The organism is Microvirgula curvata, from assembly GCF_054781615.1.
Genome location: NZ_BAAGUB010000022.1, coordinates 1 through 88,026, shown reverse-complemented (window position 1 = coordinate 88,026; position 88,026 = coordinate 1). Strand labels below are relative to the sequence as shown.

At 65.4% G+C, this 88,026-nt stretch carries 75 protein-coding genes; 50 read left to right on the top strand and 25 right to left on the bottom strand.

From position 1 onward, the window contains the following. Nucleotides 1-323 precede the first annotated feature (323 nt). From ACYVG8_RS10510 to ACYVG8_RS10500, 3 genes are all read left to right on the top strand, one after another. Nucleotides 324-728: an META domain-containing protein gene (locus ACYVG8_RS10510; RefSeq protein ID WP_028498954.1), complete on the top strand. Its 405-nt coding sequence runs from the start codon at nucleotides 324-326 to the stop codon at nucleotides 726-728. A gap of 629 nt (nucleotides 729-1,357) precedes the next feature. Further along, on the top strand, nucleotides 1,358-2,629 hold the full coding sequence (locus ACYVG8_RS10505) for a RidA family protein (protein ID WP_028498953.1): 1,272 nt from the start codon (nucleotides 1,358-1,360) through the stop codon (nucleotides 2,627-2,629). 230 nt (nucleotides 2,630-2,859) lie between these two features. Further along, nucleotides 2,860-3,534: a M24 family metallopeptidase gene (locus ACYVG8_RS10500; protein ID WP_036385647.1), complete on the top strand. Its 675-nt coding sequence runs from the start codon at nucleotides 2,860-2,862 to the stop codon at nucleotides 3,532-3,534. A gap of 63 nt (nucleotides 3,535-3,597) precedes the next feature. Here ACYVG8_RS10500 and ACYVG8_RS10495 read toward each other — a convergent pair whose 3' ends face one another. Beyond that, nucleotides 3,598-4,050, bottom strand: a complete 453-nt coding sequence (locus tag ACYVG8_RS10495; RefSeq protein ID WP_028498951.1) for an Lrp/AsnC family transcriptional regulator — start codon at nucleotides 4,048-4,050, stop codon at nucleotides 3,598-3,600. Nucleotides 4,051-4,264: 214 nt separating this feature from the next. Here ACYVG8_RS10495 and ACYVG8_RS10490 point away from each other — a divergent pair, with 214 nt between their 5' ends. Next, a complete protein-coding gene (locus ACYVG8_RS10490) occupies nucleotides 4,265-4,882 on the top strand; it encodes a LysE family translocator (RefSeq protein WP_028498950.1) in 618 nt (205 codons plus the stop codon). Nucleotides 4,883-4,892: 10 nt separating this feature from the next. Continuing rightward, the gene (gene panB / locus ACYVG8_RS10485) at nucleotides 4,893-5,789 is read left to right on the top strand and encodes a 3-methyl-2-oxobutanoate hydroxymethyltransferase (RefSeq protein ID WP_107889658.1); all 897 of its coding nucleotides are present in this window, start codon (nucleotides 4,893-4,895) and stop codon (nucleotides 5,787-5,789) included. A gap of 110 nt (nucleotides 5,790-5,899) precedes the next feature. On the opposite strand, the gene dnaE is transcribed toward panB, so the two are convergent. The 3 genes from dnaE to ACYVG8_RS10470 all read right to left on the bottom strand — a co-directional run bounded on the left by dnaE (nucleotide 5,900) and on the right by ACYVG8_RS10470 (nucleotide 11,120). Continuing rightward, nucleotides 5,900-9,337 (bottom strand): DNA polymerase III subunit alpha, encoded by a 3,438-nt coding sequence (dnaE, locus tag ACYVG8_RS10480; RefSeq protein ID WP_281659792.1) that lies wholly within the window; start codon nucleotides 9,335-9,337, stop codon nucleotides 5,900-5,902. A gap of 52 nt (nucleotides 9,338-9,389) precedes the next feature. Next, nucleotides 9,390-10,202 carry a 3'-5' exonuclease gene (locus ACYVG8_RS10475; RefSeq protein WP_028498947.1) on the bottom strand — a complete coding sequence of 271 codons (813 nt, stop codon included), beginning with the start codon at nucleotides 10,200-10,202 and terminating at the stop codon, nucleotides 9,390-9,392. 159 nt (nucleotides 10,203-10,361) lie between these two features. Further along, a complete protein-coding gene (locus ACYVG8_RS10470; RefSeq protein ID WP_460745734.1) occupies nucleotides 10,362-11,120 on the bottom strand; it encodes a hypothetical protein in 759 nt (252 codons plus the stop codon). Nucleotides 11,121-11,288: 168 nt separating this feature from the next. Between ACYVG8_RS10470 and pdhA the strand changes: the two genes are divergently transcribed. From pdhA to ACYVG8_RS10455, 3 genes are read left to right on the top strand one after another with little or no spacing between them, the layout of a single operon-like run. After that, nucleotides 11,289-12,365 (top strand): pyruvate dehydrogenase (acetyl-transferring) E1 component subunit alpha, encoded by a 1,077-nt coding sequence (pdhA, locus tag ACYVG8_RS10465; protein ID WP_028498946.1) that lies wholly within the window; start codon nucleotides 11,289-11,291, stop codon nucleotides 12,363-12,365. Then, nucleotides 12,358-13,335: an alpha-ketoacid dehydrogenase subunit beta gene (locus ACYVG8_RS10460; protein WP_028498945.1), complete on the top strand. Its 978-nt coding sequence runs from the start codon at nucleotides 12,358-12,360 to the stop codon at nucleotides 13,333-13,335. Before pdhA ends, ACYVG8_RS10460 begins: the two co-directional genes overlap by 8 nt. Nucleotides 13,336-13,376: 41 nt before the next feature. After that, nucleotides 13,377-14,480, top strand: coding sequence for a dihydrolipoamide acetyltransferase family protein (locus ACYVG8_RS10455; RefSeq protein ID WP_028498944.1), 1,104 nt, complete (start codon nucleotides 13,377-13,379; stop codon nucleotides 14,478-14,480). Nucleotides 14,481-14,600: 120 nt separating this feature from the next. On the opposite strand, the gene ACYVG8_RS10450 is transcribed toward ACYVG8_RS10455, so the two are convergent. Further along, nucleotides 14,601-15,344 (bottom strand): siderophore-interacting protein, encoded by a 744-nt coding sequence (locus ACYVG8_RS10450; protein ID WP_028498943.1) that lies wholly within the window; start codon nucleotides 15,342-15,344, stop codon nucleotides 14,601-14,603. A 514-nt stretch (nucleotides 15,345-15,858) separates the two neighbouring features. Next, nucleotides 15,859-16,962 carry an OmpA family protein gene (locus ACYVG8_RS10445; protein ID WP_460745732.1) on the bottom strand — a complete coding sequence of 368 codons (1,104 nt, stop codon included), beginning with the start codon at nucleotides 16,960-16,962 and terminating at the stop codon, nucleotides 15,859-15,861. A 176-nt stretch (nucleotides 16,963-17,138) separates the two neighbouring features. On the opposite strand from ACYVG8_RS10445, the gene ACYVG8_RS10440 reads away from it, so the two are divergent. Both ACYVG8_RS10440 and ACYVG8_RS10435 read left to right on the top strand, forming a co-directional pair. Then, the gene (locus ACYVG8_RS10440; protein ID WP_112692852.1) at nucleotides 17,139-17,741 is read left to right on the top strand and encodes a TetR/AcrR family transcriptional regulator; all 603 of its coding nucleotides are present in this window, start codon (nucleotides 17,139-17,141) and stop codon (nucleotides 17,739-17,741) included. Nucleotides 17,742-17,764: 23 nt separating this feature from the next. After that, complete coding sequence (locus tag ACYVG8_RS10435) at nucleotides 17,765-18,952, top strand: DUF418 domain-containing protein (protein WP_211249607.1); 1,188 nt, start codon at nucleotides 17,765-17,767, stop codon at nucleotides 18,950-18,952. A 1-nt stretch (nucleotide 18,953) separates the two neighbouring features. On the opposite strand, the gene ACYVG8_RS10430 is transcribed toward ACYVG8_RS10435, so the two are convergent. Beyond that, nucleotides 18,954-19,892 (bottom strand): DUF808 domain-containing protein, encoded by a 939-nt coding sequence (locus ACYVG8_RS10430; protein ID WP_028498939.1) that lies wholly within the window; start codon nucleotides 19,890-19,892, stop codon nucleotides 18,954-18,956. A 209-nt stretch (nucleotides 19,893-20,101) separates the two neighbouring features. Between ACYVG8_RS10430 and ACYVG8_RS10425 the strand changes: the two genes are divergently transcribed. Continuing rightward, nucleotides 20,102-22,030, top strand: a complete 1,929-nt coding sequence (locus ACYVG8_RS10425) for a methyl-accepting chemotaxis protein (protein WP_112692851.1) — start codon at nucleotides 20,102-20,104, stop codon at nucleotides 22,028-22,030. A gap of 18 nt (nucleotides 22,031-22,048) precedes the next feature. On the opposite strand, the gene glnE is transcribed toward ACYVG8_RS10425, so the two are convergent. After that, nucleotides 22,049-24,721 (bottom strand): bifunctional [glutamate--ammonia ligase]-adenylyl-L-tyrosine phosphorylase/[glutamate--ammonia-ligase] adenylyltransferase, encoded by a 2,673-nt coding sequence (gene glnE, locus ACYVG8_RS10420; protein ID WP_028498938.1) that lies wholly within the window; start codon nucleotides 24,719-24,721, stop codon nucleotides 22,049-22,051. Nucleotides 24,722-24,779: 58 nt separating this feature from the next. On the opposite strand from glnE, the gene ACYVG8_RS10415 reads away from it, so the two are divergent. The 5 genes from ACYVG8_RS10415 to pncB all read left to right on the top strand — a co-directional run bounded on the left by ACYVG8_RS10415 (nucleotide 24,780) and on the right by pncB (nucleotide 34,630). Next, nucleotides 24,780-28,652: a YhdP family protein gene (locus tag ACYVG8_RS10415; protein WP_460745731.1), complete on the top strand. Its 3,873-nt coding sequence runs from the start codon at nucleotides 24,780-24,782 to the stop codon at nucleotides 28,650-28,652. Then, nucleotides 28,649-29,455 (top strand): carbon-nitrogen hydrolase family protein, encoded by an 807-nt coding sequence (locus ACYVG8_RS10410; protein WP_107889666.1) that lies wholly within the window; start codon nucleotides 28,649-28,651, stop codon nucleotides 29,453-29,455. The genes ACYVG8_RS10415 and ACYVG8_RS10410 overlap by 4 nt, the downstream gene beginning before the upstream one ends. Before the next feature lie 91 nt (nucleotides 29,456-29,546). Next, complete coding sequence (tldD, locus tag ACYVG8_RS10405; protein ID WP_028498935.1) at nucleotides 29,547-30,989, top strand: metalloprotease TldD; 1,443 nt, start codon at nucleotides 29,547-29,549, stop codon at nucleotides 30,987-30,989. 422 nt (nucleotides 30,990-31,411) lie between these two features. Further along, the gene (locus ACYVG8_RS10400) at nucleotides 31,412-33,064 is read left to right on the top strand and encodes an acyl-CoA synthetase (RefSeq protein WP_028498934.1); all 1,653 of its coding nucleotides are present in this window, start codon (nucleotides 31,412-31,414) and stop codon (nucleotides 33,062-33,064) included. A 342-nt stretch (nucleotides 33,065-33,406) separates the two neighbouring features. Beyond that, on the top strand, nucleotides 33,407-34,630 hold the full coding sequence (pncB, locus tag ACYVG8_RS10395) for a nicotinate phosphoribosyltransferase (RefSeq protein ID WP_112692848.1): 1,224 nt from the start codon (nucleotides 33,407-33,409) through the stop codon (nucleotides 34,628-34,630). A gap of 9 nt (nucleotides 34,631-34,639) precedes the next feature. On the opposite strand, the gene ACYVG8_RS10390 is transcribed toward pncB, so the two are convergent. Then, nucleotides 34,640-35,431, bottom strand: a complete 792-nt coding sequence (locus ACYVG8_RS10390; RefSeq protein ID WP_028498932.1) for an MOSC domain-containing protein — start codon at nucleotides 35,429-35,431, stop codon at nucleotides 34,640-34,642. A 316-nt stretch (nucleotides 35,432-35,747) separates the two neighbouring features. Here ACYVG8_RS10390 and ACYVG8_RS10385 point away from each other — a divergent pair, with 316 nt between their 5' ends. From ACYVG8_RS10385 to ACYVG8_RS10360, 6 genes are all read left to right on the top strand, one after another. Next, nucleotides 35,748-37,406, top strand: coding sequence for an AMP-binding protein (locus tag ACYVG8_RS10385; RefSeq protein WP_460745728.1), 1,659 nt, complete (start codon nucleotides 35,748-35,750; stop codon nucleotides 37,404-37,406). Continuing rightward, nucleotides 37,403-38,179, top strand: coding sequence for an ABC transporter ATP-binding protein (locus tag ACYVG8_RS10380; protein ID WP_460745726.1), 777 nt, complete (start codon nucleotides 37,403-37,405; stop codon nucleotides 38,177-38,179). The genes ACYVG8_RS10385 and ACYVG8_RS10380 overlap by 4 nt, the downstream gene beginning before the upstream one ends. Beyond that, nucleotides 38,166-38,915, top strand: a complete 750-nt coding sequence (locus tag ACYVG8_RS10375) for an ABC transporter ATP-binding protein (RefSeq protein WP_234412946.1) — start codon at nucleotides 38,166-38,168, stop codon at nucleotides 38,913-38,915. The genes ACYVG8_RS10380 and ACYVG8_RS10375 overlap by 14 nt, the downstream gene beginning before the upstream one ends. A gap of 33 nt (nucleotides 38,916-38,948) precedes the next feature. After that, nucleotides 38,949-40,151, top strand: a complete 1,203-nt coding sequence (locus tag ACYVG8_RS10370) for an ABC transporter substrate-binding protein (protein WP_460745725.1) — start codon at nucleotides 38,949-38,951, stop codon at nucleotides 40,149-40,151. Nucleotides 40,152-40,223: 72 nt separating this feature from the next. Beyond that, entirely contained in the window at nucleotides 40,224-41,132 is a 909-nt protein-coding gene (locus tag ACYVG8_RS10365) for a branched-chain amino acid ABC transporter permease (protein WP_036385643.1), read from the top strand. A gap of 1 nt (nucleotide 41,133) precedes the next feature. Further along, nucleotides 41,134-42,093 carry a branched-chain amino acid ABC transporter permease gene (locus ACYVG8_RS10360; protein WP_112692846.1) on the top strand — a complete coding sequence of 320 codons (960 nt, stop codon included), beginning with the start codon at nucleotides 41,134-41,136 and terminating at the stop codon, nucleotides 42,091-42,093. Here the strand turns inward: ACYVG8_RS10360 and ACYVG8_RS10355 are convergent. Then, nucleotides 42,090-43,541: a sigma-54 interaction domain-containing protein gene (locus tag ACYVG8_RS10355; protein WP_460745722.1), complete on the bottom strand. Its 1,452-nt coding sequence runs from the start codon at nucleotides 43,539-43,541 to the stop codon at nucleotides 42,090-42,092. The genes ACYVG8_RS10360 and ACYVG8_RS10355 overlap by 4 nt on opposite strands. A gap of 215 nt (nucleotides 43,542-43,756) precedes the next feature. Here ACYVG8_RS10355 and ACYVG8_RS10350 point away from each other — a divergent pair, with 215 nt between their 5' ends. The 5 genes from ACYVG8_RS10350 to cydX are packed head-to-tail and all read left to right on the top strand — an operon-like array spanning nucleotide 43,757 to nucleotide 47,470. Next, entirely contained in the window at nucleotides 43,757-44,302 is a 546-nt protein-coding gene (locus ACYVG8_RS10350) for a GbsR/MarR family transcriptional regulator (protein ID WP_028498925.1), read from the top strand. A gap of 5 nt (nucleotides 44,303-44,307) precedes the next feature. After that, nucleotides 44,308-44,526, top strand: coding sequence for a cytochrome oxidase putative small subunit CydP (gene cydP, locus ACYVG8_RS10345; RefSeq protein WP_028498924.1), 219 nt, complete (start codon nucleotides 44,308-44,310; stop codon nucleotides 44,524-44,526). Between the two features lie 18 nt (nucleotides 44,527-44,544). Continuing rightward, nucleotides 44,545-46,122 (top strand): cytochrome ubiquinol oxidase subunit I, encoded by a 1,578-nt coding sequence (locus tag ACYVG8_RS10340; RefSeq protein ID WP_028498923.1) that lies wholly within the window; start codon nucleotides 44,545-44,547, stop codon nucleotides 46,120-46,122. 13 nt (nucleotides 46,123-46,135) lie between these two features. After that, the gene (cydB, locus tag ACYVG8_RS10335) at nucleotides 46,136-47,269 is read left to right on the top strand and encodes a cytochrome d ubiquinol oxidase subunit II (RefSeq protein WP_460745719.1); all 1,134 of its coding nucleotides are present in this window, start codon (nucleotides 46,136-46,138) and stop codon (nucleotides 47,267-47,269) included. An 18-nt stretch (nucleotides 47,270-47,287) separates the two neighbouring features. Next, on the top strand, nucleotides 47,288-47,470 hold the full coding sequence (gene cydX, locus ACYVG8_RS10330) for a cytochrome bd-I oxidase subunit CydX (RefSeq protein WP_028498921.1): 183 nt from the start codon (nucleotides 47,288-47,290) through the stop codon (nucleotides 47,468-47,470). 44 nt (nucleotides 47,471-47,514) lie between these two features. Here cydX and ACYVG8_RS10325 read toward each other — a convergent pair whose 3' ends face one another. The 6 genes from ACYVG8_RS10325 to apbC form a co-directional block, all read right to left on the bottom strand. Then, nucleotides 47,515-48,249, bottom strand: coding sequence for a C39 family peptidase (locus ACYVG8_RS10325; protein WP_460745717.1), 735 nt, complete (start codon nucleotides 48,247-48,249; stop codon nucleotides 47,515-47,517). Then, the gene (locus ACYVG8_RS10320; RefSeq protein ID WP_315385275.1) at nucleotides 48,249-48,527 is read right to left on the bottom strand and encodes a hypothetical protein; all 279 of its coding nucleotides are present in this window, start codon (nucleotides 48,525-48,527) and stop codon (nucleotides 48,249-48,251) included. Before ACYVG8_RS10320 ends, ACYVG8_RS10325 begins: the two co-directional genes overlap by 1 nt. Nucleotides 48,528-48,577: 50 nt before the next feature. Next, complete coding sequence (locus ACYVG8_RS10315) at nucleotides 48,578-48,841, bottom strand: hypothetical protein (RefSeq protein ID WP_169735634.1); 264 nt, start codon at nucleotides 48,839-48,841, stop codon at nucleotides 48,578-48,580. Between the two features lie 995 nt (nucleotides 48,842-49,836). Beyond that, a complete protein-coding gene (locus tag ACYVG8_RS10310) occupies nucleotides 49,837-50,112 on the bottom strand; it encodes a barstar family protein (protein WP_028498918.1) in 276 nt (91 codons plus the stop codon). After that, nucleotides 50,103-50,543 carry a ribonuclease domain-containing protein gene (locus ACYVG8_RS10305; RefSeq protein WP_460745715.1) on the bottom strand — a complete coding sequence of 147 codons (441 nt, stop codon included), beginning with the start codon at nucleotides 50,541-50,543 and terminating at the stop codon, nucleotides 50,103-50,105. The genes ACYVG8_RS10310 and ACYVG8_RS10305 overlap by 10 nt, the downstream gene beginning before the upstream one ends. A gap of 93 nt (nucleotides 50,544-50,636) precedes the next feature. Beyond that, nucleotides 50,637-51,779, bottom strand: a complete 1,143-nt coding sequence (gene apbC, locus ACYVG8_RS10300; protein ID WP_460745714.1) for an iron-sulfur cluster carrier protein ApbC — start codon at nucleotides 51,777-51,779, stop codon at nucleotides 50,637-50,639. A 181-nt stretch (nucleotides 51,780-51,960) separates the two neighbouring features. Between apbC and ACYVG8_RS10295 the strand changes: the two genes are divergently transcribed. From ACYVG8_RS10295 to ACYVG8_RS10280, 4 genes are all read left to right on the top strand, one after another. Beyond that, nucleotides 51,961-52,263, top strand: coding sequence for a hypothetical protein (locus ACYVG8_RS10295; protein WP_460745712.1), 303 nt, complete (start codon nucleotides 51,961-51,963; stop codon nucleotides 52,261-52,263). 329 nt (nucleotides 52,264-52,592) lie between these two features. Next, a complete protein-coding gene (locus ACYVG8_RS10290) occupies nucleotides 52,593-53,843 on the top strand; it encodes an MFS transporter (RefSeq protein WP_107889674.1) in 1,251 nt (416 codons plus the stop codon). An 87-nt stretch (nucleotides 53,844-53,930) separates the two neighbouring features. Then, nucleotides 53,931-55,988: a methionine--tRNA ligase gene (gene metG, locus ACYVG8_RS10285; RefSeq protein ID WP_199905467.1), complete on the top strand. Its 2,058-nt coding sequence runs from the start codon at nucleotides 53,931-53,933 to the stop codon at nucleotides 55,986-55,988. A 324-nt stretch (nucleotides 55,989-56,312) separates the two neighbouring features. After that, complete coding sequence (locus ACYVG8_RS10280) at nucleotides 56,313-57,176, top strand: DMT family transporter (RefSeq protein WP_028498912.1); 864 nt, start codon at nucleotides 56,313-56,315, stop codon at nucleotides 57,174-57,176. Between the two features lie 4 nt (nucleotides 57,177-57,180). On the opposite strand, the gene mnmA is transcribed toward ACYVG8_RS10280, so the two are convergent. The 5 genes from mnmA to ACYVG8_RS10255 are packed head-to-tail and all read right to left on the bottom strand — an operon-like array spanning nucleotide 57,181 to nucleotide 61,906. After that, on the bottom strand, nucleotides 57,181-58,257 hold the full coding sequence (gene mnmA, locus ACYVG8_RS10275) for a tRNA 2-thiouridine(34) synthase MnmA (protein ID WP_028498911.1): 1,077 nt from the start codon (nucleotides 58,255-58,257) through the stop codon (nucleotides 57,181-57,183). Next, nucleotides 58,254-58,814, bottom strand: coding sequence for a hypothetical protein (locus tag ACYVG8_RS10270; RefSeq protein WP_244879566.1), 561 nt, complete (start codon nucleotides 58,812-58,814; stop codon nucleotides 58,254-58,256). The genes mnmA and ACYVG8_RS10270 overlap by 4 nt, the downstream gene beginning before the upstream one ends. 51 nt (nucleotides 58,815-58,865) lie before the next feature. Continuing rightward, on the bottom strand, nucleotides 58,866-59,342 hold the full coding sequence (locus ACYVG8_RS10265; RefSeq protein WP_460745710.1) for an NUDIX hydrolase: 477 nt from the start codon (nucleotides 59,340-59,342) through the stop codon (nucleotides 58,866-58,868). A gap of 60 nt (nucleotides 59,343-59,402) precedes the next feature. After that, on the bottom strand, nucleotides 59,403-60,224 hold the full coding sequence (locus ACYVG8_RS10260; protein ID WP_028498908.1) for a secretin N-terminal domain-containing protein: 822 nt from the start codon (nucleotides 60,222-60,224) through the stop codon (nucleotides 59,403-59,405). Continuing rightward, on the bottom strand, nucleotides 60,221-61,906 hold the full coding sequence (locus tag ACYVG8_RS10255) for an ABC1 kinase family protein (protein WP_460745708.1): 1,686 nt from the start codon (nucleotides 61,904-61,906) through the stop codon (nucleotides 60,221-60,223). The genes ACYVG8_RS10260 and ACYVG8_RS10255 overlap by 4 nt, the downstream gene beginning before the upstream one ends. Before the next feature lie 206 nt (nucleotides 61,907-62,112). Here ACYVG8_RS10255 and ACYVG8_RS10250 point away from each other — a divergent pair, with 206 nt between their 5' ends. The 9 genes from ACYVG8_RS10250 to ACYVG8_RS10210 all read left to right on the top strand — a co-directional run bounded on the left by ACYVG8_RS10250 (nucleotide 62,113) and on the right by ACYVG8_RS10210 (nucleotide 71,061). Further along, a complete protein-coding gene (locus ACYVG8_RS10250; protein ID WP_460745707.1) occupies nucleotides 62,113-63,348 on the top strand; it encodes a C40 family peptidase in 1,236 nt (411 codons plus the stop codon). Next, complete coding sequence (locus ACYVG8_RS10245; protein ID WP_028498906.1) at nucleotides 63,348-63,575, top strand: hypothetical protein; 228 nt, start codon at nucleotides 63,348-63,350, stop codon at nucleotides 63,573-63,575. Before ACYVG8_RS10250 ends, ACYVG8_RS10245 begins: the two co-directional genes overlap by 1 nt. Continuing rightward, on the top strand, nucleotides 63,572-64,813 hold the full coding sequence (locus ACYVG8_RS10240; RefSeq protein WP_460745705.1) for a lipoprotein-releasing ABC transporter permease subunit: 1,242 nt from the start codon (nucleotides 63,572-63,574) through the stop codon (nucleotides 64,811-64,813). The genes ACYVG8_RS10245 and ACYVG8_RS10240 overlap by 4 nt, the downstream gene beginning before the upstream one ends. Continuing rightward, nucleotides 64,806-65,489: a lipoprotein-releasing ABC transporter ATP-binding protein LolD gene (lolD, locus tag ACYVG8_RS10235; RefSeq protein WP_460745704.1), complete on the top strand. Its 684-nt coding sequence runs from the start codon at nucleotides 64,806-64,808 to the stop codon at nucleotides 65,487-65,489. Before ACYVG8_RS10240 ends, lolD begins: the two co-directional genes overlap by 8 nt. 77 nt (nucleotides 65,490-65,566) lie before the next feature. Continuing rightward, a complete protein-coding gene (locus ACYVG8_RS10230; protein WP_051528772.1) occupies nucleotides 65,567-66,946 on the top strand; it encodes a mechanosensitive ion channel family protein in 1,380 nt (459 codons plus the stop codon). Then, nucleotides 66,933-67,565: a response regulator transcription factor gene (locus ACYVG8_RS10225; RefSeq protein WP_107889679.1), complete on the top strand. Its 633-nt coding sequence runs from the start codon at nucleotides 66,933-66,935 to the stop codon at nucleotides 67,563-67,565. Before ACYVG8_RS10230 ends, ACYVG8_RS10225 begins: the two co-directional genes overlap by 14 nt. Before the next feature lie 86 nt (nucleotides 67,566-67,651). Beyond that, the gene (locus tag ACYVG8_RS10220; protein WP_460745702.1) at nucleotides 67,652-68,464 is read left to right on the top strand and encodes a BUD32 family EKC/KEOPS complex subunit; all 813 of its coding nucleotides are present in this window, start codon (nucleotides 67,652-67,654) and stop codon (nucleotides 68,462-68,464) included. 18 nt (nucleotides 68,465-68,482) lie between these two features. After that, nucleotides 68,483-68,911, top strand: coding sequence for a dihydroneopterin triphosphate diphosphatase (nudB, locus tag ACYVG8_RS10215; RefSeq protein WP_028498902.1), 429 nt, complete (start codon nucleotides 68,483-68,485; stop codon nucleotides 68,909-68,911). Nucleotides 68,912-69,033: 122 nt separating this feature from the next. After that, nucleotides 69,034-71,061, top strand: coding sequence for a methyl-accepting chemotaxis protein (locus ACYVG8_RS10210; RefSeq protein WP_028498901.1), 2,028 nt, complete (start codon nucleotides 69,034-69,036; stop codon nucleotides 71,059-71,061). Between the two features lie 83 nt (nucleotides 71,062-71,144). On the opposite strand, the gene ACYVG8_RS10205 is transcribed toward ACYVG8_RS10210, so the two are convergent. Together ACYVG8_RS10205 and ACYVG8_RS10200 are read right to left on the bottom strand one after the other, a co-directional pair. After that, complete coding sequence (locus ACYVG8_RS10205; protein ID WP_460745701.1) at nucleotides 71,145-72,968, bottom strand: ATP-binding response regulator; 1,824 nt, start codon at nucleotides 72,966-72,968, stop codon at nucleotides 71,145-71,147. After that, nucleotides 72,965-73,585: a response regulator transcription factor gene (locus ACYVG8_RS10200; RefSeq protein ID WP_028498900.1), complete on the bottom strand. Its 621-nt coding sequence runs from the start codon at nucleotides 73,583-73,585 to the stop codon at nucleotides 72,965-72,967. The genes ACYVG8_RS10205 and ACYVG8_RS10200 overlap by 4 nt, the downstream gene beginning before the upstream one ends. Nucleotides 73,586-73,868: 283 nt before the next feature. On the opposite strand from ACYVG8_RS10200, the gene ACYVG8_RS10195 reads away from it, so the two are divergent. Then, nucleotides 73,869-74,114, top strand: coding sequence for a hypothetical protein (locus ACYVG8_RS10195; RefSeq protein WP_460745699.1), 246 nt, complete (start codon nucleotides 73,869-73,871; stop codon nucleotides 74,112-74,114). Nucleotides 74,115-74,136: 22 nt separating this feature from the next. On the opposite strand, the gene ACYVG8_RS10190 is transcribed toward ACYVG8_RS10195, so the two are convergent. After that, complete coding sequence (locus ACYVG8_RS10190; protein ID WP_460745698.1) at nucleotides 74,137-74,355, bottom strand: DUF6434 domain-containing protein; 219 nt, start codon at nucleotides 74,353-74,355, stop codon at nucleotides 74,137-74,139. A gap of 265 nt (nucleotides 74,356-74,620) precedes the next feature. Here ACYVG8_RS10190 and ACYVG8_RS10185 point away from each other — a divergent pair, with 265 nt between their 5' ends. The 4 genes from ACYVG8_RS10185 (at nucleotide 74,621) to ACYVG8_RS10170 (ending at nucleotide 77,825) form a co-directional block, all read left to right on the top strand. Next, entirely contained in the window at nucleotides 74,621-75,391 is a 771-nt protein-coding gene (locus ACYVG8_RS10185) for an endonuclease/exonuclease/phosphatase family protein (RefSeq protein ID WP_036385633.1), read from the top strand. Then, complete coding sequence (gene clsB, locus ACYVG8_RS10180) at nucleotides 75,388-76,554, top strand: cardiolipin synthase ClsB (protein WP_028498897.1); 1,167 nt, start codon at nucleotides 75,388-75,390, stop codon at nucleotides 76,552-76,554. The genes ACYVG8_RS10185 and clsB overlap by 4 nt, the downstream gene beginning before the upstream one ends. A gap of 7 nt (nucleotides 76,555-76,561) precedes the next feature. Next, on the top strand, nucleotides 76,562-77,164 hold the full coding sequence (locus ACYVG8_RS10175) for an IMPACT family protein (protein WP_028498896.1): 603 nt from the start codon (nucleotides 76,562-76,564) through the stop codon (nucleotides 77,162-77,164). A gap of 106 nt (nucleotides 77,165-77,270) precedes the next feature. Next, nucleotides 77,271-77,825, top strand: coding sequence for a DUF2628 domain-containing protein (locus ACYVG8_RS10170; protein WP_028498895.1), 555 nt, complete (start codon nucleotides 77,271-77,273; stop codon nucleotides 77,823-77,825). Nucleotides 77,826-77,871: 46 nt separating this feature from the next. Here ACYVG8_RS10170 and ACYVG8_RS10165 read toward each other — a convergent pair whose 3' ends face one another. Then, a complete protein-coding gene (locus ACYVG8_RS10165) occupies nucleotides 77,872-79,281 on the bottom strand; it encodes a PhoH family protein (RefSeq protein ID WP_028498894.1) in 1,410 nt (469 codons plus the stop codon). A 269-nt stretch (nucleotides 79,282-79,550) separates the two neighbouring features. Here ACYVG8_RS10165 and leuB point away from each other — a divergent pair, with 269 nt between their 5' ends. The 5 genes from leuB to ACYVG8_RS10140 form a co-directional block, all read left to right on the top strand. Beyond that, a complete protein-coding gene (gene leuB / locus ACYVG8_RS10160; protein ID WP_028498893.1) occupies nucleotides 79,551-80,612 on the top strand; it encodes a 3-isopropylmalate dehydrogenase in 1,062 nt (353 codons plus the stop codon). A gap of 88 nt (nucleotides 80,613-80,700) precedes the next feature. After that, on the top strand, nucleotides 80,701-81,813 hold the full coding sequence (asd, locus tag ACYVG8_RS10155; RefSeq protein WP_107890350.1) for an aspartate-semialdehyde dehydrogenase: 1,113 nt from the start codon (nucleotides 80,701-80,703) through the stop codon (nucleotides 81,811-81,813). 213 nt (nucleotides 81,814-82,026) lie between these two features. After that, the gene (locus ACYVG8_RS10150; protein WP_028498891.1) at nucleotides 82,027-82,935 is read left to right on the top strand and encodes an Asd/ArgC dimerization domain-containing protein; all 909 of its coding nucleotides are present in this window, start codon (nucleotides 82,027-82,029) and stop codon (nucleotides 82,933-82,935) included. A 102-nt stretch (nucleotides 82,936-83,037) separates the two neighbouring features. Continuing rightward, complete coding sequence (locus tag ACYVG8_RS10145; RefSeq protein WP_460745695.1) at nucleotides 83,038-84,738, top strand: FimV/HubP family polar landmark protein; 1,701 nt, start codon at nucleotides 83,038-83,040, stop codon at nucleotides 84,736-84,738. Between the two features lie 225 nt (nucleotides 84,739-84,963). Beyond that, on the top strand, nucleotides 84,964-88,026 hold a 3,063-nt coding region (locus ACYVG8_RS10140), incomplete at its 3' end, for a hypothetical protein (RefSeq protein WP_460745693.1).

Here is an 88,026-nt window from a genome sequence, read left to right as displayed (position 1 = left end):
ACGGTACAGCCCTGGCGCAGGCTGGCGCAGGACACCAGCACGTCTTCAACGGCGGCCGCAGCCGGCTGGCGCAGCATCAGCCAGCCAAACCAGGCCAGCGCTGTCGCGGCGGCGGCGAGCAGGGCAAGGCGCAGCGGGAGGGCAGAGGTCTTCATGCCGCCAGACTAGGGCAATCCGGGCGGTTTTCGGCACGCGTGTCGCTTTCGCTTGATCTGGCTCAGGCCGCCGGCATGGCGCTGTGACGCGGTGCTTGCCGTCAGTCTGTGCTAGTAAGGTAGCTGGCGTTGCAATCGTGACGCAGCATCCGACAGGAGGTCCCGCCGATGAAACATCTCGTCTCCCTTTCTTCCGCCGTACTCGCCGTGGCGCTGGTCGCCGGCTGCGCGACCGGCCAGAACGCCGCTGCCCCGGGCGCTGCGCTGCCGGCCGGCAACTGGGCGACCAGCGACGGCCTGACCGTGAAAATCCTTGATGGGCAAATGCTGGCCTCGACCCAGTGCAACCGCTTCGGCGCACCGGTCTCGGCCCAGGACAACCGGCTGGTCTTCGGCACCATCAAGGCCGACAGCCGTGCCTGCACGGCGGCGATGATGCCGGCCGAGAACGCGGTGATGGACTTTTTCCAGTCCAACCCGCCATTCGTGCTGAAGGACCGCAGCACGCTGGTGATTGGCAGTGAAGGGCAACAGATCACATTGAAGCGGACGCCGGTGGTGCTGCCGAAGTAGCGGCCGGGGAGGAGGGACTGGCGGGACGCTGGTCCTTTTGTTTTTCGGGATACTGGCCGGGGTTTTTTGCGACGCCGTATTTTCCATTTGCGACATTGGCATTCAATGCCGCCGATTAAACATTCTGGCCGGTTGTCATTAACTCATGTCCGTGAACGACAAAAAAATGTCGATATTTCGCACGTCCTGTTTTTGCCTACGTTACTTTTTCGGCAATAACTTTGCTGTAGATCTAGTTTTTTGTTTAAAACAGCAAAAATAATAACGCATGATCAATATTGCGACGCGGAATGGGCCACTTCATACCGGCATGCGAAGTGAGAATATGCGGTTTGGTGTGCGGTTTACTCGTTTGGAATTTTTGTTCCCGTGCAAACCGTGCCCGGCACGCAGGGGTGATTCAATTTTTCCCCTGATATATACTCGTCATAACGGTGCAAAAAGCAGAAAAACACGGCGATTCGCTATATTGACTTGCGCCTGATCCTTGACGTAACCTGCCTCCACAAATTTACTGCAGGCTAAGGTCCGTCGCCTGGATAGACCCGTAGCAACTGTCATTAACGAGGGTGGAACACGTGCATGCCACGCAACCCACTAAAACCCAACAAAAAAAGGTGAGTATTATTATGAGCGGCTATAACGCAGTCCTGGCACGGAATACGGAAAATGCGCCGAAGGCGATGGGTCCTTATTCGCAAACTGTTGCTTTCTCTCATTACAATAACCTTTCGGCTCAATTGCCGGTTGATCCGAAGACGGGCAAGCTGGTTGCCGGTGGCGTGAAAGAACAAGCCGAACAGTGCTTCAAGAACATCAAGGCAGTGGTCGAAAGTGTCGCCCATTCGATGGACGATATTGTTCGCATTTCCATTTTCGTCAAAAACATTGCCGACATTGACGCGGTCAATGCCGTCTACGCAACCTTCTTCCCGGGCTATGTGCCGGCACTGACGACCGTCGCCGTTGCTGCATTGCCCCTGAATGCACTGGTGCAAGTCGAAGCGCTGGTTTCGAATGGTGTCGGCACCATCCCGGGCGCACCGCAAGCCGGCGACCTGATCAAGCTCGCCCGCAACACGAAAAACGCTCCGACCAGCCCGCTGTCCACGCAAACCGTCGCGTTCTCCCACTACAACAACATTTCCGCCCAACTGCCGATCGATCCGGAATCCGGCAAGCTGGTCGCCGGTGGCGTGAAAGAACAGGCTGCCCAGTGCCTCAAGAACATCAAGGCCATTCTGGAAAGCATCGACGTTCCTTTCGACGATATCGTCAAGATCAACATCTTCCTCAAGAACTTCTCGGATCTTGACGCCGTGAACGAAGTGTATACGACGTTCTTCCCGGATTCGGCCATTGCCCGCGCCGTCGCCTATGTGCCGGCACGCACTGCCGTTGCCGTCGCCGGCCTGCCGCTGGATGCGCTGGTGCAAATCGAAGCCGTCGTGTCGCACGGTGACGGTACGCCGCCGCAACTGGTTGAAGACCGTCACGGGATCGTCATCAAGGCGAACAACACCGAAAATGCACCGCAGAGCGCCCTTTCGACGCAAACCGTTGCTTTCTCCCATTACAACCACATTTCGGCCCAGCTGCCGCTGGACCCGAAAACGGGTGCTCTGGTTGCCGGTGGTGTGAAGGAACAGGCTGCCCAGTGCCTGAAAAACATCAAGGCTATCGTGGAAAGCATCAACCACGTCATGGCTGATGTGGTCAAGGTCAACGTCTTCGTCAAGAACATCGACGACATGAGCGCTGTGGACGAAGCCTACACGGCATACTTCCCGGGCGGCGTGCCGGCCCGCCGGACCGTTGGCGTTTCCGTTCTGCCGAACAATGCCCTGGTCCAGATCGAAGCCGTTGTCGCGCATGCTGAAGGCACCCCGCGCAAGGCATAACAGGCACAAGCTGTTGAACAGGCAACGGCCATCGTTGCCTGTTGATGCCTGCGGGAAGGCGTAATCGCCTGTCCCGACCGTGAAAAAGGAAGCTGAAATTCATTTCGGCTTCCTTTTTCCGTTTTACGGCGGCCGGCTTTCGGCGCTCCCTGCCTGATGCCCGCACCGCGCTGGGCCGGCTGATTCTTCTGGAATAAGATCATCGGCTACCCATCCGGATGGAGCATTGCATGTCAGAGATCGCCCTTGCCGCAAAAGAAGCCGTCGGTGCTTCGTTCTCGCTGGACAAGATGAAGCTTGCCCGCGACAGGACCATGGAAGCCGTGCACCGGATTGCCGGACGGGTCCGGCCCGGCATGACCGAGCTGCAGGCGAAGGAGCTGGCCAGGACCGTGCTCGAAGACATGGGCATGGACCGCATCTGGCACGGCATCCTGGTCCGCTTCGGCCGCAGCACCCTGAAAATCTTCAGCGAGAAGATCGACCCGGACAACCGGCTCGGGGAAGACGACATTTTCTTTATCGACCTGGGCGTGGTGTGGGAAGGGCATGAAGGGGATGCCGGCGCGACCTTTGTCGTCGGTCAGGACCCGCGCAAGCTGGCCTGTGCGGCGGCGGCGCGGCAACTCTGGGATGAGGTCAGGGAAAAATGGCTGCACGACAATCTGGCCGGACCGGCGCTCTACCGCTTTGCGGAGGAACGCGCCAGCGCGATGGGCTGGGTGCTCAATCCCGAGATCAGGGGCCACCGCGTGTCCGACTTTCCGCATGCGATCTACAAGGCCGGCAATCTGGGCGATTTCGCCGACTGCCCGGATACGGGCTTGTGGATTCTTGAAATCCAGATTGCCGATCCGGCCGGTGAATACGGAGCTTTTTACGAGGACCTGCTGGTCCGGGCGTAACCCGATCGGCCGACGGTGATCGGCCTTGCCCTTTATTCGACGCTGCCGGAGCGCCGTGCCCGCTCACAGCGGCAACTGCCGGTCCTGCACCACATTCTTCATCACCAGGGTGGAGATCAGCCGCTGGACACTGGGCAGTGTCGACAGGCGTTCATCGTACAGCTGCTGGAAGGCGGGCAGGTCGCGGGTGATGACGTGGAGCAGGTAGTCGGGATCGCCGAACAGCCGTTGTGCCTGAACCACCTGCGGCACGTCCGCCAGCGAGGCCTCGAAGGCCTGGACGGCGTTGTGATCGCCGTCGCGCAGGGTGACGAAGACGATGGCGGAGAAATTCAGCCCGAGGTTCACCGGGTCGAGACGGGCGTGATAGCCCTGGATGGCGCCGGACTGCTCCAGCGCCCGGACCCGGCGGTGGCAGGGGGAGACGCTGAGTCCGACCCGCTCTGCCAGCTCGGTGACGGAAAGGCGCCCGTCGGCCTGGAGCTCGGCAAGAATCCTGCAATCAATCTTGTCCATGTAGAAAATTTTCCCAAAAACGGTAATGCCGGCACAAGGAATTGAAAGCACATTCTAGCTTCCGGAGAATATTATTTCCAACAGCAACATGAATTTGGAAATATTTACTTCTGGAGCGGAATGAAATGGAAAAATCTCGGTGTCGATGCCGGGGACAGGCGGGCCGCGCTGGTGCGCTGTGCTGTATCTGCTGGTCGGGTCAGGAGCGGCAATCATGACGCCCAGCATCTTTGCGGCATTCTGGGTGGTGTCGATCCTGTTCATCATCACGCCGGGGGTGGACTGGGCCTATGCGATTTCCGCCGGCATGCTGGGCCGGGTGGTGGTGCCTGCCGTGGCCGGGCTGCTGCTTGGTCATCTGATCGCGACACTGGTGGTGGCGGCTGGCGTCGGGGCGCTGGTGGCCAGCAATCCGGCGGTGCTGACCGTGCTGACCGTGGCCGGTTCCACCTATCTGCTGTGGCTGGGGATCGGCATGCTGCGTCATCCGCCGCAGCCGCGTGCCGGTGAGACCGCCGGGTCCCGCTCATGGGCGCGCTGGACGCTGAAGGGCACCTGTGTCAGCGGGCTGAACCCCAAAGTGTTCCTGCTGTTCCTGGCACTGCTGCCGCAGTTCACCGATCCGGCCGCGGCCTGGTCGATACCGGCACAGATCATGGCGCTCGGGATGGTGCATCTGCTCAGCTGCGCCGTGGTCTATCTGCTGGTCGGTTTCAGTGCCCAGGCCGTGCTGCAGACCCGCCCGCAGGCCGCGCGGGTCGTGAGCCGGTTTTCCGGTGCGGCAATGGTCGTTATCGCCTTGCTGCTGTTCACCGAACAGGCCATTCACTGAGGGGGTTCCCATGAGCAAAGACCGGATTCCCGCCAGCCTTGGCGGTGAAGCACAGCCGCCCAGTGACCAGGCGCCAGGTCCGTCGACGCGCCCGCGCGGACAGGTCACCACCCGGCAGATTGCCGGGATGCGGGCCGGCGGCGAGAAAATCGCCATATTGACCGCCTATGATGCCACTTTCGCTGCCGTGGCCGATGCGGCCGGCGTCGACTGCATCATGGTTGGCGATTCGCTGGGCATGGTGTGCCAGGGGCAGACCAGTACCGTCGGCGTGTCGCTGGAGAGCATGCAGTATCACACCCGCTGTGTTGCGCAAGGGCTGGCCCGGGCGGGCGGCGGAGCGCTGATCGTGACCGATCTGCCTTTCGGCGCTTATCAGGTCTCGCGCGATCAGGCGATCCGTTCCGCCGTGCAGCTGATGCAGGCCGGCGCACAGATGGTCAAGCTGGAGGGCGGCGGCTGGACCACCGATATCGTGGCTTTTCTGGTCGAGCGGGGCATCCCCGTCTGCGGGCATCTGGGGCTGACGCCGCAAACGGTCTCGGCGCTGGGCGGCTACCGGGTGCAGGGCCGCGACGACGTGGCAGCGCAGCGTCTGCGGGCGGATGCCGTGGCGCTGGATCAGGCCGGCGCCACGATGATGGTGCTGGAAATGGTGCCCGCCCGGCTGGCCGCGACCGTTACCGGTGACATGACTGCCTGCGCCACCATCGGCATTGGCGCCGGAAACGGCACTGCCGGCCAGGTACTGGTCATGCATGACATGCTGGGCCTCAATCTGGGGCGCATGGCGAAATTCGTGCGCAACTTCATGCTGGAGACCGGCGAGGTGCGGGCGGCGTTCGCCGCCTATGTCCGGGCGGTCAAGGACGGGTCGTTTCCCGATAACGGGCTGCATGGCTGGTGATGTTTGCCGCACCGGGCTGCTCCGGCATGTCCGGATGGTCAAATGGCTGCGCCCTGACAGGGCGCAGCCATTTTTTCTTTACCGGGGCGAGGGTCTTTCCCTTCCCGGAATCAGAACACCACTTTCACCGCCTGCTCGCCGAGCCATTCGCGCAGCGCCGCCAGCATGCCGTCGTCGAGCTTGACCCGCCAGTCGTCGCCAAGCTGGAGCAGGCAGCGCGCGTCGGCGTTGCGGTAGTCGATGCGCAGCGGGCAGCCGCCGCCGACGTGCGGCGAGATCAGCGTGCGCAGCCGGTTCAGGTCGGCGCGCGCCGACGGCATGTCGACGGTCAGCGCCTTGGCGAACTGGCTTTTGGCCTCGGCCAGATCGAACACGGTGTCGGCGACGATGCGCATGCCGCCGGTAAAGTCGTCATGGCTGACCTTGCCGGACACCACCAGCACCACGTCTTCCTTCAGCTTGTGGCGGGCCTCGTCGAACGCCTCGCTGAAGATCGACACTTCGACCTTGGCCGAGCCGTCGTCGAGCTGGATGAAAGCCATCTTGCCGCGGTTGCCGATCTTGGTGCGGATGCCGGTAATGGTGCCGGCCAGCCACTGCGGTTCCTTCTTCGGCGACAGCCGGTTCAGCGGCGTGCGGATAAAGCGGCGCACGGTTGATTCGTAGGCATGGAACGGATGACCGGACAGGAAGAAGCCGATGGCGGTCTTTTCCTCGGTCAGCCGGGTGGCCTCGTCCCACGGCTTGACGTCGACCATGTCCACCGTCGGCACGTCCTCGGCCTCGAACATGTCGAACAGGCCGCCCTGGTTGATGTTCTCGGCTTCCTGCTCGGCGACCGACATCGCCAGTTCGACGTTGGCCAGCAGTTTGGCACGGTTGTCGTCGATGGCGTCGAAGGCGCCGGCACGGATCAGCGCCTCGATGGTGCGGCGGTTGACCAGACGCTTGTCAGTGCGGCGGCAGAAGTCGAACAGGTCGGTAAAGCGGCCTTCGCGGCGGACCTCGACGATATGCTCGACCGCGGCTTCGCCGGTGCCCTTGACCGCGCCGAGCGCATAGCGGATGTGCTTGCCGTCGGTCGGCACGAAGCGGTAGAAGCCCTCGTTGACGTCCGGCGGCAGGAACACCAGACCGTTTTTCAGCGAATCGTCGTAGAACACCCGCAACTGGTCGGTATTGTCCAGTTCCGAGGACATGGTCGCGGCCATGAATGCCGACGGGTAGTGCGCCTTCAGCCATGCGGTCTGGTAGCTGACCACGGCGTAGGCGGCGGTGTGCGACTTGTTGAAGCCGTACTCGGCGAATTTCGCCATCAGGTCGAACAGGTACTCGGCCAGTTCCTGCTTGTAGCCGTTCTTCAGCGCGCCGGCGACGAACAGCCCGCGGTGCTTGTCCATCTCCTCGGCTTTTTTCTTGCCCATCGCCCGCCGCAGCATGTCGGCGCCGCCGAGCGTGTAGCCGCCGATGATCTGCGAGATCTGCATCACCTGTTCCTGGTACACGATCACGCCATAGGTCGGATCGAGACACGCGGTCAGGTCGGGGTGGAAGTAGTCGACGGCCTGCTTGCCGGCCTTGCGCAGGATGAAGTCGTCGACCATGCCCGAGCCGAGCGGGCCCGGACGATACAGTGCCAGCACGGCGATGATGTCTTCGAAGCGGTCGGGCTTGAGCTTTTCCAGCAGCTTCTTCATCCCGTCCGATTCGAGCTGGAACACGGCGGTGGTGTTGGCCTGCTGCAGGATGCGATAGGCGGCGACGTCGTCGAAGCCCATGTGGTTGAGGTCGATGTCGAACTTCGGATCGAGCTTGTGGATGTATTCGACTGCCAGCTCGATGATGGTCAGGTTGCGCAGGCCGAGAAAGTCGAACTTGACCAGACCGACTTCCTCGACGTCGCCCTTGTCGAGCATCGACACCGGCGATGCGTCATCGCCGGACGCCTGGTACATCGGGCAGAAGTCGACGATCTGCCCCGGGGCGATCAGCACGCCGCCGGCATGCATGCCGATATTGCGGGTCACGCCTTCGAGTTTCTTCGCCAGCGTCCACAGCTCGGCGACTTCTTCCTCGTTGGCGATGCGTTCCTTCAGCGTCGGCTCCATCTCGACCGCGTCGTCGAGCGAGTACTGCTTGCCCGGCGCGGCCGGGATCAGCTTCGACAGCCCGTCGCAGAACGAGTACGGCAGATCGAGCACGCGACCGACGTCGCGCACCACGGCCTTGGCGGCCATGGTGCCGAAGGTGGCGATCTGGCTGACGGCGTCGGCGCCGTATTTCTCGCGCACATACTCGATCACGCGCCAGCGATTGTCCTGGCAGAAGTCGATGTCGAAGTCAGGCATCGACACCCGTTCCGGGTTCAGGAAGCGCTCGAACAGCAGGGCGTAGGCCAGCGGGTCGATGTCGGTAATGCCGATGCTGAAGGCAACCAGCGAGCCGGCGCCGGAACCCCGGCCCGGACCGACCGGGCAGCCGTTGCCCTTGGCCCAGTTGATAAAGTCGGCCACGATCAGGAAGTAGCCCGGGAAGCCCATCTGGATGATGGTGTCGAGCTCGAACTTCAGCCGGTCGCGGTAGCGCGGCATGTTCTGCTCGCGCAGCGCTTCATCCGGGTACAGCGCCTGCATGCGCTCGACCAGACCTTCTTCGGCGCGGTGGACCAGGTAGTCGTCCAGCGTCATGCCGGCCGGGGTCGGGAACAGCGGCAGGTAGTTCTTGCCGAGTTCGATCTCGATATTGCAGCGACGGGCGATCTCGACGCTGTTTTCCAGTGCTTCCGGCACGTCGGCAAACAGCGCCGCCATGTCGTCGGCAGACTTGAAGTACTGCTGGTCGGTATAGCGGCGCGGGCGCTTCGGGTTGCCGAGCATTTCGCCCTCGGCAATGCAGACCCGGGCTTCGTGCGCCTTGAAGTCGTCCTGGTCGAGGAACTGGATCGGGTGGGTGGCGACCACCGGCAGTCCGGTTTCGCCGGCCAGCCACAGCGTGCGGTCGACGCAGGTTTCGACCTCCGGCTTGCCGATGCGCTGGATCTCCAGATAGCAGCGGCCGGGGAAACGTGTCTGCCACTCGGTGGCGCGTTGCCGCGCCTGTTCCAGATTGCCGGCCAGCAGGGCCTGGCCGACGTCGCCGAACTGGGCGCCGGATACCAGGATCAGGTGTTCGCATGATGCCGCATCCAGCCACTCGCGCTTCAGTTCGGCACGGCCGCGATACTGGTTGGTGCGGTAGGCATCGGTCATCAGCTCGCACAGGCGGTGATAGCCGGTGCGGTTCATCGCGATCAGCAGCAGGCGGAACGGCTGGTCGCGGTCGGTCTCGTTTTCGAGCCAGGCGTCGACGCCGATAATCGGCTTCACGCCCTGCTTCAGGCAGGCCTTGTAATGCTTGACCATGCCGAACAGGTTCATCAGGTCGGAAATGCCCAGCGCGGGCATGCGTTCGCCAACGGCGCGCTTCACCGCGTCATCGACGCGGGTGATGCCGTCGGTGACGGAAAATTCGGTGTGCAGGCGAAGGTGAACGAAACGGGGTGTAGTCATCCGGGCATTTTACCTTGCGATGGCGGCAGGACGAAAATTGCTGCTCGCCGGCTCAGACTGGCCGACCCTCTGCCGGCCAGGCACCGGCAAACGCCTGCCAGTGCGGATGGTCGCCGGCCTGCTGCGCGACCCAGTCGCGGACGCGGGCGACTTCTGCCGCGTACTCGTCGGGCGACAGCGCGCCGCGCAGCAGCTGGAAGCGGAGGAATACCAGATAGGTGTTGGCCGCGTCGGTTTCGCAGTAGTCGCGGATATCGTTGATCCGGCCGTCCTGAAAGGCCTGCCAGACCTTGCTGCCGTCCATGCCGAGCTTGCCGGGGAAACCGCACAGCCTGGCGATGTCGTCCAGCGGCGCACTGGCGCGCGGCTGGTACAGCGCCATGACGTCCATCAGGTCCAGATGGCGGGAGTGATAGCGGCTGATGTAGTTGTTCCACTTGAAATCGCGGCTGTCGGCGTAGTCGCCGTCGCCCTGGTCCCAGTAGCGCGGCGCGGCAATGCCGTTGATCAGCGCACGGTACTGCAGCGCGGGCAGGTCGAAGCCGCCGCCGTTCCAGCTGACCAGCTGCGGCGTGTACTTTTCCACCAGGGCGAAAAACGCGGCGATCATGTCGCGCTCGCTGCTGTCGGCGCTGCCGAGCGTGGCAATGTGCAGCTTGTCCTGACCCCAGCGCAGCACGCAGGAAATCGCCACCGCCCGGTGCAGGTGATGCGGCAGGAAATCCGAGCCGTTCCTGGCGCGCTGGCGCTGCAAGGCCCATTCGGCCACGTCGGTGTCGGGCATGTCCGGCGACAGGTCGTGGATGGCGCGCAGGCCGGAGATGTCGGGGATGGTTTCGATGTCGAAGGCGAGAACGGCGTGCATGGGGAAGAATCCGGAAAATCGTGCCCAGGATTCTAGAGCCTGGGGGGCGGGCTGTCGTGTCTGCGTGCAGGAATGTGGCGCGGGAGAAACGGGGAGCATGCCGTCGGCATTGGCGGCATGTCCGGGACCGCATTCAGCAATGCAAGGCCGGAAACGGCCTTATGGGCGGCCAATGGAGAACATCAGTCCGGTCACGTCGGAGGCTGTCGCGCTGTATTCGAGCTTGCCGACCCGTTGCGAGACGGGTTTCGGGCTGCTGATATTGGCGACAGCTTCCTTGACCAGCGCAATGACCGCCTGATTGTTCTCGTCCCTGGGGACGGCCGGGTTCAAGGCCTGGGCGGCGAACAGCAGCATGGCCAGCGACCGCACATTTTCCGAATTGTCTGTTTTTGAACCGGATGTGACCAGCATCACATATTCCAGGGAACCGTCCTGCTTGCTGACCGCGCCCATGATGCCGGCCTGCCTGGAAAACTGATGGGTAAAGGTATCGTTTTTTTCTCCGGAGCTGATGGTCAGCCTGGGAATGGCGTAGCGGGGATCTTCTTCACCGGCAATGGCATTGAATGATTTCCGGAATCCTTCCGGCGTCATGCCCAGCCCCTTGCCCGACTGCACGGCTTCCGCCGGGTCGAGGACCGGCGCGGGCGCTGCCGCGCCATCCCCGGCTTTCGGATACAGCCCGCCGGCAACGCCGAAGGCGATCAGGGCCGCAAGCAGACCACCCGACAGCAGATGGGTACGGGGCGGGGTGTCGCCGGTTTTCCGGTTCCTGAACAGGGCCGGCGCAATCAATCCCAGCACGGCGATCAGCAGAAACACGAGTCCGATCAGGGCGGCGAGGCCAGTGAGTATCAACATCAGGATTTCCCGGGGGTATGGGTGAATAGCAATTGAATTTATTTTCGCCGCCAATTATCCACTCATCATCTCTTTGCCGGCAAATGCCGCCCCGATCCGCATCCTGCTGCAACGCAGAATGACACGCCGCTTTTTCCCGCCTACCTTTGAGCTGACGTCCACAAGGTGTCTGACAATCGAACTTGCCATTCCCTATCCAAAATAAAGAGGAGACCCCTGAAAATGGATACTGTGGCTACCTTCCGGGTCCCGCGCGTGGCCTATCTGGACTCGCACGGCCATCTGCCGGCCCCGCCGGCCGGTTTCGACCCCGACCGGCTGGTACCGGTCTATCGCGGCATGATGCTGACCCGCGCCTTCGACGCCAAGGCGGTCGCTTTGCAGCGTACCGGCCAGTTGCGTACCTATCCGTCGTCACTGGGCCAGGAAGCGGTCAGCGTCGGCCTCGCCAGTGTGATGCGGCCCGAGGACGTGCTGTTGCCGACCTACCGTGAAACCGGTGCCATGCTGTGGCGCGGGGTACGGATGGAGGAAATCCTGCTGTACTGGGGCGGTGACGAGCGCGGCAGCGATTTTGCCGGCCCGCGCGAAGACTTTCCGATCGCGGTGCCGATCGCCAGCCAGTGCTGTCACGCTGTCGGTGTGGCCCAGGCATTCAAGTCTCGCCAGTCGCCCCGGGTGGCAGTGTGCTGCCTGGGAGACGGTGCGTCATCCAAGGGCGATTTCTACGAGGCGATGAATGCGGCCGGGGTGATGCAGCTGCCGGTGGTCTTCGTCATCACCAACAACCAGTGGGCCATCTCGGTGCCGCGCAGCCGGCAGACGCTGGCGGTCAGTTTCGCGCAGAAGGCCATCGCCGCCGGCATTCCCGGCGAGCAGTGCGACGGCAATGATCCGATCGCCGTCCGCGACGCGATCGGCCGGGCGGTCGAACGCGCCCGGCGCGGGGAGGGCGCCAGTCTGGTCGAGTGCGTGACCTACCGGCTGTCCGATCACACCACTGCCGACGATGCGCGCCGTTATCGCGACGAAGCCGAAGTCAGCGCGGCCTGGGCCAATGAACCGGTAGCGCGTCTGCGTCACTACCTGGCCGACCAGAAGCGCTGGAGCAAGCAGGACGAGGAAGCGCTGATCGCCGAAATCGGCGCGCAGGTGACCGCGGCCGTCGAGCGCTACCTGGCCACGCCGCTGATGCCGCGCCAGGACCTGTTCGATTATCTGTACGCCGAGTTGCCGGCCGATCTGCGCCGGCAGCGCGATGCATTCCTGCTCGATGCGGAAGGAGCCGGCCATGACTGAAATGACCCTGCTCGAAGCCATCACCACCGCGCTGGCGCATGAGCTGCAAGCCGATCCGGACGTTGCCGTGTTCGGCGAGGATGTCGGGGCGAATGGCGGCGTGTTCCGCGCCACCCAGGGGCTGCAGGCCCGCTTTGGCGAGGCGCGGGTGTTCGATACGCCGCTGGCGGAAACGCTGATTGCCGGCATGGCGGTCGGCATGGCGGCCCAGGGCATGAAGCCGGTGTGCGAGATCCAGTTCGCCGGTTTCATGTATTCGACCTTCGACCAGTTGATCAACCAGGCGGCACGCATGCGCCATCGTACCCGTGGCCGGCTGACCTGCCCGATGGTGCTGCGCACGCCGGTCGGCGGCGGCATCCACGCGCCGGAACACCATGGTGAATCGCCTGAAGCCTGGCTCGCCCATGTGCCGGGTCTGAAAGTGGTGATCCCCAGCTCGCCGGTGCGTGCCTACGGGCTGCTGCTGGCGGCGATCCGCGATCCCGACCCGGTCATTTTCCTTGAGCCGACCCGCTTGTACCGGCTGCTTAAGGAGCCGGTCAGCGATGACGGCACGGCGCTGCCACTCGGCGCCTGCTTCACGCTGCGCGAAGGCAGCGACGTGACCCTGGTCAGCTGGGGCGCGGCGGTGCGCGAGACGCTGCAGGCGGCCGACCGGCTGGCCGGGCAGGGCATCAGCGCCGAGGTCATCGACGTGGCGACGGTCAAGCCGCTGGACATCGACACCATCCTTGCCTCGGTGGCGCGCACCGGTCGCTGCGTGATCGTGCACGAGGCGGCTCGCACCGGCGGCGTCGGCGCCGACATCGCCGCCCAGCTGGCCGAACGCGGACTGATGAGCCTGCTGGCGCCGGTGGAACGGGTGACCGGCTTCGATATTCCGCTGCCGCTGGCGCGGCGCGAGGACGAATACCTGCCCAGCGTGGAACGCATCCTGGCCGCCGTGTCGCGGACGATGTCTTTCTGAGCGGCCTTGCCGCGCTGCTGCATACCTACAAGGGGAAAACCATGAAAACCTTCCATCTGCCCGATCTCGGCGAGGGGTTGCAAGAAGCCGAAATCGTCAGCTGGCATGTCGGCGAGGGCGACCACGTGGTGGTCGACCAGCCGTTGCTGTCGGTGGAAACCGCCAAGGCCATCGTCGATGTACCGTCACCGTTTGCCGGCCGTGTGGCCCGCCTGCACGTCAAGGCCGGCGACATCGTGCCGCTGGCGTCGGCGCTGATCGATATCGACGACGGCGAGGCCGGCGACAGCGGCACCGTGGTCGGCGACGTCAAGGCGGTCAGCGAGTCGGTGCGCGAAGATATCGAGCCGGCACAGGCGGCCGCCGGTCGTGGCGTCAGGGCGATGCCGGCGGTACGGGCGCTGGCGTCCAAGCTCGGCATCGATCTGGCCATTGTCACGCCCAGCGGTCCGGACGGCACCATTCTCGCCAGTGATGTCGAACGGGTGTCGAAGATTCTGGCCAGCGTCACGCCGATGGAAACCCTGCGCGGTCCGCGCCGGGCCATGGCGCAGATCATGGCGCGGGCGCACGAGGAAGTCGCCGCCGTCACCCTGACCGAGGATGCCGACATCCACGGCTGGGCGGCCGGCGAGGACACCACCTGGCGGCTGATCCGCGCCATCGTCGCTGCCTGCAGGGCGGTGCCGGTACTGAATGCGTGGTACGACGCCAAGGCGCTCGGCATCCGCAAGCTGGCCCAGGTCGATCTGGGCATCGCGCTGGACATGGCCGATGCGCTGTTCGTGCCGGTGCTGCGCGATGTCGGTGGCCGCGACAAGGACGATCTGCGGGCGGCGATCGAACAGATGAAGGTCGATGTCGGCAACCGCGCGGTCGCACCGGAGGATCTGCGCGGCAATACCATCACCCTGTCGAACTTCGGCATGGTGGCCGGTCGTTACGCGAGCCCGGTCATCGTGCCGCCGACCGTCGCCATTGTCGGCGCCGGCCGGGCGCGCAAGCAGCCAGTGGCCGTCGGTGACCAGGTGGCGGTGCACCGGCTGTTGCCGATGTCGCTGACCTTCGACCACCGCGCGGCCACCGGCATCGAGGCTGCGCGTTTCCTGAAAGTCCTGATCGCGGATCTCGAAGCCGGGGCATAAGCGTGCCCCCCGGGCGGATGCAAGGTCCGCCCGGCCAGACTCATGGCGGCGAGCGACGGCGGCCACGGTGGCGTCGGCGCTCGCCCTCCGGATGACACCGTCCGTGGCGGCGGGATGATTTCAGCCCTCCCGGTCGCGGTGATCGCGCTCTCCGTGTTTCCAGTAACCTTTGGCGCTCAACTGCGCCGGCGTCAGCGGCGACCACAGGCTGCGCCAGTGCCTGACCAGACCGGACTCCCCGGCGATCCACACCTGGCCGTCATGGCCGAGCCGTCGTGCGCGGTCGAAGACGTCGGCCTGCAGGGCGTCGATGTCGGCACCTGGCGCATCGGCATACAGCCAGGTTTCCTGCAGGCGGGCCCGGGTCGGCAGCGGCTGGCGTTCGCGTGCGTCGGTGACCAGCGCCAGTACGTGCACATCGAGATCGGCGGGCAGGGTTTCCAGAATGCGCTGAATGGCCGGCAGCGCGCTGGCGTCGGCGGCCAGCCACAGCCAGCGGGCATCGGCCTGCAGGGCAAACCCGCCGTGGCGCGGGCCGGCAATGCCGAGACCGGCACCGATGGCGGCCTGCCGTGCCCAGGCCGATACCGAACCGTCGTCATGGCGCTCATCACCATGCAGCACGAAGTCGATATCCAGCGTGCCGGCGGCGCGGTCCACGTGGCGCACGGTATAGGCACGGCCTTCGCGTCCGGGCGGGAAAATCTTGACCCAGGCGGCCGGGGCGTCGATGCCGTCGGTCGACAGCAGCGTATGCAGCGTCGGCCCGCCCAGGGTCAGGCGACGCATGTGCGGGGTGACGGTCCGGGCGGCAACAACCTGGGCCACGATTTGTGGCTGGCGGCGGGGAAGGGAGAAGGTCATGACAGGTTCCGGATAAATGCGAGCAATTGCTCATGAATTCCGGTTAGCATAAAAGCGATCCCTGTCTCTGGAAACTCGCATTGCCAACGGCAGCGAAACCCCCGTCAAAACCCCGCAAACAGCCGCTCCGGGCACATTTTCCGCACAGGGTCGAGCGCCTTTCCGTGGCCATGGCTCGCGTTCCGGCCATGCACGGCGATGCGGCGGACAATACCGGTCTGGTTGCGGCGTTCACCGCCGCCCGCTCACTGCCAGCCGTAGCGGCGGGCGTAGACCCCTTTCACCCCCTGCACCAGCAGGCCGTAGCCGAGCAGCAGGGCCAGCAGCCACGGGAAGTACGCCAGCGGCAGCGCTGTCAGCTTGAAGCAGGTATTACGATTGGCGACATCGATTCAATGCGCATGCCTTCTCCCGTCCGGGCCCGCTGTCGCCGGCCGGGGCCGGCGCGGGGACCACCATGACGGTACGCCTTGCCCGGGTGGGGGCTCATTGCGCCAGCGCAATGAAAGACCGCCTACCTGACGGTGACTTCGACGCGGCGGGCTTCCCTGTTGCTGGTGTAGCCGGTCGATTCGAGCGGTTTTTCCAGATCGATGCGTTCTTCCGCGATGCCGGCCAGCACCAGAACCGCCTTGACCGATTTGGCGCGATCCCTGGCCAGCGCCGCATTCCGGTCGCTGTTGCCGGTCTTGTCGTGGAAGCCGGAAATCGCGATCCGGGCATCCGGGTGGGCCGTGGCGTAGTCGATGACGGCCTGCAGTTGCAGCTCGCTGTCATCCGGCACGCTGACCGAGGCGACATCGAAGTAGAGCCTGACCGGGGCGGGGCGGGCGGCGGCCTGCGGCATGGTGCTGGCCGGGGCGGCTGGCGGCTGTGCCGGTGCTGCGGGCGGGGGTACGATGCCGATGGCTGTCGTGCCGGTTCCGCACTGGCGCAACTGGGTCAGTGCCATCAGCAGCACCAGCAGGACAATGATCCATGGCAGCCAGCGGCGCAGCAGTGGCGGCGACGGGCTGTCCGGCGGAAGATCGGGCGCGATGGCGTGGATGCGCTCACTGGCATCGGCTGCGGTGGTGCCGACGCTGGCCGTCAGGCCATCGAGGCCCAGGAGGCCGGGCAGGCCGGCCGGCAGCGCGCCGGCAAGCGACGGTTTCTGTTCGGCCAGCAACTGGCCGAGCCCGGCCGCATCCAGTTGCCGTTCGGCAATCAGGGCCTTCAGCTTGCCGGACAGCAGCGGCGCCGCCAGCGCCAGCACGCCGCCTACGGTCGAGGTGGCGAGACTGTGCCGTGCGGCGAGAGCTTCGGTGATAGCGCCAAGCCGCTCGCCGAACAGCGACGACAGCAGGGTGCGCCCGGTCGTCATCAGGGTGCCGGTATCGATACCCTGCGGCAGTTCGCTGGTGCCGGGACCGGGGTCGGTACGCTGCAGCAGGTCGATGACAGCGCCCGCGCCCGCGGGGCCGGTCCCCAGTTGCACCAGCCCGCCCAGCAGCACCGGGACGACGGCGTCGATGGCACGCCGGGTGCTGCCCTGCGTATCCGCCACCGCGGTGGCGGCCATGTCGGCGAAATGGCCGTCCAGTGCCTGTGACAGGGTGCCCAGCAGATTGATGGTCATGGTGGTCTTTCCGGTGCGGGGGAAGGGGGCGCGCGGTGGGAGGGCGGCCCCCTGGTATTACCGTAGACCAGATTGCGCGGGAGCAGGATGGCCGGCCCGGCCGGCTTGACGGTCAGCCGGTCCGGGTGTTTAATTGATCGACTAGTCAATCTATTAATTATCCAGCGGGAGCCGCCATGCGCACAGTCGATCCGGAAAAGCACGAGGCCAGACGAAGACAGATTCTCGACGCCGCTGTCCTGTGTTTTGCCCGACGTGGTTTTCATCAGACCCGGACCGCGGAAATCTGCGCCGAAGCGGGCATGAGCCCCGGCAATGTCTTCCATTACTTTGCCGGCAAGGATGACATCATCGCCGCCATCGTTGACGAGGATGGCCGCGAGACCGCCGCCCGTTTTGCGCGGACAGACGGGGAAACCGACGCCATCGCGGCGCTGATGGCGCGCATCGACGCCTCGCTGGCGCTGGCGACCGATCCGATCCAGGTCCGGATCACGCTGGAAGTGGTGGCCGAGGCGGTGCGCAATCCGGCGATGATGGCGTGTGCGGCACGCAACGAGGCCGTCCGGCGCACGGCGCTGGCCGGGTTGCTGGAGTGGGCGCAGGCGCAGGGACAACTGGCGGCCGGCCTGGATATCGCTGCCGCCGTGGACTGGGTCCTGATGCTGCTGGACGGTTACTTCGACCGTGCCGTCATCGACCCGGCTTTCGATGCCGGGGTCGCCCGCGCGCGGCTGCGAGCCTCGATTCTTCACTTCCTGCGCGGCGAAGCGGCGTGAGCCCGCATGACCGGACCTGCGACATGATGCCAATACCTTCCCCGCCGCCGCGGCTGGCCGAAGTCGACGCGCTGCGCGGCTTCGCCCTGCTGGGCATTCTGGTCGTCAATATCGGCGTGTTCGCTTCCAGCTATTACGGCAGCGGCATGCCGGACCCGGTCTTCGACCGGCCGCTGGACCGCGCGGTGCAACTGGCCGTGGCCCTGCTGTTCGAGACCAAGTTCTATCTGCTGTTCTCATTCCTGTTCGGCTACAGCTTCACCCTGCAGATCGACTCGGCGCAGCGTGCCGGTCGCGCCTTCGTGCCGCGCTTCTGCCGCCGGCTGGCCGGGCTGGCGCTGCTCGGCCTGCTGCATGCGCTGCTGCTGTACGTGGGCGACATTCTGCTGCTTTATGCGCTGCTCGGCCTGCTGCTGCTTGCCTGGCGAAACTGGACGCCGGCCGGGGCGGTCCGCTTCGGCGTGGCCTGCATTATCGTGTCGGGGCTGGTCTGGGGCGCCCTGGGCGGCTTGATGCTGGTGTTCGGCGATGGCGTCGATCCGGCGCTGGTGCAGCAGCAGGCCGGGCAGGCACTGGCCGCCTACCGCGGGACGCCGGCCACGATCATCGCCTGGCGCTGGCAGGACCTGACCGGCGTCGTGTGGCCCGGGCTGGTGCTGCTGCAGGCGCCGGGCACACTGGCCATGTTCCTGTTCGGGCTGGCAGCCGGCCGGCGCCGGCTGCTGGCCGACGGGGCGCGGCAGGTGCCGGCCGGGCGACTGGTCGCCATCGGTCTGCCGCTCGGCCTGGCCGGTGCGGTGGTCTATGCGTATGCGGCCGTGTTCTGTCGGGCATCGGCGCTCGGGGTGCTTGGCATGGCGGTCGGCCTGCTCAGCGCCCCCCTGCTGACCGGCGCCTATGTCGGGCTGGCGCTGCGCGGGTTCCGCAGCGCTGCTGGCGGTGCACTGGCCGCGGCGCTGGCACCGGCCGGCCGCATGGCGCTGTCGAATTACCTGCTGCAGTCGCTGGTCTGCGCCTTGCTGTTCACCGGTTACGGGCTGGGACTGATCGGCCGGCTGGCGCCGTGGCAGACACTGCTGATCGCCCTTGCGCTGTTCGCCATCCAGCTCCGCGTCAGCGCTTGGTGGCTGACGCGGCACGGTTACGGGCCGGCCGAATGGCTGTTGCGCGCCGTCACGCATGCGGCCTGGCCGCGCTGGCGCAGGGACTGACTCAGGCTGCGGACAGGCGGGCGCGGAGCTTGCCGAACGCTTCGACGACCAGCAGGGTCAGACCACCGGCGACGATGCCGGTGACGACATCGAGCAGCAGCGGTACGCCGATGCCGAGCAGCGGACCGATGCCGGCGACGGCAGCGACCGTGGTGCCGGCTTCGGCAATGGCGTGGTGCAGCGGGCCGATGCCGTGGGTCAGGATGCCGCCACCGACCATGAACATGGCCACGGTGCCGATCACCGTCAGCGCTTTCATCAGTTTCGGCGCGGCCAGCAGCAGGCCGCGACCGATCGCCCGGGCCACGGCGCCGGTCTTGTCCAGCAGGTGCTGGCCGAGGTCGTCCATCTTGACGATGGCGGCCACCAGGCCGTAGACGCCGACGGTCATGACCAGCGCAATCGCCACCAGCACGCTCAACTGGCTGGTCAGCGGCTTGTCGGCCACGGTGCCGAGCGCAATGACGATGATTTCCGCCGACAGCACGAAGTCGGTGCGGATGGCGCCCTTGATCTTGTCGGCCTCGAAGGCGGCGAGGTCGACCTGCTCATCAGCCACGGCGGCAAGCTGCTCGGCATGCTGGCGGGCCGTGTCGTCCGCGCTGTGCAGCCATTTGTGTGCCAGTTTTTCCACTCCTTCCAGGCACAGGTACAGTCCGCCGAGCATCAGCAGCGGTGTGACGGCCCACGGGGCGAAGGCGCTGATCGCCAGGGCGGCCGGCACCAGGATCGCCTTGTTCTTCAGCGAACCGACGGCCACCGCCCAGACCACCGGCAATTCCCGCTCGCTGCGGACACCGGAAACCTGTTCGGCGTTCAGGGCCAGGTCGTCGCCAAGCACGCCGGCGGTTTTCTTGGCGGCAACCTTGGTCATGACGGCGACGTCATCAAGAATGGAAGCAATATCGTCAAGCAGGGCAAGCAGGCTGGCTCCAGCCATGGGGATCTCCGTTCGGGGGGATGGGCGGGGTGCCCGGGCAGGGCGCGAGTGTAGCGGTTTCGCCCGTGCTGCGGAGACCGGTTTTTGTCATAAAGTTAGTTGATAATTAGTCGATAGCGACTATGGCTATGTCTGGCCGGGGGTTTCTCGTGCTGGAAGTGCGTCTCAAGTAACGGCAGCACTGCGTCTGTCACCCCCCAGGAATCAACATGTCCCGACTCAGCTTCAGAACCCGCGTTCTGCTCCCCGTTCTCGGCCTGGCCTGCCTGCTGCTGGCGATCACTGCCGGCGCCATGGCCTATCTGGAATCGAAACGCATCGATGGCGCCATCCAGCAGGAAACCGCCAGGCAGGGACAAACGGTTATCGACTCGCTGACGGTCATCGACCAGTTGATGATGGCCGAGGTCAAGGCCTCGATGCGGCTGCTGATGATGCGTGGTCAGGCCCTCGGCCCGGCTGCCGCCGGCCCGGTGGTGACCGTATCCGGCCAGTCCGTCCCCGACCTGCAGCTTGGTGCGGCAGGGCAGGCCAGCCGTTTCGAGCTGGTCGATGGCGTGACCGGCATCATGGGCGGGACCGCCACCCTGTTCGTCCGCCGGGGCGACGATTTCGTCCGCATCTCCACCAATGTGAAAAAGCCCGACGGCAGCCGGGCTATCGGCACGCTGCTCGACCCGAAGGGGCGTGCCATTGCCGATCTGAAGCAGGGCAAGGCTTTCTATGGCCAGGTCGACATTCTCGGCAATCCGTTCATTACCGGCTACGAGCCGATCCACAATGCGGCCGGCGAGGTCATCGGCGCCTGGTATGTCGGTTACAAGGCCGACCTGAAAGTGCTGGGCGATGCGATCGCCGCCGCCGGCATTCTCGATCATGGCGTGGTCGCGCTGATCGATGACCGTGACCGCATCCGCTTCCATTCTTCCAGCAGCGACGAGGGCACGGTCAGGGCGATCCAGCAGAACAGTGATGGCTGGCAGGTGTCGAAGCGGGACTTTGCGCCGTGGAGCTATTCGGTGCTGATGGCGTTTCCGCTCGAGCAGGCACGGGCCATGAAACTGGATATCGTGCTGCCGGTGGTCGGCGTCGGCCTGCTGCTGGCCGTGCTGCTGGCGATACTGCTGTACTGGCAGCTGAACCGGATGGTGCTGGTGCCGCTTGGCGGCGAGCCGGAGCTGGCGATCTCCATCGCCCACGATATCGCCGGCGGCAACCTGGGGGCCACCGTGCCGCCGGCGCGGCCGGACAGCCTGCTGGGCGCCATTGCCGACATGCAGTCGTCACTGAAGCGGATGGTCGGCACCATCAATGGACTGGCGGGGCGGGTGGCGGACAATGCCGCCCGGCTGGCGGCGACCTCGTCCGATGTGTCCGGCCGGGTCACCCGGCAGAGTGACATCACCGCCGACCTGGCCCTGGCGCTGCAGCAGATCAATGCCAGCGCGGCGGCAGTGGCCAACAATGCCGGCCTCGCCCACCAGAAGGCCGGCGATGCCGGTCAGCAGACCGTCGACAGCGGCAATGTGGTCGAACGCACGGTCGCGGGCATGCGCACCAGCGCCGATTCGGTCAGTCGCTCGGCCGGCACCATTGCCGAGCTGTCGGGCAGTTCGGAGGAAATTTCCCGCATTATCGGCGTGATCGGCGACATTGCCGACCAGACCAATCTGCTGGCGCTGAATGCGGCGATCGAGGCGGCGCGGGCCGGCGAGGCCGGCCGCGGCTTTGCCGTGGTGGCGGACGAGGTGCGCAAGCTGGCCGAGCGCACGTCCAGTTCGGCGGCCGAGATCGGACGCATGATCGGCGACATCCAGACCCGCACCCGGCGGGCGATGGAAGAAATGGAAAGCGGCAACCGCCAGGTCAGCGATTGCGTCGAGCTGGCGAATGCCGCCGGCGCCAGCATGGCCGGCGTGCGCGAGGCGACCCTGACCGTGGTCGGCGCAGTGGCCGACATCTCGGCCGCGCTGACCGAGCAGTGCAGCGCGACCGGGCAGATCGCCGGCAACGTCGAGCATCTGGCCAGCATGGACGTCGAGAACAACGGCGCGCTGCAGGCGCTGGCGCACTCGGCGCAGGACATGGAAAAGCTCGCCGACGACCTGCGCGACGCGATTGCCGCTTTCCGGCTCTGAGTCGCCGGCGACCGGCAGTCAGTCGCCGGGGCCGGGCTGCATCACCTGCTCCCACAGCCGCGTTACCTGGGCGTAGTGCACCAGCAGTGCCGCATCGGGCATGACCTTGCGGCCTTCCTGCAGCCGCAGCGCGTGCTGCAGGCGCCGGTAGTGGCGGTAGGCATCCTGAGCCTGTTTCGCCAGCTCGTGGTCGATCAGGCCGGCATTGGCGGCCAGGCCGAGCAGGGCGATATTGCCGAGGTTGCCGGTCAGCTCCGGGAAGCGCCACGCATGGCCGAGCACCAGGTACTGCACGATGAACTCGACGTCGACAATGCCGCCGTGCGCGTGCTTGATGTCGTCGTCGCGCGGCGGGTGGGATTCGCGCATCCGCTCACGCATGGCCAGCACTTCGGCCCGCAGCGAGCCCGGGTCGCGGGTCATAGTCAGCACGTCGAAACGGGTTTTCTCGAAGCGGTCGCCGACCGCCGCATCCCCGGCGACGAAGCGGGCGCGCGTCAGCGCCTGGTGTTCCCACAGCCACGCCTTGCCGCGCTGGTAGTTGGCGAAGGCGTCGACGGTGCTGACCAGCAGCCCGGCTGCACCGTCCGGGCGCAGGCGCAGGTCGATGTCGTACAGGATGCCGGCCGGGGTGGCGGCGGTCAGCCAGGTCGACAGCTTGCGCGCCAGCCGCGCGTACAGGTCCGGCGCATCCGGGTGCGGATCGTCGTACAGGAAGATCAGGTCGAGGTCGGAGCCGTAGCCGAGTTCCTTGCCGCCCAGCTTGCCGTAGCCGATGACGGCGAATTTCGGTACCTCGACGTGGCGCTTGCCGATATCGAGCCACGCGGCCCGCACGCAGGCGGCCAGCACGGTGTCGGCCAGCAGCGAGACCTGGTCCGACAGCGCTTCCAGCGGCCACATGCCGGCCAGATCCTGCGCCACCAGCCGGAACTGCTGCGCGTGCTGGAAGTGGCGCAGGATATCCATCTGCGCCTCGACGTCGCCGCGCGCCTCGTCGAGCTGGTGCGCCAGTCCGGCCGCCAGTTGCGGCCAGTCCGGTTCGGCATACAGCACCCGCGCGTCGAGCAGCTCGTCGAGCAGGATCGGGTGCTTGGTCAGGTAGTTGGATACCCACGGGCTGGCCGAGTACAGCGAGGCCAGCCGTTTCAGCGTCTGCGGGTACTCGGTCAGCAGCGCGATATAGCTGGAGCGGCGGCTGATGGCCTCGATCAGGCCGAGAATGCGCGTCAGCGTGGTGTCCGGGCCGTCGCAGCCGGCGGCGACCTCGATCAGCGCCGGAATCAGGGCATCGATGCGCTGGCGGTTCTTGGTCGGCAGGTCGCGATAGCGCTGCGAATTGGCGAAGGCGGCCAGACTGCGCATCACCTGGGGGGCATCGTCATAGCCGAGCTCGCCGAGCTGCGCTGCCGCACCGTCTTCCTGGATATCGGCCCACAGGCCGGACAGCGGGTGGCTGACATGTTCCTCGGTCGGCAGGAAGAATACCTGCTCGAAATGACGGTGCACGGTGGCGCGCACCCGGTTCAGCCGGGCGACGAACGCGTCCCAGTCGGCACAGTCCATGCTGGTGGCGATGCACGCCCGCTGTGCCGGATCGACCGGCAGGGTCTGCGTCTGCTGGTCGTCCAGGTACATCAGCCGGTGTTCGAGCCGGCGCAGGAAGTCATAGCTGTCGGCCAGCTCGGTGACCGCTTCCGGCTCCAGCAGGCGCATGTCGCCGAGCCGTGCCAGCGCCTCGCGCGTCGAGCGGGTCTGCAGGCTTTTCTCGCGCCCGCCCCGGATCAGCTGGAATACCTGGGCAATGAATTCGATCTCGCGGATGCCGCCCTGGCCGAGCTTGATATTGTCGATCAGGTCGCGGCGCGCGACTTCGCGCTGGATCTGCTTGTACAGCTCGCGCATTGCGCCATAGGCGTTGTAATCGAGATACTTGCGATAGACGAACGGACGGGCGAGGTCGGCGAGCACGGCATCGTCGCCGGTCATCACCCGCGCCTTGATCCACGCATAGCGTTCCCATTCGCGGCCCTGGGTCAGGAGGTAGTTTTCCAGCGCCGCATAGCTCATCACCAGCGGTCCGGAATCGCCATACGGGCGCAGCCGCATGTCGACACGGAACACGAAGCCGTCGGCGGTCAGCTCGGACAGGGCGGCAATCAGCTTCTTGCCGAGCAGGGTGAAGTACTCGTGGTTGCTGATCTTGCGATCGCCGTCGGTCTCGCCGGATTCCGGGTAGATGAAGATCAGGTCGATGTCGGAGCTGACATTCAGTTCGTCGCCGCCGAGCTTGCCCATGCCGATCACGATCATTTCCTGCTCGCGGCCGGACTCGTCACCGATCGGCCGGCCATAGCGCGCCAGTTCCGGCTTCAGTGCCGCCAGCGCCGTATCGACCGCAAACAGCGCGAAGTCCGAAATCGTCGCCATGACCTCGTCCAGCGTGGCCAGTCCCTCCATGTCGCGTGCAATCAGCCGGGCCAGCAGCGCGCGGCGCAACCGGCGCAGTGCAGTCTTCAGCATCGCTTCGTCGGCCACCGCGAACGCCGCATAGCGTTCGCTCATTTCCGCCCGGGTGAACGGCGCATGCAGCCGCGCAGGCAGTTCGGCAGCCAGTTCGGGGTCGGCGGCGAGCGTTCTTCGTAACCAGGCACTGTGGGCAAGGGCATGGGCAAGCGTGTTTACTGGCATAATTGCGGACCTTTGTCGTATTGGGCGACTCGTCGTCCATTCTACCGTCCAGAAGATTTTGAACGCCTCCCGTTTCTCGCTGCCCTCATGGCCGGTGGGTGCCCTGCTCAAGCGCACTGCGCGCGTGCTGGCACTGCTTGCTGCGGTCATTGCCGTGCTGATGACCGCGGTATGGCTGTGGATGACCCAATACCTGCTGCCCAACCTGGATGCGTTCAAGCCGCGCATCGAGGCGGCCCTGACTGATGCCGTGGGGCAGCGGGTGCGCATCGGTGCGCTCGGCGGCCGTGTCGACGGCGTGGTGCTGACCCTGACCCTGGACCGGGTGCGGATCGAGAATCCGGTCGATGGCCGGGCACTGACGCTGGACCAGATGCAGGCGCAGCCATCGTGGACCAGCCTGATCCACCTCGAACCGCGCTTTCACCTTATTGAACTGAACCGGCCGCTGCTCGACCTCTATCGCGACGGCCAGGGTCGCCTGTTCCTGAACGGGCTGCAGTTCGGTCAGGGCAGTCATGACGGCCATCTGATCAACTGGCTGCTGCGCCAGCATGAAATCCGCATCAACCAGGCCGGCATCCACTGGCGCGACGATCTGGCCGGGCTGGCCGCGCTCGATCTGCGCAATGGCCGACTGGTGCTGCGACGCGGCCTGCTGACGCATACGCTGACGCTGTCGGCCACGCCGCCGGCCGACTGGTTCTCGCGATTTGATGCCGAGCTGTCGTGGTCGGGCGACGATATCACCCGCTGGACCGACACCTGGCGCGGCAGCTTCTCGCTCGATATCGGCGGCGCGCGCTTTGCGCCATGGCAGCGCTATCTGCCGTGGATGGCGCATCTGCCGTCCGGCGAAGGCCGGGCGCGGCTGAGCGGCGAATTCGCCGCCGGCGAGCTGACCGCCGGCAACGCCGCGTTCGATCTGCGCAATGTGCTGCTGCGGCCGGACGCGCACCGTGACCCGGTCTCGGTCCCGCGCCTGTCCGGCGAGATCGAGCTGAAAACCGGCCGCGGCAATCGCCACACCCTGGCGGCGCGCAAGCTGCTGGCGCAAACCAGTACCGGCATGCTGTTCGACAATGCGGCCCTGCAGGCGGAATGGCGACCCGGCCGCAACGGCGAGGGCAAGCTGTCGGTGTCGCGCGCCGATCTCGGCGCGCTGCGTCCGCTGCTGCGCGTGCTGCCGCTGGGCGAGAACGCGTCGTGGAATGCGCTGGACCCGGTCGGCTTTGTCGACCATGTCGAAGCCAGCTGGCGCGGCGAACTGAAGGCCCCGACGTCCTATGCGCTGAAGGGGCGCTTTGCCGGCCTCGGCTGGCAGCCGCTGAATACACTGCCGGGCATGGCCGGTGTCGACGGCGACATTGAATTCGACCAGAAGGGCGGCTCGCTGGATATCGAGGACAACAGCGGTACCACGCTGACGCTGCCGCACGTGTTTGCCGAACCGCTGCACCTGAGCCGCCTGAATGCCGATGTCCGCTGGACGCGCAGCGGCGACAATGTGGATGTGCGGCTGAAAAAGGTCGCACTGACCAATGCCGATCTGGACGCGACGATATCCGGCCGTTACCAGTGGCTACCGGCGCAGAGCCGGACCGGGCTGATCGATCTGACCGCCAGCATTCCGGCCGTCGCTGCCAGCCGGGTGCCGCAGTACCTGCCGCTGGTGGTCGGTCGCGACACGCGCAACTGGCTGGCGGCCGCGCTGAAGAGCGGCACGGCACGTGATGCCAGCCTGTTGCTGGAAGGCAATCTGGACAAGTTTCCGTTCGAGCACGGCGGTGGCCGCTTCCTGGTCACCACGCGGGCCAGCCGGGTCGGGCTTGAATACGATCGTGCCTGGCCGATGGTCAGCGAAATCGACGCCGATCTGCGTTTCGAGAATGCCGGCATGCTGATTACCGCGCAGCGCGGCCGGATCGGTGCCGCCGCCGTCAGCAATACCCGGGTCAGCATTCCCGATCTTGGTGCGAATGAACCGCATCTGCTGATCGATGGCCAGGTCGACGGTGCCGGGATGGAGTTCGTCAGGTTCCTGCGCAACAGCCCGCTGAACGCGCGGCTCGACAATCTGGCGGACACGATGGGCATCGACGGACGCGGCAAGCTGGGGCTGAAGCTGGACATTCCGCTGCTCCAGGCCGAAGCGACCCGCGTGGCCGGCAACTTCACCTTCAACCACAACCGGGTCACACTCGGCGGCGGCGTGCCGCCGCTGGAGCAGGTCACGGGCGTGCTCGGCTTTACCGAACATGGCGTCAGCGCACGCGGCATTGCGCTGCAGGCGCTCGGTGGCTTTGGCCGCCTCAACGCGGACACCCAGGCCAACGGCACCATGCGCTTCGTCGCGACCGGCCGCGCCGATTCGCGCGCGGCGCTGGCGACCTATTTTCCGCTGCTGGTGCCGCACGTCGGCGGCATGGCGCCGTATACGGCGACGGTCACGATCGGCAAGACACTGGAAAGCATCAAGGTGGTCAGCCGGCTGGAGGACGTGACCTCCGACCTGCCGGCGCCGTTTGCCAAACGGGCCAGCGAGACGCTGCCGCTGGCGATCGACATGCGCCCCGACGGCAAGCTGGACCGGCTGAACATCCGGCTTGGCGGCGAGGCCTCGGCCAATATCTGGCTGAAGGGCAGCGATCTGGTGCGCGGCAGCGTGCGGGTCGGCGACGGCAACGGCCCGGTCCCGGCGCGCGGTCTGACGGTGTATGTCGCCAACCGGCGCATCGACCTGGCGCCGTGGCTGGCACTGTTCGGCGGCGGCAGCAACAGCACGGATGGCGGCGGGCAGGCCTTCCCGGTCACGCTGGCGTTGCGCACTGACGAGCTGCTGGCCTTCGGCCGGCAGCTGAATGCGGTCCGGATCAGCATGTCGCCGCGCGATGGCGGCTGGAGCGGACGTCTTGACGCCCGCGAGGCGGCCGGCGCCTTTGCCTTCGATGGCCGGGGGGAAAAAGTCCAGGTCCGGCTGTCGCAGCTGACGCTGCCACTGCCGCGCAGCAAGACCGACGCGGCGCAGAATACCGCTGCCGACAACCGGGCGCTGGAACGGTTGCCGGGGCTGGACGTGCAGGTGGAACGGCTGAACTGGCATGACCGTGACGTCGGCCGGCTCGGCATCAATGCCGAGCGGCAGGGCAAGGACATCTGGCGGCTTGACCGGCTGAGCCTGTCGTCGCCGGACGGGCAGCTGCAGTTGTCCGGCGTGCAGCGCCGCGATGGCGAGGCGCTGAATTCCCGCCTCGACGTGCAGATGGACAGCGGCAATCTCGGCCGCTTCCTGACCCGGGTCGGGGCGCCGGAAATGGTGCGCGGCGGCAAGGGCAAACTCAATGGCCAGCTGCGCTGGCATGGCGCGCTGGTCGACCCGGACAGCGCCAGCCTGTCCGGCAAGCTCGACCTCGACGCCGAGAACGTGCTGTTCACCAAACTCGACCCCGGCGTCGGGCGGCTGATCGGCCTGACCACCCTGCAGTCGATCGGCCGGCGGGTGCGATTCGATTTCCGCGATATCTTCGGCGAAGGCTATGCGTTCGACTCGGTCCGTGGCAGCATCGGCATTGATCAGGGCATTGCCGAGATTTCCGAACTCAAGGCCAGAAGTCCGGCTGCGACCATCACCTTCGCCGGCACGGCCAATCTGCGCCAGGACTCGCAACTGATCCGGGTGAGGGTCGAACCGCACCTGTCCGAAGGGGTGGCCATCGCCGCCGGTGCCGCCATGCTGAACCCGGTGATCGGCGTCGGTGCGCTGGCGGCGCAGAAACTGCTGCAGGACCCGCTGGGCAAGCTGTTCTCGGTCGACTACCTGGTCACCGGCAGCCTGACCGATCCGCAGGTCAGCAAGGCCGACAAGTCGTCACCCGCCCGTACCGACGGCAGCAGCGGTAACGGCAAGGGCAAAGGAAAGGGACACAGATGAACGCACCGATAACGGTTGCTGCGGTCCAGATGGTGTCCGGTACCGATCCGGATGCCAACCTCGCCACCGCCCGCACGCTGGTGCTCGACGCCGCGGCCCGCGGCGCCAGGCTGGTGGTGCTGCCGGAATACTTTGTGCTGATGGGCATGAGCGATCGCGACAAGCTGGCGATCGCCGAGACCCCCGGCGACGGGCCGCTGCAGGCCGCCACCGCCGCCATCGCGCGCGATGCCGGCGTATGGCTGATTGCCGGCACCCTGCCGCTGCGCGCCGACGTGGCCGACAAGGTGCGCAACACCACACTGGTTTTCGATCCGGCCGGTGTCTGCCGTGCGCGTTACGACAAGATCCACCTGTTCGGTTTTTCCGGGCTGGGCGAGCGCTACAGCGAATCCGACACCATCGATCCCGGCAGTACGCCAGTGGTGGTCGATACCGTCATCGGCCGGGTCGGCCTCAGCGTCTGCTACGACCTGCGCTTCCCCGAGCTGTACCGGGGCTTCGGCGAGATCGCCGCCTTCGCGCTGCCGGCCGCCTTTACCGCCGTGACCGGCGAGGCGCACTGGGAGCCGCTGATCCGCGCCCGCGCGATCGAGAACCAGTGCTATGCGATCGCCAGCGCCCAGGGTGGCACCCACCCGAGCGGACGCAAGACCCACGGTCACAGCATGATCGTCGATCCGTGGGGCAAGGTACTGGCCGAACTGGCGCAGGGCGAGGGCGTGATTACCGCCGACCTCGACCCGGCCTACATGGCATCGGTGCGCACCCGCCTGCCGGCGCTGAGGCACCGGGTGCTGTGACGCCGCGCCGCTGCCACTGGAACCTGCCCGAATCATCCCCATTTCATCGTCACCCCTGTGGGCGACGTCACCCGATTTTGCGAAAGCTGCCATGAACGTCCAACATCTCGACATTGCCGATGAACTGCTGCTTGCCCGCAACGGGCTGAACCCGGAACAGCTGGACCGGGTGTTCGCCCGGCTGGGTGAACACCAGATCGACTATGCCGACCTGTATTTCCAGTACACCCGTCAGGAAGGCTGGAGTCTCGACGAGGGCATCGTCAAGGCCGGCAGCTTCTCCATCGACGAAGGGGTCGGCGTGCGGGCGGTCAGCGGCGAGAAAACCGCTTTTGCCTACTCGGATGAAATCTCGCTGCCGGCGCTGCTCGCCGCCGCCGATGCGACCCGCGCCATCGGCCGCGCCGGTGGTGACGGCCGCGTGCAGGCGGTCCGCCGTGTCGGGGGCCACGCGCTGTTCGCGCCGATGGACCCGATCGCCAGTCTGGACTCGGCGGCCAAGGTCGCGCTGCTGGAACGGCTGGAACGCATCGCCCGCGCACTCGACCCGCGCATCAGCCAGGTGATGGCCGGGCTGGCCGCCGAATACGACGTGGTCTACATCGCCCGTCGCGACGGCACCCATGCTGCCGACGTGCGGCCGCTGGTGCGGTTGTCGATCTCGGTCATCGTCGAGCAGGACGGGCGCCGCGAGCAGGGCTCCAGCGGCGGCGGCGGCCGGCTCGACTTCAGCTATTTCAGCGAAGAGATGCTGCATCGCTACGCGAAGGAAGCGGTTGACCAGGCACTGGTCAACCTCGATGCGCGACCGGCTCCGGCCGGGCAGATGACCGTGGTGCTCGGCTCGGGCTGGCCCGGCGTGCTGCTGCACGAGGCGATCGGCCACGGACTGGAAGGCGACTTCAACCGCAAGGGCACGTCGGCATTCGCCGGCCGCATCGGCGAACGCGTCGCCGCCCGGGGCGTGACCGTGGTCGACGACGGTACGCTGGCGCTGCGTCGCGGCTCGCTGAACATCGACGACGAGGGCACGCCGACCGCATGTACCACGCTGATCGAGGATGGCATCCTGACCGGCTACATGCAGGACAGCCTGAATGCACGGCTGATGGGGGTGGAATCGACCGGCAATGCGCGTCGCGAAAGCTATGCGCACATCCCGATGCCGCGCATGACCAACACCTACATGCTGGCCGGCGAGCGCGCGCCGGAAGAAATCATCGCCTCGGTCGAGCACGGGCTGTACGCGGCCAACTTCGGCGGCGGCCAGGTCGACATCACCAGCGGCAAGTTCGTGTTCTCCGCCAGCGAAGCGTGGATGATCGAGAACGGCAAGCTCGCCTATCCGGTCAAGGGCGCGACCCTGATCGGCTCCGGCCCGGAAGTGCTGAACTACGTGTCGATGATCGGCAACGACATGGCGCTGGATGCCGGTGTCGGCGTCTGCGGCAAGGAAGGCCAGAGCGTGCCGGTCGGCGTCGGCCAGCCGACGCTGCGCATCGATGGCGGACTGACGGTGGGCGGGACGGCCTGAGGGCGGCACGACTCCGTCTGGTGAGGCTGGCACGGAGAGGCCGGCAGAAAAAAGCAGCGGTCTTGCAGACCCGCTGCTTTTTTCCTGCTGCCCGATCCTTAACCCCTACTTAGATACGGGTTTTTTTCGCCGCCGGGCCGGCAGGGGCTATCCGCCGCCCATTCCACATTGCATAATCAGTTTGTCCGACAGCAGGACTACAAGGCGCGCACGGGGAGTGTGGGCGGATGCGTCCGCCTCAAGCCATATGGATCGCCACGACGATCCGCATACATACAGCATGCTGTCGGGAGCCCGAAGACACCGGGCATGTCGCGTCCGGCCGCCAGGCCGCCGTGACCGGCGTTCCCGCATAAAAAGGGCAGGCCGGCGACCGTCGCGAGTCGATGGCGCATGGCGATGCCCGCAAGGAGAAACGATCTATGGCAAGCACTCCCCACAACCCGTATTCGATCGGCCTGGACAAGACCCCCGCCAACTATGTGCCGCTGAGTCCGGTCAGCTTCGTCGCCCGCAGTGCCGAGCTGTATCCGGACAAGCCGGCGGTCATCCACGGCCAGCGCTGTCTGACCTGGTCGCAGGTGTATGCGCGCAGCCGCCGGCTGGCGTCGGCACTGGCGCAGCGCGGTGTCTGCAAGGGCGCCACGGTCGCCATTCTGGCGCCGAACATCCCGGAAATGGTCGAAGCGCATTACGGCGTGCCGATGCTCGGTGCGATCCTCAACACCATGAACTTCCGTCTGGATGCCGCCACGCTGGCGTTCCAGCTCGAACACGGCGAAGCCAGCGTGTTCCTGGTCGACAGCGAGTTCGCCGGCCTGGCGCGCGATGCGCTGGCCCGTTCGCAGCGCAAGCCGCTGATCATCGACATCGCCGACAGCGAATACGATACCGGTGACCGCCTTGGCAGCCTGACCTACGAGGCGCTGCTGAACGAGGGCGATCCCGACTATGAGTGGCCGGCCCTCGAAGACGAGTGGGACGCGATCACGCTGAACTACACGTCCGGTACCACCGGCAACCCGAAGGGCGTGGTCTACCACCATCGCGGCGCCTACCTGAACGCGCTCGGCAATGTGGTGGCGACGCAGATGACGCCGGACACGGTCAAGCTGTGGTCGCTGCCGATGTTCCACTGCAACGGCTGGTGCTTCAACTGGTCGATCGCCGCCGTCGGCGGCACCAGCGTCTGCCTGCGCCGGGTCGAGGCGGGGGCGATGTACAAGGCGATCAGCGAGCACAACGTCAACTACATGTGCGGCGCCGCCGTGGTGCTGTCGATGTTCATCAATGCGGCCGAAACCGACCGGCGCGATTTCCCGCGCACGGTGCGTTTCATTGCCGCCGCCGCGCCGGTACCGGTACCGATCATCCGTGCCGCCGAGGCGATCGGCTTCAAGGTCACCCACGTCTACGGCCTGACCGAGACCTACGGGCCGGCGACTGCCTGCGTGTGGAAGGACGAGTTCAACGCGCTGGGCGATGATGAGCAGGGCGAGATCCTCAAGCGCCAGGGCATGCGCTACCACGTGCAGGAAGCCGCCAGCGTGCTGAATCCGGAAACGATGGCCCGGGTGCCGGCCGACGGCCAGACGCTGGGTGAAGTCATGTTCCGCGGCAATATCGTCATGAAGGGCTATCTGAAGAACCCGTCGGCGACCGACGCGGCCTTTGCCGGCGGCTGGTTCCATACCGGCGATATCGGCGTGCTGCATCCGGACGGCTATATCGAGCTGAAGGACCGCAGCAAGGACGTGATCATCTCCGGCGGCGAGAATATCTCGTCGATCGAGGTCGAGGCGGTGCTGTACCAGCATCCGTCGGTGCTCGAGTGCGCGGTGGTGGCCAAGAAGGACGACAAGTGGGGCGAGATCCCGTGCGCCTACATCACGCTGAAGATGGGCGCGCCGGAACCGACGCCGATCGAGCTGACCCAGTTCTGCCGTGAACGGCTGGCGCATTACAAGGCGCCCCGGATGTTCGTGTTCGGTCCGCTGCCGAAGACCAGCACCGGGAAGATCCAGAAGTTCGTGCTGCGCGACCAGGTCAATGACGGCGGTTTCAAGCTGAACTAGTAGCCGGCGAAAAAAGGCCGCCTTGCGTGAGCAAGGCGGTCAACTTGGGTAACTTCCACCTGAAAATACCGGTTACGCCATCCGGCCCCCGTTGATGGCGCATGCGATGAACATGCGACGGTCGCTGGCATCCCCGTCTGATGGATGCGTCATCACTTTCGCTGATTTGCAAGGAATCGGCCAGCAGGCAATGCTGAAAACCGGCATGGCATCGTCTGAAAACGCAGCAGTATCGTCCCGGTACCACGCTCGGCACGGCACGCCGGCGGCGGAGGTGGTACCGTTACGGTCCGCTGACGCCCGACGGGCGGTGGCGGTTCCCTTCATTGCCGACGCCATCCCATGTCCGACCCCATCATTCGCTCGCTGCTCGACACCGATCTCTACAAGCTGACGATGCAGCAAGTGGTCCTGCACCAGTTCCCCGGCGTGCAGGCCGAATACCAGTTCCGCTGCCGCAACACGCCGGCGTTTCCGATGGCCGAACTGCTGCCGGCGGTCAACCGCCAGCTCGATGCGCTGTGCGAACTGCGTTTCACCCCGGACGAAATCGCCTATCTGCGCAGCCTGCGCTATCTGAAGCCGGACTACGTCGACTACCTGGAACTGTTCCATCTGAACCGCCGTTTCATTTCGGTGACGCCGCGCGCCGATGGCCGGCTCGACATCCATGCGCGCGGGCCGATGGTCCAGGCGATGATGTTCGAGATCTACGTGCTGGCCATCGTCAACGAGCTGTATTTCGATGAGCTGATCCGCCGCCAGGGCATTGCCGGCGGTCATGAGGCGACGCTGGAAGAAGGCCGGCGCCGGATCAGCGCCAAGGTCGACAAGATCCGCGCCTTCCAGACCAGCCTGCCGGCCAATGCGCCGCCGCTCCTGCTGGCCGACTTCGGCACCCGCCGCCGCTTCTCGCGCGACTGGCTGGAAGAAGTGGTCAAGGTACTGCACGCCGGCGTGCCCGACGTGTTCCGCGGCACCAGCAATATGGACCTGGCCCGCCGGCTCGGCCTGACGCCGATCGGCACCATGGCGCACGAGTTCCTGCAGGCCTTCCAGGCGCTGGACGTGAACCTGCGCCAGTTCCAGAAGGCGGCGCTGGAAAGCTGGGTGCAGGAGTACCGCGGCGACCTCGGCATTGCGCTGACCGACGTGGTCGGCATGGACGCGTTCCTGGCCGATTTCGACCTGTATTTCGCCAAGCTGTTCGATGGCCTGCGCCACGACAGCGGGGATCCGGTGGTGTGGGGCGAGAAGATGATCGAGCACTACCACAAGCTGCGCATCGATCCGGCAACCAAGATGCTGACCTTCAGCGACAGCCTCGACATCGACCGCGCCATCGCGCTGTACGGTCATTTCGCCACCCGCACCCAGGTCAGCTTCGGCATCGGCACCAATCTGACCAACGACCTCGGCATCGAGCCACTGCAGATCGTGATGAAGCTGGTGCGCTGCAACGACCGCCCAGTCGCCAAGCTGTCCGATACCGCAAACAAGCTGATGTGCGACGACCCGGTGTTTCTGGCTTATCTGCGGCAGATTTTCAATCTGGAACGGATCTGACGCGGCCGCTCAGGCCGCTTCCAGAACCTCGACCGCGCTGCCGACCGTCAGCATCCCGCCACGACGCACAAGCGCATTCTGGCCGAACAGCACGCCGCGTTCGCCACGGCGGTAGCGGGCCAGCGTGCGCAGCGGTTCGCCATCGGCCGACCTGACGCCGGTGTCAGGATCGATGGTAGTGAATACGCAGCGCTCGCACGGCCTGACCAGCTCCAGCTCGACCTCGCCGATGCGCAGCCGCTTCCAGCCGTCCTCGGCAAAGGCGTCGGCGCCGTCGATGACCAGGTTCGGGCGAAAGCGTGCCATTTCCAGTGGTCGGCCGACCCAGTGTTCCAGCTGCCGGCGCGATGCGTCGCCGATCAGCAGCAGCGGGAAACCGTCGGCGAACGACAGCGGAATGTCCGGGAAAGCACTGACCCGGCGCCGGGTGTCACCGGTATGCATCAGGCGGACCGGACGGTCGAGAAAGTCGGAAAACCAGTCATCGGCGGCGTGCGGGCCATGCCAGGCCTCGAAACCATCCCGCCACACCACGGCCGGATGCGGCTCGGTGAAGGCCGCGCGGGAAACCGTCAGCGGCTCGCGGCCGGGGGCCGCTACATGGAGGCCGGCCTCGTCGACCGTCGCCGCTACCGTGACCAGTTGCGGGCACTCGCGGCCGGTGATGAAGCGGCCGTCGGGATCGGCGACCATCCAGCTGCGATCGTCGGGCAGGCCGCGGGCGTCGACGCGGCAGCGGGTCAGCGCATCGCCGTGGGCGGATTTGACCGGATAGCGGTACAGCGCAGTCAGCATGGGCATGGCAGGAACCTGATTGAGAATCGCCCCCAGCTTATGCCGGCGCAGGCCGGCAGGCAAAGAACGCGGGCGTGTTCCGGCGATGTCGACGCCGTGTCTTGCACATCGGTCATGCTCAAGTGACTGTTTATTAATACATTTCATGTTGCTGCATTGCCGCATGTCCGGCCAGGCAGACACGCCGGCCCGTCTCCGGCAGCGGAAACCCATCCGTTTTTGCCAGGTCATGATATAAATCATTGAAAAAACAATGGCTTGGACACGCATGGCACGCGGGTTGCGCTAAAGGGGGTCAGGGAACCACCGGAGACCACCTGCCATGCCCGCACAACGCCAACGGCCAGAACCGTACCGGCAAGGACTGGACCGCAATGCGGCCAACTACGTGCCGTTGTCACCGGTCACGTTCCTGGCCCGTGCCGCCCAGGTTCATCCGGACAAGGTGGCCGTCATCCATGGCGAGCGGCGCTACAGCTGGCGCGAGGTCGAGCGGCGCAGCCGGCAGCTGGCCGCCGCGCTGGCGTGGCGCGGCATCGTCGCCGGCGACACGGTGGCGGTGCTGGCGCCGAACATCCCGGAAATGATCGAGGCGCATTTTGGCGTGCCGATGCTCGGCGCGGTGCTGAACACCATGAACTACCGGCTGGATGCGGCGACGCTGGCCTTCCAGCTCGACCATGGCGATGCCAAAGCCTGGCTGGTCGACAGCGAGTTCGTGCCGCTGGCGCGCGCCGCACTGGCCCTGGCCCGGCGCACACCGCTGCTGATCACCATCGTTGACAGCGAGTGCGACAACGGCGAGCGGCTGCCGGGGCCGGAGTACAGCGCGCTGCTGCGCGAAGGCGATGCCGGCTTCACGCCGCCGCCGCTGGCCGACGAATGGGACGCCATCGCGCTGAACTACACCTCCGGCACCACCGGCAGCCCGAAGGGCGTGGTCTACCACCATCGTGGCGCCTATCTGAATGCGCTCGGCAACATCATCGTGGCCGGTCTGACCGCCGATACGGTCAAGCTGTGGTCGTTGCCGATGTTCCACTGCAACGGCTGGTGCTTTGTCTGGAGCCTGGCCGCGATCGGCGGTACTCACGTCTGCCTGCGCCGGGTCGAGGCCGGCGCCATGTTCCGGCTGATCGCCGAGCACGACGTCAACCTGATGTGCGGCGCTGCCGTGGTGCTGAACCTGTTCGTCAATGCGGCGGCGGAAGAGCGGCTGCCGTTTCCGCGCACGGTGCATTTCAATGCGGCCGCCGCGCCGGTGCCGGTGCCGGTCATCCGTGCCGCCGAGGCGATCGGCTTCAAGGTGCTGCACCTGTACGGGCTGACCGAGACCTATGGCCCGGCGACGGTCTGCGAATGGCAGCCGCAGTTCGACGAGCTGGACGATGCCGCGCAGGGCGACGTGCTGCGCCGCCAGGGCGTGCGCTATCCGGTGCTGGAGGCGGTCACGGTGCGCAACCCGGACACCCTGCAGGAAGTCGTCGCCGACGGCCGCAGCGTCGGCGAGGTGATGTTCCGCGGCAATATCGTGATGAAGGGCTATCTGAACGCGCCGGAGGAGACCGCGCAGGCGTTTGCCGGCGGCTGGTTCCACTCCGGCGACCTCGGCGTGATCCACCCCGATGGCTACCTCGAACTGAAGGACCGCGCCAAGGACATCATCATTTCCGGCGGCGAGAACATCGCCAGCCTCGAAGTCGAGGCGGTGCTGTACCAGCATCCGGCCGTGCTCGAATGCGCCGTGGTTGCCCGCGCGGACCCGCGCTGGGGCGAGGTGCCGTGCGCCTTCGTCGCGCTGCGCCCCGGCGTGCCGGCGCCGGATGCCGCCGAACTGCTGGCGTTCTGCCGCGAGCGGCTGGCCGGCTACAAGGTGCCGAAGGTGTTCGTGTTCGGCCCGCTGCCGAAGACCAGCACCGGCAAGATTCAGAAATTTCTGCTGCGTGAGGCAGCCAACCGCCACGGAGAGGGGGAGGCGTGAACGACATCATTCTCGAAACGCGCGGACTGACCAAGACCTTCATGGGATTTCGCGCGGTCAGCGACGTCGATCTGAAAGTCAGGCGCGGTCACATCCATGCGCTGATCGGACCGAACGGCGCCGGCAAGACCACGGTGTTCAACCTGCTGACCAGGTTTCATGCGCCGACTGCCGGCCGGATCCTGTTCAACGGTGACGACATCACGGCGGCAAAGCCGGCGGACATTGCGCTGAAGGGCGTGATCCGCTCGTTCCAGATCTCGGCGGCATTTCCGCACATGACCGCGCTGGAAAACGTCCGCATCGCGCTGATGCGCAAACTCGGCGTGTCGTTCCGCTTCTGGACCAGCGATCGCACGCTGGACCGGCTGAACGACCAGGCGATGGCGCTGCTCGATTCGGTCGGTCTGGCCGAGTTTGCCGACGTGCTGGTGGTCGAGCTGGCCTACGGCCGCAAGCGCGCGCTGGAAATTGCCACCACGCTGGCACTGGAACCGGAACTGATGCTGCTCGACGAGCCGACCCAGGGCATGGGGGTGGAGGATGTCGACCGGATCGCCCAGCTGATCAAGCGGGTATCGGCCGGCCGCACCATCCTGATGGTCGAACACAATCTGCACGTGGTGGCATCGCTGGCCGACCGCATCACCGTGCTGGCGCGCGGGCAGACGCTGGCCGAGGGCGACTACGCCAGCGTGTCGACCAATCCGCTGGTGATGGAAGCCTATCTGGGCACACAGACTGAAGGGGAGGCCGACCATGCTCATGCCTGAAGACACTGCCGTGGCCAGCCCGCACGGGCCGGCGGCGACCGAAATGCTGCGGGTGACCGGGCTGCACGCCTTCTATGGCGAATCGCACATCCTGCACGGCATCGACCTGAGCGTGGCGCGCGGCGAACTGGTGACGCTGCTCGGTCGCAACGGCGCCGGCCGTACCACCACGCTGAAGGCCATCCTGGGCCTGACCGGCCGGCGCAGCGGCTCGATCATGGTCAATGGCCGCGAGGTCATCAACATGCCGACCCACCGCATCGCCCACCTCGGTGTCGGCTGGTGCCCGGAGGAGCGCGGGATCTTCGCCAATCTGTCGGTCGAGGAAAACCTGATGCTGCCGCCGCAGGTGCGCTCGGACGGCATGCGGCTGGACGAGATCTACGGGATGTTCCCGAACCTGCTCGAACGGCGCAAGAGCCCGGGCATGCGGCTGTCCGGCGGCGAGCAGCAGATGCTGGCGATGGCGCGCATCCTGCGCACCGGCGCCAACCTGCTGCTGCTGGACGAAATCACCGAGGGACTGGCGCCGGTGATCGTGCAGACGCTGGGCCGGGTGCTGACCGAGCTGAAGGCGCGCGGCTATACCGTCGTGCTGGTTGAACAGAATTTCCGTTTCGCGGCGTCACTGGCCGATCGCCACTACGTGATCGAACACGGCCGGGTGGCGGAATGCGTGAGTCGTGACCAACTCGGCGAAAAGACCGAGCTGCTGAACCGCTATCTCGGCGTGTAGGCAACCCATCCCATACCCAGGAGAAACTCCAAGATGAGAAGACAACACCAACTCGCGCTGCTGGCCACCCTCGGTGCCATTGCCGGCCAGGCGCAGGCCGACGCCAACGGCGTCAAGATCGGCGTGCTGACCGACATGTCCGGCGTGTACTCGGCCATCGGTGGCAAGGGCGCGGTCACGGCCGTGCAGATGGCGGTCGACGATTTCGGCGGCCAGGTGCTCGGCAAGCCGATCAAGGTCGTGTCGGCCGACCACCAGAACAAGGCCGATATCGGCGTGGCCAAGGCGCGCGAATGGTTCGACACCCAGGGCGTGGACATGGTCGTCGACCTGCTGAACTCGTCGGTCGGCATCGGCGTGCAGAAGCTCGGCACGGAGAAGAAGCGCATCGTCATCAACAACGGCTCCGGTTCGACCGCGCTGACCAACAAGGAATGTTCGCCGTACGGGGTCCATTACACCTACGACACCTTCGCGCTGGCCAACGGTACCGGTCGGGCGATGATGAAGACCGGTGCCAGAAACTGGTTCTTCCTGACCGCCGACTATGCCTTCGGCCAGTCGCTGGAAAAGGACACCAGCGACGTGGTGCGCGAGATGGGCGGCAAGGTGGTCGGCACGGTGCGCCATCCGCTGTCGACCTCGGACTTCTCGTCCTACCTGCTGCAGGCACAGGGCTCGGGCGCCAATGTGGTGGCGCTGGCCAATGCCGGGGCCGACTTCACCAATGCGGTCAAGCAGGCACGCGAGTTCGGCATCATGCCGAAGCAGACCGTGGTCGGCATGCTGGTGTTCGATTCGGACATCGCCAGCCTGGGCCTGGCCACCGCCCAGGGCATGAAGTACACCACGGCCTTCTACTGGGATCTGAACAACGATACCCGCGCCTTCTCCCAGCGCTACTACAAGAAGACCGGCGCCATGCCGACCATGGTCCAGGCCGGGGATTACTCGTCGACCATGCACTATCTGAAGGCGGTCAAGTCCGCCGGGACGGTCGAAGCCGGCGCGGTGATGGCCAAGATGCGCACCACCCCGATCAACGACTTCTTTGCCCGGAACGGCAAGATCCGCGAGGACGGCCGCATGGTCCATGACATGTACCTGGTCGAGGTCAAGAAGCCGGCCGACTCGAAGAACAAATGGGACATGCTGAAGGTGATGCAGACCATCCCGGGGGCGCAGGCGTTCATGCCGCTGTCGCGCAGCGAGTGCCCGCTGGTCAAGAAGTCCTGACCACCGGCAGCAGGGGCGGACGGGGACAGGGCGCCCCGTCCGGCCGACAGAACATACCAATGGAGGTGACAGATGGAGATCACCGCACAGGCTGTGTTGTCGCAGCTGATGCTTGGACTCAACAACGGCGCGTTCTATGCGTTGCTGAGCCTGGGGCTGGCCGTGATATTCGGCATGCTGAATATCGTCAATTTCTCGCATGGTGCGCTGTACATGCTCGGCGCGATGGTGGCGCTGATCGGCGCCGACTATCTCGGCCAGTGGACCGGCAACCCGGATGCGCAACTGAGCTTCTGGTGGGCGCTGGTGGTGGCGCCGGCCGTGGTCGGGCTGCTCGGGCTGGTGATCGAGCGCTTCATGCTGTCGCGGCTGTACCGGGTTGACCCGCTGTACGGGCTGCTGTTCACCTTCGGTGTCGCGCTGATGCTGGAAGGCGTGTTCGTCGCGCTCGGCTTCAACGTGTCCGGCGAGCCGTACAACGCCAAGCCGGAAAGCCTGTCCGGCGCAGTGAACCTTGGCTTCATGCTGTTCCCGGCCTACCGGCTGTTTTCCATCGTGCTGTCGATTTCGGTCTGCGTCGGCACCTGGTTCATGATTGAACGTACCAGGATCGGTGCCTACCTGCGCGCGGCGACCGAGCGGCCGGATCTGGTCCGTGCCTTCGGTGTCAACGTGCCGGTGCTGATCTCGTTCACCTACTTCTTCGGTGTGGCGCTGGCGGCGCTGGCCGGCGTGGTGGCGGCGCCGATCTACTCGGTCAGCCCGAAGATGGGCGCGGATCTGATCATCGTCGTCTTCGCCGTGGTGGTGATCGGCGGCATGGGTTCGATCATGGGGGCGATCGTGACCGGCTTCGGTCTTGGCATCATCGAGGGCCTGACCAAGGTCGTGTACCCGCCGCTGTCCAATACGGTGATCTTCATCATCATGGCGCTGGTGCTGCTGTACCGCCCGGCCGGCCTGTTCGGCAAGGAGGCCTGACATGTTCCCGCTCGATATCCGCCATCCGGCACTGTGGGCAGTGCTGGTTGTCGCCGGGCTGATCGCCCCGTTTGCGGTCTACCCGATTTTCATGATGGAACTGCTGTGCTTCGGGCTGTTCGCCGCCGCGTTCAACCTGCTGCTCGGCTTTGGCGGCCTGCTGTCATTCGGCCATGCGGCGTTCTTTGGCAGCGGCGCCTACATTTGCGGCTACCTGCTGAAGGAATGGGGGCTGAGCCCGGAACTCGGCATCCTCGCCGCCACCGCCTGCTGCGCGCTGCTCGGCCTGCTGATCGGTGCGGTGGCGATCCGTCGCCAGGGCATCTACTTCGCCATGGTGACGCTGGCACTGGCGCAGATCGTGTTCTTCCTCTGCGTGCAGGCGCCGCAGACCGGCGGCGAGGACGGCCTGCAGGGGATTCCGCAGGGCAGGGTGTTCGGCCTGTTCGATCTGGCGCATACGGTGTCGGTCGGGGGGCAGGACGTGCCGCTGACGCTGTACCTGTTCGTCTATGCAGTATTCCTGGCCGGCATGTGGCTGATCTACCGCACGGTGTACTCGCCGTTCGGCCAGACGCTGAAGGCGATCCGCGAAAACGAGGCGCGGGCACTGTCGCTCGGCTACCGGGTGGAGCGCTACAAGCTGCTGGTGTTCGTGCTGTCGGCCTCGCTGGCCGGCACCGCCGGGGCGACCAAGGCCATCGTGTTCCGGCTGGCGTCGCTGACCGATGTCAGCTGGCACATGTCCGGCGAAGTGGTGCTGATGACCCTGCTTGGCGGCATGGGTACCATTCTCGGTCCGGTGGTCGGCGCGTTCACCGTGCGCGCGCTGCACAACGAACTGGCGTCGCTCGGCTCGTGGGTGACGGTGATCATCGGCGCGATTTTCGTCATCTGCGTGCTGGCGTTCCGCCGCGGCTTCATCGGCGAAGCCGGGCGGCTGCTGAAGAAAGACTTCTAGCGCACCAGCCCGGCCAGCGACGGGCCGGTCTGCGCCGGAAACAGGCGCGGATCGGCCAGTTTTTCGTACAGCGTCGCCCGTGAAATGCCGAGTGCCCGCGCGGCCTCGGTCTTGTTGCCGCCGGCCAGCGCCAGCGTCTCGCTGATCACGCGCCGTTCGGTTTCGGCCAGCCGCTGTGCCAGGGTGCCGCCGCCGGCCAGCGGCGGCGGGTCGACTGCCGCGGCCACCGGCAGGATGCGCTGCAGGACCGGGGCGTCCAGCGCCACGCCATCGGACAGCATTACCGCCTGTTCCAGCACATTGCGCAGTTCGCGGATATTGCCCGGCCACGGATAGGTGGCAAGCAGTGCCAGTGCGGCGGCACCCGGCTTGCGCTGCGGCAGGCCGGTGCGGTCGGCAATCTGCGCCAGCAGTGAATCGACCAGCGCCGGCAGGTCTTCCGACCGCTCGCGCAGCGGCGGCAGCCGGATCGGCAGCACATTCAGGCGGTAGAACAGGTCGGCGCGGAACAGGCCGGCATCGACCAGCGCGCGCAGGTCGCGACTGGTTGCGGCAATGACCCGCACATCGATATGCAGCAGGCGGTTCGAGCCGAGCGGTTCGATTTCCTGCTCCTGCAGTACGCGCAGCAATTTGGCCTGCATCGGCAGCGACATGTCGCCAATTTCGTCGAGAAACAGCGTGCCGCCGTCCGCGAGTTTGAACTTGCCGTCGCGGCCCTTGCGCTCGGCACCGGTATAGGCACCGGCGACGGCGCCGAAGAATTCCGCTTCCAGCAGCGTTTCCGGCACCGCGGCGACGTTCAGGCCGACAAAGGGCTTCTGCCGGCGCGGCGACGCGGCATGGATGGCATTGGCCAGCAACTCCTTGCCGGTGCCGGTCTCGCCGAGCAGCAGCACGGTGGTATCGAGCGCGGCCGCACGCTGGCCCAGGCGCTGCATGTCGCGGCAGGCGGCGCCGGCGCCGATGATGTCGTCGAAGCCGTAGCGCGCGCGGCGGCTGCCGGCGTTGTCACGGCGGACCCGGTCCAGGGTTTCCTGCAGCTGTGAAAGCTTGTCGACCAGCGGTTTCAGCGGCTGCCAGCGTTCGGACAGCAGGATGCCGAATGCGCCGACCACCTGGCCGTCGCCGTCCTGCAGCGGAAAGCGGCTGACCACGAAGTGGTGCTGCTTGTAGTTCATGAAGTCGAGCACGATCGGTTCGCCGCTCTGCACCACCTCGCGCATGCGGCTGTGCGGCAGGATGTCTTCCACCGGCCGGTTCAGCGCCCCGGCCGGATCGTCGAGCCCGAGCAGGGCTGCGTAGCGCGCCGTGATCCATTGCACGCGCGCCTCGCGGTCGACCAGCAGGGCGCCGACGAACTGCTGCTCGAACAGCTCCAGCAGACCGTGCTGCAGGGACTGGCACAACGGCGCCGGTCCGGGAGGGTTCAGTTCCGTTTCTTCCACCCGTGTCTCCTCGTTTATCCGTGCTGCGACCTTTGGCCGCGCCGGTTTGTTGTCATGGCGGGATGTGTCCAATGTAGCATCACCGCGTGAGGAACCGGAGCGGGAAGTGCGTGCGCCGGGGGACTGACAAGTAAATTTGCTTGACCTTAAGATTGACCTGCGTCAAAAAAGTGGCGATGATTTCACAAATTTCTGAAAGAACAGGAACGCGTGACATGACGCCATTGATCGAACGCTTCGTGCTGCACTTCGGCGAGATGGGCAGCCGCTGGGGCGTGAACCGCACCGTGGGGCAGATGTATGCGTTGCTGTTCCTGTCCGAAAAGCCGCTGAATGCCGACGACATCGTGAACGAGCTTGGCATGTCGCGCTCCAATGTCAGCATGGGGCTGAAAGAACTGCAGTCCTGGCGACTGGTTCGCATGGCGCACCATCCCGGCGACCGGCGCGACTACTTCACCACCCCGGACGACACCTGGGAGATCTTCCGCACGCTGATCGAGGAAAAGCGCCGGCGCGAGATCGACCCGACCCTGTCGCTGCTGCGCGATACGCTGATGGCCGATCCCTGTGACGAGCAGGAGCGCCATGCCCAGGAGCGGATGCGCGACATGCATGAACTGATCGAACTGGCGACCGGCTGGTTCGACGACGTGCAGCGCTTGTCACCGGACACGCTGGCCAGCCTGATGCGGCTCGGCAGCAAGGTGCACAAGGTGCTGGAATTCGCTGACCGGCTGCGTCCGGGAAGCCGGGAGTAAAGACCATGACACCGTCCATCCTGCAGCGCCGGACCCGGCGCGGCATGCCGCTGTGGCTTGAAATCTCGGTGGTGCTGACGGTGAAGCTGTTGTTGTTGTGGGGCGCGAAAGTGCTGTGGTTCTCCGAACCGCTGGCCCGGCACATGACCGTCCCCGAGTCCGCGATCGAGCAGCAACTGCTTGGCACCCCCGGTCGCGATGCCCCGCCTGTCCACAAGAATTGACCGCAAACGGAGAGAACCATGCTGCCCGTGTCCGAGGTAGTGGAGCTGTCACGCCTGCAGTTCGCGCTGACTGCCCTGTTTCATTTTTTGTTCGTACCGCTGACGCTGGGGCTGAGCTGGATCCTGGTGATCTGTGAGTCGGTGTACGTGATGACCGGCCAGCAGGTCTACAAGGACATGACCCGCTTCTGGGGCAAGCTGTTCGGCATCAACTTCGCCATGGGGGTGACGACCGGCATCACGCTGGAATTCCAGTTCGGCACCAACTGGGCGTACTACTCGCACTATGTGGGCGACATCTTCGGCGTACCGCTGGCGGTCGAGGGGATGATGGCCTTCTTCCTCGAATCGACCTTTGTCGGCCTGTTCTTCTTCGGCTGGGACCGGCTGTCGAAGAACAAGCACCTGCTGGTCACGTTCCTGGTCGCCTTCGGCTCCAACCTGTCGGCACTGTGGATCCTGATCGCCAATGCGTGGATGCAGAATCCGGTCGGGGCCGAGTTCAACTATCACACCATGCGCATGGAGCTGGTCAGCCTGGGCGAGGTGTTCTTCAACCCGGTGGCCCAGGTCAAGTTCGTGCACACCGTGGCGGCCGGCTATGTGGCGGCGGCGATGTTCGTGCTCGGCGTGTCCAGCCTGTACCTGCTGAAGGCGCGCGACACCGGCTTCGCACTGCGCTCGTTCGCGGTGGCGGCAGGCTTCGGGCTGGCGTCCATCCTGTCGGTGATCGTGCTCGGTGACGAGTCCGGCTACACCACCGGCGAAGTGCAGAAGGTCAAGCTGGCAGCGATCGAGGCCGAGTGGAACACCGAACCGGCACCGGCGGCCTTTACCGCCATCGGCTGGCCGAACCAGGCCGAGGAACGCACCGATTACGCGGTGAAAATTCCTTACCTGCTCGGGCTGATCGCCACGCGCTCGACCGACACCCGGGTGACCGGCATCAAGGACCTGAAGCGCGAACACGAAGTGCGCATTCGCAGCGGCATGATCGCCTACGAGGCACTGACCGCGCTGAAGGCCGGCGACACCACGCCGGCAGTGCGCGAGCGCTTCGAGCAGCACAAGGCCGACCTCGGTTTCGGCCTGCTGCTGAAGAAATACACGCCGAACGTGGTCGACGCGACCCCGGCGCAGATCCGTGCCGCCGCCAGCGACACCATTCCGAACGTCGCGCCGCTGTTCTGGAGCTTCCGCATCATGGTCGGGCTCGGCATGCTGTTCCTTGCCATCTTCGCCACCGCCTGCTGGCTGCTGGTGCGCCGCCGCCTCGCCCCGCAGCGCTGGTTCCTGAAGCTGTGCGTGCTGGCGATCCCGCTGCCGTGGGTGGCGATCGAGCTGGGCTGGATCGTGGCCGAGTACGGACGCCAGCCATGGACCATTTCCGGCGTGCTGCCGACCCATCTGTCGGCATCGCAACTGGACCCGGGCCAGCTTCACTTCAGCCTGATCGGGCTGGTGGGCATCTACAGCCTGCTGTTCGTGATCGAGATGTACCTGATGCTGAAGTACATCCGGCTGGGACCGGCCAGCCTGCATACCGGCCGCTATCACGGCGAAACGCCGGACGTCACCGTGCCGCAACAGTCCTGAGGGGAACCGGACCATGTTCGACTATGAAACGCTGAAACTCATCTGGTGGGGCCTGATGGCCGTGCTGCTGATCGGCTTTGCCGTCACCGGCGGCTTCGACATCGGCGTCGCCGTGCTGCTGCCGTTCATCGGCCGCAACGACGACGAGCGCCGCCTGGTCATCAACAGTGTCGGTCCGACCTGGGAGGGCAACCAGACCTGGCTGATCACCTTTGGCGGTGCGCTGTTCGCCGCCTGGCCGCTGGTGTACGCGGCGGCGTTCTCGGTGCTGTATGTCGCGCTGATGCTGACGCTGTTTGCGCTGTTCCTGCGCCCGGTCGGCTTCGACTACCGCAGCAAGCTGCCGAGCGCGCGCTGGCGCAACAACTGGGACTGGGCGCTGTTCGTCGGCGGCGCCGTGCCGGCGCTGGTCTTCGGCGTTGCCATCGGCAACCTGTTCATCGGCCTGCCGTTCGCCTTCGACAGCAGCATGCACGTGCGTTACGCCGGCAGTTTCTTCAACCTGCTGAACCCGTTCGGCCTGTTCTGCGGCGTGCTGTCGGTGGCAATGCTGACCCTGCATGGCGCGGCCTTTCTGGCCAGCAAGACCGGCGGCAGCACGGTCGGCGGGCGAGCCGTGTTCGCGACCCGGGTGTTCGGCCTGCTGACCCTGGTGCTGTTCGCGCTGGGCGGACTGTGGACCGCCCGGCTGCCGGGCTGGCAACTGACCGCCATCGGCGCGCTGAACGAGGCGCTGGAGCCGCTCGGCAAGGCGGTGACGATCACCGGCGGCGCTTGGCTGGCCAACTATGCGGCGTGGCCGTCACTGTGGGTGCTGCCGCTGCTGGGCATCCTTGGTGCCTTCGCCGCCGTGGCGCTGGCCGGACGGGCGCCGCGGCTGACGGTAGTGGCCAGCGGACTGGCCTGCACCGGGGTGATCCTGACTGCCGGCGCAGCCCTGTTCCCGTTCGTGCTGCCGTCCAGCCTTGATGCCGTATCAAGCCTGACGCTGTGGGATGCGGTGTCCAGTCACAAGACGCTGGGCGTGATGCTCGGGGTGGCGGTGATCTTCGTGCCGCTGATCATGCTGTACACCAGTTGGGTGTATCGGGTCATGCGCGGACCGGTGACGGTCGAGCGCCTGAAAAACGATACGCACAGTTACTGATTACCGGAGGACGCAACGATGTGGTATTTCGCCTGGCTGTTGGGACTCGGGCTGGCGCTGGCGCTGGGGATCATCAATGTGATGTGGCTGGAGAGCCAGTACGCGTTCGGCTCGCGCAGTGCAAAGGGGACGGAGGACAGTTTCCGTCATCACCGGGCTGCCGGTCGGGGGGCGGCGCGGCGGGGGGGCAAATCCGGCTGAGTGACCGGGGAAGAATGATGCTCTAGAGAGAAGTTTGCTTGTTATCAAGGAACTGGTCGAAAAGCCTGCTGCAATACGGCGGATTTCGTTTGCCGGGCCGGTGCGCTGTCAAAAAAATCACTCTGCGCCGAGATATCGGCCAAGGCAGGCAGCACGGCCAGGAATTTTCCACGCAGTTGGTCGTGCTTTTCGTCGCCGCTGTGACTCGTCCACATGGGTAGAAATTGTTCGCGGCTGTAAGTGCGGTTGCCCAAAGACGAGTCCGCCAGCCATATTGTGTTGGCACCGATGCCGCGAACTAGGGAGAAATGGTCTGTCTTGCGATACTTGAGATAGACAATTACCGGAATACGCAATTTGATCAACTGCTTCCAACTTGCAGTGAACCCCTGAGCCTTGAAGCCAAATTGAGGTAAAACCAAGGCCATGTCCTCAAAGCTGGCTCGCCCGTTGCCTTTTGCCATGGCTATCAATATGGCTTGTTCCGTCACGCGCTGACCGTAGTACTCGTTCAGAAGCGTGGCTAGTGATGCAGCGCCACAAGAATAGTCTAAACTCTGTTTGACGATGCGTGAGTCGCGTAAAGTTTTCCAATTTTTGATCGGTGTCACAAGCGTTATGCTGTGGGTGACTGGCCATGCGTTCCAGTCGGGCATTATGGGAATTGGCAATTCGGCGGCGAGACAGGCAGGCATCAGTAGCGCCGGAATGGTTTGTGCTATTAGAGAAAACTTATATAGTTTGGCTGGCCTGTGTATAAGTACGATGATTTTTTTCATCAGGAAAATACGCGTGCCGCAAGGCTGACGACTAAAAGAAGCCCAACGGCAGAGACCCACTCATAAAGCCAGATTGGCATCCGTTTTGAAATGGCTGCTGCGTTGGGATAAAATTTCCAATGACCATTGTGGCGGGCCCACACTTGAAAGCCTGCATTGAGAATTAATGCGCCTGTCAAAGGTATTATTGCCGTCATGCTGGCTCCAAAAAATAATAATAAAATAATGGTTGACAAAATTAATGCCAGAAAATAACCCGCAAGTTTCATATTGTGCATGAACCACGCTTTGCCGGAGAGGCAACAGCATGGTTCTTTTTCTCTATGGTTTACCAGCCATTACGCCCGGCATAAATGCCTGCGCCAAAAGCAATGCGTGGAATGAAGTAACTTGTAGCGGCTCCTCCCGTTAAGCCTGTCAGAGCTCCCATGCCAACAGTCGTGCCAAATGAGCCCCAATTCCACTCACCACTGCCGATAGCTTGACCTGTATAGAAAATGCCGCCGACGGCTGCGCCTCCGAGTGCCCCCCAAGGCCCAAAGGCTCCTTCTGTTTCTGCCATTTCCCTATTGGATAAAGGGGCCAGCTGCATGGGTAGGGCATCCTGATAGAACACTTTCTCTATGTCAATAGAGTGCAGACTTGAATGAGACGCTACCTTTATGATGTTTCTCGCGCAGCGCCGTTTCAGAGAAAGCGATCAGTGCTGGCGAATCGTTGTCTTGCTTGAGTTGATTCCGGCCCAGGCGTCAGTAAAGCGGCTACCCCTGTCGTTGCGTACGCCTGAGCTATCGCTGCTACGACGCCAGGAACTGAGGTAACTGCTACGCACATAGGTCTCAGCCCTGCCTGTCAGTCCGTAACGCAAACCGACTGTCGCCACCAGTGTGTCGCTATTGGTAATTCGTTCGCCGATGGCAGTAGGCAATCCGATGAAAGAGGTTGGGCCGACTTGAATGATGATGGGTTCGCCAGTAGCCACGCTTGAGCGTTCCACGTTGGCGTACGCCATTGAGATGTCAAGCCTAGTCTTATTTTTCTCCGTCATGAACCCTTCTACCGCGAGTGGGAGCTCTGCAAATGCGGGGGAGCCTATGCAACCAGCAGCGAAAGTAATGACAGGGGCAAAGCGTGATAAGTACATAGCGACTATCATTGATAATGAAAATCATTCGATGAAATGCATAGTCTGCCACGCTTTTCTGACTGTCAACTTCAGTGCTGCAAGCTATCCCCAAAGTCTCTTCGTCAGTTGTCTGGATGGTGGTGTGCAAACAACGGGACGTGGCTCTAGCGCAGTCAGGGCATCATGCCCTGAATCAGCTGCGCTGATTTACCAGAGGTTAGAATGATGTGGTATTTCGGAGACTTAGGCTGGCGCTGGGGATCATCAATGTGATGTGGCTGGAGAGCCAGTACGCGTTCGGCTCGCGCAGTGCAAAGGGGACGGAGGACAGTTTCCGTCATCACCGGGCTGCCGGTCGGGGGGCGGCGCGGCGGGCAGGGAAACCCGGCTGAGTGACCCGCAAACGTGAACAAGGGCATCACCGATCAGGTGATGCCCTGTTTTTTTGGCTGTTGCGGTGCTTACAGACCCAGCCAGATCTGCAGGTCGTCGCGTTCGCCGGCGGCCTCGTACAGCGCGCCGATGATTTCCTCGAAGTGTTCCTCGCCCATTTCGTTGCGGGCGGCGATCGACTCGTGCCAGAACACCGTGGCCGGGCCCTTCACGTCACCGGTCAGTGCGTCGAACAGGGCGTCGAGATTCTTGCCGAAGTGCGCCGGCAGCTGCAGGCCGCGGGCAAGCTGGGTGTAGAAGTCTTGGGTCGAACGGACATTTTTCAGCTCGCAGGTCAGCGACATGGCGGGATCTCGGTGAAGGTTTGGTAATGATCGACGGTGACATAGCGCAGGCCGTTGCCGGCATAGACCAGCCGCTTGCCGTTGCGCTTGCCGCCCTGGTAGTCCAGGTCGGCTTCATGCCAGTCGGCCGCTGGCAAACGGTGTTCCCGGTTGCCGAAGCGGTCGCCGCCGATGGATTTGCCCTGCAGGCCGGGTACGGACCACAGCTTGCGGCCCGGACGCCAGCCGGCATCGCGCGCCGTCTGCTTGGAGACGTAGCGGTTCGGCAACTGGCCGGTGCCGCCCAGCGCGGTCAGCACACCGGCGAACTGGGTGACATTGACCGGTGTGGCGAGCTTGGCGTTGATTTCGCGCGCGACACGATCGCATGAGCCGGCTTGAGCCGGCAGCGACAGGGCAACGGCGACAACGAGAGAAAGGAAACGGTACATGGCGCCACAACGGAATGAGTCCGCCGATTCTGCCGAAGCAGCGGACCGGCGGCAAGAGCGAACATGCGACAGCGCGCATGTTCGCTGCGCGGGTCAGGTGTTCTGGACCACGATCTTCGGCAGTCGCGAGCTGTAGTCGCGCGCCTTTTCCCCGACCTTGACCGCGACGCGGCGGGCGATCTGCTTGTAAATGGCGGCGATCGTGCCGTCAGGATCGGCGATCACGCTCGGGCGGCCTTCGTCGACCGCGAGGCGGATCGACAGGTCGAGCGGCAACTGGCCGATCAGCTCGACGTGGTACTGCTCGGCCATTTTCTGCCCGCCGCCTTCGCCGAAAATCGCTTCGACATGGCCGCAGTTCGAGCAGATGTGGACCGACATGTTCTCGACGATGCCGAGTACCGGCACGCCGACCTTCTCGAACATGCGCAGTCCCTTTTTGGCATCGAGCAGTGCGATGTCCTGCGGCGTGGTGACGATGACCGCGCCGGTGACCGGGATCTTCTGCGACAGCGTCAGCTGTACGTCGCCGGTGCCCGGGGGCAGGTCGATCAGCAGGTAGTCGAGCGCGTCCCAGCGGGTGTCGTTCAGCAACTGCATCAGTGCCTGGGTGACCATCGGGCCGCGCCAGACCATGGCCTGGTCGTCATCGACCAGATAGCCCATCGACATTGTCTGCACGCCATAGTTCTCGACCGGGACGAGCGACTTGTTGTCCGGGGACGCGGGACGCTGGCCCTGCAGCCCCATCATCAGCGGCTGGGACGGGCCGTAGATGTCGGCGTCGAGAATGCCGACCCGCGCGCCTTCGGCCGCCAGCGCCAGCGCCAGATTGACGGTGGTGGTCGACTTGCCGACGCCACCCTTGCCGCTGGCGACGGCGATGACGTTCTTGACGCCCGGCAGCAGCGGGATGCCGCGCTGCACGGCGTGGCCGGTGATCTGGCTGGACACGGCGATGTCGATCTGGCGCGTGCCGGCCAGCGTGGCCAGTGCCTCGGCGAACTGGGCGCGGATCGCGTCATGGCGGCTTTGCGCCGGGTAGGCGAGCACGATGTCGAGGCCGATGGCCGATGCGGACTGGCGAACATTCCTGATCGCCTTTGCCTCGGCATAGGTCTTGCCGGTGTCGGGATCGACCAGGGCCTGGACGGCATCGAGCAGCTCGGCTTCGCCACCGGAGTCGGCGGCGGGCGCATCAGCGGATTTGAACAGCTGGGTCAGTTTGGACAGCATGGTGTGAATTCCGGACGGATGATACGAATACCCGAGCACTTTACTCGGTTTATCGCGCCAGCGTCTACGCCGCGCGCCGGTTCGCGCAGGCTGGAGGGCCGGGGCGACGGCGGCGTACACTGGCGACGGAACGGCCAGTCGGCCATGATGAAAACAGTGCGAATGAAACGGGGATGCCCTGATGTCACGCCTGCTGGCAGTGATGCTGTCGACGCTGGCCGCCACCGTCGACGCCAACGGACTGGTGCTGCCGCTGGTGCCGCAGCCTGCGCCGCTGGTGCAGGGCATGCCCGGTGATGGTGACACGGCGGTGCCGGATGATGGCGCCAGGCGCAACGGGCGCCAGGTCGACCGCCGGGTCGAACGCGATCCGCGCCGGGTCGAGCGCGACGGGCGGCGTCTGCGCCGCCCGTCGGAACAGAACGACTCGCCGCCGGCCACGCCGGCCAACCCGCTGCCGGTCGACGGGCAGGGTGGTTATTGAACGGACATGTCCCGTATCTGAACGTCCGTCCGCACGCGCGCTGGTACAATCGCCCGCTGCGTCCGCCTCCGAATCTACTCCCGTCCAGGCCGTGACGCTGCCGCGAGTCCGGCCTTTTACCGGCCCGGATCGCCGCTCCTCATCGCCATCATGGTCGCGTCACGCGCGGCCGTCAGGCTCGATATCTCCCGGAACAGGCCCGCTGCACGCCGGCCTTCCTTCCCCGTACAGAACCGCCCTGCCGCTGCCTGGCTGCCGCACGGGCCCGCTCCGCCCGGCCTTCCGATCAGGAGGCCGCATGCCGGGGGCGTCGCAACTGGCTGAAAACCATGCAGAAGAAAATCACTACCCTGACCCTGTCCGTCCTGTGCTTCCCGCTGGCGCTGGTGCTGTTCGAATTTGCGGTCTATATCGCCAACGACATGATCCAGCCCGGCATGCTGCACGTGGTGGCCGAGTTCGGCGTCGACATTTCGTGGGTCGCCACGTCGATGACCGCCTTCCTGCTGGGCGGCATCACCGTGCCGTGGCTGCTCGGGCCGCTGTCGGACCGTATCGGCCGCCGGCCGGTGATGCTCGCCGGCGTGGCGCTGTTCGTGCTCAGCTGTCTGGCCATGCTGTGGGTCGGCGGCATCGAATCCTTTATTGCGATGCGCGTGCTGCAGGGCGTCGGCCTGTGCTTTATCGCCGCAGTCGGCTATGCCGCCGTGCAGGAAGCCTTTGACGAGAATACGGCGATCAAGGTCACGGCGCTGATGGCCAATGTGGCGCTGATCGCGCCGCTGCTGGGGCCGGTGGCCGGGGCGGTGCTGATCGAAATCTGGCCGTGGCGCTCGATTTTCGTGCTGATTGCCGCCATCGCCGCACTCGGCTGGCTGGGCCTGTGGTATTTCATGCCGGAGACGGTACAGCCCGGCAGCGGCCCGCTGCCGCTGTCACAGATCGGCCGCGACTACCGTGCGGTGCTGACCGACCGCGGCTTTATCGCCGCCTCGCTGTGCATGCCGTTCATGGCGCTGCCGCTGCTCGGCTGGATCGCGCTGTCGCCGGTGTTCCTGATCGAGGACGGCGGCATGAGCACGCTGGAATACGGGCTGTGGCAGATCCCGGTGTTCGGCGCGCTGATTGCCGGCAACCTGATCCTGGTCCGGGTTTCCGACCGCTGGCAACTCGGCCGTTCGGTCGTGGTCGGCCGTCTGCCGCAAATGCTTGGCGCAACACTGATGCTGGCAGGCTGTCTGCTGACCAGTGTGCCGTGGTTCTGGATCATTGCCGGCATCAGCCTGACCTCGCTGGGCGAGGGGCTGTGCTTTGCGGTGCTGTACCGTTTTGCGCTGACCGCCAGTCCGATCGCCAAGGGTACGGTCGCCGCCTCGGTCGGCATGCTGTCGATGGTGGTGTACGTGTTCGGCATCGAGGGGCTGAAGTTCGCCTATCTGCAGTGGGGCGAGGTCGGTTATGCCGCGCTGTCCGCCTGTTCGACTGCGCTGTACCTGTGGCTGTCGCGCGGCGTGCTGCAGCGCGCGATGGCCGCCCGCGCTCGCGAATCCGGCGAGCCGGCCCTCGCCAGCCAGTCATAGACCACGGCTGCGCGCCGTCCCGGCTCCCCGGTACGGCGTGCTTTGTCGCTATAATCGTTCGCTTGAGATTCCAGAAGAGACATCCTGATGACGCAACGCAAAATTTTGGTGACGAGTGCCCTCCCTTACGCCAACGGGGCCATCCACCTCGGCCATATGGTCGAGCACATCCAGACCGACGTGTGGGTGCGTTTCCAGAAGATGCGCGGGCATGAATGCCACTATGTCTGTGCCGACGACACCCACGGCACGCCGGTCATGCTGGCGGCGGAAAAGCAGGGCGTAACGCCGGAACAGCTGATCGAGCGGGTCAAGACCGAGCACCTGGCCGACTTCAGCGGCTTCCATATCGGTTACGACAACTACTATTCGACCAACTCGCCGGAGAACAAGCAGTTCTCCGAGCAGATCTACCGCAAGCTCAGTGCCAACGACAAGATCGTCAGCCGCACCATCGAGCAGCTGTACGACCCGGAAAAGCAGATGTTCCTGCCGGACCGCTTCGTCAAGGGCGAGTGTCCGAAGTGCGCGGCCAGGGACCAGTACGGCGACAACTGCGAAGTCTGCGGCGCGACCTACAGCCCGACCGAACTGAAAAATCCGTACTCGGCCGTGTCCGGCGCGACGCCGGTGCTGCGCAGCAGCGAGCACTTCTTCTTCCGCCTCGGCGAATGCACCGACTTCCTGCGTGAATGGACCACAGGCAGCACGCTGCGCGCCGACGGCGTGTCACAGCCGCACCTGCAGCCGGAAGCGCTGAACAAGATGAACGAGTGGATCGAAGGCGGTCTGCAGGACTGGGACATCTCGCGCGATGCGCCGTACTTCGGCTTCGAGATTCCGGATGCGCCGGGCAAGTACTTCTATGTGTGGCTCGACGCGCCGATCGGCTACATGGCGTCGTTCAAGAACCTGTGCGACCGCACCGGCATCGACTTCGACAGCTATTTCAATGCCGATTCCGACGCCGAGCTGTACCACTTCATCGGCAAGGACATCCTGTATTTCCACGCGCTGTTCTGGCCGGCCACGCTGAAGTTCGCCGGCTATCGCGCGCCGACCGGCGTGTTCGCGCACGGCTTCCTGACCGTCGACGGCCAGAAGATGTCGAAGTCGCGCGGCACCTTCATCACCGCGCGCAGCTACCTCGACTGCGGGCTGAACCCGGAGTGGATGCGCTATTACATCGCCGCCAAGCTCAACAGCCGCATCGAGGACATCGACCTGAGCCTGGACGACTTCGTCGCCCGGGTGAATGCCGACCTGGTTGGCAAGTTCATCAATATCGCCAGCCGCGCCGCCGGTTTCCTGACCAGGCGCTTCGAGGGCCGCCTGTCCGCACAGATTGCCGACCTCCCGCTGCTCGATACCCTGCGCGCCCAGGCTGACGGCATTGCCGCCGCCTACGAGGCCCGCGAATATGGCCGTGCGCTGCGCGACATCATGGCGCTGGCCGATGCGGTCAATGTCTATGTCGACGCGAACAAGCCGTGGGAGCTGGCCCGTCAGGAAGGGGAGGAAGCGCGCCTGCACGATGTGTGCACCGTGCTGATCAATGCCTTCCGCATCCTGGCGATTTACCTGAAACCGGTACTGCCGAAGCTGGCGACCGATATCGAGGCCTTCCTCGATGTCGCACCGCTGAACTGGAACGATGCGCAGACGCTGCTGCTGGGTCATGCAGTCAAGCCGTACCAGCATCTGATGCAGCGCGTCGAACCGGTGCTGATCGAAAAGCTGGTCGAGGCGAACAAGCAGAGCACGCCTGCCGCCGTGACGCCGGCCAGCCTCGGCGTCGAACCGCTGGACGACACCATCGGCATCGCCGACTTCGCCAAACTCGATCTGCGGGTCGGCACGGTGCTGGAAGCCGGTCTGGTTGAGGGTTCCGACAAGCTGCTGCGCTTCAAGGTCGATCTCGGCTTTGAAACCCGGCAGATCTTCTCCGGCATCCGCAGCGCCTATCCGGAGCCGGAAAAACTGATCGGCCGCCAGGTCATCGTCGTCGCCAACCTTGCACCGCGCAAGATGCGCTTCGGCGTGTCCGAGGGGATGATTGTCTGCGCCAGTGGCAATGACGACTCGCAGGGGCTGTTCCTGCTCGATGTCGACAACGGCGCGAAGCCGGGCATGCGCGTGAGCTGATTGATGGCTGCAGGATCATGACGGGTCGGCCTGGGTTACGGGCCGGCCCGTCATTCATTGCCTGGAAGTTCTGCTGTGGAATACAGTCTGGAAATGGAATATTGGGCGGACCTCAGCCCCATTGACAGGCAGTAGGCATTTTTCCCACTGGTCCGGAAGCGGCGGGGAGTGCCAGCGGGATGTCGAACGAGACCATGCCGGCGGCGACGGTGGGGCCGGCGCTGCATCCCCTGCAGGCAAATGGCTGCGGGGCAGGGGATTCGCCACTCGCCGTCTGTGGTCAATGTCATTACCATGGCCGGCCGTCATTGCCGGTCCTGTGTCATGTCCTCTGCCGCGTTGCGCCCGCTGTGGCCCGTTCTGTTCGTCATTCTGTGGAGTACCGGCTTTATCGGCGCCAGGTTCGGCCTGCCCTATGCCGAACCGCTGACGTTCCTGCTGGTGCGCTATGGCTGTACCGCCTTGCTGCTGACCGTGCTGGCGCTACTCATGCGCGCGCCGTGGCCGGACAGCCGGCGCATGGTCGCCCATCTGGCCGTCACCGGCCTGCTGGTGCATGCGGTCTATCTGGCCGGCGTGTTCAGTGCCATTTCCCGTGGATTGTCGCCGGGGCTGACGGCACTGGTGGTGGGCCTGCAGCCCATTCTGACCGCCGTGCTGGTGGCGGCCTGGTTCCGGGCTCCGGTCGGCCGGCGGCAGTGGGCCGGTCTGCTGCTGAGTCTGGCCGGGGTAACGATGACGGTCTGGCCACGGCTGAGCATCGGCCACGACATGCTGCCGCTGCTGCTGCCGGTCGTGGCCGCGCTGTTCGGCATCACCCTGGGTACGCTGTACCAGAAGCGCTTCGTGCCGCACTTCGACTGGCGCACCGGCGGCGTGGTGCAGTTCACCGCCTGTGCGCTGGCGACCGGTGCTGTCGCGCCCTGGTTCGAGTCCATGCACATCGTCTGGAACGGATCGTTCGCCTTTGCGCTTGGCTGGCTGGTGCTGGTGCTGTCGATCGGCGCGATCAGCCTGCTGAACTGGCTGATCCGCCATGGCGAGTCGGTCGGCGTCGCCAGCCTGTTTTACCTGACGCCGCCGACCACCGCGCTGATGGCCTTTGCCCTGTTCGGCGAACGGCTGACGCCGCTGGCCATCGCCGGCATGGCCGTGGTGGCGGCCGGCGTGGTGCTGGCGCGACGCTGAACGCTCAGACGATGACGCCGCCGCCGAGGCAGATGTCGCCGTCGTACAGGACGGCCGACTGGCCCGGCGTCACCGCCCATTGCGGGTCGGTGAAAGTCAGCCGGATGCGTTCCGGCGACAGCGTGTCGAGGCGACAGGCGGCATCACTCATCCGGTAGCGGTTCTTGGCCGCATAGTCGCCATCGGCCGGCGCCTCGCCGAGCGTCCAGCTCAGTTGTGAGGCTTCCAGTACCGGTTTCAGCAGCAGCGGGTGGCCGTGGCCCTGGACCACGATCAGGGTATTGCTGGCCATGTCCTTGCCGGCGACAAACCACGGCTCGCCATTGCCGGCCTTGTCGCCGCCGATATTCAGGCCCTTGCGCTGGCCGAGGGTGTAGTACATCAGCCCCTGATGTTCGCCGACCGTGCGGCCTTCCGGCGTGACCATCGGGCCGGGCTGGGTCGGCAGGTAGCGCTGCAGGAAGGCGCGGAACGGGCGTTCGCCGATAAAGCAGATGCCGGTCGAGTCCTTCTTGGCCGCATTCGGCAGGCCGATCCCGGCGGCGATGCGGCGGACCTCGGTCTTGTGCAGCCCGCCGAGCGGGAACAGCGACTTCGACAGCTGCGCCGGCGACAGCCGGTACAGGAAATAGCTCTGGTCCTTGCCCGGGTCGACGCCCTTGAGCAGGTAATGCCGGCCGTCGCGCTCCAGCTTGCGCGCGTAGTGGCCGGTGGCGATACAGTCGGCGCCGAGGGTCATGGCGTAGTCGAGAAAGGCCTTGAACTTGATCTCGGCATTGCACAGCACGTCCGGGTTCGGCGTGCGGCCGGCGGCATACTCGTCGAGGAAGTACTGGAACACGCGGTCCTTGTACTCGGCGGCGAAGTTGACGATCTCCATGTCGATGCCCAGCCGGTCGGCCACGCTCATGGCGTCGAGCGAGTCCTGCTTGATCGAGCAGTAGTCGTCGTCGTTGTCGTCTTCCCAATTTTGCATGAACACGCCGATGACTTCATGCCCTTGCTGCTTGAGCAGGTGAGCGGTCACCGACGAGTCGACGCCGCCGGACAGGCCGACGACGATGCGTTTTTTCTCCGTCATGACGGGGAATATCCTTTCATCCAGACATCCAGCGGCACCACGGCCGCATCGTGTCCGTTATCGAAAAACCAGCTGTCCACCGCCCATTGCCGGCCACCGGCATCGGTCATTACCGCGGTGTAGTGCAGATCCACTATCCATGGCGCGCGCCAGGCCTTGCCGGCCGGCGTGTGCAGCCGCAGCCAGCCCTTGTCGCGCAGCCACAGCAGCCATTCGGCATTGGTGGTGCTGTGGTCGACGCAGTCGCGCCGCCCCGGCGACGTCCCGTCGCTGAAATTGCCGCCCTTGTCGTCCCGGATCGGCGTCTGCTCGCCGGCGATCCGTTCCAGCAGGCCGATGGCCTGCGAGACGGCGCGGCGTTCGTCGTCCGGCGTCGCGACGTGGGCAAACAGCTGCGCCACTTCCGCCTGCTGCGGTGTGCTGACGGCAAAGCGGGTGTCGACACGGCAGCCGTAGCCGTAGCACAGCGGCAACGCCTCGTCGGCGGACGCAACGGCAGGCAGGGCTGCATTCAGGACCATCAGCAGCACGGGCAGCAGGGCACGGGTCGGCGGCATGCGTTCTCCAGCGGGGAGCGGTGTCGGGGGCGGGGCCCTGAACGGACGGCATCAGCGGTCCGGGGGAAAACCTGTGTGGGTCAGCAGGTCGAGCGGGTAGCGGCGTCCGGCCAGGTAATCCTGCACACAGCGGTACACCAGCGAACTGCGCTGCCGGTCGACGCTGGCGGCGATTTCCTTAGCCGTCAGCCACAGCGGGCGGACGATGCCGTCATCCAGCACGGCGTCGGCATCATGGTCGAGTGCGGTGCAGACAAAGGCGAAGCGCAAGTAGACCAGCTCGGGCTCGTCGCGCTTCGGCGCGGCGTAGATGCCGACCAGCGCGGTCGGCTCGACATGCCAGCCGGTTTCCTCATAGGCTTCGCGGCGGGTGGCGGCGAGCAGTGTTTCGCCCTGTTCCCAGTGACCGGCCGGCTGGTTGAGCATCAAGCCGGCCGAGGTCTGTTCCTCGACCAGCAGGAAGCGGCCGTCGCGTTCGACAATCGCGGCAACGGTCGCGTTCGGTTTCCATTGGGTTTGGTGCGCCATAGCGGGCGGATTGCGTGGACAAAAACGGATTATACCGGCTGGGGCCAGCGCTGGGCAGCTTCAGGGGCGGGTGAGGCGGACGCGGACCATGGCGGTCGACGCGTAGCGGCTGCCACCCTGACCCAGCACCAGGGTGTCGCTGCCGTCGGCCTCGTGCACTACGCTGGCGATCGTCAGCCAGGCATCGGGCCGTCCGCGCACCCGGGTACTGCTCGTATTGCCATTGCGGCCGGCCGGTAACTGGCCCGGGCTGACGGCCAGCGTCAGGACCACCTCGTCGCCGTCGGCGCGCGCCTGCAGCCAGAAACCGCCGCCACTGGTCTGCCACGGCTGGCGCGGCGAATAGCGGCCGTCAGGGTAGGCGAGCACCCAGTGGGCGGGCCGCAGCGGGCCGGTATCGACCCGGGCCTTGCCGCCTTCGGCCACCACCAGCCACTGCCCGTCGTCGGCCGGGACCGCCGGGCGACTGCCAAGCGGAATCTCGCCGGCATCGATGTCGACCCCGACACCCGGCCGGCCATGGCCGCCGGGACGCCACACGCCGATGTCGACCCGGCCGGTGTTCGGCCGGGCAGGGGCGGCGTGCCGGCGCGGCAGCAGCGCCGAGGTGTCGACTTCCAGCCGCCATTGCCGGCGCCGGCTGTCGAGCTGGGCCACCAGCCGGGCGAGTTCGGCCTGGCGGATCGGTTCGGCGCTGATCACCACTGCATCGGGCAGGCCGGCCACGCGCTCGCCGGGCTCCAGCAGCGGTTCCAGCGCGGCGGCCACGTCCTCACCCCGTTGCTGCTTCAGCTTCAGCGTCCGCAGCGACGGGGCGGCGATGGCGGCCTGGGCCAGCAGCAGGGCCGTCAGCCAGGTCAGGATGGGCGTGCGCAGGGTCATACATGGTCCTTGCCGGCCCGCCAGATGGACAGGATCAGCCAGATGCTGTTGAAAAACGCGATCATGAAACCGAAAAAGCCGAACACCGGCAGGCCGAACAGCGTCGGGCCGGCATTGACGGTCATGACGATGCTGGAGCCGATGATCAGGCAACCGGTCACGATGCCCATGGTCAGCCGGTTCGCACTCTTGTCGATCTGGTGACCGAAGCTGTCCAGCCGCTTGACGTCGATATCCAGCCGCAGCTTGCCGCGCCGGGCGGTGCCGAGCAGGCGCGAAATGTCGCGCGGCAGATCGGCGACCATGCCGACCATGTCCAGCAGCCCGCGCACGCTCTTGTCGGCGATGGCCTTCGGCGTGTAGCGCGCCAGAATGATGTGGCGGACGAACGGCGTCAGGTGGGCGACCAGCTTGAAATCGGGATCGAGCTGGCGCGCAAAGCCTTCCAGCGTGATCAGTGCCTTGAACAGCATCGACAGGTCGGCCGGCAGCACGATCGAGTGCTCGCGCATCAGGGCCATGATGTCGTTGATCAGCTGGGTCAGGTCCAGTTCGGACAGCGACAGGCCGTCGTACTGGAACAGGAACTCGGCGATATCGGCCTTCAGCCCGTCGTCGTCGACCTGGGCGCTGCCGGTCCAGTCGATCAGCACGTCGTAGACGCCGCGTTCATCGCGGCGCGACAGCGCCGACAGCAGGTCGGCCAGCTGGTCGCGGCGATCGCGCGACAAGCGCCCGACCATGCCGAAATCGATGAAAACGATGCGGTTTTCCGCCAGAAAGAACACGTTGCCGGGGTGGGGGTCGGCATGGAACAGCCCGTCGAGCAGGATCATTTTCAGCACCGCGTCGGCGCCGCGTCGTGCCAGCAGCTTGCGGTCCAGCCCGGCCGCCTCGGCCAGGTCCAGACGCATGGCCGGAATGCCGTCGACGAAATCCTGCACATTGATGGTCGGGTTGGTCAGCGCCCAGTACACCTTCGGCACCACGATATGCGGGTCGCCGGCGAAATGCTGGGCGAAGCGTTCCATATTGCGCGCCTCGCCGGCCAGGTTGAGTTCGCGCTTCAGCGCCTTGGCGAACTGATTGACGATCTCGCCCGGCTGGTAGCGGCGGATGTCGGGGAACTCCAGTTCGATCAGTCGCGCCAGGTGACCGAGGATGCGCAGGTCGGCGTCGATCTTGTCGACGATGCCCGGCCGGCGCAGCTTGACTGCGACCGGGGTACCGTCCATCAGCATGGCGCGGTGGACCTGGGCGATCGACGCCGCGCCGATCGGATGCGGGTTGAATTCGGCAAATGCTTCGGCCACCGGCATGCCGAGCGCCGCTGACACCAGCCGCGTCACATCGCCTTCCGGCAGCGCCGGCGCATCGCTCTGCAGCTTTTCGAATTCGGCGATCCAGTCCGGCGGGAACACATCGACCCGGGTAGCGAGGATCTGGCCGAGCTTGATGAAAGTCGGGCCGAGATCTTCCAGCGAACGGCGCAGGCGGACCGGGGTCGGAATGTAGTCGTCAGGGGACGGCATCGGCACATGCAGCCACTCGATTCCCTTCTCGACCACGCGCGGCAGCTTCAGCCGCTGCGCGAATTCTCCTAGGCCATGCCGGATGAGAATGGCCGAGATTTCTTTCATGCGCGGCAGGTCGCGCATGGCGACGAAGGTTTCTTTGAGCATGCGTTTTCGGGTACCCGTCGAAGGACGTCCAAGTATATAAGCACGGGCTGTTGTCTTTACAGCGCGGGGTGGGTCGATTACATTCGGCCCCCATGAAATTGATTGCCCGAACCGCCGCCGTCCTGCTGTTGGCGTGCTCCGTCGTTGCCCTTGCGGAGCCCGCGCGGGCGAGCAACACCGCCGCACAGAACCGCCAGGAGCCACGTTTGTCCGCGCCGGGCGAGGACGCGATGGGGGATCTGATCCTCCAGGCAATGAGCCTGATGGGCATAGCGTACCGCTTTGGCGGCAATTCGCCGACCCAGGGTTTCGATTGCTCCGGTTTTATCCGCTACATCTTCGAGAAGTCCGCCGGCGTCAACATGCCGCGCACTGCGGCGGAACAGGCACGCCTCGGCGTGTCGGTCGGCCGCGACGAACTGCGCCCGGGCGACATGGTGTTCTTCAACACGCGCGGGTTTGCAAACTCGCACGTCGGGCTGTACATCGGCAACAACAAGTTCATCCATGCGCCGCGTACCGGCAAGAATATCGAAATCGTCAACATGAGCTCGGGCTACTGGGCCAGCCGCTACAACGGCGCCCGGCGCGTGGCGCGTGGGGCGGGCAATGTGTCCAGTGCCGAACTGCTGGATGATCTGGGCTCGTCGAAGAAGCGCGACAGCGGCGGTGATGCCATCGCCCGCTTCTCCGGTGACGGCGAGACGCCGCCGCCGGTCAGGACCCGGCTGCGCAAGAGCCCGGACATCGTCATCGCGTCGTCGGCAGTCGAGGACAGCGGCAAGAAAGCCGGCAAGAACAGCAAGGCCGACGATGGTCCGACCTGCCCGCCGCCGAAGAAGGGCCTGAGCGCAAAACAGCGCAAGCAGGCCGAAGCCGAATGCCGCAAGGCCGAGGAAGCGGACAAGAAGGCCGGGAAAAAGGCAGGCAAGAACAGCAAGGCCGACGATGGCCCGACCTGCCCGCCGCCGAAGAAGGGCCTGAGCGCAAAACAGCGCAAGCAGGCCGAGGCCGAATGCCGCAAGGCCGAGGAAGCGGACACGAAGGCCGGGAAAAAGGCCGGCAAGAACAGCAAGGCCGACGATGGTCCGACCTGCCCGCCGCCGAAGAAGGGCCTGAGCGCGAAACAGCGCAAGCAGGCCGAGGCCGAGTGCAGCAAGGCCGAGGAAGCGGACAAGAAGGCCGGGAAGAAGGCCGGCAAGCACGGCAAGGCCGATGACGGTCCGACCTGCCCGCCGCCGAAGAAGGGCCTGAGCGCGAAGCAGCGCAAGCAGGCCGAAGCCGAGTGCAGCAAGGCCGACGACGGCAAGTCGGACAAAAAATCGGCCAGGAAAGGCGACGATAAGAAGTCCGGCGCAGACTCGGCCGACAAGAAGTCCAAGTCCCATGCCGCGACCGGCAAGCATGCTTCCGGCCACGGCGACAGCAAGAAAGCCTCGTGATGAATGACAGCGGTCCCGTTTTCCCCGTCTGGCTTGCCCCGGACGGCCAGCCGGTTGCCTGCGTGGAAAAGATCAAGGTCATGAACGAAAATCTGACCGAGCTGCGCCAGGTTGCCCAGGATGCGTTCGAAGACGCGGTCCTGATGGGCTGCGATGAAAACCAGGTGCGCGATTTCCTGGCTGACATGATGCGCGCGCTGGTCAACCCGTATCAAAGCGCCCGATGAGCTTCGAAACCCTGATTGCCCTGCGCTACGTGCGCGCCAAACGGCAGGAAAGCTTCATCTCCTTCATTTCGCTGGTCTCGGTCATCGGCATTGCCCTCGGGGTCGCGGCGCTGATTATCGTGCTGTCGGTCATGAACGGTTTCCAGAAGGAAATCCGCACCAAGATGCTCGGCGTGGCCTCGCACCTGGAAGCCAGCGGTGTCAATGGCCAGCTGGCCGACTGGGGCTCGGTGCAGAAGGCACTGGCCGGTGATCCGCGCGTGGTCGCCACGGCGCCGTTCGTCAATGCCCAGGGCCTGCTGTCATCGGCCGGCAGCGTGCGCGGCGCGCTGATCCGCGGCATCGATCCGGCGCAGGAGCCCGGCGTGGTCGATGTTGGCGAGCACATGGTGGTCGGCAAGCTGACCGACCTCAAGCCGGGTGGCTTCGGCATCGTCATGGGGGTGGAAATGGCGCGCGCCCTCGGCGTCAGCGTTGGCGACAAGGTCAACCTGATTACGCCGGAAGGGCAGTTCACGCCGGCCGGCATGCTGCCGCGCCTGAAGACCTTTACCGTGGCCGGCCTGTTCAAGGTCGGCATGTTCGAATACGACTCCGGCTTTGCCATGATCGACCTGTCCGACGCGCAACGGCTGTTCCGTCTCGGCGGCAATGTATCCGGGGTCCGGGTCAAGCTGACCGAGCTGATGCAGGCGCCGCAGGTCAAGCACGACCTGTATGCGCGCGTGCCGGACAATGTCGTGCTGACCGACTGGACCGACATGAACGCGAGCTACTTCCGCGCGGTGCAGATCGAGAAACGCATGATGACCATCATCCTGACGCTGATCGTCGCCGTGGCCGCCTTCAACCTGGTCTCGACCCTGGTGATGGTGGTGACCGACAAGCGCGCCGATATCGCCATTCTGCGCACGCTGGGTGCCAGTCCGGGGTCGATCATGCGCATCTTCATGCTGCAGGGGGCGCTGTCGGGGGTGATCGGCACCGTGTCCGGCGTCGCCGGCGGTGTGCTGATCGCGCTGAACCTGGACCGGATCGTGCCGGTGATCGAAGCCGTGCTCGGTACCAAGCTGCTGTCCAGTGACGTCTACATGATCGACCATCTGCCCAGCGACGTGCAGTTTGCCGATGTGTCGACCATTGCCATCATCGCGCTGCTGCTGGCCTTCTTCGCCACGCTGTACCCGAGCTGGCGCGCCGCGCGCATGCAACCGGCGGAGGCCCTGCGCTATGAGTGAACCCGTCCTGCGCGCCGAAGGACTCGGCAAGACCTATACCGGGCTGGAAACGCCGGTGCTGACCCGGATCGATCTCGAAGTGGCGGCCGGCGAGCGCATCGCCATCGTCGGCAGTTCCGGCTCCGGCAAGTCGACCCTGCTGCATCTGCTCGGCGGACTGGATTCGCCGACCACCGGCCGCGTCAGCGTGGCCGGGCAGGATCTGGCCACCCTTGGTGAACGCGAGCGCGGCGTGGTGCGCAACCGGTCGCTGGGCTTCGTCTACCAGTTCCACCACCTGCTGCCCGAGTTCTCCGCACTGGAGAACGTTGCCATGCCGCTGCTGATCCGGCGCCTGAACCAGGCCGAGGCCGAGCAGCGGGCGGCCGCGATGCTGGAACGGGTCGGACTCGGACACCGGCTGACGCACCGTCCCGGCGAACTGTCCGGCGGCGAGCGCCAGCGCGCGGCGATTGCCCGGGCGCTGGTCACCCATCCGGCCTGCCTGCTGGCCGACGAACCGACCGGCAACCTTGACCGCCATACCGCGGAAAGTGTGTACTCGCTGATGCTGGAGCTGAATCAGGGGCTCGGCACGGCGCTGATCATCGTCACCCACGACATGGAACTGGCCGCCCGCGCCGACCGCATCTACCGGCTCGACGACGGCCAGCTCCGGCCGGCTGTCGCTGACTGAACCGGCCGCGCGGGGGCCCCGCGCGCCGCGTTTTCCCTGTTTTCACACGATATTCCTGACGGAGCCCCTGTCCCCGCATGCCCACCCCCGATCCCCTCAGCCAGTACGCTGCGCCCATCGACCGGTTGATGGAGGCGCAGGCAGACAAATTCGACCTGATCGTCGCCCTGCTGACCCGGCCGCGCGGGCTGGCCGAACTGGCGCTGGTGCTGGCTTTCGTCTATCTCGGCGTGCTGGTGTCGCGCTGGACGCGCAAGCGCGCGCTGGCCGGCAACCCGCAGCGGCTGGAACGGCTGCTGCCGTATCTGTGCCAGCGCATCGTGCTGCCGCTGTCGGCCGGACTGCTGTGCGCGGCGGCGGCCGTGATCAATATCCGCCTGTTCCAGCAGCCGCATTTCGGCGTGCTGCTGATCGGCACCGTGCTGCTGTTCTGGATGATGGTGATCCGCGTGGCGACGGCGGTGGTGCGCAGCGTGCTGCCGAAGGGCAAGATCGAGCAGGGCACCGAACACACGCTGTCGGCCATTCTCTGGGTCGGCTTCATTTCCTACATGCTCGGCTTCGATGGCGCGCTGTTCGAGTGGCTGGATTCGGTCAGCTTCCATATCGGCAAGAACCGGCTGACGCTGTTCATGATCGTCAATGCGCTGATCTGGGTGTCGGTGGTGGTGTTCGTCGCGCTGTGGGTCAGCCGGATCATCGACAGCCGGATGATGAAGCTGTCCCATCTCGATCTGAGCTTCCGCATCGTCATCAGCAAGATCATCCGCACCGGCCTGATGGTGGCCGCGGTGCTGATCGCGCTGCCGATTGTCGGCATCGACCTGACCGTGCTGTCGGTATTCAGCGGGGCGCTGGGCGTCGGCCTCGGTTTCGGCCTGCAGAAGATCGCCAGCAACTACGTGTCCGGCTTTATCATCCTGCTGGAACGGTCGGTGCGCATCGGTGACCGCATCGTGGTCGACAACCGGACCGGCGTGATCCGCGAGATCACCTCGCGCTATCTGGTCCTGCGCCAGTCCGACGGCACCGAAGCGCTGATTCCGAACGACACCATGATTGCGAACACCGTCGTCAATACCTCGTATTCCGATCGGGCGATCTGGGTCAGCCAGGATGTTGGCGTGGCCTACGACACCGACCTGGAACTGGCGATGCAGTTGATGATCGAGGCCGCACAGGAAGCGCCGCGGGTAATGAAGGACCCGGGGCCGGGTGCCTATGTGATCGCGTTTGGCGACAGCAGCATCACGCTGACGGTCGGCTACTGGATCGGTGACCCGGAAAACGGTTCGTTCGGTCCGAAGTCGGCGATCAACCTCGGCATCTGGCGCAAGTTCAAGGCCAACGGCATCGAAATGCCGTTCCCGCAGCGAGAAGTACGCGTAATCGGTGAACTGGCGGTCGCGCCACAGCCGGCGCCGCCCCGGACGGAGGCTTCCGATGAAAGCAAGTGAGGCCGGCCAGCAGCGCGAAGTGCTGCTGGTCGATGACGATGACGCGGTGCGCGATGCGCTGAGCTGGCTGTTCGAGGGCAATGGCTTCCGGGTCCGCGCCTTCGAGTCCGGCGAAGCCGTGCTGGCCTGCCCGGAGGTGGTCGCCGCCGCCGGCTGCCTGGTACTGGACATGCGTCTGTCCGGCATCAGCGGCCTGGTGCTGTTCGAGCGGCTGACGGCCGGTGGCCGCTGTCCGCCGGTGCTGTTTCTGACCGGGCACGCCGACGTGCCGCTGGCCGTGGCCGCGCTGAAGATGGGCGCGGCGGATTTCCTGGAAAAACCGTTCGATGACGAAGTGCTGCTGGCGCGGGTCGGCGACTGTCTGCAACGCGACAGCGAGCGCCGCAATGCGCGGGCCGGCCGCGAGCGGGTCGATGCGGCGCTGCGTCAGCTGACCGACCGCGAACGCGAGGTCATGCAGCATGTGCTGGCCGGGCGATTGAACAAGCAGATCGCCGAGGCGCTGGACATCAGCATCAAGACGGTCGAAGTCCACCGTTCGCGCGTGCTGGAGAAGATGGGGGTCAAATCCGCCGTCGAACTGGCCGGCCTGCTGGCCTCCTGGCCGCCACTCGAGTAAACCCTGATGCCGACTGCCGGCCGGGACGGGCTGCACATCGCTGTCGCCGGCCCGGTGGGCAGCCGTTTTCCCCCTGTTGGTCCGTGATGTCCGATTCTTCCGTTTCCGATCTGCTGTCGGCGCGCCGCGCCGATCTGTCTGCCGTGACCGCCGCACTGACCGGGCGTCGCCCGGTGTCGCCCTGTCGCTGGCAGGCGCAGGACGCCTTCGTCAAAAAGGCGATGCCGCCGCGCTGGCGCGATCGCTGCTTTCCACTCTATGCGCCCTGGCTGCGGCGCAAGCTTGCGCCTGGCGTTCCGTTCGTGCCTCGCGTCTATCCGGCCGACCTGCCGGTCGAAGCGGTACGGCTGGCTGCGCTGCATGCCGCCGGCTGCCGGGTGCCGGAAATTCTTGCCGTCGACCGTGATGCCTTCGTCATGAGTGATGCCGGCTGGACGCTGGAAGACGAGCTGAATCCGCGTGACGACCCCGCCGCCTGCCTGCGCTGGCTGACGCTGGCGGTCACTGACCTGACCGACTTTCATGCGGCCGGCCACTGGCATGGCGGCGCCCAGGCGCGCAACCTGACCCTCGGGCCGGAAGGCCGCCTCGGCCGCATCGACTTCGAGACCGACTACGACCGCTATTTGCCGCTGCCGCTGCTGCAGGGCTTCGACGTGCTGCTGTTCCTGTCCAGCGTGACCCGCTACGTGTCCGACGACGACTTCGATACCCTGTCGACACTGTGCGTCAGCCGCTCCGGTGCTGCCGTGCGCGCCGTACTGTCACGCGCGCTGCCACTGGTCGGCTGGCTGGCGCGCTCGTCACTGCTGGCGCGCACGGCACCGAAAGAAGCGCGGCGGGTCAGGGCGATCGCCCGCACCCTGGCGGCATGCCGCGCCGATATCGGCCACGGCTGACACGACTGAAAGGCTCGCATGGACTACAAGCATCCGGTCTCCGTTCTGGTCGTCATCCATACCCCTGATCTGCGCGTGCTGATGATCGAGCGTGCCGATGCGCCCGGCTACTGGCAGTCAGTGACCGGCAGCGTCGAGGCCGGTGAGGATCTGGCCGGGGCCGCGCGCCGCGAAGTGGCGGAAGAAACCGGTATCCGCGACGGCGTGCTGACCGATTGCCGGCGGCACACGGTCTGGGAAATCTACCCGCGCTGGCGTCACCGCTACGCGCCGGGCGTGACCCACAATACCGAACACGTGTTCACGCTGTGCGTGGCCGATGCGGTCACGCCGACGCTGGCACCGCGCGAGCACGTCGCCTGGCGCTGGCTGGACTGGCGCGAGGCGGCCGGACTGGCGTTCTCGCCGTCGAATGCCGAGGCGATCCGCACCCTGGCCGGGTGCTAGGCATATCGGCCAGAAACTGTTGTTGTGCCGGTTGACGGCGTATGCTGAATGAGTGGCGAATGGCGCCGAAACCCCGGTGGCGGCCGATGGCTCAGCGGCTGTCCCGTTTGTGAGATGCATACATGAATGTTTTCAACCGCTTCAAGCACTCCCTGGCGAAGACACAGAGTGGCGTGGTCACGCTGGAAACCGGTTCCTCCGGGCTGGCTGCCGCGCTGTCCGGCCTTGGCGCCGCGCCGACCTTCGTGTCCGTCTACGTGTCGCCGCATGTCGATATCGACGCAGTGGCAAGCCAGATTACCGGGCGCTTTCCCGGCGTACCGGTCATCCTGAGCTCGACCGCCGGTGAGCTGTGCTCGAGCACGGGCGGCCTGTACTGCCAGACCGGCGATCGCTGGGACCGCATTGTCGTCCAGTGTTTTGACGCGACGCTGGTCGAGCGTGCGCAACTGGTCTCGGTGCCGCTGGGCAGCGAGGACCTGCGTCGCGGCGGACAGATCACGCTGCCGATCGAGGAGCGGGTGGCGAAGATCCGCCAGTCGATCGACATGCTGAATGTCGACATCGACATCGACCATCGGGACACGCTGGCCTATGTGATGATCGACGGGCTGTCCGCGTCGGAATCGTTCTTCATGGAAGCGCTGTACGACTCGGGCCGTTTCCCGTGCCTGTTCGTCGGCGGCTCGGCCGGCGGCAAGCTGGACTTCACCCATACCTGGATTCACGACGGCAAGCGCAAGCTCGAGAACCACGCGGTGGTCGTGTTCCTGAAAATCAGCAAGGGCATCCGCTTCGGTGTGCTGAAGAGCCAGAACTTCGAACCGACCGATACCCGTTTCCACGTGATCCGCGCGTCGCTGGCCCGGCGCGAGATCAGCCACGTCATCAACGGCAGCGGGCGGATGGTGCCGTTCGTCGAGGCGCTGTGCGAGCATTTCCGCTGTGAACCGCGGGCGCTGGACGAAAAACTGGCCGACTACTCGTTCGCCATCCGCGTCGGCGACGAGCTGTATGTCCGCTCGATCTCGCAGATCGATGCCGAGCGCGGCTGCGTCCATTTCTTCTGCGACATTGCACCGGGGGAAGAGTTGCTGATGGTGCGGCGTACCGGCTTCGTCGAGGGCACAATCCGGGATTTCCGGACCTTCATGCAGGGCAAGCCCGGCGCACCGCTGGCCGGCATCCTCAACGACTGCATCCTGCGCCGGCTGAACAACGGCAAGGAACTGGCCGGACTCGGCGGCGTGTTCGACTGCGAACATCTGGCCGGCTTTTCCACCTTCGGCGAAATTCTCGGCCTGAACCTGAACCAGACGCTGACGGCGGTCTTTTTCTTCCGCGTGCCGCCCGGCACGACCTTCCGCGACAACTACGTCGACAATTTTGTCGCCCACTACGGGCGTTTCAAGGCCTTTTTCCTGCATCGTCAGGTCGGCAAGCTGTCAGGGCTGTCGCGGGTGATGGAGCAGCAGCTCACCGAGTACAAGCACCAGCGCTTCGGCGAGCAGCTGGACCCCGAGATTTTCGACAAGCGGATGCGGGCGGTGGCGATCGGTCTCAACGACCTCGGCGCCGCGCTGCAGCAGGCGCACAGCCAGCGCATCGAGACTGCCAGCCAGATGGAAAACTGCTCGCAGGATCTGTACACGTCGGTGGAAGGTCTCACCTCGCAGGTCGGCGAGCAGGAAGCCACCGTGCGCGAAGCCAGCGACACCGTGGACGTGCTGGCCCGCGAAGCGGCCAATGCCGCCGAAAGCGCCAGAAACCTGGGCGAGGCCAGCAGCCGCATTCGCGGCGTGGTGGCGATCATCCAGCAGATTTCCGATCAGACCAACCTGCTGGCGCTGAATGCGGCGATCGAGGCGGCCCGGGCCGGCGAGGCCGGACGCGGTTTTGCCGTGGTGGCCGACGAGGTGCGCCGGCTGGCGGAGCAGACGCGCAACAGCGCCGGCGAAATCGGTTCGGACATCGCCACGCTGACCGGCAGCATCGGCGATGTGGCGCAGAAGATCGACAAGCAGTCCGGTGATGTGGAAGCGATTGCCGGCATGCTGAAGACCATCGAGAACGCCAGTGGCCGCACTTCGGAAACCGCCGCTCATACCCGCGTGGTGGCCGATACGCTGAAAGCGCTGACGCGTTCCTGAACGGCGAGGGCCGCCGCCGCCCGGCGGCGGCCCGGCCGGACAGGCTCAGGCCGTGAGCGCCCGCCCGTCATCAGCCACCCGGTTCAGGCCAGGTTTTCGTCCTTTGCTGCCGGCAGATACCAGAAATGGGCGGATGAACCCTCCAGCATGCCCGGGCGCAGGCCCTGCCGGCGTTCGAGCAGTCGTGCCAGGGTCAGGAGCAGTACATCGGTATCGACCGGCTTGTGCAGCAGGAACGCGCCGCTGGCACGGGCATCGCGCAGCCGGTCCGGTGCGGTGTCACCTGTCAGGATCACGGCCGGCAGCGACTGGCCGAGGCGGGCGAAAATCGCTTCCAGCGCCTGCTGGCCGGTCTGCTGTCCGCGCAGCCGGTAGTCGGCGATCACCAGCTCCGGCGTGAACCCGTCCAGGCAGTCGACGGCCTCCTGAACCGACTCGACCGCCAGGCACTGACTGCCCCAGCCGGCCAGCAGTCCGGTCATGGCCGTGCGGACGGCAGGATCGTCGTCGACGACCAGAATGCGCCTGCCCTGCAGGGACGGCAGTCCGGACGCGGCCGGCACGGTTTCGGCAACTGCTTGCTCGGTGCCGGCCTGCGGCAGGAACAGACGGAATACCGAACCGCGTGCCGGCACGGAGGCCAGCTCCACCCGCACCCCCATGGTGCGCGTCAGCCCGTCGACGATGGCCAGCCCGAGTCCGAGCCCCTTGCGGCGATCGCGTTCCGGATTGCCGAGCTGGTGGAATTCCCTGAAAATTTCCCGGTGCTGCGAGGCCGGGATGCCGGCGCCGGTATCCCAGACCTCGATCGCCAGCTCGCTGCCGCGCAGGCGGCAGCCGACCAGCAGGCCGCCCTCGCTGGTATAGCGGATGGCATTGGCAATCAGGTTGCGCAGGATCAGCTCGACCAGACCGGGGTCGGCATTGGCCACGCCGGTCGTGTCGCGGGTGCGGTAGATCAGCGCCTTGCCGTCGGCCTGTGGCGCGAACTCGTTCTCCAGCTTGCGCAGCATCGGCTGCAGCCGGAACGGCCGGGGCCTGGCCTCGATAACGCCGGCTTCCAGCTTGGAGAAATCCAGCAGCGTATTCAGCATTTCGCGGGCGGCGGCCGAGGAGGCTTCGATATGGTCCAGCAGCTCGCGCTGTTTTTCGCTCAGTGCCGTGCGGCCCAGCGACACCACGAACAGGCCGAGCGCGTGCAGCGGCTGGCGCAGGTCATGGCTGGCCGAGGCCAGGAAGACCGACTTGGCCCGGTTGGCCTCTTCGGCCAGTTCGGTCTGCCGGTGCAGTTGCGCAACCAGCTCGATATTCTCGAAACGCAGCTGGATCGAGCGCCGCGCACCGCGCCAGTAATTGTATGCGAACACCAGCAACGCCAGCAGGTACAGCGGAACGCCGAGCTGCAGCGGCAGGTAGTGCGGATTGTCCGAAACCAGAAACACGCCCCAGACCGGCAGGATGGCCGGCAGCAGGAAGCCGACGGCCAGCGGCAGGCAGGGCGAGAAAATCGACAGGGCCGCCGAACTCATGCCGGCAATCAGCGACAGCAGGCAGACGGCGCTGGGCGGAAAGCGCAAGTCCAGATACAGCCAGCCCGCAAGCCCCCACAAACCGCCAAGAACGGTCAGCAACAGGGTCAGCGCCGTGGCATAACCGCATGCCTGTTCCTCGCTGGTGCGCGCCGGAAACAGCCGGCGGCCGTAATGGCCGATGCCGCAGGCCACGGCCATGGCCGCCGCCCACCCGCCGACCGCATGGCCACCGCCGGACAGGACGATGCTCATGGCCAGCAACAGCGCGGCCATGCTGCAGCCGAGCATGGCCATGCCGAAACTCTGGTCAATCAGCGCCATTTGCGCGGCCAGCAGGCGCGGTTCGTCGAAGCGGGGCCACGGGCAGCGGATCATGGCTTCTGCACCAGACCACGGTTCATGGCCTCGAGCACCGCCTCGGTCCGGCTGAAGACCCCCAGATGATCGAGAATGGCGGCGACATGGACGCGGATGGTGTTTTCCGACAGCCCCATATGATGAGCGATGACCTTGTTCGAACGGCCGAGGCAGAGCTGACCGAGTACCTCGAGCTGGCGCGGCGTCAGTGCCCCCTGGGGACTGGGGGTGGCCGGGCTGGCGGCATCCTGCGGGAAATGGCGCTCGCCGCGCAGGCAGCAGGCGATCGCTTCCTCGATTTCCCCGGCCGTGGCTGATTTCGACAGAAAGCCGACGACCCCGGGAACCTCTGCGGCCTGGGCCGCAGCATTGTCGGTACTGCCGGACACGACCAGGATGCGCGCCGAGCGGAAGTAGCGCAGCAGGACCCGCACGCCGTCCAGTCCGTTCAGACCCGGCAGCTGGATATCGAGCAGGATGATGTCCACCGGCATCGTGCCATGCGTCTGCACCGCCTCCATGATCGAACCTGCCTCGAAAATTTCCCCCAGCAGCGGGCAGTCCGCCAGCACCAGCCGCAGGCCGGTACGGAACAGGGTGTGGTCGTCGATCAACAGCAGGCGCGCGCGCGGCATGGATACCCAGGCATCATGATGAATGCAGGGAAAATAGTCGCGTCCGCTGACTGCGGCAAGGGGAATTGCCGCCACTAAGCAAAATAGACTAGCCCTAATCGGATTGGATTATTTACCAATGACAAATGCTTGATTGATAATTTTGGTATTGATACGGCATGGCCGATCGGCCGCTGCCATCAGCGATTTTCCATCCAGAGGATTTTCCGATGTCTTTTTTCACCAGGCGGCTGGCGGCATGTTCGCTTGCGAAACCGCATATTGCCGGGAAAGGCAGGCACTGATGCCGGGGCGATACTGGTGGCGCCGTCATGGGTCGCTGCTTGCCGCAGTGATGCTGCTCGGGGTGCTGGTCTGGGTCAATGTGGCCTGGGCAGGGCAGGGGGCACCCCCTGCCCGCGGGCAGGCTGCCGTGGCGGGCGTCGCGACCGCAGGAGACCCGCCTGCCGCCGGCTGCCGGCAGGTGCGGGGTTTTCTCGCTGGCCCGGTGGCATTCTGGCGCCGCATCGGGCGCGGGCGACGTGCCTGACGGGCGGAGGTGCTGAACAGGATCACGGGGGCGGGTGCCGTCCCAGCCATTCCTCTGCCACCTCACCCATGGTCTTGCGCTCGCCGTTCCGGATCCAGGCCATGAAGTCACGGTCGAAGCGGAAGCTGGCCCCGCATTGGGCCAGCATGAAGCGGCGCACATTCCGGGTATTGCGGTAAGCCGCGTCGACCAGGGTGTGGCGGGTGGTCCGGCCACCATGCCAGTCGAAAGCATCACTCATGCGTTCCTCCCGTGGCGAAAGGCCACCTGATCCATACTGACCGTTTTCGCGGCTGACCAGCAAGTGGCGCTGGCGGACAATTTCCATGCAACGGGGCTTGCGCCGCAGGCGCGGTGCTACCATGTAGACCCTGCCAGGCGCGAATACCGCTGTGTTCGCGCAGGGCGAAAATTCACCCGGGACTGCGCTGTCCGCCGCCGATACCATCGGTGCCGGCGTGGTGCCGGCGCGGCATCTCCGCCGCAGGTCACCGGATTAGTGCCTGATGCAAACGGTCAACGCTCTGCGCATCGCTTCGTTCAATATTCACAAGGGCATGAGCCCGCTGAACCGGCATGTCAGTCTGCCCGGGATCGCCCAGCAGCTGGAACTGCTCGGCGCCGACGTGCTGTTCCTGCAGGAAGTGCAGGGACGCAATCTGCTGCGCGCCCAGCGGCTGGAAACCTTTCCGTCGATCCCGCAGCACGACTACCTGGCACGCAAGCTGTCGCAGAAGGCGGTATACGGGCTCAATGCCGGCTACGACAACGGCCATCACGGCAATGCCATCCTCAGCCGCTTTCCGATCCGGCAGTGGTGCAACCGCGACATCTCGGTCAACCGGCTGGAAAGCCGGGGCCTGCTGCACTGTGACCTGAGCCTGCCCGGCTGGCCGATCGACGTCACCGCACTGTGCGTGCACCTGAACCTGCTGGGCCGCGACCGGCGCAAGCAGATGGCGGCGCTGGCCGAGTACATTGCCCATGCCGTGCCGGCCGGCAACGGGCTGATCCTGGCCGGTGATTTCAATGACTGGCGCGCGCGCGCCAATCGCGAGTTCGCCGATGCGCTCGGTCTGGTCGAGGTCCACCAGGAAATCCATGGCCGCCACGGCCGCAGCTTTCCGGCCCGCCTGCCGCTGCTGCGGCTCGACCGCATCTACGTGCGCGGGCTCAGCGTAAGCCGTGCCGAGGTGCTGTCCGGCCCGCCGTGGTCGCGTCTGTCCGATCATCTGCCGCTGTCAGCCGAACTGCTGCCGGCGGAGCGGGTGCAATGAGCCGGTTCCTGCCCGGAAACCGGGTCGACCTGCTGCGCAATGGCGATGAGTTCTTTCCGGCACTGAAGGCGGCGATAGATGGCGCCCGCCACGATATCCAGCTGGAAACCTATATCTTCCGCATCGACACCACCACGCGGCCGCTGGCCGAAGCGCTGGTCGCGGCGGCGCGGCGCGGGGTCGAAGTGCGCATCCTGGTCGACGGCTTCGGTTCGCGTACCTTTCCCGCCGACTGGGTGGCGCTGCTGACCGAGGCCGGCGCCCATTTCCACTTCTACCGCAAATTCCGCTTTACCTGGCTGCCGCGCCGCAACCGCCTGCGCCGCCTGCACCGCAAGCTGGCGGTGATCGACGGCCGGATCGGCTTTGTCGGCGGTATCAATCTGCACGACGATCGCGACAATGCCGAACCGGGCTATGCCGCCCGCTATGACTATGCAGTGCGGGTCGAGGGACCGGTACTGGCGCCGCTGTGCGCGACCACGCGCGGGCTGTGGCGGCATCTGGCGCTGCTGCGCGGCGAGGTGTGGCCGGTGATCGAACTGAGCCGGCCGGCGACTGCGCGGGTCGGCGTGATGGATGCGCGGCTGGTAGTCCGCGACAACGTCAAGCACCGGCTGTCGATCGAGAACGAATACCTGCGCGAAATCCGCGCCGCGCGTCAGGACATCCTGATCGCCAATGCCTATTTCCTGCCCGGTCTGCGCCTGCGACGCGCCATCCTGGCCGCTGCCCGGCGCGGGGTGCGGGTGGAACTGCTGCTGCAGGGACGGCCCGACCACCCGGTCATGCAGTGGGCGACCCGCCGGCTGTACCAGCAGTTTCTCGATGCCGGGGTGCAGATCCACGAGTACCGCGCCGGCTACATGCACGCCAAGGTCGCGGTGATCGATACGCTGTGGTCGACGGTCGGGTCGAGCAATATCGACCCGTTCAGTCTCGGTCTGGCGCGCGAGGCCAATCTGGTGGTGCGGAACTACGCGTTCGCCCGTGAGCTGCAGGCCAGCATCGTGCGCCGCATCCGCCGCGACAGCCTGCCGATCGGGCACGACATGCTGCGCAAGGCGCGCTGGTGGCATCGCGGCTGGGCCACGCTGTGCTACGGTTTCTCGCGCTTCGCCATCAATATCGCCGGTCTGGGCGAGTACTACGGCAAGGAATGAGCGCCCGATGCTGATGCTGTCCGCTGCGGTCGAGGCCGTGCTCGAGGTCCGGAAATCGCGCTTTCACGCCCGTGTGGCGCCGGTCGCCGACCGGGCGGCAGCCCTGGCCGAGGTGGCGGCAATGCGCGCGCGTTTTCCGGCCGCCAGCCACTGCTGCTGGGCGCTGCTGGCTGGTGGCGAGGCCGGCATGAGCGATGATGGCGAGCCGTCCGGCACCGCCGGCAAGCCGATCCTGAACGTGCTGATGCACAAGGATATCGGCAATGCCGTCGCCATCGTCGCGCGCGACTTCGGCGGCGTGAAGCTCGGCGCCGGCGGGCTGGTGCGTGCCTATGGCAAGGCGGTCAGCGATGCCCTGGCCACGGCCGGGCTGGTGGCGCCGGTGGCGATGTCCGCCCTGTGGCTGGAACTGGCGTTTGCGCTGGAATCGCGCGTGCGCCATGTGTGCCAGCAGTACGGCGCAGCCCTGCTGCAGGCCGAACCCGGCACGCAGTTGCGGCTGGCGGTCAGCGTGCCGGCGACGGCCGAAGCGGCGTTCTGCCGTGCGCTGACCGATGCGACGCAGGGACGGATCGTCATCCGGCATGAAACCCCTGTTGCCGATCAATGACGTGCGGTTTTCGGTTTGGCTGCAAATATCCTGAATGGTAAGCTGGCCGGTTCTCAATGACTCAGACGGTCGGCTGCCTGGTCACCGTCGCGACAGGATCAGTTTGATGGCGTCTTGCTCCCATTGCGGCACGGCAATTGTCGCTGACGCAGCAGAATCCTCTGCCGAGGTACCGGCCGGCCGTGAGGCAGAGCGGTTATTTGTCGATCTGTATTACGATTTCATCCGCCAGTCATGGGATCGGGCTGAACACCGGCCACTGAAACTGGGGTGGAGCTGGCCCGCGTTTCTTTTCAGCTTTCTGTGGCTTGGCTATCGAAAAATGTATCAGCAAGCCTGGTGCGTCATGAGCATCGTGCTCATGCTGGATGCAGGGTTCAGGATCATGCTTGCCGATGACTTCAGGGGGATGGTGCTGGCCCAGAGTGGAGTCCGTCTGTTCTTCGCCATCCTGCTCGGGGCCTTGGGCATGCGCCTCTATCAGTGGCATGTGAAGCGCCGGATCGCAGATATCCAGGCCAGATACGAACCGGAGCAGGCCTGGGCAGAACTGGCACGCCAGGGCAGTACCAATCTCTGGGCGGTTTTCGGCCTGCTGTTTTTCTTTTTTGCGCTTTCCCTGCATGTCATCCCGCTGATGCTTTATCCGCTCTCAGCCTGAGCGAGGCCGGCCGCCGCGTCCGGGAAGGCGTGGCGGCCGTCCCGGCTTACAGTACCTCTCCGGCGTGGTCGGCCAGCCGCGAGCGCTCGCCGCGCGCCAGCGTCACGTGGCCGCTGTGCGCCCAGCCCTTGAAGCGGTCGACCACATAGGTCAGGCCGGAACTGCCCTCGGTCAGATACGGCGTGTCGATCTGGCTGATATTGCCCAGACACACCACCTTGGTGCCGGGGCCGGCACGGGTGATCAGCGTCTTCATCTGCTTCGGCGTCAGGTTCTGCGCCTCGTCGATGATCAGCAGCTTGTTCAGGAAGGTGCGGCCGCGCATGAAATTCAGGCTCTTGACCTTGATGCGGCTGCGGATCAGGTCGCGGGTGGCGGCGCGGCCCCAGTCGCCGCCGTCGTCATCGGACTTGTTCAGCACGTCGAGGTTGTCCTCCAGTGCCCCCATCCACGGCGCCATCTTTTCTTCCTCGGTGCCGGGCAGGAAACCGATGTCCTCGCCGACCGGCACCGTGACCCGGGTCATGATGATCTCCGAGTAGCGCTTCTGTTCCAGCGTCAGTGTCAGCCCGGCCGCCAGCGTCAGCAGCGTCTTGCCGGTGCCGGCCTGGCCGAGCAGGGTGACGAAGTCGATGTCCGGATCCATCAGCAGATTCAGCGCGAAGTTCTGCTCGCGGTTGCGGGCGACAATGCCCCAGACATTGTTCTTCTGGTGGCTGAAGTCGCGCAGCGTGACCAGTTCGGCGGTCTTGCCGGCGATGTCGGTCACCCGGGCGGTGAACGGCTGTTCGCCTTCGTGCCACAGCATCTCGTTCAGGTACAGGTCAGGCACATCCGGCCCGCTGACCCGGTAACGGGTGCGATTGCCGTCCTGCCAGCTTTCCAGCCGGCTGCCGTTGCGGTCCCAGAAGGCGGTGTCGATCTCGCGGGTGCCGGTGTACAGCAGGTCGGTGTCTTCCAGCACCTTGTCGTTGAAGTAGTCCTCGGCCGCCAGACCCAGAGCGCGCGCCTTGATGCGCATATTGATGTCTTTCGACACCAGAACCACTTCGCGACCGGGCTGCGCGGTGTGCAGCGCCATGACAATACTGAGAATCTGGTTGTCGGCCTTGCCGACCGGCAGACTGGCCGGCAGCGCCCCGTCGATGGCCTGGGTCTGCAGCACCAGCTTCCCGGTTGCCGCTCCCTGGCTCTTCTCGCTCAGCGGGATGCCGTCGTCGATATCACCGGTGAAACCGCCGACCAGTTCGTCGAGAAAACGGCTGGCCTGACGGGCGTTGCGGGCCACTTCGCTCATGCCCTTCTTGTGGCCGTCAAGTTCCTCCAGCGTAATGATGGGGATGAACAGGTCATGCTCGTCGAAACGGAACAGCGAGGTCGGGTCGTGCATCAGCACATTGGTGTCGAGAACGAACAGCTTGGCAGCGGAGGATGGGGCGGATTTTTTTCTTGGCATGGCAGCGTCCTCGATGACAGGTGGCAATGGGCACCTTTGGAACCGGCGGTCGCATCCGGCCTGCCGGGGTGGCCGGACGCGACCGGACGAGCAGAACGCAGTGCCGTGACAGGGTCATGACAGCCCGCGTTCCCATTCAGATTACGCCGTGAATTCCGGCGTCGATACCCGGTATAAAAAAATCGTCATCGCGTTGCAACATCGCGACGGTCACGCGGTATTATCTTTCGGATAAATGTGAACTTGCGAAACTCTGTAGAGGTGGAATCTTGAAGATTGCCGTATTGCCGGGCGATGGAATCGGCCCAGAAATCGTTGGCGAAGCCGTTCGTGTACTCGAGGCGCTGAAACGCGACGGCCTGCCCGTCGAAACCGAAACCGCGCTGATCGGCGGCGCGGCCGTCGATGCCTGCGGCGACCCGCTGCCTGACGCCACGCTGGAGATCACCCGGCAGGCCGATGCCGTGCTGCTCGGCGCCGTCGGCGGCCCGAAATACGACGTGCTGCCGCGCGAACAGCGCCCGGAACGCGGGCTGCTGCGGATCCGCAAGGCGCTGAACGTGTTCTCGAACCTGCGCCCGGCCATTCTGTATCCGGAACTGGCCGCTGCCTCGAGCCTGAAGCCGGAAATCGTGTCCGGCCTCGACATCATGATCGTGCGCGAACTGGTCGGCGACATCTACTTCGGCGAGCCGCGCGGCATCGAAGTCCGCAATGGCGAGCGGGTCGGTTTCAACACCATGATCTACAGCGAAAGCGAAATCCGCCGCATCGCCCACTCTGCGTTCCGCATCGCGATGAAGCGTGGCAAGCGCCTGTGCTCGGTCGACAAGATGAACGTGCTCGAAGCGACCCAGCTGTGGCGCGATGTGGTCATTGAAGTGTCTGCCGAATATCCGGAAGTCGAACTCAGCCACATGCTGGTCGACAACGCCGCCATGCAGCTGGTCCGCAACCCGAAGCAGTTCGACGTGATGGTGACCGGCAACATGTTCGGCGACATCCTGTCCGATGCCGCCTCGATGCTGACCGGCTCGATCGGCATGCTGCCGTCCGCCTCGCTGGACGCCAATGGCAAGGGCCTGTTCGAACCGATCCACGGCTCGGCGCCGGACATCGCCGGCAAGGGCGTCGCCAATCCGCTGGCGACCATCCTGTCGGTGGCCATGATGCTGCGCTACTCGTTCGATCGCAGCGCCGAGGCGGACCGGATCGAAAATGCCGTCAAGAAGGTGCTGGCCAGCGGCCTGCGCACCGCCGACATTTACCAGCCGGGGACCGAAAAGGTCGGCACCCGGCAAATGGGCGACGCCGTCATCGCCGCGCTGTGAGATCCGCCGCCGCCTGGCGCGGCGGTGAACGGGCGCCGGAATGCCCGAAGAATCTGCATAACGAAGCAATCGAAGGAATGAGAACATGATGCGAGTAGGTCTGGTTGGCTGGCGGGGCATGGTCGGCTCCGTGCTGATGCAACGGATGGTCGAAGAGGGCGATTTCGCCCATATCGAGCCGTGGTACTTCACCACCTCGAACCCGGGCGGCCAGTCGCCGTCGTTCGGCGGCAAAGCGGCGCCGGCCCTGAAAGACGCCGCCGACATCGACGCGCTGAAGGCGTGCGACACCATCATCACCTGCCAGGGCGGCGACTACACCAGCGCGGTCTACCCGAAGCTGCGCGCAGCCGGCTGGACCGGCTACTGGATCGATGCCGCCAGCACGCTGCGGATGGACGACGAAGCCGTCATCATCCTCGATCCGGTCAACATGAACGTGATCAAGGACGCGCTGGTCAATGGCGGCAAGACCTATGTCGGCGGCAACTGTACCGTCAGCCTGATGCTGATGGCACTGGGCGGCCTGTTCCAGAACGACCTGGTCGAATGGGCCACGTCGATGACCTACCAGGCTGCCTCGGGTGCCGGTGCCAACAACATGCGCGAACTGCTGAAGGGCATGGGCGCGATCCACGCGGCCGTGGCCGACGAACTGGCCACGCCGGCCAGCGCCATTCTCGACATCGACCGCAAGGTCGCCGAGTTCATCCGTTCGGATGCAAACCCGACCGGCTACTTTGGCGTGCCGCTGGCCGGCAGCCTGATCCCGTGGATCGACAAGGACCTCGGTAACGGCCAGTCGAAAGAAGAGTGGAAGGGTGGTGCCGAGACCAACAAGATCCTCGGTCGCAGCAGCAACCCGCTGCCGATCGATGGTCTGTGCGTGCGCATCGGTGCCATGCGCTGCCACAGCCAGGCGCTGACCATCAAACTGAAGAAGGACCTGCCGGTCGACGAGATCGAGGGTCTGCTCGCCAGCGCCAACCCGTGGGCCCGGGTGGTGCCGAACGAACGCGACGCCAGCATGCGCGACCTGACGCCGGCCGCCGCGACCGGCACGCTGTCGGTGCCGGTCGGTCGCATCCGCAAGCTGGCAATGGGCAAGGACTATATCAGCGCCTTCACCTGCGGCGACCAGCTGCTGTGGGGCGCCGCCGAACCGCTGCGCCGCATGCTGCGCATCCTGCTCGAAAAGTAATACGGCAACAGGGCCTGCGCCCTCCGCCCGCGCCACCGCAGAAGCGGGGCGCGGGCGTTCCCGTTTGGCCCGCGCGCTTGACGCCCTGCCGCAAACGGGGGATTCTCGCGCCCTCCGATTTTCGACGCACGGGCGTGCGCGGATGCCGACCGGCCATCCGGCCTGGTCCGTTCCGGCCGCCCTGCGTGCACTTCTTCACGACAGGATGCCTCCATGACTACCGCTGATCCCTGCTTTGCCGTCTCTGGCGCCACTGGCGCGGTTGGCCGCGCCGTACTCGAAGCGCTCGCCGTCGCCCGCCCGGCCAGCAAGCGCGTGCTGGCGCTGGCCAGCGCCGAATCGGTCGACGATACCGTCGGTTTCGGCCGGCATGAGCTGTCGGTGCTCGACACCGCCACGCAGGACCCGGCCGCCATCGATATCCTGTTCCATGCCGGCGCAGCCGGCGCCGATGCACTGGCTCAGGCAGTGGCCGATGCCGGCAAAACGGTCATCGACCTCGGTGGCCGTCTGCACGGCGACACCGTTCGCCATTGCCCGCATCCGCTGGCACTGATGATCGGCCAGTTGCTGGACGCGCTGCCGGCCGGCATCGAACGCCTGACCATGACCGCCATGCTGCCGGTGGTGTCGTACGGCCGTCGCGGCGTCGACGAACTGGCGCAACAGACCACGGCCCTGTTCAACCAGCGCGGTTACGACACCGAAGTCCTGCCGCGCCAGGTCGCGTTCAACCTGCTGGCCCAGGTCGGCGAGTGGGCCGACGATGGCGCCACCGAGCTCGAAGCCCGCGTGCTGCGCGACCTCGATGCGCTGCACCCGGTCGCCGCCGTGTCGCTGACCGCTGCCCTGGTGCCGGTCTTCTTCGGCCATGCCGTCAGCCTGGAAGCGCAGGGCGCGACCGCCTTCGACCGCGGCATGCTGGTCACCGGCCTGAAGGCCGCCGGCATCGACGTGCACGACGACGGCCCGGCCAGCGCGGCCCCGTCGCCAATGGATGTGCTTGGCCAGACCCGCTTGCAGGTCAGCCGGGTGCGGGTGCAGGACAACCGGGTCGCCCTGTGGCTGACCACCGACGGCCTGCGCCTGCTGGCAGCGCATGCAATCGGGCAGGCGCTCTGATGGCGCACTGCAGATTTCCGCGCTGCGGTCGATAAGGAATGACGTGTGGCCGGAAACGGCCACCTGCCATTTTGCCCGAGACGTCTCAACTTCATGGTAGCCATGTCCGCCAACCTTTCTTCCCTGCCTGTGCGGCGTATTTCGCTGCGGCAGTCAACGCTGCTGTTGCTGTGCCTGCTGTCCACGCCGGCCTGGGCCGGCCTCGGCGCCATGCATCTGCAGTCGGCCCAGGGCGCCCCCTTCGTGGCCGAAATCGACGTGACCGACGCCAGGGCCGGCGATGCCGTGCAGGCGAGCATTCCCGGGCCGGGGGTGCAGCGTGAAATGGCGCTCGGCTGGTCGCCGTACTACGACAAACTCAAGGTCGAAGTCAAAACCCGGGACGATGGCACACCCTATATCCGGCTGAGCCATCCGCAGCCGTTCCGCGAACCGTTCCTGGAGCTGGCCGTTGAGCTGGAGCAGAATGGCGGCCGCTCGGTCAAGGCCTTCGCCGCGCCGATGCCGACCTCGGTCGGCAAGGGCGGGGCCACGGTGCGCGGCACCGAGGTCGAACTGGCGCCCGCGGCATCGTCGACACCGATTCCGGCCGTGATTGCCGCCCCGGAAAAGGCCGACGCCCCGGCCGCGCCGCGTGAGGACATGAAGACCTTCCTGTCCCGGCTGAAACAGATAGAAGACGCCGAGTCCGGCATCACCACGCCGGCGAAAAAACCGGCTGCGCCCGTGACCAGGCCCAAAGCCGAAGCAAAGAAAGCGGACAGCGCCGCCGAAGGCAGCGGCTTCCCGTGGGCGCTGGTCGGTGGCGGCCTGGCCGCGCTGCTGGCCCTGGCTGGTGCCGCCGCCGGCGGTTTCTGGTTCTGGCGCCGGCGCAAGGCGGGTCAAGCTGAGACGCCGATGGCAGAACTGGCACCGGTGGCGACCGCTCTGCCTCCGGACGATCTGGATCTGACCGCCGTGCTGGAGCCGATCGCCGAAACCAAGCTGCCTTCGCCGGTCACGGCGACCGATGACGGATCGGAAACCGATGCCGGCCTGTGGGGCGACCCGGCACCTGCCCCGGTCGCCGCGGCCGAGCCGACGCCCGAGCCCGCGCCGGCGCAGGGCGCGATCGACGATTCGGAAATCGATGCGTGGTTCTCCGAAACCACGCCGACCCCGGCTGTCGAGCCGCCGGTGCCGGTGCCGGAACCCGAGCCGGAACCTGAACCTGAACCTGAACCAGCGGCCGAGCCCGTTGCCGAAGCAGCGCCGGTCGCGCCGGCCGTGGTGGAGGCCGAGCCTGTCATCGCGGAGGCCGAACCGGTGGCACCCGTCGAGGCACCGGTTCCTGCGCCAGTGCTGGAACCGGATGCGGTCGATGACATGTTCGACCTGCTGTCGATAGAGAAGCCGGTGCCCGCCGCCATGCCGGAGCCGGAACCCGAGCCGCAGCCGGAACCCGAACCCGAACCTGCCGTGGCGGTGCCCGCCGCCGAGCCGGAACCCGAGCCGGAGCCGGAGCCCGAGGAAGAAAAACTGCTCGAATTCGACTTCCAGCTCGAACACGAACTGCAGGCCAAACCGGCCGTCGAACCGGCCGTGGCCGTGCCAGGCATGGCGCTGGACGACATGGCGCTGGATCTCGACAGCGTCGAACCCGGCAATGACGACCCGGTAACGGCCAAACTCGACCTGGCCCGCGTGTACCTGGACATGGGCGATTATGAAGGCGTGCGCGAAATTCTCGAAGAAGTGCTGAAGGAAGGCTCCGCCACGCAGCAGGAAGAAGCCAGAATGCTCCTAGCCTCCGTGGCAATATAATATCCTGTCCAGTGCTGAAATACCGACGCCGGGTTATCGCCCGGCGTTTCTTCGTCGGCAGCAGTAAAAAACAAGAATGTTTCGGGTGCCGGACTGGTTTATTCCTGATAAAAAATCGGATTGATTAACGCGGAAATTCAGAATTGGCATATTGAAACTGCGCTGGCCGAATGGCGAATATGGAAGCGAGTAATTTATTCGTGATATTTGCATTCGGGATTCAATATGAACCATACACCCGCACGACCCCATCAGGAAAAAAATAATCCGGCCACACCGGGCAGCGAGCGCTGCCCGCAAGAACCGGCGACCAGGCTCCCGGTCCTGCGCCGCCTGCTGGCCACAGCGGCGGTGGCCGGCGGCATCGGTGATGTCGCGCTGGCCGGATCAGGGCCACCGGCAACGGAAGCGGCCCGGGGCGCGCGCCCGGTTGCGGAGATGCCGGACTGCCGCCCGGCAGGGACGGGCGGCTTGCCCGTTTACTGCCTGCCGACCATGGACGACTGGCGGGATGACCGCGTATTCAGGCCGCTGATGCCGCTGGCCAGCATGGCAGACTCTTCTCCTGCTGCCGGAGGCGGGGGGCTGAATCTGGCCTATCTGGCTGCGGGCGGTGGTGCGCTGGCTCTGCTGGTTGCAACACTTGCCGGTGGAGGCAGCAGTGGAGGTGGAGGTTCGTCATCGGCCGGAACCGGCAATTCGTCTTCGCCCGCCAGCCCGCCGGTGAACCACTCACCGGGGTCAGGCAGTGACGCCTCCCCGCCCGGGAAAAATGCCGTACCACCAGCGGAAGACAGCGTACTGCGCGTGGCCGCCAGACCGCTGCCGGTTCACCTGACCGGTGCTGACTTCATCGCCGTGCAGCCCTCGCTGGCCATCGCCAATGCCGGACAGATTACGGCAGCCGATGCGCATGAGCAGGAGCCGGGCAGTATGCGCAAGCACATGGCCATCCTGGTCGACGGGCTCGGCCACGGCGGGCTCGACTACGCGAACGACGGAACGCTGGAAGCCCGGGGCGGTTACGGCATTCTGATCACCGACCCACGGACGGCCGGGGCGGTGGGCCAGACCGCAGAGCGGCTGGTGGCCAATCGCTTCCGCAACCGCGGACGGATTGACTTTCATGCTGAAAGGGGGACACGGCATGCGCTGCGGCTGCAGCATGATGGCCATGATGCGCTGAACGACAGCGGCAGCACGCTGACCGTACACGGCTATGGCGCGGTGGCCATGTACAGCGACGGCGACGGCAGGCTGGAAAACCTCGGCACCATCAATCTGGGCAGCGTGGGTACGACCGATACCCACATGACCGCGATGAAGCTGGGGCCGAATGCCAGCCATGAGGCCGTCATCACCAACAATGGCGTGATCAACATCCACGCCAACAAGTCGCACGCCTTCGGCATCCTGTCCGGCAACAGCCAGCTGCTCAACATCGGCGAGGTCAACCTGCTGTGCCCGCACGAGGACTGCGGTGTGTTCTCCGACTGGCATACCGAATACCGCAAGAAACAGTCCCAGCCGGGATTGTCGGATACCGGGCCGGTACTGCGCCTCCACCAGAGCCAGGAAGTGAGGCAGCCCTACACCATCCGGGCGGGCGGGCACAGCCACCACATGTCGCTCGCCGGGTCGTTCGTGATCAAGGACGGGGGGCAGTTCGTCAACCACGGTCGTCTCATCGCCGACCACGCCGTGTCACCGGCCGGTGGCTCGGCTTCTCCCTCCAGGGGCGCCATCCTCAGGGAGGATGCAGCACAGGGGGGCGCCGAGCACCGCAATGAAGGCCGGATGAAGGTCGACGGTGGCTATCAGGTTTTCCGCTCCGACAGGGCGAAAACGGTGCGCAGCCGCTTCATCAACCGTGGCGGGATCGAATTCCATGCCGTAAACAGCACCATGACGGCATTGCAGGTGAGTCATGCCGGTCACGACGTGGTGAACGATGCCGGCGGCATCCTCACCCTGACCGGCAACAACGCCGTCGGGCTGTTCAGCGACAGCGACTCACTGCTGGAGAATCGCGGCATTCTCAATCTGGGCACGCCGGGCACGACCGATACCGGCATGGTGGCCATGCATCTGGGACCGAAGTCCACCCATCAGGCCAAGCTGCTCAATACCGGCACGATCAATATCTACGCCGGAAAGTCCCATGCGTTCCATATCGACAATGACAGCAACGGCAGCCTGGTCAACCAGGGAAAAGTGAACTATCTGTGCGGGGACAAAAAGAGTTGCAGTGACCACCGGAGCGAACATACCCGAAAGCGCTCAAGGGTTTCCAGCGATGATGGCAGCTACCGGAACCTGACCGTGCGCGAGTATCAGTTCGGGCCGGTTACCTTGCCGGCCGACGGGCCACTGCTGCGCCTGTCCAGTGATGCGGCCTTTTACCTGAAGGATAACGGGGCTTTCACCAACCACGGCAAGATAGTGGCTGCGGAGGCTGCCCGTGGTCCGCTTGATGCGCGCCTGTACGGCTACCGGGCGATCCTCTCCAGTGGCTGGAGCCCGGGAGTCCTGCTGCTCAACACCGGCACGCTGACGGCGAGTGACGGCTATGGCGTGCTGCGGACGGTGGACCCGGTCGAAAACCCGCGGACCCACACCTCGACCGGTCGCAATCGGTTCATCAACCGTGGCGTCATCGACTTTACCGCCACCGAGCGCTCTCCGCATGCACTGTATGCCGCGCACGCCGGCCACGATTTCCTGAACGACAAGGGGGGCGTCATCACCGTGCGCGGAAACGGGGCGGTGGCCATGCGCAGTGATGGCGACGGGAACCTGATCAATCGCGGCGTGATCAACGTGGGCGAAGCTGGCAGCATGGACAGCAACATGATGGGCATGGTCCTCGGCCCGGGGGCGCTGGCGGTGGCTACCCTGATCAATGACAAGGAAGGCGTTATCAATGTTCATGGCAGGGAGTCATTCGCGTTCCATATTGCGGATGGCAATATGGCGATGATCAACCGCGGGAAGGTCAATCTGCTGTGCCCGGCCAAGGACTGCGCTGTGTTCAGCGGAGCGCACGAGCAATCCGTCCATGATGTGACCAATGTCGATCTGGGGAGCAGCTACGAGTACGCTTTCCATTTCCCGGATCAGATCGACCCGCAGGAACCTGCGTCGTCCCGCGCCACCCGGCTGGCCGGTTACGTGGTCGGCACCCGGCCGGACGGCCAGGCCGGCACGCTGAGCGGCGGGCATCTGGACGCCAGCGGCGTGACCGTCGATACCGGCTTCGTGGCCGGGACCACGGCCAGGCAGGCGCGC

Excerpts from the sequence above, each read along its gene's own strand:
- dnaE (WP_281659792.1), bottom strand. The coding sequence starts at position 9,337 with ATGACTACACCCCGTTTCGTTCACCTTCGCCTGCACACCGAATTTTCC.
- ACYVG8_RS10385 (WP_460745728.1), top strand. The coding sequence starts at position 35,748 with ATGCCCGCACAACGCCAACGGCCAGAACCGTACCGGCAAGGACTGGAC.
- ACYVG8_RS10190 (WP_460745698.1), bottom strand. The coding sequence starts at position 74,355 with ATGAGTGATGCTTTCGACTGGCATGGTGGCCGGACCACCCGCCACACC.
- ACYVG8_RS10400 (WP_028498934.1), top strand. The coding sequence starts at position 31,412 with ATGGCAAGCACTCCCCACAACCCGTATTCGATCGGCCTGGACAAGACC.
- tldD (WP_028498935.1), top strand. The coding sequence starts at position 29,547 with ATGAACGTCCAACATCTCGACATTGCCGATGAACTGCTGCTTGCCCGC.
- cydB (WP_460745719.1), top strand. The coding sequence starts at position 46,136 with ATGTTCGACTATGAAACGCTGAAACTCATCTGGTGGGGCCTGATGGCC.
- asd (WP_107890350.1), top strand. The coding sequence starts at position 80,701 with ATGCGAGTAGGTCTGGTTGGCTGGCGGGGCATGGTCGGCTCCGTGCTG.
- ACYVG8_RS10205 (WP_460745701.1), bottom strand. The coding sequence starts at position 72,968 with ATGATCCGCTGCCCGTGGCCCCGCTTCGACGAACCGCGCCTGCTGGCC.
- ACYVG8_RS10200 (WP_028498900.1), bottom strand. The coding sequence starts at position 73,585 with ATGCCGCGCGCGCGCCTGCTGTTGATCGACGACCACACCCTGTTCCGT.
- ACYVG8_RS10440 (WP_112692852.1), top strand. The coding sequence starts at position 17,139 with ATGCGCACAGTCGATCCGGAAAAGCACGAGGCCAGACGAAGACAGATT.
- ACYVG8_RS10425 (WP_112692851.1), top strand. The coding sequence starts at position 20,102 with ATGTCCCGACTCAGCTTCAGAACCCGCGTTCTGCTCCCCGTTCTCGGC.
- ACYVG8_RS10495 (WP_028498951.1), bottom strand. The coding sequence starts at position 4,050 with ATGGACAAGATTGATTGCAGGATTCTTGCCGAGCTCCAGGCCGACGGG.
- ACYVG8_RS10455 (WP_028498944.1), top strand. The coding sequence starts at position 13,377 with ATGAAAACCTTCCATCTGCCCGATCTCGGCGAGGGGTTGCAAGAAGCC.
- ACYVG8_RS10225 (WP_107889679.1), top strand. The coding sequence starts at position 66,933 with ATGAAAGCAAGTGAGGCCGGCCAGCAGCGCGAAGTGCTGCTGGTCGAT.
- ACYVG8_RS10430 (WP_028498939.1), bottom strand. The coding sequence starts at position 19,892 with ATGGCTGGAGCCAGCCTGCTTGCCCTGCTTGACGATATTGCTTCCATT.
- ACYVG8_RS10255 (WP_460745708.1), bottom strand. The coding sequence starts at position 61,906 with ATGCTCAAAGAAACCTTCGTCGCCATGCGCGACCTGCCGCGCATGAAA.
- metG (WP_199905467.1), top strand. The coding sequence starts at position 53,931 with ATGACGCAACGCAAAATTTTGGTGACGAGTGCCCTCCCTTACGCCAAC.
- ACYVG8_RS10500 (WP_036385647.1), top strand. The coding sequence starts at position 2,860 with ATGTCAGAGATCGCCCTTGCCGCAAAAGAAGCCGTCGGTGCTTCGTTC.
- ACYVG8_RS10475 (WP_028498947.1), bottom strand. The coding sequence starts at position 10,202 with ATGCACGCCGTTCTCGCCTTCGACATCGAAACCATCCCCGACATCTCC.
- ACYVG8_RS10460 (WP_028498945.1), top strand. The coding sequence starts at position 12,358 with ATGACTGAAATGACCCTGCTCGAAGCCATCACCACCGCGCTGGCGCAT.
- ACYVG8_RS10410 (WP_107889666.1), top strand. The coding sequence starts at position 28,649 with ATGAACGCACCGATAACGGTTGCTGCGGTCCAGATGGTGTCCGGTACC.
- ACYVG8_RS10340 (WP_028498923.1), top strand. The coding sequence starts at position 44,545 with ATGCTGCCCGTGTCCGAGGTAGTGGAGCTGTCACGCCTGCAGTTCGCG.
- ACYVG8_RS10365 (WP_036385643.1), top strand. The coding sequence starts at position 40,224 with ATGGAGATCACCGCACAGGCTGTGTTGTCGCAGCTGATGCTTGGACTC.
- pncB (WP_112692848.1), top strand. The coding sequence starts at position 33,407 with ATGTCCGACCCCATCATTCGCTCGCTGCTCGACACCGATCTCTACAAG.
- ACYVG8_RS10370 (WP_460745725.1), top strand. The coding sequence starts at position 38,949 with ATGAGAAGACAACACCAACTCGCGCTGCTGGCCACCCTCGGTGCCATT.
- ACYVG8_RS10270 (WP_244879566.1), bottom strand. The coding sequence starts at position 58,814 with ATGCCGCCGACCCGTGCCCTGCTGCCCGTGCTGCTGATGGTCCTGAAT.
- ACYVG8_RS10145 (WP_460745695.1), top strand. The coding sequence starts at position 83,038 with ATGTCCGCCAACCTTTCTTCCCTGCCTGTGCGGCGTATTTCGCTGCGG.
- ACYVG8_RS10175 (WP_028498896.1), top strand. The coding sequence starts at position 76,562 with ATGCTGATGCTGTCCGCTGCGGTCGAGGCCGTGCTCGAGGTCCGGAAA.
- ACYVG8_RS10220 (WP_460745702.1), top strand. The coding sequence starts at position 67,652 with ATGTCCGATTCTTCCGTTTCCGATCTGCTGTCGGCGCGCCGCGCCGAT.
- ACYVG8_RS10360 (WP_112692846.1), top strand. The coding sequence starts at position 41,134 with ATGTTCCCGCTCGATATCCGCCATCCGGCACTGTGGGCAGTGCTGGTT.
- ACYVG8_RS10295 (WP_460745712.1), top strand. The coding sequence starts at position 51,961 with ATGTCACGCCTGCTGGCAGTGATGCTGTCGACGCTGGCCGCCACCGTC.
- panB (WP_107889658.1), top strand. The coding sequence starts at position 4,893 with ATGAGCAAAGACCGGATTCCCGCCAGCCTTGGCGGTGAAGCACAGCCG.
- pdhA (WP_028498946.1), top strand. The coding sequence starts at position 11,289 with ATGGATACTGTGGCTACCTTCCGGGTCCCGCGCGTGGCCTATCTGGAC.
- ACYVG8_RS10280 (WP_028498912.1), top strand. The coding sequence starts at position 56,313 with ATGTCCTCTGCCGCGTTGCGCCCGCTGTGGCCCGTTCTGTTCGTCATT.
- cydP (WP_028498924.1), top strand. The coding sequence starts at position 44,308 with ATGACACCGTCCATCCTGCAGCGCCGGACCCGGCGCGGCATGCCGCTG.
- ACYVG8_RS10310 (WP_028498918.1), bottom strand. The coding sequence starts at position 50,112 with ATGTCGCTGACCTGCGAGCTGAAAAATGTCCGTTCGACCCAAGACTTC.
- ACYVG8_RS10245 (WP_028498906.1), top strand. The coding sequence starts at position 63,348 with ATGAATGACAGCGGTCCCGTTTTCCCCGTCTGGCTTGCCCCGGACGGC.
- ACYVG8_RS10185 (WP_036385633.1), top strand. The coding sequence starts at position 74,621 with ATGCAAACGGTCAACGCTCTGCGCATCGCTTCGTTCAATATTCACAAG.
- ACYVG8_RS10195 (WP_460745699.1), top strand. The coding sequence starts at position 73,869 with ATGCCGGGGCGATACTGGTGGCGCCGTCATGGGTCGCTGCTTGCCGCA.
- apbC (WP_460745714.1), bottom strand. The coding sequence starts at position 51,779 with ATGCTGTCCAAACTGACCCAGCTGTTCAAATCCGCTGATGCGCCCGCC.
- ACYVG8_RS10435 (WP_211249607.1), top strand. The coding sequence starts at position 17,765 with ATGATGCCAATACCTTCCCCGCCGCCGCGGCTGGCCGAAGTCGACGCG.
- lolD (WP_460745704.1), top strand. The coding sequence starts at position 64,806 with ATGAGTGAACCCGTCCTGCGCGCCGAAGGACTCGGCAAGACCTATACC.
- clsB (WP_028498897.1), top strand. The coding sequence starts at position 75,388 with ATGAGCCGGTTCCTGCCCGGAAACCGGGTCGACCTGCTGCGCAATGGC.
- cydX (WP_028498921.1), top strand. The coding sequence starts at position 47,288 with ATGTGGTATTTCGCCTGGCTGTTGGGACTCGGGCTGGCGCTGGCGCTG.
- ACYVG8_RS10165 (WP_028498894.1), bottom strand. The coding sequence starts at position 79,281 with ATGCCAAGAAAAAAATCCGCCCCATCCTCCGCTGCCAAGCTGTTCGTT.
- ACYVG8_RS10445 (WP_460745732.1), bottom strand. The coding sequence starts at position 16,962 with ATGACCATCAATCTGCTGGGCACCCTGTCACAGGCACTGGACGGCCAT.
- ACYVG8_RS10210 (WP_028498901.1), top strand. The coding sequence starts at position 69,034 with ATGAATGTTTTCAACCGCTTCAAGCACTCCCTGGCGAAGACACAGAGT.
- ACYVG8_RS10490 (WP_028498950.1), top strand. The coding sequence starts at position 4,265 with ATGACGCCCAGCATCTTTGCGGCATTCTGGGTGGTGTCGATCCTGTTC.
- glnE (WP_028498938.1), bottom strand. The coding sequence starts at position 24,721 with ATGCCAGTAAACACGCTTGCCCATGCCCTTGCCCACAGTGCCTGGTTA.
- nudB (WP_028498902.1), top strand. The coding sequence starts at position 68,483 with ATGGACTACAAGCATCCGGTCTCCGTTCTGGTCGTCATCCATACCCCT.
- ACYVG8_RS10450 (WP_028498943.1), bottom strand. The coding sequence starts at position 15,344 with ATGACCTTCTCCCTTCCCCGCCGCCAGCCACAAATCGTGGCCCAGGTT.
- ACYVG8_RS10510 (WP_028498954.1), top strand. The coding sequence starts at position 324 with ATGAAACATCTCGTCTCCCTTTCTTCCGCCGTACTCGCCGTGGCGCTG.
- ACYVG8_RS10230 (WP_051528772.1), top strand. The coding sequence starts at position 65,567 with ATGCCCACCCCCGATCCCCTCAGCCAGTACGCTGCGCCCATCGACCGG.
- ACYVG8_RS10240 (WP_460745705.1), top strand. The coding sequence starts at position 63,572 with ATGAGCTTCGAAACCCTGATTGCCCTGCGCTACGTGCGCGCCAAACGG.
- ACYVG8_RS10305 (WP_460745715.1), bottom strand. The coding sequence starts at position 50,543 with ATGTACCGTTTCCTTTCTCTCGTTGTCGCCGTTGCCCTGTCGCTGCCG.
- ACYVG8_RS10325 (WP_460745717.1), bottom strand. The coding sequence starts at position 48,249 with ATGAAAAAAATCATCGTACTTATACACAGGCCAGCCAAACTATATAAG.
- ACYVG8_RS10290 (WP_107889674.1), top strand. The coding sequence starts at position 52,593 with ATGCAGAAGAAAATCACTACCCTGACCCTGTCCGTCCTGTGCTTCCCG.
- ACYVG8_RS10390 (WP_028498932.1), bottom strand. The coding sequence starts at position 35,431 with ATGCCCATGCTGACTGCGCTGTACCGCTATCCGGTCAAATCCGCCCAC.
- ACYVG8_RS10170 (WP_028498895.1), top strand. The coding sequence starts at position 77,271 with ATGGCGTCTTGCTCCCATTGCGGCACGGCAATTGTCGCTGACGCAGCA.
- ACYVG8_RS10505 (WP_028498953.1), top strand. The coding sequence starts at position 1,358 with ATGAGCGGCTATAACGCAGTCCTGGCACGGAATACGGAAAATGCGCCG.
- ACYVG8_RS10350 (WP_028498925.1), top strand. The coding sequence starts at position 43,757 with ATGACGCCATTGATCGAACGCTTCGTGCTGCACTTCGGCGAGATGGGC.
- ACYVG8_RS10320 (WP_315385275.1), bottom strand. The coding sequence starts at position 48,527 with ATGCACAATATGAAACTTGCGGGTTATTTTCTGGCATTAATTTTGTCA.
- ACYVG8_RS10265 (WP_460745710.1), bottom strand. The coding sequence starts at position 59,342 with ATGGCGCACCAAACCCAATGGAAACCGAACGCGACCGTTGCCGCGATT.
- ACYVG8_RS10375 (WP_234412946.1), top strand. The coding sequence starts at position 38,166 with ATGCTCATGCCTGAAGACACTGCCGTGGCCAGCCCGCACGGGCCGGCG.
- ACYVG8_RS10315 (WP_169735634.1), bottom strand. The coding sequence starts at position 48,841 with ATGCAGCTGGCCCCTTTATCCAATAGGGAAATGGCAGAAACAGAAGGA.
- ACYVG8_RS10150 (WP_028498891.1), top strand. The coding sequence starts at position 82,027 with ATGACTACCGCTGATCCCTGCTTTGCCGTCTCTGGCGCCACTGGCGCG.
- ACYVG8_RS10260 (WP_028498908.1), bottom strand. The coding sequence starts at position 60,224 with ATGACCCTGCGCACGCCCATCCTGACCTGGCTGACGGCCCTGCTGCTG.
- mnmA (WP_028498911.1), bottom strand. The coding sequence starts at position 58,257 with ATGACGGAGAAAAAACGCATCGTCGTCGGCCTGTCCGGCGGCGTCGAC.